Origin of the sequence: Halorubrum sp. SD626R, assembly GCF_001261915.1 — an archaeon.
Taxonomy (GTDB): Archaea; Halobacteriota; Halobacteria; order Halobacteriales; family Haloferacaceae; genus Halorubrum.
In genome coordinates this window covers 1-101,339 of the sequence record NZ_CVRT01000047.1, presented here as the reverse complement: position 1 = coordinate 101,339, position 101,339 = coordinate 1, and the positions used below count along the sequence as shown (strand labels likewise).

Annotated in this window: 86 protein-coding genes and 2 pseudogenes; 47 read left to right on the top strand and 41 right to left on the bottom strand. The window is 70.2% G+C overall.

Annotated features, from left to right (window positions below; translation table 11 throughout):
• The coding region (locus tag SD626R_RS04255) for an FAD-binding and (Fe-S)-binding domain-containing protein (protein ID WP_092563939.1) at window positions 1–2,132 on the bottom strand (2,132 nt) is incomplete at its 3' end.
• A gap of 190 nt (window positions 2,133–2,322) precedes the next feature.
• Here SD626R_RS04255 and SD626R_RS04250 point away from each other — a divergent pair.
• Entirely contained in the window at window positions 2,323–2,691 is a 369-nt protein-coding gene (locus SD626R_RS04250; RefSeq protein ID WP_092563936.1) for a VOC family protein, read from the top strand.
• On the opposite strand, the gene SD626R_RS04245 is transcribed toward SD626R_RS04250, so the two are convergent.
• From SD626R_RS04245 to SD626R_RS04215, 7 genes are all read right to left on the bottom strand, one after another.
• Entirely contained in the window at window positions 2,686–3,033 is a 348-nt protein-coding gene (locus SD626R_RS04245; protein WP_092563933.1) for a DUF7268 family protein, read from the bottom strand. The two genes, SD626R_RS04250 and SD626R_RS04245, sit on opposite strands and share 6 nt — an antisense overlap.
• A complete protein-coding gene (locus SD626R_RS04240) occupies window positions 3,026–3,943 on the bottom strand; it encodes an ABC transporter permease (RefSeq protein ID WP_092563930.1) in 918 nt (305 codons plus the stop codon). Before SD626R_RS04240 ends, SD626R_RS04245 begins: the two co-directional genes overlap by 8 nt.
• Window positions 3,940–4,953 (bottom strand): ABC transporter permease, encoded by a 1,014-nt coding sequence (locus SD626R_RS04235; protein WP_092563927.1) that lies wholly within the window; start codon window positions 4,951–4,953, stop codon window positions 3,940–3,942. The genes SD626R_RS04240 and SD626R_RS04235 overlap by 4 nt, the downstream gene beginning before the upstream one ends.
• A gap of 50 nt (window positions 4,954–5,003) precedes the next feature.
• On the bottom strand, window positions 5,004–6,716 hold the full coding sequence (locus SD626R_RS04230) for an ABC transporter substrate-binding protein (protein WP_092563924.1): 1,713 nt from the start codon (window positions 6,714–6,716) through the stop codon (window positions 5,004–5,006).
• 95 nt (window positions 6,717–6,811) lie between these two features.
• Window positions 6,812–9,544: a dipeptide ABC transporter ATP-binding protein gene (locus SD626R_RS04225; RefSeq protein ID WP_092563921.1), complete on the bottom strand. Its 2,733-nt coding sequence runs from the start codon at window positions 9,542–9,544 to the stop codon at window positions 6,812–6,814.
• 51 nt (window positions 9,545–9,595) lie between these two features.
• Window positions 9,596–11,050: a hybrid sensor histidine kinase/response regulator gene (locus SD626R_RS04220; protein ID WP_092563918.1), complete on the bottom strand. Its 1,455-nt coding sequence runs from the start codon at window positions 11,048–11,050 to the stop codon at window positions 9,596–9,598.
• A 233-nt stretch (window positions 11,051–11,283) separates the two neighbouring features.
• Window positions 11,284–12,789, bottom strand: a complete 1,506-nt coding sequence (locus SD626R_RS04215; RefSeq protein ID WP_092563915.1) for an amidase — start codon at window positions 12,787–12,789, stop codon at window positions 11,284–11,286.
• A 141-nt stretch (window positions 12,790–12,930) separates the two neighbouring features.
• On the opposite strand from SD626R_RS04215, the gene SD626R_RS04210 reads away from it, so the two are divergent.
• Window positions 12,931–13,416, top strand: a complete 486-nt coding sequence (locus tag SD626R_RS04210) for a DUF7529 family protein (protein ID WP_092563912.1) — start codon at window positions 12,931–12,933, stop codon at window positions 13,414–13,416.
• 123 nt (window positions 13,417–13,539) lie between these two features.
• Here the strand turns inward: SD626R_RS04210 and SD626R_RS04205 are convergent, their stop codons facing one another.
• On the bottom strand, window positions 13,540–14,451 hold the full coding sequence (locus SD626R_RS04205) for an HpcH/HpaI aldolase/citrate lyase family protein (protein WP_092563909.1): 912 nt from the start codon (window positions 14,449–14,451) through the stop codon (window positions 13,540–13,542).
• Window positions 14,452–14,874: 423 nt separating this feature from the next.
• Between SD626R_RS04205 and SD626R_RS04200 the strand changes: the two genes are divergently transcribed.
• A complete protein-coding gene (locus SD626R_RS04200; protein WP_092563906.1) occupies window positions 14,875–15,633 on the top strand; it encodes an HFX_2341 family transcriptional regulator domain-containing protein in 759 nt (252 codons plus the stop codon).
• A gap of 126 nt (window positions 15,634–15,759) precedes the next feature.
• Here SD626R_RS04200 and SD626R_RS16700 read toward each other — a convergent pair whose 3' ends face one another.
• From SD626R_RS16700 to SD626R_RS04190, 3 genes are all read right to left on the bottom strand, one after another.
• Window positions 15,760–15,927, bottom strand: coding sequence for a hypothetical protein (locus tag SD626R_RS16700; protein WP_176697264.1), 168 nt, complete (start codon window positions 15,925–15,927; stop codon window positions 15,760–15,762).
• Between the two features lie 76 nt (window positions 15,928–16,003).
• On the bottom strand, window positions 16,004–17,044 hold the full coding sequence (locus SD626R_RS04195) for a zinc-dependent alcohol dehydrogenase family protein (RefSeq protein WP_092563903.1): 1,041 nt from the start codon (window positions 17,042–17,044) through the stop codon (window positions 16,004–16,006).
• A gap of 131 nt (window positions 17,045–17,175) precedes the next feature.
• The gene (locus SD626R_RS04190) at window positions 17,176–18,180 is read right to left on the bottom strand and encodes an alcohol dehydrogenase (RefSeq protein WP_092563963.1); all 1,005 of its coding nucleotides are present in this window, start codon (window positions 18,178–18,180) and stop codon (window positions 17,176–17,178) included.
• Window positions 18,181–18,431: 251 nt separating this feature from the next.
• Between SD626R_RS04190 and SD626R_RS04185 the strand changes: the two genes are divergently transcribed.
• Window positions 18,432–20,762 (top strand): type II/IV secretion system ATPase subunit, encoded by a 2,331-nt coding sequence (locus tag SD626R_RS04185; protein ID WP_092563900.1) that lies wholly within the window; start codon window positions 18,432–18,434, stop codon window positions 20,760–20,762.
• Window positions 20,759–22,723 carry a type II secretion system F family protein gene (locus SD626R_RS04180; protein WP_092563897.1) on the top strand — a complete coding sequence of 655 codons (1,965 nt, stop codon included), beginning with the start codon at window positions 20,759–20,761 and terminating at the stop codon, window positions 22,721–22,723. Before SD626R_RS04185 ends, SD626R_RS04180 begins: the two co-directional genes overlap by 4 nt.
• Window positions 22,724–22,791: 68 nt before the next feature.
• Here the strand turns inward: SD626R_RS04180 and SD626R_RS04175 are convergent, their stop codons facing one another.
• The gene (locus SD626R_RS04175; protein ID WP_092563894.1) at window positions 22,792–23,238 is read right to left on the bottom strand and encodes a pyridoxamine 5'-phosphate oxidase family protein; all 447 of its coding nucleotides are present in this window, start codon (window positions 23,236–23,238) and stop codon (window positions 22,792–22,794) included.
• Window positions 23,239–23,529: 291 nt separating this feature from the next.
• On the opposite strand from SD626R_RS04175, the gene SD626R_RS04170 reads away from it, so the two are divergent.
• From SD626R_RS04170 to ppk1, 4 genes are all read left to right on the top strand, one after another.
• Window positions 23,530–24,252 (top strand): DUF726 domain-containing protein, encoded by a 723-nt coding sequence (locus SD626R_RS04170; RefSeq protein WP_092563891.1) that lies wholly within the window; start codon window positions 23,530–23,532, stop codon window positions 24,250–24,252.
• 157 nt (window positions 24,253–24,409) lie between these two features.
• On the top strand, window positions 24,410–24,832 hold the full coding sequence (locus tag SD626R_RS04165) for an arsenate-mycothiol transferase ArsC (protein WP_255310057.1): 423 nt from the start codon (window positions 24,410–24,412) through the stop codon (window positions 24,830–24,832).
• 177 nt (window positions 24,833–25,009) lie between these two features.
• Window positions 25,010–25,405: a hypothetical protein gene (locus SD626R_RS04160; RefSeq protein ID WP_137782604.1), complete on the top strand. Its 396-nt coding sequence runs from the start codon at window positions 25,010–25,012 to the stop codon at window positions 25,403–25,405.
• A gap of 132 nt (window positions 25,406–25,537) precedes the next feature.
• The gene (gene ppk1, locus SD626R_RS04155; RefSeq protein WP_092563960.1) at window positions 25,538–27,943 is read left to right on the top strand and encodes a polyphosphate kinase 1; all 2,406 of its coding nucleotides are present in this window, start codon (window positions 25,538–25,540) and stop codon (window positions 27,941–27,943) included.
• Between the two features lie 65 nt (window positions 27,944–28,008).
• Here ppk1 and SD626R_RS04150 read toward each other — a convergent pair whose 3' ends face one another.
• The 7 genes from SD626R_RS04150 to SD626R_RS04120 form a co-directional block, all read right to left on the bottom strand.
• Entirely contained in the window at window positions 28,009–28,692 is a 684-nt protein-coding gene (locus tag SD626R_RS04150) for a metallophosphoesterase family protein (RefSeq protein ID WP_092563882.1), read from the bottom strand.
• 157 nt (window positions 28,693–28,849) lie between these two features.
• Window positions 28,850–29,875 (bottom strand): AbrB/MazE/SpoVT family DNA-binding domain-containing protein, encoded by a 1,026-nt coding sequence (locus tag SD626R_RS04145; protein ID WP_092563879.1) that lies wholly within the window; start codon window positions 29,873–29,875, stop codon window positions 28,850–28,852.
• A gap of 2 nt (window positions 29,876–29,877) precedes the next feature.
• Window positions 29,878–30,549: a phosphate signaling complex protein PhoU gene (gene phoU, locus SD626R_RS04140; protein ID WP_092563876.1), complete on the bottom strand. Its 672-nt coding sequence runs from the start codon at window positions 30,547–30,549 to the stop codon at window positions 29,878–29,880.
• A 4-nt stretch (window positions 30,550–30,553) separates the two neighbouring features.
• Window positions 30,554–31,489 (bottom strand): phosphate ABC transporter ATP-binding protein PstB, encoded by a 936-nt coding sequence (pstB, locus tag SD626R_RS04135; RefSeq protein WP_092563873.1) that lies wholly within the window; start codon window positions 31,487–31,489, stop codon window positions 30,554–30,556.
• A 6-nt stretch (window positions 31,490–31,495) separates the two neighbouring features.
• Entirely contained in the window at window positions 31,496–33,124 is a 1,629-nt protein-coding gene (pstA, locus tag SD626R_RS04130; RefSeq protein WP_092563870.1) for a phosphate ABC transporter permease PstA, read from the bottom strand.
• Complete coding sequence (pstC, locus tag SD626R_RS04125) at window positions 33,124–34,257, bottom strand: phosphate ABC transporter permease subunit PstC (RefSeq protein WP_092563867.1); 1,134 nt, start codon at window positions 34,255–34,257, stop codon at window positions 33,124–33,126. The genes pstA and pstC overlap by 1 nt, the downstream gene beginning before the upstream one ends.
• Before the next feature lie 162 nt (window positions 34,258–34,419).
• The gene (locus SD626R_RS04120) at window positions 34,420–35,670 is read right to left on the bottom strand and encodes a PstS family phosphate ABC transporter substrate-binding protein (RefSeq protein WP_092563864.1); all 1,251 of its coding nucleotides are present in this window, start codon (window positions 35,668–35,670) and stop codon (window positions 34,420–34,422) included.
• 196 nt (window positions 35,671–35,866) lie between these two features.
• On the opposite strand from SD626R_RS04120, the gene SD626R_RS04115 reads away from it, so the two are divergent.
• From SD626R_RS04115 to SD626R_RS17130, 15 genes and pseudogenes are all read left to right on the top strand, one after another.
• Complete coding sequence (locus tag SD626R_RS04115; RefSeq protein WP_092563861.1) at window positions 35,867–36,805, top strand: halo transducer protein; 939 nt, start codon at window positions 35,867–35,869, stop codon at window positions 36,803–36,805.
• Window positions 36,806–36,949: 144 nt separating this feature from the next.
• Entirely contained in the window at window positions 36,950–37,801 is an 852-nt protein-coding gene (locus SD626R_RS04110; protein ID WP_092563858.1) for a hypothetical protein, read from the top strand.
• A gap of 170 nt (window positions 37,802–37,971) precedes the next feature.
• Complete coding sequence (locus tag SD626R_RS04105; protein WP_092563855.1) at window positions 37,972–39,039, top strand: sensor histidine kinase; 1,068 nt, start codon at window positions 37,972–37,974, stop codon at window positions 39,037–39,039.
• A gap of 117 nt (window positions 39,040–39,156) precedes the next feature.
• Window positions 39,157–39,294 (top strand): hypothetical protein, encoded by a 138-nt coding sequence (locus tag SD626R_RS16695; protein WP_158298349.1) that lies wholly within the window; start codon window positions 39,157–39,159, stop codon window positions 39,292–39,294.
• A 181-nt stretch (window positions 39,295–39,475) separates the two neighbouring features.
• Complete coding sequence (locus SD626R_RS04100) at window positions 39,476–39,784, top strand: amphi-Trp domain-containing protein (protein ID WP_092563852.1); 309 nt, start codon at window positions 39,476–39,478, stop codon at window positions 39,782–39,784.
• A 142-nt stretch (window positions 39,785–39,926) separates the two neighbouring features.
• On the top strand, window positions 39,927–41,018 hold the full coding sequence (locus tag SD626R_RS04095; RefSeq protein WP_092563849.1) for a nicotinate-nucleotide--dimethylbenzimidazole phosphoribosyltransferase: 1,092 nt from the start codon (window positions 39,927–39,929) through the stop codon (window positions 41,016–41,018).
• A complete protein-coding gene (locus SD626R_RS04090) occupies window positions 41,015–42,334 on the top strand; it encodes a cobyrinic acid a,c-diamide synthase (protein ID WP_092563846.1) in 1,320 nt (439 codons plus the stop codon). The genes SD626R_RS04095 and SD626R_RS04090 overlap by 4 nt, the downstream gene beginning before the upstream one ends.
• A gap of 5 nt (window positions 42,335–42,339) precedes the next feature.
• Entirely contained in the window at window positions 42,340–43,344 is a 1,005-nt protein-coding gene (locus SD626R_RS04085) for a CobD/CbiB family cobalamin biosynthesis protein (RefSeq protein ID WP_092563843.1), read from the top strand.
• Window positions 43,335–44,129: an adenosylcobinamide-GDP ribazoletransferase gene (gene cobS, locus SD626R_RS04080; protein ID WP_176697263.1), complete on the top strand. Its 795-nt coding sequence runs from the start codon at window positions 43,335–43,337 to the stop codon at window positions 44,127–44,129. The genes SD626R_RS04085 and cobS overlap by 10 nt, the downstream gene beginning before the upstream one ends.
• On the top strand, window positions 44,129–44,752 hold the full coding sequence (locus tag SD626R_RS04075) for an NTP transferase domain-containing protein (protein WP_092563957.1): 624 nt from the start codon (window positions 44,129–44,131) through the stop codon (window positions 44,750–44,752). The genes cobS and SD626R_RS04075 overlap by 1 nt, the downstream gene beginning before the upstream one ends.
• A gap of 10 nt (window positions 44,753–44,762) precedes the next feature.
• A complete protein-coding gene (locus tag SD626R_RS04070) occupies window positions 44,763–45,830 on the top strand; it encodes an aminotransferase class I/II-fold pyridoxal phosphate-dependent enzyme (RefSeq protein WP_092563840.1) in 1,068 nt (355 codons plus the stop codon).
• A complete protein-coding gene (locus tag SD626R_RS04065) occupies window positions 45,823–46,575 on the top strand; it encodes an adenosylcobinamide amidohydrolase (RefSeq protein ID WP_092563837.1) in 753 nt (250 codons plus the stop codon). Before SD626R_RS04070 ends, SD626R_RS04065 begins: the two co-directional genes overlap by 8 nt.
• The gene (locus SD626R_RS04060) at window positions 46,572–47,315 is read left to right on the top strand and encodes a cob(I)yrinic acid a,c-diamide adenosyltransferase (RefSeq protein WP_092563834.1); all 744 of its coding nucleotides are present in this window, start codon (window positions 46,572–46,574) and stop codon (window positions 47,313–47,315) included. Before SD626R_RS04065 ends, SD626R_RS04060 begins: the two co-directional genes overlap by 4 nt.
• A gap of 43 nt (window positions 47,316–47,358) precedes the next feature.
• Window positions 47,359–48,911, top strand: a pseudogene (locus SD626R_RS04055) (cobyric acid synthase).
• A gap of 71 nt (window positions 48,912–48,982) precedes the next feature.
• A complete protein-coding gene (locus SD626R_RS17130; protein ID WP_092563831.1) occupies window positions 48,983–49,165 on the top strand; it encodes a DUF7987 family protein in 183 nt (60 codons plus the stop codon).
• Between the two features lie 25 nt (window positions 49,166–49,190).
• Here the strand turns inward: SD626R_RS17130 and SD626R_RS04045 are convergent, their stop codons facing one another.
• Complete coding sequence (locus tag SD626R_RS04045; RefSeq protein ID WP_092563828.1) at window positions 49,191–49,886, bottom strand: helix-turn-helix domain-containing protein; 696 nt, start codon at window positions 49,884–49,886, stop codon at window positions 49,191–49,193.
• Window positions 49,887–50,070: 184 nt separating this feature from the next.
• Here SD626R_RS04045 and SD626R_RS04040 point away from each other — a divergent pair, with 184 nt between their 5' ends.
• The 3 genes from SD626R_RS04040 to SD626R_RS04030 all read left to right on the top strand — a co-directional run bounded on the left by SD626R_RS04040 (window position 50,071) and on the right by SD626R_RS04030 (window position 55,004).
• Entirely contained in the window at window positions 50,071–51,009 is a 939-nt protein-coding gene (locus tag SD626R_RS04040) for a hypothetical protein (protein WP_092563951.1), read from the top strand.
• Window positions 51,010–51,093: 84 nt separating this feature from the next.
• A complete protein-coding gene (gene fdhF, locus SD626R_RS04035) occupies window positions 51,094–53,208 on the top strand; it encodes a formate dehydrogenase subunit alpha (protein WP_092563825.1) in 2,115 nt (704 codons plus the stop codon).
• Between the two features lie 80 nt (window positions 53,209–53,288).
• A complete protein-coding gene (locus tag SD626R_RS04030) occupies window positions 53,289–55,004 on the top strand; it encodes a globin-coupled sensor protein (protein WP_241996698.1) in 1,716 nt (571 codons plus the stop codon).
• 56 nt (window positions 55,005–55,060) lie between these two features.
• Here SD626R_RS04030 and SD626R_RS16690 read toward each other — a convergent pair whose 3' ends face one another.
• Window positions 55,061–55,231: a hypothetical protein gene (locus tag SD626R_RS16690; RefSeq protein ID WP_176697262.1), complete on the bottom strand. Its 171-nt coding sequence runs from the start codon at window positions 55,229–55,231 to the stop codon at window positions 55,061–55,063.
• A gap of 99 nt (window positions 55,232–55,330) precedes the next feature.
• On the opposite strand from SD626R_RS16690, the gene npdG reads away from it, so the two are divergent.
• The 6 genes from npdG (at window position 55,331) to SD626R_RS04000 (ending at window position 61,811) form a co-directional block, all read left to right on the top strand.
• Window positions 55,331–55,999 carry an NADPH-dependent F420 reductase gene (gene npdG, locus SD626R_RS04025; protein ID WP_092563823.1) on the top strand — a complete coding sequence of 223 codons (669 nt, stop codon included), beginning with the start codon at window positions 55,331–55,333 and terminating at the stop codon, window positions 55,997–55,999.
• Between the two features lie 57 nt (window positions 56,000–56,056).
• Complete coding sequence (locus SD626R_RS04020; RefSeq protein ID WP_092563820.1) at window positions 56,057–56,899, top strand: polyprenyl synthetase family protein; 843 nt, start codon at window positions 56,057–56,059, stop codon at window positions 56,897–56,899.
• Window positions 56,900–57,080: 181 nt separating this feature from the next.
• The gene (locus SD626R_RS04015; protein WP_092563817.1) at window positions 57,081–58,253 is read left to right on the top strand and encodes a tubulin/FtsZ family protein; all 1,173 of its coding nucleotides are present in this window, start codon (window positions 57,081–57,083) and stop codon (window positions 58,251–58,253) included.
• Window positions 58,254–58,393: 140 nt separating this feature from the next.
• Window positions 58,394–59,887, top strand: a complete 1,494-nt coding sequence (locus SD626R_RS04010) for a tubulin/FtsZ family protein (RefSeq protein ID WP_092563814.1) — start codon at window positions 58,394–58,396, stop codon at window positions 59,885–59,887.
• Between the two features lie 53 nt (window positions 59,888–59,940).
• Window positions 59,941–61,203 carry a hypothetical protein gene (locus SD626R_RS04005; RefSeq protein WP_092563811.1) on the top strand — a complete coding sequence of 421 codons (1,263 nt, stop codon included), beginning with the start codon at window positions 59,941–59,943 and terminating at the stop codon, window positions 61,201–61,203.
• On the top strand, window positions 61,200–61,811 hold the full coding sequence (locus SD626R_RS04000) for a hypothetical protein (RefSeq protein ID WP_092563809.1): 612 nt from the start codon (window positions 61,200–61,202) through the stop codon (window positions 61,809–61,811). The genes SD626R_RS04005 and SD626R_RS04000 overlap by 4 nt, the downstream gene beginning before the upstream one ends.
• 46 nt (window positions 61,812–61,857) lie before the next feature.
• Here SD626R_RS04000 and SD626R_RS03995 read toward each other — a convergent pair whose 3' ends face one another.
• Window positions 61,858–64,332: an efflux RND transporter permease subunit gene (locus SD626R_RS03995; RefSeq protein WP_092563806.1), complete on the bottom strand. Its 2,475-nt coding sequence runs from the start codon at window positions 64,330–64,332 to the stop codon at window positions 61,858–61,860.
• Window positions 64,333–64,335: 3 nt separating this feature from the next.
• Entirely contained in the window at window positions 64,336–65,985 is a 1,650-nt protein-coding gene (locus SD626R_RS03990; protein ID WP_241996696.1) for a COG1361 S-layer family protein, read from the bottom strand.
• A 223-nt stretch (window positions 65,986–66,208) separates the two neighbouring features.
• Here SD626R_RS03990 and SD626R_RS03985 point away from each other — a divergent pair, with 223 nt between their 5' ends.
• Both SD626R_RS03985 and csg read left to right on the top strand, forming a co-directional pair.
• Window positions 66,209–66,901 (top strand): TetR/AcrR family transcriptional regulator, encoded by a 693-nt coding sequence (locus tag SD626R_RS03985; RefSeq protein WP_092563803.1) that lies wholly within the window; start codon window positions 66,209–66,211, stop codon window positions 66,899–66,901.
• Between the two features lie 357 nt (window positions 66,902–67,258).
• Window positions 67,259–70,078 (top strand): HVO_2072 family ArtA-dependent S-layer glycoprotein, encoded by a 2,820-nt coding sequence (gene csg, locus SD626R_RS03980; protein WP_176697265.1) that lies wholly within the window; start codon window positions 67,259–67,261, stop codon window positions 70,076–70,078.
• A 194-nt stretch (window positions 70,079–70,272) separates the two neighbouring features.
• Here the strand turns inward: csg and SD626R_RS17125 are convergent, their stop codons facing one another.
• Window positions 70,273–70,572 (bottom strand): PIN domain-containing protein, encoded by a 300-nt coding sequence (locus SD626R_RS17125; protein ID WP_241996694.1) that lies wholly within the window; start codon window positions 70,570–70,572, stop codon window positions 70,273–70,275.
• 178 nt (window positions 70,573–70,750) lie between these two features.
• Entirely contained in the window at window positions 70,751–70,999 is a 249-nt protein-coding gene (locus SD626R_RS03970; protein WP_092563797.1) for a UPF0175 family protein, read from the bottom strand.
• A gap of 275 nt (window positions 71,000–71,274) precedes the next feature.
• On the opposite strand from SD626R_RS03970, the gene SD626R_RS03965 reads away from it, so the two are divergent.
• The gene (locus tag SD626R_RS03965; protein ID WP_241996692.1) at window positions 71,275–72,903 is read left to right on the top strand and encodes a DUF7827 domain-containing protein; all 1,629 of its coding nucleotides are present in this window, start codon (window positions 71,275–71,277) and stop codon (window positions 72,901–72,903) included.
• 148 nt (window positions 72,904–73,051) lie between these two features.
• On the opposite strand, the gene SD626R_RS03960 is transcribed toward SD626R_RS03965, so the two are convergent.
• The 6 genes from SD626R_RS03960 to SD626R_RS03935 form a co-directional block, all read right to left on the bottom strand.
• Window positions 73,052–74,641, bottom strand: a complete 1,590-nt coding sequence (locus SD626R_RS03960; RefSeq protein WP_137782602.1) for a hypothetical protein — start codon at window positions 74,639–74,641, stop codon at window positions 73,052–73,054.
• A 192-nt stretch (window positions 74,642–74,833) separates the two neighbouring features.
• Window positions 74,834–76,162: an ABC transporter ATP-binding protein gene (locus tag SD626R_RS03955; RefSeq protein WP_092563792.1), complete on the bottom strand. Its 1,329-nt coding sequence runs from the start codon at window positions 76,160–76,162 to the stop codon at window positions 74,834–74,836.
• On the bottom strand, window positions 76,159–77,370 hold the full coding sequence (locus tag SD626R_RS03950) for an ABC transporter ATP-binding protein (protein ID WP_092563789.1): 1,212 nt from the start codon (window positions 77,368–77,370) through the stop codon (window positions 76,159–76,161). Before SD626R_RS03950 ends, SD626R_RS03955 begins: the two co-directional genes overlap by 4 nt.
• Window positions 77,367–78,386: an ABC transporter permease gene (locus tag SD626R_RS03945; protein WP_092563786.1), complete on the bottom strand. Its 1,020-nt coding sequence runs from the start codon at window positions 78,384–78,386 to the stop codon at window positions 77,367–77,369. The genes SD626R_RS03950 and SD626R_RS03945 overlap by 4 nt, the downstream gene beginning before the upstream one ends.
• On the bottom strand, window positions 78,386–79,378 hold the full coding sequence (locus SD626R_RS03940) for an ABC transporter permease (RefSeq protein WP_092563783.1): 993 nt from the start codon (window positions 79,376–79,378) through the stop codon (window positions 78,386–78,388). Before SD626R_RS03940 ends, SD626R_RS03945 begins: the two co-directional genes overlap by 1 nt.
• A 29-nt stretch (window positions 79,379–79,407) precedes the next feature.
• Complete coding sequence (locus SD626R_RS03935; RefSeq protein WP_394324696.1) at window positions 79,408–80,985, bottom strand: ABC transporter substrate-binding protein; 1,578 nt, start codon at window positions 80,983–80,985, stop codon at window positions 79,408–79,410.
• 191 nt (window positions 80,986–81,176) lie between these two features.
• On the opposite strand from SD626R_RS03935, the gene SD626R_RS03930 reads away from it, so the two are divergent.
• From SD626R_RS03930 to SD626R_RS03910, 5 genes are all read left to right on the top strand, one after another.
• Window positions 81,177–81,635, top strand: coding sequence for a DUF7529 family protein (locus SD626R_RS03930; RefSeq protein WP_092563777.1), 459 nt, complete (start codon window positions 81,177–81,179; stop codon window positions 81,633–81,635).
• Between the two features lie 85 nt (window positions 81,636–81,720).
• Window positions 81,721–82,434, top strand: coding sequence for a phosphoribosyltransferase family protein (locus SD626R_RS03925; RefSeq protein WP_092563774.1), 714 nt, complete (start codon window positions 81,721–81,723; stop codon window positions 82,432–82,434).
• A 124-nt stretch (window positions 82,435–82,558) separates the two neighbouring features.
• The gene (locus tag SD626R_RS03920; RefSeq protein WP_092563771.1) at window positions 82,559–83,938 is read left to right on the top strand and encodes an NCS2 family permease; all 1,380 of its coding nucleotides are present in this window, start codon (window positions 82,559–82,561) and stop codon (window positions 83,936–83,938) included.
• Window positions 83,939–84,032: 94 nt separating this feature from the next.
• A complete protein-coding gene (locus SD626R_RS03915) occupies window positions 84,033–84,287 on the top strand; it encodes a glutathione S-transferase N-terminal domain-containing protein (RefSeq protein WP_092563768.1) in 255 nt (84 codons plus the stop codon).
• Between the two features lie 83 nt (window positions 84,288–84,370).
• Window positions 84,371–84,784, top strand: a complete 414-nt coding sequence (locus SD626R_RS03910) for a DUF192 domain-containing protein (RefSeq protein ID WP_176697261.1) — start codon at window positions 84,371–84,373, stop codon at window positions 84,782–84,784.
• Window positions 84,785–84,814: 30 nt separating this feature from the next.
• On the opposite strand, the gene SD626R_RS03905 is transcribed toward SD626R_RS03910, so the two are convergent.
• Window positions 84,815–86,308 (bottom strand): ATP-binding protein, encoded by a 1,494-nt coding sequence (locus SD626R_RS03905; RefSeq protein WP_092563762.1) that lies wholly within the window; start codon window positions 86,306–86,308, stop codon window positions 84,815–84,817.
• A 60-nt stretch (window positions 86,309–86,368) separates the two neighbouring features.
• The gene (locus SD626R_RS03900) at window positions 86,369–88,963 is read right to left on the bottom strand and encodes a DNA topoisomerase I (protein ID WP_092563759.1); all 2,595 of its coding nucleotides are present in this window, start codon (window positions 88,961–88,963) and stop codon (window positions 86,369–86,371) included.
• Between the two features lie 177 nt (window positions 88,964–89,140).
• Here SD626R_RS03900 and SD626R_RS03895 point away from each other — a divergent pair, with 177 nt between their 5' ends.
• Entirely contained in the window at window positions 89,141–90,631 is a 1,491-nt protein-coding gene (locus SD626R_RS03895) for an aldehyde dehydrogenase family protein (protein ID WP_092563756.1), read from the top strand.
• A gap of 74 nt (window positions 90,632–90,705) precedes the next feature.
• Here SD626R_RS03895 and SD626R_RS03890 read toward each other — a convergent pair whose 3' ends face one another.
• Complete coding sequence (locus tag SD626R_RS03890) at window positions 90,706–91,941, bottom strand: DR2241 family protein (RefSeq protein ID WP_092563753.1); 1,236 nt, start codon at window positions 91,939–91,941, stop codon at window positions 90,706–90,708.
• A 2-nt stretch (window positions 91,942–91,943) separates the two neighbouring features.
• Window positions 91,944–92,813, bottom strand: a complete 870-nt coding sequence (locus SD626R_RS03885; protein WP_092563750.1) for a CbiX/SirB N-terminal domain-containing protein — start codon at window positions 92,811–92,813, stop codon at window positions 91,944–91,946.
• Between the two features lie 128 nt (window positions 92,814–92,941).
• On the opposite strand from SD626R_RS03885, the gene SD626R_RS03880 reads away from it, so the two are divergent.
• From SD626R_RS03880 to pheA, 4 genes are all read left to right on the top strand, one after another.
• Complete coding sequence (locus SD626R_RS03880; RefSeq protein ID WP_092563747.1) at window positions 92,942–93,493, top strand: DUF7523 family protein; 552 nt, start codon at window positions 92,942–92,944, stop codon at window positions 93,491–93,493.
• A 1-nt stretch (window position 93,494) separates the two neighbouring features.
• Complete coding sequence (locus SD626R_RS03875) at window positions 93,495–93,854, top strand: hypothetical protein (RefSeq protein ID WP_241996690.1); 360 nt, start codon at window positions 93,495–93,497, stop codon at window positions 93,852–93,854.
• Window positions 93,855–93,950: 96 nt separating this feature from the next.
• Window positions 93,951–94,469, top strand: coding sequence for a copper resistance protein CopD (locus tag SD626R_RS03870; RefSeq protein WP_092563741.1), 519 nt, complete (start codon window positions 93,951–93,953; stop codon window positions 94,467–94,469).
• 96 nt (window positions 94,470–94,565) lie between these two features.
• Complete coding sequence (gene pheA, locus SD626R_RS03865) at window positions 94,566–95,372, top strand: prephenate dehydratase (protein ID WP_092563738.1); 807 nt, start codon at window positions 94,566–94,568, stop codon at window positions 95,370–95,372.
• Window positions 95,373–95,731: 359 nt separating this feature from the next.
• On the opposite strand, the gene cysS is transcribed toward pheA, so the two are convergent.
• Both cysS and SD626R_RS03855 read right to left on the bottom strand, forming a co-directional pair.
• Window positions 95,732–97,213: a cysteine--tRNA ligase gene (cysS, locus tag SD626R_RS03860; RefSeq protein ID WP_092563735.1), complete on the bottom strand. Its 1,482-nt coding sequence runs from the start codon at window positions 97,211–97,213 to the stop codon at window positions 95,732–95,734.
• Between the two features lie 464 nt (window positions 97,214–97,677).
• Complete coding sequence (locus SD626R_RS03855) at window positions 97,678–99,063, bottom strand: cryptochrome/photolyase family protein (protein ID WP_092563732.1); 1,386 nt, start codon at window positions 99,061–99,063, stop codon at window positions 97,678–97,680.
• 123 nt (window positions 99,064–99,186) lie between these two features.
• Here SD626R_RS03855 and SD626R_RS03850 point away from each other — a divergent pair, with 123 nt between their 5' ends.
• Window positions 99,187–99,546 (top strand): hypothetical protein, encoded by a 360-nt coding sequence (locus tag SD626R_RS03850; RefSeq protein ID WP_092563729.1) that lies wholly within the window; start codon window positions 99,187–99,189, stop codon window positions 99,544–99,546.
• Between the two features lie 31 nt (window positions 99,547–99,577).
• Here the strand turns inward: SD626R_RS03850 and SD626R_RS03845 are convergent, their stop codons facing one another.
• The 3 genes and pseudogenes from SD626R_RS03845 to SD626R_RS03835 form a co-directional block, all read right to left on the bottom strand.
• On the bottom strand, window positions 99,578–99,982 hold the full coding sequence (locus tag SD626R_RS03845) for a DUF6276 family protein (protein WP_092563726.1): 405 nt from the start codon (window positions 99,980–99,982) through the stop codon (window positions 99,578–99,580).
• A 69-nt stretch (window positions 99,983–100,051) separates the two neighbouring features.
• Complete coding sequence (locus SD626R_RS03840; protein ID WP_092563723.1) at window positions 100,052–100,753, bottom strand: V-type ATP synthase subunit D; 702 nt, start codon at window positions 100,751–100,753, stop codon at window positions 100,052–100,054.
• Between the two features lie 137 nt (window positions 100,754–100,890).
• Window positions 100,891–101,339: pseudogene (locus SD626R_RS03835) on the bottom strand (V-type ATP synthase subunit B); the annotation flags it as partial.

The window sequence follows — 101,339 nt, the reverse complement described above, 5'->3', positions numbered from 1 at the left end:
CGGTCGATGTCGCGGAAGATCCGCTCGCGGAGCCCCGATCCCTCCTCCTCGTGGTGCTCGTGTTTCACCTCGGCCTTGAGCTTCGCGAGGTCGACGCCGGTCGGGCAGTCGCTCTTACAGCCCTTACAGCCGACGCAGAGCCCGAGCACCTCCTCCTGGAACCGATCGGAGTGGATCTCCTCGTCGTCGAGCTCCCCGCTGATGGCCGCCCGGAGCATGTTCGCGCGGCCGCGGGTCGCCTGGATCTCCTCCTCGGAGGCGCGGTAGGTGGGACACATCACGCCGGAGTCGGTCTCGCGACAGGTGCCGCAGCCGTTACACAGCTCGACGAGGTGCGAGAAGCCGCCCTCGTCGTCGAAGTCCAGCTCCGTCTGCGGTTCGATCGACTCGTAGGCGGGACCGTACCGGAGGTTCTCCCGCATGTCCGTGTCGGCGGCGCTGTCGGGGTAGCCGCGCTCGGCGGCGGTGTCGCCGTCGACGTAGACGACCTTCCCGGGGTTCATCCGCCAGTCGGGGTCGAACGTCGACTTGAGCTCCTGGAACGCGCTCCAGAGATCCTCGCCGTACATCTTCGGGTTGAACTCGGTGCGCGCGAGCCCGTCCCCGTGCTCGCCCGAGAAGGCGCCGTGGTGCTCCATCACGAGGTCTGTGACGTCCTCGGAGATGGAGTGCATCTTCTCGACGCCCTCCTCCTCCTTCAGCGAGAGGATCGGACGGATGTGGAGGGTCCCGCTACCGGCGTGCGCGAAGTAGGCGGCCGAGGTGTCGTGGTCGGTGAGGACGTCCTCGAACTGTCCGACGTACTCCGCGAGCTCCTCGGGCGGCACCGTCGCGTCCTCGATGAACGGGTACGGCTTCGGGTCGCCCTGCATGCTCATCAGAAGGGGGATCGCCGCCTTTCGGAGCTTCCAGAGGTCCGCCTGGTCCTCGGGCGTGTACGCCTCCAGCACGTCGAAGGCGTCGCCCTCGTCGACGAAGTGGGCGTTCGTGTCGGCGATGGCGTCCTCGAAGTCGTCGACGAGTTCGGAGTCCCACTCCAGCATGAGCGCCGCCGTGGCGCGGTCCGGGATCGGCTCGGCGTACTGCGCGAACTCCTGAGAGCCCGCGGCGAGCGAGAACACCTCGTCGTCCATCAGCTCGACCGCGCTCACCGGGAACTCCAGCGCCTCGGGCACCGCCTTCATCGCGTCGACCAGCGAGTCGAACGTGTACAGCGCGAGCGCCGTCTCCTCGGGGCGGGTGACGAGCGACACCTCGGCCTCGACGATCGTCCCGAGCGTCCCCTCGGCGCCGACGAACAGCTTCGAGAGGTTGATCACTTCCTCGCCCTCGTCGTTCTCGTAGATGACCTTGTGGAGGTTGTACCCGGAGACGGAGCGCTTGAGGTTCGGGTACTTCTCGTCGATTTCGGCCTCGTTCTCCGCGACGAGCTCGCGGGTGGTCTCGTACAGCGCGGCCTCCCGGTCGTCCTTGCCGACGATCTCCTCGTACTCCGGAGAGTCGAGGACGACCTCGCGGGTCTCGATCAGCGACCCGTCCGCGAGCACGACCGTCAGCTCCTCCGTGTACGCGTCGGTGATCCCGTACCGCACCGAGTGCGCGCCCGTGGAGTTGTTGCCGATACCGCCCACGACGGTCGCGCGCGCCGAGGACGCCGGGTCGGGCGCGAACTTGAGGCCGTCCTCGGCCAGCCGGTCGTCGAGGTGGTCCTGGACGACGCCGGGCTGGACCACCGCCCGGCGGTCGTCGGGCCGGACGTCGAGTATCTCGTCCATGTACTTCGAGAAGTCGAGCACGACACAGCCCGGGCCGACCGTCTGACCGCCCAGCGAGGAGCCGGCGCCCCGCGGGATGACGGGGACCTCGTGGTCGGCCGCGACCCGCATCGTCGCCTGCACGTCCTCGACCGAGCGCGGCGTCACGACCCCGGCGGGGCGCGCCTGATAGATGCTGCCGTCGGTGGCGTACAGCACCTGCGCGTACTCGTCGAACTGGACCTCGCCCGCGACGCGCTCGCGGAGGTCCTCCGCGAGCGCCCGGTAGGCGGGCACGTCCGGTCGGTCATGGCCGAGCGCGGCCGACGACGTGTCTAGGTCCGGCGTGTCGGCTCCCCACGTGGGCTCAGTTGCCATACCGCAACACCGGGTCGAAGGGAGAATAAATCCTTTGTTAAAAATGAGTATGATCGCGAGGCGCCGGCGGCGGCCGGGAGCCGCGTCGTTCCGCTTTTTCACGCTTGTACGCTTCTCGAATCATCCCAGAGTCGACTCCGTCCCGCCGCGTCTCGCCGGGATTTATTGCCCCGTCGAGCGAGGCCGACGCATGGAGATACTCCACACGTGTCTCAACGTGGCCGACGCCGACCGCACCGCCGACTGGTACGTCGAGCAGCTCGGGTTCGAGCGCTCCTGGGAGTTCACGACCCCCGACGGCGACACGCGGAACGTGTACGTCTCCGACGACGCCGGCGTCGAGTTCCAGCTGTCGGACACCGACGGCGAGGAGCCGAGCGACGACGGCGACCGCTACGACCACGTCGCCGTCGGCGTCGGCGACGTCGACGAGACGTTCGAGGCGATCGACCACCACGGCGTCGTGAAGGAGCCGGGCGACCAGCCCGAGGCCGGCGCGCGCACCGCGTTCGTGAAGGACCCCGACGGGCACGCGGTCGAGCTGATCGAGCCGCTATAGCCCGACGAGCAGTATCGACGCCGCGACCGCGGTCCCCGTCCAGCCCGCGCCGACCCAGGTCAACACGGCGAACGCCTGTCGCGCCCCCTCGCGGCTCCACTCGGACTCGCCGCCGAGGTGGCTCTGGACCGCCGACATGGAGCCGCCGAAGCCGACCGTCCCGCCCCACGTCGCGACGCCGAAACCGAACAGCAGCGCGCCGAGCGCGAACGAGGTGTCGGTCGCCTCGCGCGCGCCGGCGACCGGCAAGAGGAGGCCCGCGACGACGAGCCCGAGGAGGGCGCCGACGCCGACCCACCGGGCGACCGTCCGTCCGAACGGCCGGACGTCGCGGTCAGTCAACGGTCTCTCGCATCCGCGGGTCGAGCGCGTCGCGCATCCCGTCGCCGAGGAGGTTGAACCCGAGCACCGTCAGCGCGAGCAGCAGGCCGGGGAAGAACGACCACCACCACGCCCCGGAGAACAGCCCGAACTCGACGCCGTTCGAGAGCATCATCCCCCACGTCGGCTCTCCGGGGCTGGCGCCGAAGCCGAGGAACGACAGCGCCGCGATGTCGATGATCGCCAGCCCGTAGTTGAGCGTCGACTGGACCGTGATCGGCGCGAGGCAGTTCGGGAGGACGTGACGGATGAGCAGCCGCGGGTCGGTCGCGCCGAGCGCCTTCGTGGCGTCGGTGTACTCGTCTTCGAGCACCTTCAGCGCGGCCCCGCGGACGACGCGGGCGAACCGGGGCGTGTAGACGAGCGTCAGGGCGCCGACGGCCCGCCACAGGCCCAGCTCCTCCGGGAAGATGGTGACGAGCGCGAGCGCTAAGAGCAGCGACGGGAACGACAGCAGGACGTCCATCGTCCGCATGATGACGTTGTCGGTGAGGTCGCCGTAGTACGCCGCGACGATTCCCAGACTCACCCCGAGGAACGTCGACGCGACGACGGTGACCGTGCCGTAGAGGACGGCGTACCAGGCCCCGTACAGCACGCGGGGGAAGATGTCGCGGGCCTGCCCGTCGGTGCCGAAGAGGTACTCCGCGCTGGGAGCGGACTCCGAGGGGTTCGTCCCGAACTGGGTCGCCATGAGGTCGTTGAGGTCGTAGGTGAAACGCGCGTAGACCGCGATCAGGACGACGCCGACGATGATGACGATCCCGGTGATCGCGAGTCGGTTCGAGAGGAGCTGCGAGAGGAACGGGCTCGCGCGCAGCCGCTCGACGATGCCTCGGTCGACGGTGCCGGTCTGTGTCTCCGTGCTCATTGTTCGATGCGGGGATCGAGGACCGAGTAGGTCAGGTCGACGCCCAGGTTAACCAGCGTATACAACACGGCGAAGACGAGGACGGTGCCCTGGACGACGGGGTAGTCGCTGCGGTTGATCGCGTCGACGAGCAGCGTGCCGATGCCGTTGATCTCGAAGACGGTCTCCGTGAGCACCGCGCCGCCCAGCAGCGATCCGAACTGGATGCCGATCACGGTGATGACGGGGATGAAGGCGTTGCGGAGGCCGTGTTTCATCACGGTGATCTTCGAGCCCTGTCCCTTCGCCCGAGCGGTCCGCATGTAGTCTTGGCGGATCACCTCGACCATCGACGAGCGCATCATGCGCGAGAGCAGCGCCATCTGATAGATTCCGAGCACCACCACCGGCAGGAGGAGGTGAACGACCGCGGACTGGAACGCCGCGACGTTCCCCGCCAACAGCGTGTCGACGAGGATGAGGCCCGTGACCGGTTCGACGAAGTACTCGGAGCCGATGCGACCGCTGGTCGGGAGGAGCCCGAGGAACTGCGCGAAAAGCAGGATGAGCAGCGGGCCGCTCCAGTAGATCGGAACGCTGATCCCGCTCAGCGCGCCGATACGGGTGAGGTGGTCGGTCCACGTGTCCTGTTTGACCGCGCTTAAGATTCCCAGCGGGAGCCCGAACAGGAGCCCGGCGAACTGGCCGAGCAGCGCGAGTTCGATCGTGATCGGGAGCCGGTCCGCGAGGATCTGGCTCACCGGCACGCCCCGATTCACCTGGTAGGACTGGCCGAAGTCGAACGTCGCGACTTCGCCGAGGAAGCGGACGTACTGCTGCCAGAGGGGGTCGTCGAGTCCCAGGTCCGAGCGGACCTGGTTGACGAACTCCTGGCTCGCTCGCTCCCCGGCGATGACCACGGCGGGGTCGCCCGGAGAGAGGTGGAGAATAGCGAAGACCACCGTCGCGACCCCGAACAGCACGGGGAACAGCATGAGTAGCCGTTTGAATACGAAACGTTTGGAGACCATTCAAGCAAACGGGCGCGTGGGACGGTCAAAAAATCTGCGTTCGGCGTCGACTACTCCAGTTCGACCGCTTCGAGGTACGGGCCGCCGATCGCGGCGACCGTGTAGCCGCTCACGGCGTTGGAGACGCCGCGGACCTCGTCGGCGTAGTCGATGAACACCCACGGCGCCTCGTCGTGGGCGATCTGGGCGGCCTCCTGGTACAGTTCGGCCCGGTCCTCCTGGTTCGTGGTCCGCTGGGCCTCCTCAACGACGGTCATGTACTCGCTGTTGGCCCACGCGGCGTTGTTCGAGGTGTTGAACCCCTCGGTACCCCAGTCGACCCAGTCCTGGCCCTCCGGCACGTCGGTCTGCGGGTGGAGCAGGACGTAACAGAAGTTGTCCGGGTCGGCGTTATCGGTGTACCAGCCGGCGAGCGTCGCGTCGTGGTTCCCCTGGCTGGTGTACGTGAGGTAGTCGGAGAACTGCCGGTCGTCGATCGACACCTCGATGCCGACCTCGGAGAGGTTCGACCGGATCGTCTCGGCGGTCGGCAGCGGCGCCGGGTTGTACCCGCGGGGGTTCTGGAACGTGGTCAGCGAGAACGAGAACCCGTCGCCGTAGCCGGCCTCTTCGAGCAGGCTCTGCGCCTGTTCGGGGTCGTACTCGTAGGGGCTGATGTCGTCGTTGTGGCCGAACAGCGCGGGCGGGATCGGCTGGTCGGCCTGCGTGGCGATCCCCGAGTAGATGTTCTCGACGATCGCCTGCGTGTCGATGGCGTAGCTGATCGCGCGGCGGACCCGGCGGTCGCGGAACGCCTCGACGCGCGAGAGGTTGAACGCCATGTAGCCGATGTTGATCCCCGTCGCCGTCCGGCTCTCGGCGGTGTCCGACCCCTCGATGATCTGCATGCTGTCGGGGTCGAGCCCGTCGATGATGTCGAGCTCCTCCTCGACGAGGGCCTGGGCGCGCGTGGAGTTCTGCCCGCGGGTGAGGAACAGCACCTCGTCGACGTTCGGGCTCTCACCCCAGTAGTCGTCGAAGGCGGTGAGCCGGATGCGGTTGTTGGCGTCGTCGAGGGTCTCGAGCTGGAACGGCCCGGTGCCGACCATCTCCTCGCCGAGGTTCGTATCGCCCTCGATCGCGTCCTGGGAGATGACGACGGCCGCGAACATCGCGAGGTTGCGGAGGAACGGCGCGTACGTCTGGGTCAGCGTGATCGAGAGCTCGTAGTCGCCCGGCGCCTCAACGGTGTCGATCCAGTTGCCGAGCGTGAACGGCCCGTACACCGAGGAGTCCTCGAAGTGGTACTCGTAGTCGTCGTCGACGAACCGCCGGTAGGTGGCGATGAAGTCGTCGGCGGTGAACTCCGAGCCGTCGTGGAAGGTCACGCCCTCGCGCAGCGTGAGCGTCACCGAGTCGCCGTCGAGCGACCAGTCGGTCGCGAGCGACTCCGTGAGCGACGCCTCGCCCGGCTGGAACGCGATCAGGCCCTCGTACGCCTGGTTGGTGACCTTCGCGACCTCGCCGCTGGTCGTGTTCTGCGGGTCGAGGGTGCTGGAGTGGGCGCCGCGGCCGTAGCGGAGGGAGGTCGTGCCGTCGCCGCCGTCGCCGCCGTCGCCACCGTCACCGCCATCGCCGCCGTCGCCACCGTCGCCGCCGTCGCCGCCGTCACCGCCGCTTCCGCCGCAGCCGGCGAGGGAGGTGACGGACGCCGTGGCGACCGTCGCGCCGCCCGCTCGTTGCAGGAATCCGCGTCGTGACGTTTCCGTTGTGTCTGGGGACATCGTCGGCGATACACTGGCGACACGGATAATTCTGGTGGTTCGACAGGACGAAACCGCGGGACAAACACCGCTTGAGTGGTCGACTGTTTACTTATTTACCTATCCGGGTGGTCGTCGTAGAGGTGACACGCGGCGGGATGACCGCTCTCGTCGAGCGCGGGGTTCTCCCGCTCGCAGACGCTCTCGAACGTCTCGCGGAGCGTCTCCTCGGCCGCCTCCCACCGGTCGTTCTTGAGGTGTTCGAAGGAGTCGGCGACGACCGCCCGCGCCTCTCCCGAGAGCGGCCCGTCGAAGAAGTACTCGAAGAGGGTCGGGTGCTCGCCGCCGTCGGCGACCGCGGTCGGCGCCGACCCCTCCTCGATGCGGACCTCCGACTCGATGGCGTCGAGGTCGATGTCCCCCGACTCCAGGCGCTGTCGGTAGAACATCACCTCCCGGTACCGCTCTTGGTCGATCTCCAAGTCGTCCGGGGGGATGACCGACGGACAGCGGGTACGGAACCGACAGCCGGAGGGCGGGTCGATCGGCGACGGGACGTCTCCCTTGAGGATCGTTCGGTCGCCCGTGTCGGCGAGGGGGTCCGGTTCCGGGATCGCGGACAGGAGCGCCCTGGTGTAGGGGTGTTTCGGCGTCTCGAACAGCTCGTCCGTCTCGGCGACCTCAACGATCTCGCCGAGGTACATCACGGCGACCCGGTCGGAGATGTGCCGGACGACGCTCAGGTCGTGGGCGATGAACAGGAAGGTGAGGCCGAACTCCTCCTGGAGGTCCTCCAGGAGGTTGATGATCTGCGCCTGCACGCTCACGTCGAGCGCGGACACCGGCTCGTCGGCGACGATGAAGTCTGGGTCGACCGCGAGCGCCCGTGCGATGCCGACCCGCTGGCGCTGGCCGCCGGAGAGCTCGTGCGGGTAGCGGCCGAACTGGCCGCGCTCTAACCCGACCGCGTCCATCAGCTCGAAGACGCGCTCGCGGCGGCGCCCATCGGCGAGGTCGTGGATCTTCAGCGGCTCCATGATCGTCTGGCCGGCCGTCATCCGCGGGTCGAGGCTCGACATCGGGTCCTGAAAGACCATCTGCATGTCCTTGCGCCGCTTGCGGAGGTCCGACTTCGAGAGCGACCCGAGGTCCTCGCCGGCGAACACGACGGTGCCGTCGGTCGGCGGGTCCAGGTGAAGGATCGCCCGCCCGGCCGTGGACTTCCCGCAGCCGGACTCGCCGACGAGCCCCAGCGTCTCCCGCTCGCGCACGTCGAGGTCGATCCCGTCGACGGCCCTCACGCTCGGGTCGCCGCCGCCGAACACCCGGTCGAGGGGGCCGTCCTCCTGCTCGTAGTACTTCCGCATGCCGCGGACCTCGACGATCGGGTCGCCGACCGCGGACTCGGCGCCGACCGCGACGCCGTCGGTCCCGTACGCGGCCTTGTCGAACTCGTCGTGGACGCACTTCGACCGGTGGTCGACGTCGTCCCCGCCGTGCTGGAGGTACGGGATCTCCCCCTCGCGACACCGCGGCTCGGCCCACGGGCAGCGCGGCGCGAAGTGGCAGCCGTCGGGCATGTCGATCAGGTCGGGGACGTTCCCCTCGATCGGGGTCAGCCGCTCCTTCTCCTCGGTGGGGATCGACTCCAGTAAGGTGTACGTGTAGGGGTGACTGGGGTTGGCGAATATCTCCTCGACGGGCCCCTCCTCGACGATCTCGCCGGCGTACATCACGGCCACGCGATCGCAGGTCTCGGCCACGACGCCGAGGTCGTGAGTGATCATCAGGACGGACATTCCGAACTCCGCCTGCAGGTCGTCGATCAGGTCGAGGATCTGCGCCTGGATCGTCACGTCGAGCGCGGTCGTCGGCTCGTCGGCGATGAGGAGGTTCGGCCGGCAGGCGAGCGCGATGGCGACGAGCACGCGCTGGCGCATCCCTCCCGAGAACTCGTGCGGGTAGTCGTCTACGCGCTGTTTCGCCTCCGGGATACCGACCGCCTGTAGCATCCTGACGACCTCGTCCATCACCTCTTCGTCGCCGTCGCGGCCGCCGGCCTTCGGGAGGATCTCGCGGATCCCGTTGAGCCACGAGTCGCGCTTCTGGCCGCCGTACCGGTGGAGCCGCAGCGACTCGGCGATCTGCTCGCCGACGGTGACCGCCGGGTTGAGCGAGGTCATCGGGTCCTGGAAGATCATGCCCATCTCGCCGCCGCGGACCCGGCGGACGGCCGCCTCGGGGGCGGCCGTCACGTCGACGATGCCCTCTTCGATGTCGACGTCGCTCGGCCTCGCGCCGTCGCGGATCCGCTCGCGCGCCGCGGCGTCGAGGAACACGAAGCCGTCGACGGCGTCGGCGAGCGCCGCCTCCAGATCCTCGCCGACCGTCTCCGGGTCGGCGTCGGCTTCGAGGCGGTCGGCGGCGGTCGCGAGGTCGCCGGCGAGGTCGTCGGGGTCCGCCTCGTCGGCGAGGTCGTCGGCCATGCCGCGGAGTTCGGTCGGCGTCTCGGGGACGCGTCGGCCGGCGCGGAGGTCGCTGCTCACGGCCGCGACCGCGTCGATCAGTCCGGACGGGTACGGGACGTACGCGTCGTCGAACTCGTCGAGGAGGGCGGCGGCGAGCGCCGAGTCGGCGAGGGCGATCCGGCCGCCGACGACCTCGCCGGGGTCGTCGACGAGGTCCATCGCCGAGAGGGCGGTGACGCTCTTACCGGAACCGGACTCGCCGACGAGACCGACGGTCTCGCCGTGCTCTATCGAGAGGTCGATACCGTCGACCGCCTTGACGGCGCCCCGTTCGGTCCTGAACTGTGTCCGGAGCGCCGAGAGGGAGAGGAGGTCGGTCACTACCGGCGGTAGCGCGCCTCACGAGAAAATATCTTCGGAGACGGTCGACGGTCACCCCCGAGACGGGACGGCCGGATCGCTCGTCGCCTGAGCCGTCGGATCGGTATCGAAGTCGACCCGCGTCCCGCCGGTCGCGCTCTCGCCGATCGAGACCGCCCAGCCGTGGGCGTCCGCGATGCGTTTGACGATGGCCAGCCCGAACCCGGTTCCGTCGGCGGCGGTGGTGAACCCGGGCTCGAAGAGGTCCTCGCACTCCGCCGCGTCGATTCCGGGCCCGTCGTCGGCGACGTAGAACCCGTCGTCGGACCGGCCGACCCGTACCGTTACGGGGGACGCGCAGTGATCGTCGACGTTTCGGAGGACGTTCTCGAGGAGGCGCCGGACGCGGGGGCGATCGGCGTCGACGTGAAGGTCGCCGTCCGGCAGTTCCAGCGCGTCCCGGGGACAGCCGAAGGGCTCCCACGCCTCGGCGGCGACCGCGCCGACGTCGACCGGTTCCGTCTCCGACACCGTCCGGCCCTCCTTCGCGAGCGTGAGCAGCTCGTCGATCATCCGTTCCATCCGGTCGTGCTCCCGGTCGAGGGTGTCGAGGTACGCGTCGTCGCCCGTCGTGCGGGCCATCTCGGCCGCCGTTTGAGCGTTCTGCAGCGGGGCCCGGAGGTCGTGCGAGACGATCGACGTGAACTCGTCGAGCCGCTCGTTCTGCCGGAGGAGCTCCTCGCGCTGCCGCTGTTCGCGGGTCGCGTCCCTGAGGATCCCCACGGACCCGCGGAACTCCTCGTCGAACGGGAGCGCCGCCATGTGGTCGTAACAGGGCACCGTGTCGCCGTCCCTCGTCTGGATGTCCACGCGGAACTGCTGGGTCGCCGGCCCCTCGCTCGAAACGATCGACGCGAGGATGTCGTTGGCCCGGCGGACGCCCTCGTCGGTCTTGATCTTCTCCGGCGGGCTGCCGATGATCTCGTCGCGGTCGTATCCGACCAGGTCGAGGAACGCCTCGTTGACGTACTCGAACTCGGCGTCCGCGTTGACGACGTAGATCGGGTAGTCGAGCGCGCGGAGCACCGTCGAGTAGCGCTCCGACTCGATCTTGGCGCGGTACTCGTGTGCGGCGTGTTTGACCCGGTTCGCGAGGCGCCGGTGCTGGTCCGGTCCCCCCTTCTGGAGGTACCCGGTCACCCCGGCGTTGATGGCCCGCGCGGCGATCTCCTCGCTCCCCTTCCCCGTGTAGAGGACGAAGGGGAGATCGGGGAACCGCTCGCGGACGTCGGCGAGCAGCTCGAGCCCGTCCGTGCCGGGCATGTCGTAGTCGCTCACGACGCAGTGGAACGACCCGGCGTCGAGCTCCGCGAGCACCGCTTCCGGGTCGGTCACGGTGGTGACGTCGACGTCGACCAGCTCGTTCGTCAGGAACGATTCCGTCAGGTCGAGGAACGCCGGATCGTCGTCGACGTGTAAGAGTTCGATCGGCGCAGCCGTGGCTTCGTCGGGGTCGTCGACCGACATCGTAACTACAGGTCTTAGTGGTTCTATACGGAAAAATATCCGGTCTAAGCCTCGACCGATGCACGCCTATGTGGAGACATTTTGAGGATGCGTTTCACATCTCATATGGTATTCGTCGGGGTCGTCGACTCTCTTCGGTGTCGATGTTCGGAAGCGGCATTCCCCCGACGTTCGGGATCGTACTTCCCCGGCCCTCGCGGCCGGCGCGGCCGGGGCGACCGGAGGCTCCCCCGCTATTCGACGAACCGGTCCGGCGGCCGTCGGTGGTCGGTCGCCCGCTCGAAGGCGTGCGCGAGCTCGAACAGCCGGCGTTCGTCGAACGCGCGACCGAGCAGCTCGACGCCGACCGGCAGTCCCGCCGGGGTGAAGCCGGCCGGAACGACGATAGCGGGGAGCCCCGTGTGCGCGGCGAGCTCGCAGTTCATCTCCTCGAACGGCTGGTTGTCGGGGATCTCGACCGGCGGCACTCGCGACGGGGGATAGAGGATCGCGTCGAGGTCGTCGGCCGCCATTCGGGCGAGGACGGCGTCCCGGATCGCCTCGCGGCGGCGGAGGCTCCGCAGGTAGCCGGTGTTCTCGTCGAGCGCGTCGACGTCGGTGTCGAGGATCGCCGCGTCCTCGAACCTGGCCTGGACCGACGGGTGCAGCTCGCCGGTCGCGACGACGTCGGCCAGCGAGTCGTGCGGGGCGGCGTCGCCCAGCTCGGCGAGGTACGCGTCGAAGTCGCGGGCGAACTCGTATTCGAGCACCCGAGCGCTTTCGAGGCGGGTGTGATCGACGACGTCGACGGGGTCGACGATCGTCGCGCCGGCCGCGTCCAGCTCGCCGATCGCGTCCTCGACGACCGCCGTCACGCGATCGGCGGCGCGCTCCGGCGCGCTCTCGTCGTTTCGCAGACCGAAGAACTCCCGTGCGACGCCGATCCGCGCCCCGGCGAGCCCGGCGGCGTCGAGCCCGGCGGCGTACCCCTCATCCGGGATCCGACCGTCGCCGCGAGCCGTGACCGGATCGGCGGGATCGTAGCCGGCCATCGCGTCGAGCGTCCGCGCCGCGTCCTCGACCGTCCGCGCGATCGGGCCGGCCGTGTCCTGCGTGTCGCTCAGGGGGACGATGCCCGTCCGGCTGACGAGCCCCATCGTGGGCCGAACCCCGACGACGTCGTTGAACGCGGGCGGCGAGCGCACCGACGAACAGGTGTCGGTCCCGGTCCCGACGACGCCGAGGCTCGCCGCGACGGCGGCCGCGGTCCCGCCGCTCGACCCGGACGGTCGCCGGTCGAGGGCGTACGCGTTCCGCGTGGCCCCGCCGAGGGAACTGACCGTGTCGACGCCGAAGGAGAGTTCCTGAAGGTTGGCCTTCGCGAGGACGACGGCGCCGGCCTCGCGGAGCCGCGCGACGACGAACGCGTCCCGCGTCGGCCGCGACTCGGCGAGAGCGGTCGAGCCGGCGGTCGTCGGCATGTCGCGCGTGTCCTGGTTGTCCTTGAGCACGACCGGGATCCCGTGGAGGGGGCCGACGAACCCGTCGCGGTCGAACGCGGCGTCGAGTTCGCGTGCGCGATCCCGCGCGTCCCGGTTCACCGCGAGGATCGCGTTCAGCTCGTCGTCGTGGTCGTCGATCCGCGCGAGGTGCGCGTCGGCGACCGCCTCGGCGGTCGTCTCGCCGGTCTCGTACGCGTCGTGGATCTCCGAAACGGTCGCTTCGACCGGGTCGAAGGGGCGGGCGTTCGGCGGGCTCATGCGAACGTGTGCGGACAATTCGCACGAGGGTACTCAATCTGTCGCTCGACCGGGAGCTATCGGATGGGAGGGAATTCGAGGCGCGGACGCGAGCCGCGCTCCAGTGGAAACATTCAACCGACTACCGGCGCGTCTCCCGGTATGGACGAACCAGCAGGCGGCGACGCACCCGCGAGCGCACAGGTCGGCGACGGGTGGACCGCGGTCATCGAGGACATGGAGGCGACCGCGGCGGAGTACCGGGAGCGCGGGTGGACGACGCTCGAACTGCACCCCGGCGACTCGGTCCTCGTCGACTCGGACCGTCGGACCGGCCTCGACGTCGTCCTCCCCGGTCCGGAGTTCGAGGACCTCGAATCGGCGGTCGACGACCGGGAGTTCCGGGAAGTCGAGGTGTTCCGGGCGGAGGGCGACGGGCTGGTCTACCTGCTCGTCGTCGAGACCGACCCCGAGAGCGAGACGGCCGCGTTCGTCCCCGCGTACTACGACCCGAGCCAGGCGGCGGAGGCGATCGAGTCGATCAGGGAGTCGGGGACCGTGCGCCTCTTCTGTCGCCGACTGAACGACGACACCGTTCGGTTCGTCCACGACGACCCGACGCCGTTCCTCCCGGAGCCCGTCGAGTGAACGCGGTTCGGTGAGCGCGGGGGACGGGGAAGGACGCGTTTCGGAGCGATCGCGCGGCGAAACGACGCGTTCCGGGATCGATAGAAGCGATAAAAAGAGAGCGCTCGGCGTCTGACGCGGCCGTTACAGGATGCCGGCGGCCTCGGCGGTCTCGACGATGTCCTGGGCCATCTTGTTGGTCGCCTCGTCGACCATCTGCCCGTCGACGCTCACGGCGCCCTTGCCTTCCTCCATCGCCTCGGCGTAGGCGTCGACGATGCGCTTGGCCCGCTCGGCGGTCTCCGGGTCCGGCGCGAACACTTCGTTGCCGATCTCGATCTGCGACGGGTGGATCGCCCACTTGCCGTCGCAGCCGATCATGTTGGCGTTCTCGGCGGACTCGCGGAATCCGTCGGCGTCCTCGATGTCAGCGTACGGGCCGTCGAGACACGGCAGGCCGGCGGACTTCGCCGCGGAGTTACACTCGGAGAGGGCGTGGTGCCAGTAGTGGCCCGGGTACTCCGGGAACTGACCGATGTCGAGTCCGGGCGTTCCCATCGCGGCGGAGTAGTCGCCGGGGCCGAAGATGATGGAGGAGAGCCGGTCGGAGGCGTGCGCGATCTCGTGGACGTTGTGGATACCCTCGCCGTCCTCGATCTGGGGTTCGAGGCCGATGCCGCCGACCTCCAGGTCGTTGTTCTCCTCGACCTGTGCGAGGAGGTTCTCGACGGTGTGGACGTCGCTGGCGGATTTGACCTTCGGGACGATGATGTCGTCGATGAACTCGCCCGCCTCGCCGACGACCGTGATCAGGTCGTCGTACCACCACTTGGTGTCGATCCCGTTCATCCGGAAGCTGAGGACCTTGTCGCTCCAGTCCTCCTCGCGGGCGGCCTTGATAAGCGGCTCGCGCGCGTCCGGCTTGGCGTTCGGCGCCACGGAGTCCTCTAAGTCGAGGAACACCTCGTCGGCGTCGCTGTCGGCCGCCGAGTGCATCATTTTCTCGTCGCTCGCGGGCGTTGCAAGCTGCGTCCGGCGAAGAGTGACGTCCGTCATATAGCGGCTCTATCACGCTTGTCCATGAAAATAAAGCTACCTCACGCGGGGGTATTTTCTCTGAGTCGGACGCGAGTGAATATCGGTGCGGTCTGGTGGACTCCGCGCGGTTGTAACCGGAGATCGGATACGGGTCGCTGAGGTCGGATGTGGGTCGAGTGACCGCAAAAAGAGGACTGCGTTCGCCGACGAGGTCTCGGGCGACGAAACCGGCAGTCACCGAGACGGGGGGAGGGCCGAACGGGACCACCGACGGGACGGTGACCCGTGTCATTCGGGTAGAGGGGAAAACACGCGTCTGCGGGAACCCTTGCCGGCGACCAGAAACAACGCCCCCGGTCGGATAGGTATTACGCTGACACGAACAAAACAAACGACAGTGTGATCACAATCGTCAATATGGTCCCGGTAACCAGCTGATACATGAGCGATCTCGACGTCCCCAAACGTGTTCATATCGTTCCGCTGGGATACGAGTTGGACCGGATCGTCCGTCCGGTCGTCGACGGGAACGCCGACGAGGTGATCCTCCTCGAACCCGACGCCGATCGAGAGGACGTCGACCGACCGTCGTACCACGAGACGGCCCGTCAGCGCGTCCGAGACGAGGGGATCCGGACCGAGACCATCGAGTGCGACATCTTCAACCTCTTCAGTTCGCTCGGGACGATCGCCGAGATCTCGAACCGCCTCAGCGACCACAACGTCTACGTGAACCTCGCGTCGGGGTCGAAGGTGACCGCGATCGGCGGGATGATCGCCTGCATGGTCACCGGCGCGATCCCGTACTACGTCCGCGCGGAGGAGTACGCGGGCGGCGAGGAACGACCGGTGGCCTCGGGCGCGAAGCCACCGGAGACGCTCCCGAAGTACCCGATCGAGGAGCCGAATGCCGAACGCGTCGCCGTCCTCGCGTACGTCGAGCGGAACCAGCCCGTCACCAAGAGAGACCTCATCGACTACGGCCGTCGGGAAGGCCTCCCCTTCGTCGAGCGGTACGACACCGAGGGAGTTCAGAACCCGAAACGCGGGTACTACCGGCGGCTCAACACGCACGTCGTCGAGCCGCTTGAGAGCCGCGGGTTCGTCGAGCTCGAGGAACACTCCAAATATCAGTACCTTTCCGTCACCGAGAGCGGGTCGAACCACCTGCGCGCGTTCCGCTACCTGCTCGGTGACTGAGTCGAGTCGCGATCGATGGCTCACCGCCGCGATCTGTCACGGATCCGGCACCGCGGGCTGCCCGCGGCTCCGCGAGCGACGCGCGAAAAATCGTCGGGGTTCGAGGCGGAGTCGTCTCCGGCCGCGTCAGTCGTCGGCCGGGGCGCGCGGCTCGGCCGGCGGTTCCGCGTCGTCGGCCGAATCGTCGACGGCCTCGACGTCGGGGGTCTCGTCGAGCCGTTCGTCCGCCTCCTCGGGCCGGTGACGCTCTCGGATCTCCTCGATCGAGCGCGCCTCGATGTGGTGATGGCACATGACAACTGTTCGCAAGGGTCGGTCGCTGATAAGTATTGTGCCGAAAACGACGTCGAGAGCGACCGAGACCGCGGTGCTACGGTTTCACCAGCACCTTGATCGCCTCGCGCTCGTCCATCATCCGGTACCCCTCCGCGACCTCGTCGAGCCCGACCGTCTCGGTGAAGACCGGCGCGGGGTCGAGCGTCCCCTGCAGCACGTCGGCCATCAACTCCTCGGCGTACGCGCGGACGGGAGCGACGCCGCCCGCGAGCGTGACGTTGTCGCCGAACATCCCGAACACGTCGAGGCCCTCCTCCTCGACGCCGTAGGGGACGCCGACGTACCCGATCCGGCCGCCGGGGCGGACGGCGTCGATGGCGGTGTTCATCGCGCTCGCGGCGCCGACGCACTCCATCACGTGGTTCGGGCCGCCGTAGGTGAGTTCCCGAATTCGCTCGACCGCGGCCTCGCCGCGCTCGGAGACGGTCTCCGTGGCGCCGAACTCCTCGGCGAGCTCCAGCCTGTCCTCGTGGTGGCCGACCGCGATAATTCGCTCGGCGCCGAGCCGGCGGGCCGCGAGGACGCCGCAGAGCCCGACCGCGCCGTCGCCGATGACGACCACGGTCGATCCCGCCTCGACGCCGGCGCTCACGGCCGCGTGGTGACCGGTGCCCATCACGTCGGTCAGTGGTAAGAGCGATCGGAGGGTGTCCTCGTCGTCGGCGTGGCGGTCGGGCACCCGGACGAGGGTCCCGTCCGCGTGGGTCGACCGGACGTACTCGCCCTGTCCGCCGCCGTTGTCGCCGCCCCACGAGTCGCCGTTCGTACAGGAGGTGTGGAGCCCCTTCCGGCAGAACTCGCACTCGCCGCAGGAGACGGAGAACGGGGCGAGCACGCGGTCGCCGGGGGCGACGGAGGTCACGTCGTCGCCCACTTCCTCGACGATCCCCATCGGCTCGTGGCCGACCGCCGAGCCCGCGTCGCGGTCGCTGTCGCCGCGGTAGAACCAGAGGTCCGAGCCGCAGACCGCGGTGTGGGTCACGCGGACGATCGCGTCCGTCGGGGCCTCGATCTCGGGCCGCGGTCGCTCTTCGACGTCGATCTCGCCGGGACCGTTGAACACGGCAGCGCGCATGGAGTCGGCTTCCGGCGGGCGGGGGAAAAGTGAGAGGGTGGCGGAACCCGGTCGGGCCGGAAATCGGACGATCGATCGGCCGACGGCCGGAGCCCTGGGGGTGGCTCGGTCGGCCAGCGCCGGCGCGCCGCCTACGGCTCCAAGACGACCCGGAACCGCGCCTCGTTGTCGGCCATGCGGTCGTACGCGTCGGCGACGTCGTCGAGCGCGTACGTCTCGACCGCCGGCGTGATGTCGCGGAGGGCGCTGAACTCCAGGGTGTCCTGCGAGTCGCGGGCGTGGCCCGACCCCCACCCCTCGACGGCGCCGCGCGTCCCGACGAGCTGCTGGGCGTCGACCGACACCGGCTCGCCCGGGATCCCGGCGATGATCACGGAGCCGTCGACGCCGAGGCCGCCCACGACGGACTCGATGGCGTCGCTCGCGGGCGCGGTCGTGAGGACGACGCTCGCGCCGCCCAGTTCGGAGAGCCGGGCGGCCGGGTCCGCCTCGGCGGCGTTCACGAAGTGATCGGCGCCGAGCTCCCTCGCGAGCGGCTCCTTGTCGGGGCTGCGCGAGATCGCGACCGTCTCGTAGCCGGCCGCGTGGGCGTACTGGACCGCGAGGTGGCCGAGGCCGCCGACGCCGACGACGGCGACGAGGTCGCCGGCGCGGGCGTCCGAGTTGCGCAGGGCGTTGTAGGTCGTGATCCCGGCGCACAGCAGCGGTGCAGCGTCGACCGCGTCGAGGTCGTCGGGGATCGCCGCCAGCGCCTCGGCCGGGACCGTCGCGTACTCGGCGTAGCCGCCGTCGAAGCTCAGCCCGGTGATCTCGGCGTTCTCGCACTGGAGGAACTGCCCGCGGCGACAGGGTTCACAGGTGAAGCAGTGCCCCCCGTGCCAGCCCGCGCCGACGCGCTCGCCGGGCTCCCACGCGTCCACGTCGTCGCCCACCGCGTCGACCATTCCAGCGATCTCGTGGCCGGGGACGCGCGGGTAGCTCACGCCGGGGAACGTCCCCTCCACGACGAACTCGTCGCTGCGGCAGATCCCGCACGCCTCGACGGCGACCCGGACCTCGCCGGGGTCGGGCTCGGGGACCTCGCGTTCCACGAGTTCGAACTCGGCGCCGGGCTCCGGGACGACCGCGGCTCGCATGGTGTCAGTCATCGAGTAACCGTCCGGCGGAGAGAGGAAAGAGCCTGACGGCGGCGGCGATGTGGTCGGTCGTCGCCGACGAGGCGGTCGATCGGTGACGGCGGCGGCCCCGCGTCGTTTCGCCGGGATTAAACATAGAGACAGTGACAGAAAAGAACCCTTAACACGGTCAGGCGGCCACCCGCCGATCGAACGATGACGCGGCCCAGCGACCCGCTGATCCCTCGACTGCGCGGGCGGGAGGCCCGCCCGTGAGCGACGGCCCGACGCTCCGAATCGTCGACGAGACGGACGAGGACCGGGACGGCGCGGTGCCCGCGCCGGTCCCGCCGGACGACCCCGAGGCGTGGTACGCCCCCGACGTGCGGGCGCAGTACGAGGCCGCGCCGGGCGTGGTCGCCACGGTCCGCGAGCGCGACGGCGGCCGGTTCGGCTACGACGTGCGGGAGCCGCCGCTGTCGCCCGGCGACGAGGCGGCCTTAGAGCGCGTCCGCGACCACTTCTCCGCGGTCCGGCACCGCCGCCCGCTCACCCGCGTCGGGGTCGTCGAGCGGGCCGAGGCGGGGTTCGAGCCGAAGTACGACCGCGCGCTCGACCGGCTGCTCGACGCGAGCGCCGCCGCGCGCCGCCGGATCGGCTACCACGCGCTGCGGGACCTCCGGCTCCTCGGCGACGTGACGCCGCTCGCGCTGGACGACCGGATCGAGGTGGCCGACGTCGGCGACGAGCGCGAGCTGGTCGTCCACACGGAGACGTTCGCGCCCCTGGAGACGGGGATCGACGCCGACGCCGACTACGTCGAGCGGGTCGCCGCCGAGCGGCTCGCGCGGTACGCGGTCGGCTTCGCGGGGCTCTCGGTGGACGTGGTCGTCTACCGCGAGCGCCTGCTCGGGTCGGACGCGTTCGAGACGAAGTACGCGGCGTTGGAGCCGGACCTCCTCCCGGGCGACGCGGCGCTGATCGAGGAGTGCAAAGAGCGGATCTGGGAGACGACCGTCAACGGCGCCGTCGACGACCGAGAGGCGTTCGTCGCCGAGCACGCCCGGCGGTTCCTCTCGCGGCGGCTCACCGCGCGCAACACCCGGGCGTGGCTCGACGCGGCCGCCCACCGCGCCCGGTCCGCGCTGGCCGAGCGCGGGCTCGCCGTGCCGCCGGTGGACTCCCGGTACGCCCGCGACCGGCTCGACGACTTGGCGTACTACGTGCTCCGCGACTTCGTCGGCGAGGGGATCTTGACGGTGCCGATCCGGGACCCGAACTTAGAGGACGTGGAGGCCAACCGCGTCGGCGAGCGCGTGAAGGTCGTCCCGCGGGCGTCGGTCCTGCGGGGGACCGAAGGGACCGGCGCTCGCGTGCCCACCAACCTCGCGTTCGAGGACGAGACGACGTTCGTCAACGTCGTCACGGGGCTCGCGGCCCGCGACGGCACCGAGCTCAACGCCGCCACGCCGTCGGCGAAGGTGAACCTCGACGTCGACGGCGTCGACGAGACGGTGCGCTGTGCGGTGGCGTTACCCGTCATCTCCGCCGACGGGCCCCACGTCTCGATCCGGAAGCAGAGCGCGGACGCGATGACGCCGGTCGACCTGATCGAGCGCGGGACGCTCTCGGCCGACCTCGTCACGCTGCTGTGGCTGCTGTACGAGCACCGCGGGGTCGTCCTCTTCGCGGGGCCGACCGGCGTGGGGAAGACGACCCTATTGAACGCTCACACCCCCTTCATCCCGTTCGACGACCGGCCGGTGTCGATCGACGAGGGCTCCCGAGAGGTGCGGCTCCCGCACGAGACCGGGGTGTCGCTCACGACCCGCGAGCACGAGGAGGCGTACAAGGCCGTGAGCATGTCGGAGCTGATGACGGAGGCGAACTACCTGAACCCCGACGTCGAGGTGATCGCCGAGATCAACACGCCGGCGAGCTTCGAGACGTTCGCGGAGACCCTGAACACGGGCCACGGTGTGATCGGGTCGACGCACGCCGAGGACGTCGAGGCGCTCGCCAACCGCGTGGTCGAGCGCGGGCTCCCGCCGTACCTCCTCCGCGAGATCGACCTCGTCGTCTTCCCGCGGCAGGTCGACGGGGAGCGGTACGTCTCGCGGGCGGTCGAGCCGCTCTCCGCCGAGGAGTACGATGCCCTCGACCCGGAGGCGAAGCGGAGCCCCGCCGGGAACTCCGAGCGCGGCGGCGCCGGCGTCGTCGACAAGGGCGGCGAGGCGGTGTACCACAACACCGTCGCGTGGCGCGACGCCGACGGCGAGTTCCGGTTCCCGGGCGCCCCCGAGAGCGACGCGGCGGCCGCCCCCGACGAGGGGCCGCGCCTCCGCGTGTTCGGCCGGATCGCCGACCACACGGACCGCGACGTCGACGCCGTGCGGTCGGAGTTCGCCGCCAAGCGCCGGTACGTCGAGTACCTCGTCCGCGAGGGGGTCGACGACGCCGACGCGCTGTTCGAGTTCCTCGCCGACCTCCGGACCGACGAGGCCGCGACCGTCGAGCGCGCGGCGCGGACGATGGAGCGCGAGGACGGACGGACCGGCGAGCGTGACGAGAGCGACGGGCGCGACGACCGGAGGCGACCGTGAGCCGGGAGCCGACGACCGACGGTGACGACGGGAGCGCGCGTATCGGGCGGGCGGTCGACGCCGCCGAGGCCGACGGGTTCCTGCGCGACGGTCGGTCGGTCGTGGTCGACCGGGCCCTCTACGCGCTGTTCGCGCGGCACGCGAGCGACCGGCGCCACGACGCCGACCGGAAGCGGTACCGCGGGACCGCGCTGAACACGGGGTTCGAGACGTACCTGTCGCGGGTGTACGGGTGCTCGTGGCTCGTCGCGCTCGCCGTCGCGGGACCGACCCTCCTCGTCGCGCTCGGGGCGGCACCGGGGTTGCTCGCGGTCGCCGAGGGGGCGGTCGGGGGCGCCGCGCCGATCGGGTCGGCGTCGCCCGAGGCGGTCGCCGTCGCGCTCGCCGCGTCGACCGGACTCCTCGCGAAGCGGGCGACGGTGCGGCTCGGCGGGCTCCGCCTCCGGTGGATCACGGCGACACGCCGGACGGATATCGAGCGGACGCTTCCGGCGGCGGTCCGGTACCTCGAACTGCTCGCGTCCGGGAGCGACGGGCCCCGCGAGATGGTCGCGAAGACCGCCGCGAGCGACGCATACGGCGGGACGGCCACCTCGCTGCGGAAGGCGCTCAACGCGGCGCGGCTGGCCGGAAGCCTCGACGAGGGGCTGCGGCGGGTCGCCCGCGACACCCCCTCGCGGGAGCTGCTCGCGCCCTTCCTCCTGAAGTTCCGCAAGCACGCGGCGACGGGCGACGCGGCGCTCGCGGAGTACCTCCGGACCGAGAGCCGGATGCTCGCGCACCGACAGGACCGGGCCCGAAAGCGCGCGCGACGGTTCCTGGAGCTGCTCACAGAGCTGTTCGTCGCCGTGCTGGTGTTGCCGGCGCTGCTCGTCATCGCGGCGACCGCGCTCACCGTGGTGGTGCCCGAGCTCCTGCCGCCGGTCGACACGCCGGTCGGCGTGGTGCCGACGCGGGCGGTCGTCCTCTACGGGGCCGTCTGCTTCCTCGTCGCCATCGGACTCGCCGGCGCGGTCGCCGTCGGGACGCTCCGCCCGCCGAACCAGCGCGCGAGCTACGACCTGCCGGGATCGGCGCGCGCGATCGTCGCCTCCGCCGGACGCAACCCGGCGAGCGCCGCGGTCGCCTGCGCGCCCCCGGCCGCCCTGCTCGCGGTCGGGCTCGCGCTCGCGGAGTACACGCTCGTCAACGTGGCCCTGCTCTCGTACGCGGCGTTCGCGATTCCCGTAGGGAGCGTCGCGGTCAGGCGCACCCGGATCGACGACGCGAAGGACCGCGAGCTGGCCGACTTCGTCCACGCCGTCTCCGGCCACGTCGCGCACGGGCGCCCCCTCCCGGACGCGGTCGCGGCCGTCGCGCGAGACGTCGACCTCGGCGTCCTCGACGACGACGTGGCCGACCTCGCGTTCGCGCTGCGGTCGACGACGGCGACGGGGGGATCGGGGGCGGGAGACGACGGTGAATCCGCCGACGTGCGCGCGGCCGCCATCGACCGGTTCGTCGAGCGCGTGGGGACCCCGCTCGCGGCGGGGACGCTCGGACTGGTCACCGGCGCGCTGAACGCCGGCAGCGACGCCGACGCCGTCTTCGAGACGCTCCGGATCGAGGTGGGGCAGCTGTACAGCGAGCAGCGCGCGCTCCGCTCGTCGATGCACCCGTACGTCGCGGTCGGCTGGGCGGCGGCCGCGCTGGTCGCCGGCGTCGTCGCCGTCGTCAACACGCAGGTGATCGACGCCGCACGGCTCGCCGACCTCGCCGCCGCAACCGACCTCGTGACCGAGCCGGAGACGGTCCACCCGGAGCTCGAACGGTTCCGGCTGTACGTGGTCACGCAGGCGACGATGCTCGCGTCGGGCTGGTTCGCCGGCACCGCCTCGCGCGGGCGCTACGAGGCGCTGCTCCACTCCGGGCTGCTCGTGGCGATCTGTTACGTCGTGTTCACTACGGGCGGGCTGGTGTAGCCGCGAGGGCCGCCGGTACGGCTGCCACCCGTCGACGGCGCGACCGTCTCCGGCCGCCGTCGCGACCGTCACCGACCGACGGCGCGACCGGCCCGGTCGCGGGCTTCGAGCGCCCAGACGTTCGGCTCCTCCCCGAACTCGTACTCGGTGAGGTGGGTCGCCTGATACGCGTTGTCCGCCATCGCCTCGCGCGCGGCGTCCCACTCCCCCGGCGCGATGCGGTCGATGGGGCCGGCGACGATCGCGCTCCGCCACGACCCGTCGGGGTCGAGGTCGAACGCCGCGAAGCTCGCGACCTCTGACTGCGCCGCGTACGTCTCCTTCCGGAGCTCGTCGGTCCCGCCGAGGAAGGCGAAGTAGAGCGTGTCCTCCCCGTCGTAGCCGAACGACAGCGGCACGCCGTAGGGGACTCCGTCGGCGCTCATCGAGAGCACGCCGACGCCGATCTCCGTCAGGGCCTCGTCCACGGCGGCGTCGTCCATGTCGGTGCCGAGCAGTGCTTGGTACCGTGTCATACAGTAGCCGGACGCACGCCGGACGGAAGTAGCCGGACGCGGTTTCTCGCCCGCTCGAAACGCGGATCGGGCTCCGTCCGGTCGCCGCCGCGTCAGGTATTTGATCGCGCGAGGCGAATCCCCGTTATCTCACCGGAACCCTCCGCGGACGACGGCCCCGGCGGGCTCGTCACCCGCCGGCGTTTCCTCCTCGGCGTCGCCGGCGGCGTCGGCCTCCTCGGCGGCGGCCTCTACGTCGCGCGGTCGCTGGACGGCGACTTCGGCGGGTACGACGCGCCGGCGACGCAGCCGATGGTGTCGACCCGGAGACGCCTCGACACGGCCGACCCGACGGAGCGGTCGGGGTCGTGGGAGTTCGACAGGGCCGGGGCGGTCGTCCTGTTCGTTCACGGCCTCGGCGCGGACGCCGAGTCGGCCCGCGATCAGGCGTACACCGCCCGGCTCGGGCTCGCGGCGGCGACGGGCGCCGCCGCGGAGAGCGACGCGCTCCCCGTGATCGGCTACTCGTGGGCGTCGGACGCGGACTGGGGACCGGCGAAGCGGGCCGCGGACGCCAACGCCGCGCCGCTCGCCGACTGGCTGGCGGCGTGGGCGGACGAGGACGGACGGCCGGTCCACCTGTTCGCCCACTCGCTCGGCGCTCGCGTGACGGGGGCGGCGCTCCGCGAGCTCGCCGACCGCGGGCACACGGGCACCCTCGCCTCGGTGTCGCTGTTCGGCGGGGCGGTCCCGGACGAGAGCGTCGCGGCCGAGGGACGGTACGGGCCGGCCGTCGCGGCGACCGACGCCCCCGTGTTCAACTTCCACAGCCGGAACGACCGCGTCCTCGGCTGGGCGTACCGCGCCGCGGACCGGACCCGCGCGGTCGGTCACGGGGGGCTCCCGGCGTCGGCGACCGCGCCGGACGGCTACGCGGACGTCGACGTCACGGACGCGGTGGCGGACCACTACTCGTACGTCGAACCCGGAGAGGGGTGCCTGCCGCTGGCGGTCGAGCGGATCGGGATCGGGTGAGTCGACCCTCGCGGTCGTCGCGGGGACGAGCGCGTCGCCCGGTGGCTGTGCCTCGGTAGCGCTCCATAGCGCTCGGTATCGGTCCCGAGTAACGACTATACCGGCCCCGCCCGCACGTCGGTTCGTGAGCAACCACAGCGGTCGACCGGACCACCGGATCGCGTTCGTCTGCGTCCAGAACGCGGGACGGAGCCAGATGGCGGCGGCGTTCGCGGAGCGCGAGCGCGAGCGCCGCGACGCGGGCGATCGGATCGGGATCGTCACCGGCGGGACGCGGCCCGCCGACCGCGTTCACGGCGTCGTCGTCGAGGCGATGAGCGAACTGGAGATCGACCTCGGCGACCGGACGCCGCGGGAGGTGACGCCCGAGGAGCTGGGGGCGGTCGACCTCGTCGTCACGATGGGCTGTTCGGCGTCGGACGTCTGTCCGGCGACGTGGAACGGCGAGAGCCGCGACTGGGGGCTCGACGACCCGCACGAGCGCCCGATCGAGGAGGTGCGCGAGATCCGCGACGAGATCGAAGGGCGCGTCGTCGCGCTGTTCGACGAGCTGCTGTCGGAACCGGCGGACGCGGAGTGAGGCGAGAGCATACTGGATCAGAGCACCATCCGTCGACGGGACGACGCGTTCGCCGGCCCGCCCGACGGGCGTGCGTTTCGAGACGAGAGAGATCGGTATTTGTCGATCGGAGCCCTATATATCGGAACGTACCGGTATAAATCGGGATTCTTGTACCCGCACTCTGTGGACGTAGATATGCCACGTGCCGTGCTCCTCGCCTGCCCGGTATGCGACGCCGTGCTGGCGATCAGAGGCAAGCGGGCCGATGTTTCGAAGCGATCCCTGCGCGCGACCGCGAGGGATCACTTGGTCGAACACGATCTCACCGAGCCGAAGGCCGCGATTCGAAAGCACGCGACGGCCGCGAACGCCGTCGAAGTGATCGTCTCTCCGGAGGAGTATCGACGGCTTCCCGTCGACGAGTGGACGGACCGCGACGCGGCGGGGCTCCCGGACGACGCGATGGCGCTCCGGGGCGACGGCGCGGTCGGCGGCCGGGAGTTCGGGAACGACGGGATCGGGTCGCTGCCCGACCGGACGACCGACACCGCCTCGCCCCGCTCCCCCTCTCGGGAGGGGCCCTCGCAGTGAGGGTCGCGGAGCGGCCGTTAGGCGTGCGCCCGGTGACAGCTATCCGGCGTGAATCGGGACGGCGAGGCGGTTTCCGCCTCGCGGACTCCGGGACCGACTCGAAGGGGCGCGTATCGCTCGGAGGGCGTCGCGGTGAGTGAACGCGACCTGACCGACCCCGACTACTACCTCAATCGGGAGCTCTCAGAGCTCGCGTTCCAGGAGCGCGTCCTCCGCGAGGGGATGGACGAGCGGAACCCGCCGCTCGAACGGCTCAGGTTCCTCGCGTTCTTCACGAAGAACACGGACGAGTTCTTCATGAAGCGCGTCGGCGGTCTCAAACAGCAGATCGACGCCGGGGTGACCGAGACGACGCCGGACGGTCGGACGCCGGAACAGCAGTGGACCGAGGTGCTCGAGAAGGCGCGGCCGCTCTTCCGAGAACAGTCGGAGTACTGGCGGACCGTCCTGCGACCGACGCTCGCGGACGAGGGGATCGAGATCCGCACCCCGGAGGAACTGCCGGCGGAGGCGCGGGGAGAGCTGCGCACGCACTTCGAGGAGTCCATCCTGCCCACCCTGACGCCGCTGGCGTTCGACCCGGCGCACCCGTTTCCGTTCATCTCGAACCTCTCGCTCTCGCTCGCGGTGCTCTCGTCGAACGACGCCGACGAGCCGACGTTCACTCGGATCAAGATCCCGCCGAACCAGCCCCGGCTCGTAACCGTTCCCGACGAGAACGGGCGGTACGTCCTCATCGAGGACCTCATCGAGTCCAACCTCGACCTCCTGCTCCCCGACCTCGAGATCAGCGACGTGTCCAAGTTCAAGGTCACCCGAAACGCCGAGGTGCGGCGCGACGAGGAGGTGGCCGAGGACCTCATCGACATGGTCGAGGAGGTCCTCGAACAGCGTCGCTTCGCGACGGTCGTCCGCCTGGAGGTCGACGACGACATGCCCGAGGAGTCGCTCTCGATCCTGAAGACGCAGCTCGAGGTGGACGACAGCGAGGTGTTCCATCGGAGCGGTCCGATCGACTTCGAGGACTTCTTCGAGCTCGTCGACCTCGACCGTCCCGACCTCAAACCCCCTGAATGGACCCCGAAACCGCATCCTCGACTGGGATCGGTGACGAGCGGCGGCCAAGACGGGACGAATGACATATTCGAAGAGATTCGGGCGGGCGATATCCTCGCGCATCACCCGTATCACTCCTTCGAGGGAACGGTCCAGCGGTTCCTCCACGCGGCGGCGAACGACCCCGACGTGCTCGCGGTGAAGGCGGCGATCTACCGGACCGCGAGCGACTCGAAGGTGATTCAGAGCCTCATCGACGCGGCCGACAACGGGAAGCAGGTGGCGGTGATGGTCGAGCTCAAGGCCCGGTTCGACGAGAAGAACAACCTCGAATGGGTCCGGCAGCTCGAGGAGGAGGGGATCCACGTCGCCTACGGGACCGTGGGGCTGAAGACGCACACCAAGACGGCGCTCGTCGTTCGACAGGAGGACGACGGCGTCGAGCTCTACTCGCACGTCGGCACCGGCAACTACCACTCGGGAACGGCGAAGGGGTACTCGGACCTGGGGCTGTTGACCGCCGACCGGGATATCGGGTTCGACCTCACGAAGGTGTTCAACTTCTTCACCGGACCGACGCTCGACGACCGCTTCCGGAAGCTCCTGATCGCGCCAGTCACGATGCGGGAGCGGTTCACGGAGATGGTCAGGCGAGAGGCCGAGCACGCCCGGGCCGGTCGGCGGGCGCGGATCGTCGTGAAGGTGAACGGGCTCGAAGACCCCTCGATGGTCGAGGAGCTGTACCGCGCCTCGATGGCGGGGGTCGAGATCGACCTGATCGTCCGGGACATCTGCCGGCTCCGACCCGGCGTCGAGGGGGTGAGCGACAACGTCACCGTGCATTCGATCGTCGGCCGTTTCCTCGAACACGCCCGGATATTCTACTTCGAGAACGGGGGCGAACCCCGGTGGTATATCGGATCTGCCGACTGGATGACTCGCAACCTGGACTACCGCGTCGAGGCGGTCGCCCCCGTCGAGGCGACGGAGCTCCGAGAGCAGCTCCGGTTCGTCCTAGAGGCCTCTCTGAGCGACAACCGCCGACGGTGGGTGATGCGGAGCGACGGGAGTTACGAACGGGCCTCGACCGATGACGGGCCGGTACGAGACATCCAGGAGACGCTGATGGCGGCCACGGAGGCGGCCCTCGATCGCGGATACGGACCCGGGATGGCGGTCGATCCGGCTCTCATCGAGGAGGAACTGCTCGTCGAGGACGTCGGAGAGAGCGAGCCGGACGCCGACTCCGCGGAGCCCGACGGGACCGCTCCCGATGACGACGGGGGACGACCGCATTCGGACGGCGGCGACGCGTCCGTCTTCGACGCGTACGCCGAGCACTGGTATCGTCCGGACAGCGACACGTACGGCTGGGCGGTCCGGGCGACCGACGGCGAGCGACGATACTTCAAGACGCGGGACGGGGCGCGCCGTCGGCTACGGGCGGAGTACGACGAATCCGAGGACCGAGACGAGGAGTGAATCGCCGGCGTCGTCGTCGCTTCGTTTCCACGGAGACCGACTCGACCGCAGGCCGGTGAGGCCGCTCAGGCGGGGTCGACGACCTTCGAGCTGGCGCGATCCTGATGTGTCTTCGACGCGACGGTGCGGAACTCGTCGTTCCGGTAGTCGTACGCGGTGAGCTCGCCGCCGTAGACGCAGCCGGTGTCGAGCCCGACGGCGTGTTCGCGGTCCACCGGTCGGTCGTGGACCGTGTGACCGAAGAAGACGCGGTGCGGTCCGTCGTAGTCGTCGTACCAGAACGGCCCGTCGTACCCGTCACCGTGCGGGGAACGCATCGTCAGCAGCTCGTCGGCGGTGTGGTCTTCGAGCGACCGTTCGGGGTCGACGCCGCCGTGCACGACGAGCGCGGTGTCGAACGAGATCGCGATCGGAAGCGACTCGAAGTACTCCCGGTCCCCCTCGCGGAGCCAGTCGGGGTCCTTGTCGCCGCGCAGGATCTTGTCTTCGTTGTTCCCGCGGACGCTGACGAGACGCGGGTCCGCGCGGACGAAGTCGACGACGCCGGGGCTGTCGGGGCCCTTCCGCACGAGGTCGCCGACGAAGATGACGAGGTCGTCGTCGTTTAATTCGAGCCGCGAGAGGAGCCGTTTGAGAACGCCCAAGCTCCCGTGAACGTCTCCGACGACGTAGACGTCTTCGTACCGATCGATGTCGAACCGCGCGTGACGTGCTTCGATGTCGGCGCCGAACTGAGGTTTCGTGCTCATATGGTGGTGTTAAGTGGAGCGTGCGTTCCCGTTTGAAGCGGCGTTCAACTACGTGTAGCCACTCGCCCCGTTAAGCCGTTTCTAATAGCGGACTATACCGCTATGTAGCCCTCGTAGGCGCGGATCGACCGCCGTGCGTCAGGAGGGGTCAGCGCCGTTAGTTCAGCCGTTCCGGCTCCGGATCGCGTATCGGCTCCCCGCAGCGGACCGCGCGACGGAGGCCGACTTCCGCGATTCGGTCGCCGCACTCCGCGGTTCGGCGCAGTCCCCGCGAGACGCGACGGAGCGCCGGCGTGTCTCCCTCGGCGTCGTCCAGTTCCCGATCGAAGGCGTCGAGGCGCCCTCGGATCCGCCGCAGGTCACCGATCGCGGTCCGTGCCACGTCGACGTCCGCGTTGCCGAGGACGACGTCCACGCCGTCGGACACGGTCCCGCGGACCGCCTCGCCGACGTCGCGACACTCCTCCAGTCGCGCCTCCGCGGGGGGCTCGTCGAGCGACGCCGCGGCGTCACCGATCTCCGCCGCGGCGTCGCGGACGCGACGCAACTCGCGCATCGCGGTCCACGACTCGAACAGCTCCGAGCGGTTCTTGCCGAGGGAGTCGACCTCGCCCAGGTCCGCCATGCCGCAGGAGACGGAGCGTTCGACCATCGCCGACAGCCGGTCGACCTGCTCGTCGCGGGAGCCGATCGGCGGCGAGTCGGGGGGCGACGCGAGGGCGGCGACCGCGTCGCGGTGGACCGAGCGCACGGTGAACGCCAGCTGCCGGAGCGACTGGCTCACCGACACCTCCTCCGAGTCCAGCATGATCCGCACCGTCGTCCCGGCCTCCGACTCCGCGGCCACCGACATCCCGATCCGCTCGCGGGCGACCCGCTCGACGACGCGCCGGGCTTCCGGCGTGAGCGGTCCGTCCCGCTCGATCGTTACTTCCCGCGCGCCGGCCGCGTACGCCGCCCGCAGCGCGCGCTCGATCACCACCGGGTCGCTCGACTCGATCCGAGCGGCGGCCGGCGCCTCGTCCCCGGTTCGCTCCCGCGCCTGGACGGCCAACACCCCGTCGATGTAATCGTGCAGGGTCACGACGTCGCCGGCGGAGAGGCCGTGCGACTCGGCCCACGCCTTCGGCAGCGAGACCGTGTACGTTCCGTTTCCGACGGTCTGAACCTTTCGCGTCTCCATGATCAGTAGAGCAGCTCCGGGTCGTTCTCGACCATGTACAGGGTGCGCGCCGCGATGTTCACGGCGTGGTCCGCGACCCGCTCCAAGTCCCGGATCGTCAGCAGCACGCGCGAGACGTCGTCCAACAGCCGCTCGGCGGCCCACGCGTCGTCGTCGTTCTTCGCTATCAGGTCTCGGGTGACGCTCTCGCTGGCGTGTTGACACATCGCGTCGACCTCGTTGTCGGCCTCGGCGATCGCTCGGCACTCGTCGGCGTCTCGCGCCTCGTACGCCGCGAGACTGCGTTCGAGGAGCGCGCGCGCCGCCTCCCCGAGCGCCTCGATCTCTGCGTCCGGCGCGACCGTCCGCGTCGCGGCCCGCGAGTAGTTCGCGAGGTTGACGGCGAGGTCGCCCACCCGTTCGAGGTCGGTGATGACCTTGAACGAGGCGGTGACGAACCGGAGGTCGCCGGCGACCGGCTGTTGGAGCGCGAACAGGTCGACGCAGCGGTCCTCTAACCGCAGGTACGTCTCGTTTATCTCGGCGTCGCCGTCGACGACGTCCCGCGCCAGCGACTCGTCGCGGCGCTCGATCGCTTCGAGGCTGTCGTCGAGCCGCTCGACGACCCGATCGCCCATCGCGAGCACGTCGGACCGGAGCTCGTCGAGCGAGTCCTGATAGCGTTCTCGGGGCATGCGATTACCCGAACTTCCCCGTGATGTAGTCCTCCACGCGCTCGCTGCGCGGGTTCTCGAACACCTGGTCCGTCTCGCCGTACTCGACGAGCTCGCCGCCCGTGAGGAACACCGCGGTCTGGTCGGAGATCCGCGCGGCCTGCTGCATGTTGTGGGTGACGATGACGACCGTGTACTCCTCGGAGAGGTCGTCGATCAGGTCCTCGATCTTCGCCGTGGCGATCGGGTCGAGCGCGGACGCGGGCTCGTCCATCAGGATGATCTCCGGGTCGACTGAGAGGCAGCGGGCGATACAGAGCCGCTGCTGCTGCCCGCCGGAGAGCCCGAGCGCGTTGTCGTCGAGCCGGTCGCTCACCTCGTCCCACAGCGCGGCGTCGCGGAGACAGCGCTCGACGAGCTCGTCGCGCTCCTCGGCGTCGCTCCGGTTCAACAGCCGGGCGAGGAGGCCCGTATCGAGGTCGCCGTGCTTCTTCGGCCCGTACGCGATGTTCTCGCGGATCGACTTCGGGAAGGGGTTCGGCGACTGGAACACCATGCCGACCCGCTTCCGCAGCTCGACGAGGTTGACGCCGTCCTGGTAGATCTCCTCGCCGTCCAGCTTCACCGAGCCGTCGATGCTCGCGGAGCTGATCCGGTCGTTCATCCGGTTGAGACACCGGAGATACGTCGATTTCCCGCAGCCGGAGGGACCGATCAGCGCGGTGACGCTCTTTTCCGGGATCTCCATCGAAACGCCCTTGAGCGCGTGGTCCTCGCCGTAGTGGACGTCGAGGTCCTCGACCGTCATCTTGGCCTCTCCCCGGAAGTCGTACTCTCGCCACTCGTCTCGCGTCTGCTCGACGCTTTCGCCGGCGGTCGTCGTGAGCGGCTGGTCGGTGCCCGTCGTCGCGGTCTCTGTCTGCGGTTCCGTCTCGGTCCGTGGGGTGGTGTTCTCGCTCATTGGTGATCAGGTGTGTCTGAGCCGCCGCCGGAAGTAGTAGCGCGTCGCGATGCCGATCGCGTAGAAGGAGAGGACGACGACGAGCAGCACGAGCGCCGTCGCCCAGCGGAACTCGTCCGCGTTGCCGACGTTGCTGCTCGCGCCGACGCCGGCCGTGATCAGCGCGTACAGCTGGTACGGGAGCGCCGAGGTGGCCTGGAGGAGCTCCGGGTTCGCGACGAACGGCGGCGCCGAGGTGAACTGGAAGCCGCCGATGACGTCGGCCGTCTGCGAGCCCGGGACGAACGTCCCGCCGGCCATCGTCAGCAGGATCGGCGCCGTCTCGCCGGCGATCCGACCGACGCCGAGGATGACGCCGGTGACGACGCCCGGGAGCGCCGCGGGGAGGACGACGCTCCGGATCGTCTGCCACTTCGACACGCCGAGGGCGGCGCTCGCGTCGCGGTACTCGTCGGGAACGGAGAGCATCGCCTCGCGCGAGGTGATGACCACGAGCGGCAGCAGCATGAAGCCGAGCGTGATCATGCCCGAGAGCAGCGACTTCCCGTTGCCGAACCGCGGGATGAGGAAGGCGAACCCGAACAGCCCGAAGACGATGCTCGGGGTGCTCCACAGCCCGTTGGTGGCGACCTCGACGACCTGCGTGAACCGGCCGCGCTCGGCGTACTCGGTGAGGAACAGCGCCGCGCCGACGCCGAGCGGGACCGCCAGCACGACCGCGCCCACGACGAGCCAGACCGTGCCGACGATCGCCGGCAGCACGCCCTGGAAGTCGTTGAACAGGGCGACGCCGTTCATGAGGAACGGGACCGAGACCGGGAGCGCGACCGACACCCCGAAGACCGACGTCGTCGGTCCGGTCCCGAACCCGAACTCGGTGCCGTTCAGCAGGCCGGGGATCCCCTGAACGACCACGAAGGCGACGAGGATGAACAGGAAGGCGACGATGGAGAGCGCGTTCACGTAGACGAGCACGTACGCGCCCATGTGTCGCCCGCGGGCGCCGAAGCCGCCGTACGCCTTCGCCGACGCCCAGCCTCCGTACAGCGCGCTGAACAGCGTCGAAACGGGGATGAGGAACTCCGCGGTGATCGCGGCCTGCTGCGCCCAGCCGAGCTCCCAGACCCACGTCGGGCCGATGGCGCCAGTCAGGAAGACGAGCCCAGTCACCCCGAGGAGGGCGCCGAGCGGGACCGTCGATCCGAGGTCCTCGCGCGGGAGGACGGTGGCCGCGAACGCGACGGCGCCGGTAGCGACCCCGGCGACGACGCCGACTCCCGCGCCGAGGCCGAGCGTCTGGCTCGCGACGCTGGCCCCGATGACGACCCACGGGACGGCGGCGCCGAAGCCCGCGATGAGCCCGGCGCTCGGGTCCGGATTCGTCTCGACGTAGCCGAACCGCGACCCGACCCCGAAGGCGATCACCGTGCCGCCGAGCGCGGTCAGGAGGCCGCCGAGCAGCGTCACGGTCTGGACCCCGAGCAGCGAGCCGGTGAGGCTGACGCGCCCGAACAGCGCCGCGACGGCGAGCGCGAACAGCACCGCCGAGAGCCCGACGGCCACCGCGGCGACGGCGTCCGTCTCGGTCGTCTCCGACTCGACCAGCCGCGTGTCGGTCCGGCCCGCTCCCGCCATCAGATCTCACCCCCCAGCCGCTTGTGCATCCGCCACTCGATGTACTGCGCGCCCACCGAGATGACGAGGACGGTGACGAACAGGATCACGCCGGCGACGAACAGCGCGTCCATCTGGAGCCCGTCGGCCTCGCCGTAGTTCCGCGCGATGATCGAGGTCAGCGTCTCCTGGCCGTAGAAGACGTTCACGAGCGGCTCCGTGAGCCGGGGGACGCCGCGGAGCATCACCGTGGCGGCCATCGTCTCGCCGATCGCGCGGCCCACGCCGAGCAGGACCGCGGCGGAGACCCCGGAGAACGCCGCCGGCAACGTGATCGAGGTCATCGTCTGCCAGTCGGTCGTCCCCATCGCCAGCGACCCGCTCTTCATCGACTCCGGGACGCTGCTTAACGCGTCCTCGGCGACGGAGACGACGGTCGGGAGCGCCATCAGCCCGACGACGATCCCGACGAAGAGGTACGACCCCTGGCCGGTCGTCTGGAACTGGTCGGAGGCCCACGGCCCCAGCACGGTGAACCCGATGAACCCGTAGACGATGGAGGGGATGCCGGCGAGGATCTCGACGCCGGGTTTGACGACCTCGCGGACGGTCGCGGGGGCGATCTCCGAGAGGAAGAGGGCCGCCGAGACGCCGAGCGGCGCGGCGACGGCGGACGCGATGAGCGTCACCATCACCGTGCCGTGGATCATCGGCACCATCGAGTACCGGATCGGCGGCGAGACCGCGTCCCAGTTCGGCTGGATGAACATCCGGAGCCCGGGGACCGTGATCCCGTACACCGTCGCGCTCTCGTACCGGATCACCGGGATCGACTCCCGGAAGATGAAGACGACGATCAGCCCGAGAATGAGGATCGTCGACACGGTCATCATCAGCGCGATGAGGTACGCCGTTTCCTCCTGATAGCGGACCCAGCCGACCGCCGACGAGGCGAGGAAGGCGGCGAAGGGGACGATGGTCCAGTCCGAGACGGCGAGGAACCCGACGAGCGCGCCGAGGAGCGACAGCGCCATCACCGCGAGGATCGCCAGCGCGGCCGGCTCGGTCTCGTCGGCGAACCGCTTGGTCCGTCGGACCTGCTCGCCGACCGCGCTCCGTATCCGTCCGTCTCGGGGGTCTGTTACCTGTGCCATTGATTCGGTATGAGTGGTGATCGGTGTTTTGCGTGGATCATGAGGCGGTCGTGTGGGTCGAAAGCGGATTCCGAACGTCCCGGGCGCGAGCGTCCTCGTGGTGAGCTCCGAGGGCCGTGGCGCCCTGTCGCAGCGTCTGGCGGGGACCGGGACCGCGCTGATCTACGGCGCCAGCAGGTCCTCGGTGGCGACCGACGAGACCTGCTCTTTCATCGATTCGAGGTCGCTCGTCGGGAGCGGGATGTAGTTGTTCCCCTCGACGAAGATGCTCTGGCCGTACTCGTTGAGGAACATGTTGACGAACGCCGCCTCGCGCTGGTCGTACCCGCCGCCGTCGGGGTTGCTCTCCTCGATGAGCGTGTACATGTGGAGGTCGCGGTTGAGCGGGTACGAGCTGTCGAAGATCGTGTTCTCCGCGTCGCGGCTGGTCTCGTACAGCGTGCCGTCGAAGTCGATGGCGATGGGGGTGACCGTCTCGCTGGTGAACGCGAGCGCCATGTACGCGATCGAACCCTCGTTCTGTGAGACCGCCTGCGCGACCTGCTGGTTCTGGCCGAAGCGGGTGTCGACGCCGGGCATCGCGGCGTCGGCGCCGCCGAGCATGTTCAGTCGGAACGAGGTGTCGGTGCCGGAGCCCTCGGCGCGGCCGATGGCGTAGATCTCCTGGTCGTAGTCGATGCCGTCGATCTCGTTCCAGTTGGTGATCTCGTCCTGGTAGATCTGCCGGATGTCCTCGCCGGTCAGCTGGCTGACGCCGGCGTCCGCGACGTCGGAGCTGACGACGACCGGCTGCCCGTCGCGGCCGACGACGTTGTCGACGACCCTGTCCTGGGCCTCCTCCTCGCTCCAGCCGAGCTCGGCCGTGATGGGGCCGGAGGAGTTGCCGATGTCGACGAGCCCCTCGGTGACGGCCTCGCAGCCGGTCCCCGAGTGGCTCAGGCCGACCGTCGTCGGGAACGGCGGCGAGGAGCGCTGCTCGGTCGGCTCGAAGCCGAACTTCGAGGCGAAGTAGTCGGCGATGAGCATGTCGTCCGCGCCGTCGGCGGAGAGCTCGTCCCAGCCGGGGACCGAGCTCTCGTCGTTCGCGCCCCAGTACTCGCCGTCGCTCGGCGGGGCGTTGGAGTTCCAGTACGAGCTCCCCGTGTTCGAGATCGGGTACACCGTCGAGGAGCCCTCCGCGTTGAGCAGGTCCGTGCTCGGACCGGAGCCGTCGTCGCCGTCGCTGCCGGACCCGCCGTCGCCGCCGTCGCCGCCCGAGCCGCTGCCGTCGCCGTCGCCGCCCGAGCCGCCGTCACCACTCCCGCTCTCGCTCTGCCCGCCGCAGCCCGCCAGGCCGGCGGTGCCGAGCGCTCCCGAGGTGATGAGGACTTTCCGCCGCGATACGCCGCCGTCAGTCCAGTTCCGGTCTGACATCACGTGAGGGGACACCCTACGTTACTAAAACAGCTTATAATTCTGATATATTGGGGGGCGGAGATCCACGTAGCGGTACCCCTTCTATATGCCGCCCTTTCGGCTATATACTACGCAATATCGGTATGTTGGGAACTGTTCGTAAATGATCGGCTCTGACGGAAGGTATACGACCCCCCGTCGGAAACGGCGAGGTATGAGCGAGTCCGCGCCCCCGGAGGTCCCCCTCGACGAGATCGTCGACGACGTCGCCGACCGGACGGGTGAGGACCCGGAGTCGGTCCGGACGTGGCTCGATCCGTTCACCGACGACGGGAGCGTCACGCCCGAGGCGATCGAGGCGACCGTCACCGACGTCTCCCAGATACTCGCCACCGCCGAGACGCGGGTGGACCTCGCGACGCGCACCGTCGAGGAGGCGAACGACGCCGTCGCCGACGTCCCGGACCTGGAGATCGTTCGGGTCCGACAGCGCGCCTTCGAGGAGCGGCTCGCCGACCTCCGGTCGGACGTCGAGGGGGTCGGCGGGGAGCTCTCGGCGGCGGCGAGCGACCTCGACTCGTCGGTCGATATCTACGAAGCCGCGGTCGACCTCCATGAGATAACGACAGACGCGCAGCGGATCGTCCGCGTCGCCCACGACCTCGAGACCGAGATCGAGGCGTTCGAGGCGTGGCTCGGCTCGGCCAACCGGCGGCGCGACGCGCTCGTCGACGACCTCGAGGCCGCCGAGGAGTCCGCCGAGTCCCTCGGAGAGACCGTCGAATCGCTTCGGGCCGCGGACGACCCCGACCCGGAGCGGTGGTTCGACGCGGCCGTGCAGGCGCGCGTCCTCGACGTCGTCGTCGCCGATCTCCGGGCCGAGGCGGCCGGCCTCCGCGAGTGGGCGGAGCGCGATGACGAGTCGTTCCCGGACGACGTCGAGACGCGGATCGAATCGATCCGCGACGAGGCGGTGGCGAGCGCCGAGGCGCTCGCGGACCGTCCGGACTGGGACGATCGGTTCGACGAGCGGCTCGATGGTCTCGACGCCGCGCTCTCGGCCGTCGAGCCGCCGGTCGCCTGGGGCCGCGTCGACGAGGTGATCCAGGAGGCGCGCGAGGGGATCGCGGCCGACGGACCGAGCGGGGACTGAGGACGGGCCGCCCGGATTACCGCCCCGATGACTCCGTTTCCGATCCGACCCCCGACCGGGGGACGGATCGGCGAAGCGTCGGCGGTGGCGGTCGCAGCGCGGGGCGCCAACAGCTTCATTATCCGGTGACCACGAGGAAACGACGTGTCTCGGAGGGTCTCCGCCGCCATTGCGGTCGCGTTTCTCCTCGCTCTCGCGGGGTGCGGGGGCATCGCCTTCGATGACCCCGCCCCGACGACGGACTCTCCGGCGACGGGCACGACGTCGAACTCGACCGCCGTCTCCGACGAGACGCTCGCCGACGCCGAGTTCCCGGAGGGGTTCTCCCGGTCGGAGATCGATATCGCGACGGCTCGCAGGCTGTCGATCGCGTTCCTCCGGACGGAGCCGGTGTCCGGGGTCGCTCTCGAACGGTTCCGTCCCGGCGCGTACGCCGACTACCAGTACGAAGCGAACGGGACGCGGACCCGGTTCCGCCTCGACGTGCACAACGGGTACGCCGACGTCAGTCAGAGCGACGTCTACGTCGAGTCGAACGTCCGACACAGCCGTAGCGGCCGAAACGGGCGGGCCGCTTTCGAGGCGACGAACGGCTCGGTCGACGAGACCCGGTTCCGCGCGGCCGACTCGATGTGGGCGGTGGTCTCCAGGATCCTGACGATCGGCGAGTTTCGAGCGGTCCGGGTCACCGAGACCGCCGGCGAACGCCGCATCCGATACGCGATCACCGACGTCGCCGTCCGGAACGCGACCGACGTTCAAGGGTACCTGACCGTCGACGAGGACGGGGTCGTCCGAGAGGCTCAGCTCCTGTACGGCCAAGGGGACGAGCCCAAGCGGTTCCAGTACAGCGTCACGTCCCGGTCGGCGAGCGGCGTCGCGCCGCCCGCGTGGCTCCCCGCCGCTCGCGCGGATAGTCACCTCGAACCCGGATCAGAGACGAACGCGGGATCGACGGTCGACGCAACGAACGACAGCGAGAGCGGTAGTCGGTAGGTTGGGATCCGCGGGTTGCCGAGACCCCGTCGTTCGGGCGAACGGGACCGATTGGCGTCTTTCTATGTAACTGACGAGCGCACCAGACGACCGGTAGCCGACTCGATAGAGAGGTATATATCTCTCATAGTAAGGGCAAAGGGGCGTACCGCTCGCTTTCATCCCGTCGGATGTCCTCAAAAAAGTCGGTGGCGCTCCCGTCCGAGTACGACACGCTATACCTCGGTATCGGACTGTACGATCCGAGCTCCGGAGATATTCTAGACGCGAACGAACGGCTGGAACGGATGCTCGGATACCCACTCGATACGCTACGTCGGCTCTCGGTGGACACGTACACGGCGAACACGTATCCGCAGTCGGCGTCCGAGTTCCGCGACCGGCTCCGGGCGAGCGCCGACGGCGACCCGCAGCGGTTCATCTGGCGAGCCAAACGGGCCGACGGTGAGCTCGTCTGGCTTCAGCTACACGTTTCTCAGCAGCAATTCTCTGAGCGGGACTGCGTCATCGTCGAGGTCCGAGACATCACCGATCACTACGAATCGCGTCACCGGGCCGAGCTGTTCTGGCGCATCCTCCGACACAACCTCCGGAACGAGGCGGCGATCATCCTGGGCTATGCGGATCAGATCGCGACACACGGCAGGGTCGAGGGGATAGCGGAGAGCATCGCTGCGATCCGGTCCCGGGGTGAAAACCTCGGTAGCATGGCCGAGTCGGTGAAGGAGATCGAACGGGCGATCACGGACGCCCGGGCGGAACACGTCCGGCAGCCCGCGCTGGCTACCGTCAGAGATGTCGCCGCCCGAACGAGGGCCGAGTACCCCGCCGCAGAGATATCCGTCGAGGAACGCGAAGAGATGTGGATCGAAGTGAACGACGCGTTCGGTTACGCGGTCAGACACGCGGTCGAAAACGCGATCGTTCACAGCACCGAACGGGCCCCGACCGTCGAGATAACGGTCGGACCTTCACCGAACACCGGTCGCGTCGAGATCCGAATTAAGGACGCGAATCCGGCGATCCCGACGGAGGAAATCGAGGCGCTGTTCGCTCCGGCCGAGACCACGAACACGTCTCACGGGTCGGGAATCGGTCTGTTCGTGATGAAGTGGTGTATCGAGTCCCTCGGCGGCGAAGTGATGTTCGACACCCGAACGCCGCAGGGGAACGTCGTCCACCTGTATCTCCCGTCGAAGCGGGCGCCCGATACGGTCGATAACGGCGCGCCGACGTGACGATCCGACTCCGTCGAATCCCCTGACGATGGGGATGAATCGCACCGAATACCGTGGACGAGGCCGGAACGGCCCGGTCTCGGAAGTACTTTCGAGCCACCGAACGTGTTCAGGCCGATGTCACGCCAAGGCGTAGCCCCCCCGCTCGTCGTCCTGCTCGTGCTGACGACTGCCGGGTGTGCGGCGTTCGACGCCTCCTCGGCCGGCGTAACCGTCGAAAATTCGGAGTCGTCGGGATACCAGATGACGGTCTAGGCGTTCGAAGGGCCGGTCGGCGCGGGCAACGTCACGTTTCGGGTGACGAACGAGACGGACGGTTACGCTTGAGAGGGCAGAGGGCAATGAGCCCCCGAAGAAGTAGCCGCGGTATCCTCACCGCTCGCCGTGCGGTGACGGTACCACACCATTTATTTAGGTCTGCCTAAAATATAACGCGATGACGCAGTCCGACGCCGACGCTCAAGACGAGACGGAAGACGATATGACCCTGATCAGAGAGGGCCGGGACTTCGAACAGGAGTACCGTCTCTCCGCCGCCGAGGCGGGTCGTTTCTTAGTCGAGATCGGTGAACAGCTTCAGGAGAGCGACGAGCTGACCGTTACCGGTGACGAGTGGAAGCTGCCGTTCAGTTTCGGTGAGCCGGTCGAGCTCGAGGTGGAGTACGAGGGCTACGGCGAACAGGAGCTGGAGATAGAGGTCGAGATCCCCGGCCGGACCGACGAGACGGCGCCGTCCGTCGAGTGAGCCGGGCGGACAGGGGAGGCGACGCCGCCGGTCCTCGACCCGATCGATTAAAGTCGACTTGTCCTAACTAACCGCTAGTGGATATCACCGACGCGGCGGCCGACGGGCGAGGTCGATCGACGCGGCGAGCCGGGGGTGGCACGTGAGCGACGCGACGCTCGCGGTCGTCGCCGGCGCGACCGAGACGGCCGCGATCGACGGGATCAGCGCCGCGGGCGCCGACCCGACGCTCCGGCGGCACACCCCGAGCGCCGACTTGGAGATCGTCGCGGACGGGCGCCCCGCGGGCGGCTCGCCGGTGCCGGTCAGTCCCTCGGGGTGCCCCACGCCGGCGGTCGTCACGCGGGCGGTCCGCGAGCTCGTCGGCGTCGGGTTCGTCGGCGTCGACGCCGGGCTGGCCGTGCCGACGGCGCCGACGGGGGCGACCGTTCGCGAGACCGGCGCCGCGCCCGGCGGCGACGTCCGGGACCCCGAGCCGGTGCCGGACGCGGCTGCGGTCTTCGAGCGGGGACGCGAGCTGGCGGGAGCGATCGCGGGGGACGGCGGCGTCGGGGCGGGCGGCGGCACGGGCGATATCGACACCGACCCCGACGAGCTCCTCGTCGCCGAGACGATCCCCGGCGGGACGACGACCGCGCTCGGCGTCCTGACGGCGCTCGGCGAGCGCCCGGTCGTCTCCTCGTCGCTGGCGGCGAACCCGCTCGCGACCAAGCGCGCGGTCGTCGGGGAGGGGCTGGACGCGAGCGGGCTCGACCCCGGCGACCGCGCCGGCGACCCGATCGACGCTGTCCGGCTGACGGGCGACCCCGTGCTCGCGGCGGCCGCCGGGCTCGTCGTCGGCGCCGTCGAGCGGGGGGTCGACGTGACGCTCGCGGGCGGCACCCAGCTGGCGGCGGTCGCCGCGCTGGCGCGGCACGCGGGCGTCGAGCGGCGGCTGCCGCTGGCGACGACCGCGTTCGTCGCCGACGACCCGACCGCGGACATCGCGGCCCTCGCGGACGACCTCGACCTCGCGCTGGCCGCGACCGACCCCGGGTTCGACGCGAGCGACCGCCCGGCGATGCGGGCGTACGCCCGCGGCGAGGCGAAGGAGGGCGTCGGGATGGGGGGCGCGCTGGCCCTGGCCGACCGCGCGGGCGTCCCCGACCCCGACCTGCGCGAGCGCGTCGCCGCGGTCACCGACCGACTCCTCGCCGAGCGCGACGGCGAACCGGTCACGGGTGATGCGCCGTGAAGGGGGTCGTCCTCGGCGGGGTCAGCTCCGGCGTCGGCAAGACGGTCGCGACGCTCGCGGCGATCCGGGCGCTCGAATCGGCCGGGAAGACCGTCCAGCCGGCGAAGGCCGGCCCCGACTTCATCGACCCGAGCCACCACGAGCGCGTGGCGGGACGCCCCTCGCGGACGCTCGACCTGTGGTTACAGGGCGAAGGCGGGCTCAGGCGAAACTACGCCCGCGGCGAGGGCGACGTCTGCGTCGTCGAGGGCGTGATGGGGTTATACGACGGCGACGGGTCGAGCACGGCCGCGGTCGCCGAGGCGCTCGACCTCCCGGTCGCCCTCGTCGTCGACGCGAGCGCGGGGATGGAGAGCGTCGCCGCGACCGCGCTCGGCTTCCGGGCCTACGCCGAGCGCGCGGGCCGCGACATCGACGTCGCCGGCGTGATCGCCCAGCGCGCGCACGGCGGGCGCCACGAGGACGGGATCCGCGAGGCGCTCCCCGAGGAGCTGACCTATCTCGGGCGTATCCCGCCGAACGACGACCTGGAGGTCCCCGAGCGACACCTCGGGCTCCACATGGGCGACGAGTCGCCGATCCCCGAGGAGGCGCTCGCGGCGGCCGCCGAGGGGCTCCGGACCGAGCGGTTGCTCGACGTCGCGCGGGAACCGGCGGGGGCGGCGAGGGCGGCGGACGCGACGGGGGCGCCGGACCCGACCGACGGCGACCGCCCCCGCGTCGCGGTCGCTCGCGACGACGCCTTCCGGTTCGCGTACCCGGCCACGGTCGAACGACTGCGCGAGCGGGCGACCGTCGAACCGTTCTCGCCGATCGCGGACGATTCCCTCCCGCCCTGCGACGGCGTCTACCTCCCCGGCGGCTACCCCGAGTTACACGCCGAACCCCTCGCGGAGAGCCCGGCGCTCGACGACGTCGCGGACGCGGCCGCGGAGGGGACGCCGGTCCTCGGCGAGTGCGGCGGGCTGATGGCGCTCGCGGAGTCGCTGACGACCGTCGACGGCGAGGCGCACGCGATGGCGGGCGTCCTCCCGGCCGACGTGACGATGCGCGACCGGTACCAGGCGCTCGACCACGTGGAGCTGCGGGCGACGCGGGACGCGCCGACCGCGTCGACCGGCGAGACGCTGCGGGGCCACGAGTTCCACTACTCCGACGCCGACGTCGCGAGCGACGCCCGGTTCGCCTTCGACGTGGAGCGCGGGACCGGGATCGACGGCGAGCGCGACGGGCTGATCGAGCACCGGACGCTCGGAACGTACTGTCACGTCCACGCCGCGAGCGGGGCGTTCGACGCGTTCCTCGACGGGCTCTGACCGCGATGTCGCTCCCCGCGACTCCCGGCCCCGTCGCCGCCCCCCTCGCCGCGCTGGCGATCGCGGTCGCCCTCGACCTCGCGGTGGCGGAGCCGCCGGCGCGGGTCCACCCGGTCGCGCTGTTCGGCTCGGTCGTCGGGCGGGTCGACCGGGAGTGGGCGCGCCCGGGGCTCGTCGGCGGCGCGGCCGCGGTCGGGCTCCCGCTCCTCGCCGCGGCGGTCGCCGCCGGAGCCGTGTGGGCCGCGGCCGGAGTCGGCCCGCGGGTCGGCGTCGATCCGCGGCTCCTCGCCGTCCCCGTCGCGGGCGCGCTCCTCTTCTCAACCGTCAGCCTCCGGATGCTCCGCGACGTCACCGCCGAGGTCGTCGCGCTGACCGAGAGCGACCCGGACGCGGCCCGCGAGTCGGTCCGGGCGCTCGTGGGGCGGGACGCCGCCGACCTCTCGCCGGCGGCCCTCCGGAGCGCGGCCGTCGAGAGCGCGACCGAGAACCTCGCCGACGGGTTCGTCGCCCCGCTGACGGGATTCGCGGCCGGCGCGACGGTCGGGCTCGCGGTCGGGGGTCCCGGGGCCGTCCTCCCGCTCGCCGCGGGAGTCGCCGGCGCCGCGTGGGCGAAGGGCGTGAACACGCTCGACTCGATGCTCGGCTACCGGTCGAAGCCGGTCGGGCGGGCGAGCGCCCGGCTCGACGACGCGGTCATGTACCTCCCGGCCCGCGCGACCGCCGGCTGTCTCGCGGTCGCCGCGGGGTCGGTCGGCGCGCTCGCTCGGGCCCGCTCGTGGGCCGGGGAGCCGGCGTCGCCGAACTCCGGGTGGCCGATGGCGACCGCGGCGGCCGCGCTCGACGTGCGGCTGGCGAAGCCGGGTCACTACGCGCTCAACCCGACCGCGGCGGCACCGAGCGTCGCCGACGCGGAGCGGGCGGTCCGGCTCGTCGGCGTCGCCGGCGGCGTCGCCGTCGCGGGGGCGGCCGGGTGGCTGGCGGCGGTCGCGGGGGTGGTCGCGTGGTCCTGACTGTCGCCGCGCTCCGCGGCGCGCTCGGCTTCCTCACGCGGGTCCCGATCGGTCGCGGCGAGGGGTCGTGGGCGGCGTTCGCGGGGGCGCCGTGGACGTTCCCGGTCGTCGGCTACCTCGTCGGCGCGGTCGTCGCGCTCCCGCTGCTCGCGCCCGTCCCCGCGCCGACGGTCGCGCTGGCGTTTCCGCTCGCCGTCTACGCCGTCACCGGGATCACCCACCTCGACGGGGTCGCCGACCTCGGCGACGCGGCGGTCGTCCACGGCGGTCCCGAGGAGCGCCGAGAGGTCATGAAAGACTCCACGCTCGGCGTCGGCGGGACGGTCGCGCTCGTCGCAGTCGTCCTCGGGCTGGCGACCGCCGCGCTCGGGCTGGCCGGGGGCGCGAGGCCGGCGGGCGCGGCCGGGGCGCGAGCCGCCGGCGGCGTCGCCGTCGCGGTCGGGCTCGTCGTCGCGGCCGAGGTGGGCGCGAAGGCCGCGACCGCGACGCTCGTCTGCGTCGGCGACGCGGCTCACGAGGGGCTCGGCTCCGCGCTGACCGAGGAGGTCGGCCCCGCGTCGGCGCTCCCGGTCCTGGCGCTCGCGGCGCCCGCCGCGCTCCTCGGGTGGCCGCGGCTCCTGCCGGGAGTCGCCGCGTTCCTCGCCGCGCTGGCGACGGCGGGGGTGGTCCGACGGTGGGCCCGGCGACGGATCGGCGGCGTTTCCGGGGACGTCCTCGGCGCGACGAACGAGCTCGCGCGGGTCGCCGCGCTGCACGCGGGGGTGATCGCGTGGACGCGCTTCTGATGTGCGGCGGCCGCGGCACCCGTCTCGGCGGCGAGACCGAGAAGCCGCTGACGCCGGTCGCGGGACGGCCGATGGTCGACCGCGTGTGCGACGCGCTCGCCGGGAGCCGGGTCGAGACGGCGCACGCGGTCGTCTCGCCGCACGCGTCGGCGACGCGCGCGCACCTGATCGACGAGCGCCCGGACCTCCCCGCGATCGACGCCCCGGGCGACGGCTACGTCGCCGACCTGGGGTACGCGATAGAGGAGATCGCGGGAGGGAAGTCGGGGACGGCGCCCCTCCTGACCGTCGCCGCCGACCTCCCGCTCCTGGATCCCGAGGCCGTGAACGGCGCGATCGACGCGGCGCGGGCCGCCGGCGACGACGGGCCGGCGTCGCTCACCGTCTGCGTTCCCGCGTCGCGCAAGCGAGAGCTCGGCGTCAGCGCCGACGCGGCGACCGAGGTCGACGGCCGCGAGGTCGTCCCCGCCGGGATCAACGTCGTCGGTGGGAGCAGCGAGAGCGATAGCGACGACAGCGTCGTCCACCTCACCGAGGACGTCCGGCTCGCCGTCAACGTCAACTACCCGTCGGACGTGCAGGTAGCCGAGCGCCTCCTCGGCGACGGGGAGCCCGACGAATGAACGCACGCACATGAACCTCGACACCGCCCTCGACCTCGACCGCGCGCCTCACGGGAGCAGCGACGACCCCGACCTGCTGGACTTCTCGGCGAACACCAACCCGGAGGTCCCGGAGGGCGTCGAATCGGTCTACCGGGAGGCGTTCGCGGACGCTCGGTCGTACCCCGCGGAGCCGCCGGCGGCGTTCCGCGAGGCCGCGGCCGCGTACGTCGGCTGCGACCCGGAGTCCGTGGTCCCGGCGCCCGGCGGGCTCGCCGCGATCCGGGCGGCGGTCGCGCTCGCGGTCGACCCGGGCGACACCGCCCTCGTCCCGGCGCCGAGCTTCGGCGAGTACGCCCGCGAGGTGCGGCTGCAGGGGGGCGAACCGGCGTTCGTTCCGGCGGCCGAGGTCCTCGACGCCGACCCGAGCGACCACGCGCTCGCCGTCGTCTGTACCCCGAACAACCCGACGGGGACCGCGTACGACCGCGCGGCGTTAGAGCGGTTCGCGGCGCGGTGCCGCGAGGCCGGGACGCGCCTCCTCGTCGACGAGGCGTTCCTCGGGTTCGCCGACCGCCCGTCGGTCGCGGGGACCGAGGGGGTCGTCGTCGCCCGGTCGCTCACGAAGCTGTTCGGCCTCCCCGGGATCCGGACGGGGTTCGCGGTCGCGACGGGCGAGCTCGGCGCGGCGCTGTCGAGCGCCCGGCGCCCGTGGAACCTGAGCGCCCCGGCGCTCGCGACGGGGGCGTACTGCATGGACCAGTCCGAGTTTATTCGAGAGACCGGCGAGCGCGTGCGCTCGGAGCGGGAACGGATGCGCGAGGCGCTCGCGGAGCGCTACGCGGTATCCCCCTCCGACGCGCCGTTCCTCCTGCTCGACGTGAGCGGGGACGGCCGGTCGGTCGAGACCGTCGTCGCCGACGCCCGGGAGCGCGGCGTGGCGGTCCGCGACGCGACCACCTTCCGGGGGCTCGACTCGCACGTCCGCGTCGCGGTGCGCCGGCCCGCGGAGAACGACCGGCTGCTGGCGGCGCTCGGGGTGGGTGACGAGACGGAAAGCGACGCGGCGACGAGCCGCGCGGAGGGCGACGATGTTTGAGGCGACCGTCCGCGACGATGTCCTCCGCCTGCGACGCCCCGGGACGCGCTGGCTCTCGACCGGGTGGAACGGCGGGCGCTCGCGCGGCGCCGCGGCGTACAACGTGACCGTCCCCGAGGGGTTCGAGCGCACCGACCTCGGTGAATACCGGGACGAGCGGCTGGCGCGGGCGGGGTTCGAAAGGAAAAACGACCCGCCGACCCTGTTCACCGGCGTCGCGATGGAACACGCCCGCGGCGCGCGCCGCGGGGCGGTCGTCGCGTACGCGACCGCCGGGCTCTCGAACCCGGCGATGCTCCCGGTGGACTCGGTGCGAGAGGCGGCCGACGGCGCCGACGCGGTCGCCGACGGCCCAGAGCGCGACGGCGAGACGGCGTCCGAGGGACCGCCCCGGCGACCCGGCACGGTCAACCTGATCGTCGGCACGACCCGGCGGCTCGCGGACGGCGCCGCGGCGAACCTCGTCGCGGTCGCGGCCGAGGCGAAGGCGGCGACGCTGCTCGCGACCGCGAGCGCGCCGGGCACCACGAGCGACGCGGTCGTGATCGCCGACGATCCGGACGGCGAGCCGGCGGCGTTCTCGGGCAGCGCCACGCCGGTCGGCGCGGCGGCGCGCGTCTGCGTCCGGGACGCGGTGCGCGCGAGCCTGCGGTCGCGGTACCCGGACGGCGGCCTGCCCGGGCCGGCCGGCGACGCCGAGCACGGCGTCGTCGCCGACGGGCGGGCGGAGGTCTTCGACCCATGACAGACGACACCAACGACACCGACGGCGGCGAATCGAGCGAGACCTATCCGAGCGACGGCGAACCAGCCGACGGCGACCCCTCCGCCCGGACGCCCGGCGGCGGTGCAACCCCCGAGCCGGAGCCGATCGAGCCGGCCGCCCCCGAGGAGTTCGGGCTCGTACAGGCCTGGTGGGGCGACGGGAAGGGGAAGACGACGGCGGCGATGGGGATGGGCTTCCGGGCCGCGGGGCACGGCTACCGCGTCCACATGCTCCAGTTCATGAAGGGGGGCGCCGACAGCGTCGAGGGCGTCAGAGGCGAGTACAACGCCATCGCCGCGATGCCGGGGTTCAGCTACGAGAACGCCGGCCACTACGGCTGGCACGGCCTCCTCGACGGCTCGGCGGACGACGAGCACGAGGCGAAGGCGTCGGCCGCCTTCGACCGCGCCGAGGCGCTCGTCGCGGGCGCGGCCGAGGCGGACCTGACGGAACCGCTCCCGCTCGACGGCGACCCCGACGACGGGGTCCACATGCTGATTCTGGACGAGCTGCTGTACGCGGCCGACCGAGGGCTCGTCGACCCCGAGGACATCGTCGCGCTCGCGGAGTCGAAGCCCGAGGGGCTCGAACTCGTCTTGACCGGGAGCCACGCGGAGCCCGAGTACCTGGAGGGGGTGGCCGACCTGATCTCGAACGTCCGGAAGGTGGCCCACCCCTTCGACGCGGGCCACCGCGCTCGCCGGGGGACGGAGTACTGAGACGTATGAGCCGGCCGCGACGCTCCCCGCGTCGGAGGCACCGATGACCGACCCCGACCCCGACGCCGAGACGCTCCTGATCGCCGGCACGGCGAGCCACGCCGGCAAGAGCACGATCGCGGCCGGGCTCTGTCGGTACCTCGCCCGGAACGGGGTCGCGGTCGCCCCGTTCAAGGCGCAGAACATGAGCAACAACGCGCGGGTCGCGCTCGCGCCGAACGGCGAGTGGGGCGAGATCGGGATCTCTCAGTACGTGCAGGCGCGGGCGGCGGGCGTCCCGGCGACGACCGACATGAACCCCGTGCTGCTCAAGCCGCGCGGGGACGGCGAGAGCCAGCTGATCGTCGACGGCGAGGCGGTCGGGCACTACGCGGCCGGCGAGTACTACGAGGCGCACTGGGACCGGGCGCGGGACGCGGCGGTCGCCGCGCACCGCCGGCTCGCGGCCGATCGCGACGTGATCGTCGCCGAGGGGGCGGGCAGCATCGCCGAGATCAACCTCCACGACCGCGACCTCGCGAACGTCGAGTGCGCGCGCTTCGCCGACGCCCGAATCGTGATCGCCGTCGACATCGAGCGCGGCGGCGCCTTCGCGAGCCTCTACGGGACGCTCGAACTCCTCCCCGACGACATCCGCGAGCGCGTCGCCGGCGCGGTCGTCACGAAGTTCCGCGGCGACCCCTCGCTGCTGGAGCCCGGTATCGACGAGATCGAGGCGCGCACGGGCGTCCCGATCGTCGGCGTGATCCCGCACGACGACCCCGGCCTCCCCGCGGAGGACAGCCTCTCGCTGCCGGACGCGGGCGACGGGGGCCGTCCCGAGACCCCGGGCGGGGCGAGCGTTCTCGGCGCCGACGACGGCGTCCCCGACGCCGTCGCGGTCCGGGTCGCCGTCCCCCGCCTCCCGCGGATCTCGAACTTCACGGACTTGGAGCCGCTGGCGCGCGAGCCGGGGGTGAGGGTCGCGTACGTCCCGCTCGACGCGTCCCGCGGCGAGGGGACCGATCCCCTCGGCGACGCCGACGCGGTCGTCATCCCCGGCTCGAAGAACACCGTCGACGACCTGCTCGCGCTCCGCGACGCCGGCTTCGACGACGCGATCCGCGATTTTTCCGGACCGATCGTCGGCCTCTGCGGCGGCTACCAGATCCTCGGCGAGCGGCTGACGAACGCCGCGGTCGAGGGGACCGGCGGGGTGACCGAGGTCGAGGGGGTCGGCGTGTTACCGGTCGAGACGCGGTTCTCGACCGAGAAGCGCGTGGAGCGCGTGACGCGGACGGTCGAGGGGGGCGGCCCGATCGCCGGCGCGGACGGGACCGCGACCGGCTACGAGATCCACATGGGGCGGTCGTCGCCGACCGAGTCGGTCGCCTCCCCGCTGGGCCCGGAGAGCGCGGCGACCGACCGGGCGCTCGGCACCTACCTCCACGGCCTCTTCGAGAACGAGGGCGTCCGCGAGGTGTTCCTGAACCGCGCGTTCGCGGCGGCGGGGCGGAGTCCGGAGAGGCGGACGACCGCACCCCCTACGACCGGGCCGCCGACCTCGTCGACGACAACGTCGACCTCGCGGCGCTCGGCCTCGGCGATCTCGGCTGACGCGTCCCTGGCTGACGCGGGCGCGGTCTCGCGGCGAAATGTCCTTGTCCCTTCCAGCCGACGGGTCGCGCATGGTCTCCCGCGAGAACGCCGTCATCGGGACGTGTATCGCCCTCACCGTCGCCGCCGCCCTGGCGATCGAGTCGCTGGACCTGACGTACCCGGAGTGGGTCCCGCTCGCGCTGTTCCTCGGGGGCGGGGTCGTCGTGCCGCTCGCGATCAACGAGACGCTGGACCGGCGAGAGGCGGCGTAGGGCGGGAGGACGACGGAGAGCGGACTCAGGCCTCGCCCAGCGTCTCCTCCAGCAGCTTCCGCTGGGCCGCCGCGAGGTGCTCGGCGAACGTCGAGGGGGCGATGTCGAGCGCCTCGGCGACCGCGCTCGCGTTGGCGTCCCGGGGGCGCTCGAAGTATCCCATCCGGTAGGCGGTCCGTAACACCTCGCACTGGCGGTCGGTGAGCCGGCCGCGGTCGACGAGGGTCCGGTCGGGGACCGCGTCGTCGGTCGCCGCGCCGTGGACGAGGTAGCGGACCTCGACGCGGTCCGCGATCCCGTCGAGCGCCGAGACGATGTCGCGGAGGCGTTCGAGGTCGGGGAGGTGCAGCGTCAGGAGGAGCACGCCGTCCTCGGCGCGCGCGTCGGCGATGGGGCAGTCGAGCTCCTCGATGACCCGACAGGCGCACTCCCCGTCGCGCGGGCGGTCGTACCGGTACACCCGCTCGTCGCCGAGGTCGACGACGGACGCGGCCGCCGGCACGTCGTCCGCTCGGTCGACCGCGTCGGGGTCGCGGGCGCGGAACTCCTCGGTGTGGGTGTCGCCCGCGTGCGTCCAGTTGACGCCCGTGATCGGGCCGTCGTGGGCGGTCGACGCCGCGACGACCGGGCAGTTCCCCGCGCCGTGGATCGCGACGCCCGCGCGGACGCCGTCGGGCGTCTCTCCCGCGCGACTCCCCGTCGGTTCGCTACCGGTTGCCATCGGATCGGCGAAGGGGCGACGCACACAAATGCCTGATCCCCGACGAGCGGGTCGCTTCGCGGGGTCCCGAGAACACCCGCAATACTGTGGGTCGGTCGGTATCGGTTCGCGCCCCGGAGACGCGACCGTGCACCGAGCGATCCACGCCGTCGGAGCGGTCGCCCTGGCCGGCGCCGGGGCGGGAATGAGCGTCGCGGCGGCCGCCGGGCTGGCGGCCGGGGGCGAGGCCGGGTTCGGGGCCGGCACGGAACCCCTGGCCGTCGCCGTCGTCTTCGCGGTCGCCGCGACGGGCCTCGGCCACACGGCCGTCAGGGAGGCCCGGTGGGCGCTGCGGGCGGACGGGTTCCGGGTCACGCGCACCGACCTCGGCAACGCGGCCGCCGTCGCCCTCGGGGCGCCACTCACCTTCGCGCTCTCCGTTCGGGTGGGGGTCGGCCCGGTCGTCGCGTCCGCCTTGGTCGGGCTCTGCGCGTACCTCCTGTCGGAGACGTACGGCGCCCCCGCGTACTGCGGCTCGTTCGTCGGGATGGCGACCCCCGCGGCCGACGCCGACCTCGGGGCGGTGGTCGCGGCGGGCGTCGTCGCCGGCGGCGTCTTCGTCGCCGCCAAGCGCGCGTTCAACGGGTTCGGCGGGAAGCTCGGGACGACGGCGTTCGTCGGCTGCCTGACGGTGGCGGCGCTCGGCGGGCTCGCCCCCGGGACGGGGTCGGTCCCGACGCCGACCGTCGCGGCGGGGCTCGTCGCCGCGGCCGCCGTCGCCGCGCTCGTCACCTTCCTCGTGAGCGTCCGGCTCGACCACGGGCCGGTCGTCGGGAGCGCGGTCGTCGGGCTCGTCGCCGGCGTCGTCTGTCCGCCGCTGTTTGCCGCCGGGGACGCGGTCGCGGCGGTCGCCTTCTGCGCGTCGTTCGCCGGGATGGCCACGCCCGAGCGGATCCCGGGCCCCGGCGCGATGCTGCTGGCCGGCGGGGTCTCGGGCGTCGCGTTCGTCGGCGCCGCACCCCAGTTCGTCGGCTTCGGTGGGAAGCTCGGCACAATCGCCTTCGCTGCCTGCCTCGTCACCGCGGGGCTCCTCTCGCTCGGCCGGGTCCTCGCCCCGGTCGGCGGCGACGCCGCGACGGGGTGAGCGCCGGCGCGGTCGGGTGACTATTTAAAACACCACGCTACGCCGGTGCCATCGGGAGGGCCGTGGAGCCCCTCCCCTCGTCCGATGACCGATCCGAGCGAGACGCCAGACCGGAGCTTCGAGTCGAACCCCACCGTCTGCCCGTTCTGCGGCGTCGGCTGTACGATCGAGTACGCCGGCCGCGGGAGCGCGACCGGCGCCGAGGGACCGGTGAACGCCCGCGGGGAGATCTGTCCGAAGGGGGCCGCCGCGTTCGACGTCGTCGACCACGGGGACCGGCTGACGGAGCCGCTCGTCCGTCACAACGGGAACTTCGTCACGGCGCCGTGGGCGGAGGCGCTCGACCGCGTCGTCGACGGGATCGGCGGCGTGATCGACGAGCACGGCCCGGACGCCGTCCAGTTCTTCGCCTCGTCGAACTGCACGAACGAGGAGAACTACGTTCTCCAGAAGCTCGCGCGCGTTCTCGGGACGAACAACGTGGACAACTGCGCGCGGCTCTGTCACGCCTCGACGGTCGCCGCGATGAGTGAGCGGCTCGGCGCCGGCGCGATGACGAACACCTTGGACGACCTGCGAGAGGCGGACTGCATCTTCGTCAACGGCGCGAACCCCGCCGAGCAACACCCCGTCGCGTTCCGGTCGTACCTCCTCCCGGCGGTCCGCGACGGCGCGACGCTCGTCCACGTCGACCCGCGCGCGAACGACACGACCGAGGCGGCCGACGTCCACGTCCCGCTGCGGCCCGGCACCGACATCCAGGTCGCGAACGCGATCGCCGCGGTCCTGATCGAGGAGGACCTCGTCGACGAGGCGTTCCTCGCGGAGCGGGCGACCGGGTTCGACCGCCTGCGCGAGCGCCTCGCCGACGTCGACGTCGCGGCCAGCGCCGAGGCGGCCGGCGTCGACCCGGAGACCCTCCGGGAGGCCGCGCGGGCGTACGGCGAGGCGGACCGCGCCGCGATCGTGACGGGGATGGGAACGAGCCAGCACCGCTGCGGCACCGACAACGTCCACGCCCTGCTGAACCTCACGCTCCTGACCGGCAACGTCGGTCGCCCCGGGACCGGCGTGAACCCCCTGCGCGGGCAGAACAACGTGCAGGGCGCCAGCGACGTGGGCGGGCTCCCGGGCGTGCTCCCCGGCTACGAGCCCGTGACGGACCCGGACGCCCGCGAGCGGGTCGCCGCCGAGTGGGGCGTCGAGCCGCCGGCCGAGCCAGGGCTCACCGAGGTCGAGGCGACGCACCGCTTCGGCGACGACGTGCGCGCGGCGGTCGTCTTCGGCGAGAACCCCGCGGTCACCGAGCCGAACGCGACCGCGGTCAGGTCGGCGTTCGACGAGCTCGACTTCTGCGTCGTCATCGACCTGTTCGAGACGGCGACGGCGGCCCACGCGGACGTGGTCCTCCCGGGGAGCGCGTGGGCCGAGAAGGCCGGCACCGTGACGAACACCGACCGCCGCGTGATGCGGATGCGGCCGAACGCCGACCTCCCGGGGAACGCCCGGCTGGACTTCGAGATCCTGACCGAACTCGGGCGCCGGCTGACCGACCGTCCGGACGCCTTCGGCTACGACGGCCCCGAGGATGCGTTCGACGAGCTGACCCGCGTCGCGCCGATCTACGAGGGGATGAGCTACGCGGGAATCGGCGACGGCTACCAGCGGTGGCCGTTCTCGGCCGACGACGGCGCCGGCACCGAGGTGTTACACGCCGAGGAGTTCCTGACCGGCGAGCGCACCGCGCCGCTCGCGGTCGTCGACCCGGTCCCGCCCGCCGACGAGCTCGACGCCGGCGAGCTGACCCTGACGACCGGGCGCGTCCTCCAGCACTTCAACAGCGGGGCGCTCAGTCGGCGCTCGGACCGCCTCACCGCGATGCGCGGCGAGGACGTCCTCCAGGTCCACCCGAGCGACGCCGACGACCGCGGGATCGAGGACGGCGACCGGGTGACCGTCTCCAACGAGCGCGGGGCCGTCGAGGCGACGGCCGACGTCACGCCGGCGGTCCGCGAGGGCGTCGTCTTCTGTACGTTCCACTACGCCGAGCCGCTCGCGAACGCGCTGACGGGGGACGAGCTGGACCCGGAGGCGAAGATTCCGGAGTTCAAGCACTCGGCGGTCACGGTCGAGCCGGTCGCAGGGACCGACGCGGCCGAGGGCGACGCCGCCGAGAGCGACGCGGCGGGCGCCGACTGAGGCCGCGGCGCCGACCGGGCGGAATCACGCGTGATACACGGAAGTCAGGCGTTATATACCGCTGCGGAAGACGCCTCAGTATGGCTACATCAGGGGAGTACGGTCGGGAGGACTTCGGGCAGGGAGGGCTGAGCGCCGGAGTCGACCCCGCGGAACTGGTCGAGGAGATCGGCCTCGACGCCGAGGAGATCCGATGGCGGAAGGAGTTCGTCGGCTTCGACGAGGAAGACGAACGCCGGCTGAGCCGGTACGAGGACGCGTTCGCGTCGAACGCCGAGCAGGTCGCGGACGACTTCTACGAGAACCTCACCGGTCACGAGCAGACCGTCGATGTCATCGGCCGCTCCGACAAGGGGATAGAACAGCTCAAGCGGACGCAGTCGGCGTACCTCGTGACGCTCGCGGGCGGCGACTACGGGCCGGAGTACTTCGAGGACCGGGCGCGGATCGGGAAGATCCACGACCTGCTTGAGATGCCGATGAAACACTACCTCGGGCAGTACGGCGTGTACTACGACCTCATCCTCCCGATCATCGGCGACCGACTCACGGAGTCGCTCGCGGGTCGGGTCGGAGAAACGGTGAGCGACGCGGCGCCGAGCGAGGCGGACGGCGTCGGCGACGCCGTCGAGGCGGCGATCGAGGAGGAGGTCGACGACGCGATCGAAGACCTCCTGTCGATCCTGCGCATCGTCAACCTCGACATGCAGGTCGTCACGGACACGTATATCCACTCCTACAGCGAGAAGCTCTCTGCGGCCGTCGAGGAGAACGAGCGGCTCATGGCCGAGGTGGAGGCCGAGGTCGAGGCACCGATCGGTGACCTCCGCGAGTCGGCGGGCGACGTCGCGGACAGCGCCGCCGAGGTCGGCGACGCGGCCGAGGACCAGTCGCAGCAGGTCGCCGAGATCTCCTCCGAGGTGGCGAACCTCTCGGCGACGGTCGAGGAGGTGGCGTCGACCGCCGACGAGGTCGAGCGGACGAGCAGCCGGGCGGAGACGCTCGCCGAGGACGGGCGGGACGCGGCCGACGACGCCGCGTCGGCCATGGACGACATCGGCGCCGCCGTCGACGAGGTGGCGGACGACGTTGAGGCGCTCCAAGAGCGGGTCGAGGAGATCGACGAGTTCGTCGATGCGATCAACGGGATCGCCGACCAGACGAACCTGCTCGCGCTGAACGCCTCGATCGAGGCGGCCCGCGCCGGCGAGGCCGGCGCCGGGTTCGGCGTCGTCGCCGACGAGATCAAGTCGCTCGCTGGGGAGTCACAGCAGCGCGCGAGCGACATCGAGTCGATGGTCGACGGCATCCGGACCGACACGGAAGAGACGGTCGAGAGCCTCTCGGAGACGACGGTGCGGGTCGACGAGGGGAGCGAGCGCGTCGGCGACGCGACGGAGAGTCTCACCAACATCGCCGAGGCGGTGACGGAGACGGCGAACGGGATCGACGAGGTCTCGGACGTGACCGACGAGCAGGCCGCCGCCGCCGAGGAGATCGCCGCGACGATCGACGGGGTGGTCGAGCAGTCGAACCGGATCAGCGAGCGGATGCAGGAGCTGGCGGAGGAAAGCGAGTGCCAGTCGGACGCGGTCGAGGAGGTCGAACGGACCGTGCGTCGGTTGGCCGTCGACGGTGCCGACACCGGGTCCCGGGCGGCGTCGCTGACGGACGGCGGTCGGTCGATACCGCCCGGGCTCCCTGAGGGGATGCCCGAGTTCGTGATCGAGCGCCTCTCCGACGCGGAGTTGCGGGCGATCGCGGCCGGGGAGCTAGAGATGGACGACCTGCGGTGAATCGGCATGGATGACGCGCCGGTCGCGCCACGAGGGGCGCGGCCCGAGAACCGGTCTCAGGGCGCGAAGTACGCGTCCGGACCCCGGACGCCGGAGAGTTCCCGCAGCGGGCGGGCGCCGCACCGGCCGCAGGCGGTCGGCTCGTCGGGGTCGTCTGGCAGCGCGAACACCGTGTCGCAGGCGTCGCAGGCGACGTAGCGGAGCGCCAGCGACGGGACATCGGTCATGCGCCCGTTAGGCGGCCGGCGTACATGAACCCCGGGCCGAACGGTGGCGAGGACGGCCGGTCACGCAACCCTCAAGACGCGAGCGACCGCACTAAACGTATGCAGATCGCGATACTCGGCGGTACCGGCGACATCGGTGAGGGGCTCGCCCTCCGACTGGCGGCCGACACGCCCCACCGCGTCTCGATCGGGTCGCGGGAGGCCGAGAAGGCGGAGAACAGGGCCGAGGAGTACACCACCGAGCTGGAGAGCCGCGGCCTCAACGCGACCGTCGGGGGCGCCGAGAACGCGGCGGCGGCCGCCGCGGCCAAGGTCGTCGTCCTCGCGGTCCCGCCCTACCACGTCGGCGACACGGTGGAGGCGATCTCGGACGAACTCGACGACGGCGACGTCCTCGTCTCGCCGGCGACGGGGATGAAACGCGACGAGGAGGGATTCCACTACCACAAGCCGGGCGCGGGCTCGGTGACGGCCATCGTCGCGGACGCGGCGCCCGAGGGGGTCGACGTCGTCGGGGCGTTCCACAACCTCGCGGCGGCCCGGCTCGCGAACCTCGACGCCGACCTCGGGATCGACACGCTCGTGATCGGGGACGACGAGGACGCGAAGCGGACGGTCGCGGACGTCGCCGAGGGGATCGAGGGGCTCCGCACGCTCGACGCCGGTGGGCTCGCCAACGCGCCCGAGATCGAGGGGCTCACGCCCCTCCTGATCAACGTCGCCTCGAACAACGACGGGCTCCACGACCTCGGCATCGAGTTCAAGTAGCCGGCGGCGGTCGGCGTTCCGTTAGGCCTTTGCGCGACCGGTGCCTCCGGACGATAGATGGAGTACCTGGAGCGCCGGGTCGCGCTGGTCGAGGACCGGCTGGAGGCCGTCATCGACGAGGTCGAGCCCGAGGAGCTGTCCGACGAGGTCGGCCACGTCGTCCTCGCCGGCGGCAAGCGCGTCCGCCCGGCGGTGACGATCCTCGCCTGCGAGGCGTTCGACGGCGATCCCGACGACGCCGTCGACTTCGCGGCCGGGATCGAGTTCGTCCACAACGCGTCGCTCGTCATCGACGACATCATCGACCGCTCGGCGGTCCGGCGCGGCACCCCCTCCGCGTGGGCGGAGTTCGGGTACGGCCCCGCGATCGTCGCCAGCGACGGCCTGCTCGGTGAGGCGTTCGGGCTGTTCTCCGCGGAGCCGCGCGCGATGCGGACCGTCGCCGAGGCGATGGTCGAGCTCGGCGAGGGGGAGGCCACCGAGCTCGCCGACCGCCCGACGACGGAGGCGGAGTACATGGAGCTCGCCCGCCGGAAGACGGGCGCGCTGTTCCGGGCCGCCGCCGAGCTCGGCGCGGTCGCCGGCGGCGCCGAGCCGGACGCGATCGACTCGTTCGGCGAGTACGCCGAGCGCGTCGGCGTCGCGTTCCAGATGCGCGACGACGTGCTCGACGCGACCGCCGACGCCGACGACCTCGGGAAGCCGACGGGACAGGACGCCGAGATGGACCGCCCCTCGGTGGTCCAGGTCACGTCGCTGTCGCCGACGGAGATCGACGAGCGCGCCCGGGAGCAGTCGGAGCTGGCGCTCGCCGCGCTCGACGACGCCGACCCGCCGGAGACGGAGGCGATCGAGTACCTCCGCGACCTCGCGGAGTTCGTCGTCGTGCGGGAGCGCTGAGCCGGTCGGACGGAACTCGTCTCCGGGGTTCTCCCGCCGTCCGCGTCTGACACACCTTAATACCCGTCGAGTCCAACAGACCGGACAATCACATGAGAACCCAAACTCGCGCGCGGACCGCCGGCACCCGAACACGATCGCGATCGCACGGGCCCGTCGAGCCGCGGCAGGGGAAGGACCGATGAAGCTCGCGACCATCGGCGTCGGGAACGCCGGCAGCAAGCTCATCGACCGGATGATCGAGTTCGAGGTCGAGACCGGTCGGAACCTCTGCCGACACGCCCTCGTCATCAACACGGCGCGGACGGACCTCGCCAAGCCGAAGAACATCCCCGAGGACCGCCGCGTCCTCATCGGCGACACGCACCACAAGGCCCGCGGTCACGGCGTCGGCGGCGACGCCGAGATCGGCGCGGAGGTCGCCAAGACCGACATCGACGAGATCCGCCGCGTCTTCGACGACGTCGAGATCCACGAGGTCGACGCGGTGCTGGTCGCGGCCGGGCTCGGCGGCGGCACCGGCAGCGGGGCCGCGCCGGTCGTCATCGAGGAGATCCAGAAGATGTACGACGAACCGGTGTACGGGCTCGGCGTGCTGCCCGGCAAGTACGAGGGCGGTCGCCCGGCGCTCAACGCCGCCCGCTCGCTCCAGTCGTTCGTCACCAAGGTCGACAACTTCATCGCGTTCGACAACGACGCCTGGCGCTCGCGCGGACAGACGATAGAGCAGGGGTACGAGGAGATGAACAAGGAGCTCGCGACCCGGATCGTCACCCTGCTCGCGGCCGGCGAGGTCGACGAGAGCGAGGTGGGCGAGAACGCGATGGACTCCAGCGACATCATGCGGACCCTCGAAGTCGGCGGGGTCTCCTCGATCGGGTACGCCTCGACCGAGCTCGCGCCCGCGAAACAGGGCCTGCTGTCGAAGTTCAACGAGTCGGACGAGCCCGAGAGCGAGTCCACCGACGCCGCGAAGATCAAGGGGCTCGTCCGCCGGGCGGTCAACTCCCGGCTCACCGTCCCCTGCGATATATCCAGCGCGGACCGCGCGCTCATCGTCTTCGCCGGGCCGCCGGAGGTCATCTCGCGGAAGGGCGTCGAGTCCGCCCGCGAGTGGCTGGAGAACGCGGCCGACACCGTCGACGTGCTCGCGGGCGACGACCCCCGCCCCGACTCGTCGACGCTCGCGGCGGTGGTGCTGCTCTCGAACGTGACCGAGACGCCCCGGATCGACGAGATCCAGAGCCAGGCGGTCGACGCGCAGAACAAGATCAGAGAGCAGGACGCGGTCCGCGAGGAGGAGATCCAGTCGCTGATCACCGACGACGACGACGACCTGGACCCGATCGTCTGAATGCCCCGAACCAGAGCGGCCGGGCGCCCCGAGGGCGCTCGCGTCACTGACCGCCCGGGGCGCGCACCAATCGCCGAGCGCCCGGATCGGGGTCGCGGCGCCGAGTCGCTCGCGCGTCGCCGGTCGCCGCCGGTGGTCGGATGAAGCTCGCGTTCGTCGGCGTCGGCGACGCCGGCACCCGGATCGTCGACCGGCTGGTCCGCGCCGAGCGGGCCTCCGGGCGGTCGGTCAGCGACGGGAACGTCCTCGTGTTCAACACCGACGACGCCGCCTTCGAGGCCGCGACGGCCGTCCCCGACGAGCGGCGCGTCCTGCTCGGCGACACGCACCCCGCGGTCAGACGGCGTCCCGACCCCGCCGAGGCCGGAGGGGCCGATGGTGCTGAGACCGCCGACGGCGCCGGGGGTGCCGACGAGACGGAGGCGCTCGCATCTGAGATCGACCCGTTCGGGGTCGGCGGCGACCCCGACACCGGTGCGGCGGTCGCCGAGGCGGAGCTGCCCGAGATCCGCCGCGCGCTCGACCGGATCGACGAGACGGAGGTGGCGGGGACGATGCTGGTCACCGGACTGGGCGGCGGGACGGGGACCGGAGTCGGGAGCGTCCTGCTCGAGGAGCTCAATTCGATCTACGAGACCCCCGTGTACGTCCTCGGCGCCCTGCCGGCCGCGACCGAGCCGGACCGCCGGGCGCTGACCGCGGCCCGCGGGATCCGGACGGTCGTGCCGCTCGCGGACGCCGTCTTCCCGGTCGACAACGAGGCCTGGCGTCGGGGCGACCCGGTGGCCGAGCGGTACGACGCGATCAACGACGCGATCGCCGCCCGCGTGCTGGCGCTCTTCGGGGCCGGCGAGCGCGACCCGGAGTCCGTCTCGGAGCTGCGCGTCGATCCGGCAGACGTCACCCGAACGCTCGAAGTGGGGGGCGTCGCCTCGATCGGCCACGCGACCCACGAGCTCACCCCAGATGACGCCGGCGTGGTGACCCGCCTGCTCCGGCTGCTCGGGATCGCCGACGCGCCGGAGAGCGACGGCGCGGAGGCCGACGCCGCGACGGTGAAGCGGCTCGTGCGCCGCGCGCTCGAATCGACGCTGACGCTTCCCTGCTCTGTCGACTCGGCCGATCGGGTGCTTGTGATCCTCTCCGGGCCGCCCGACGCGGTCTCGCGGAAGGGGTTCGAGACGGGGCGGTACCTCCTCGAAGAGGAGACGGAGACCGTCGAGGTGTTGGCCGGCGACGAGCCGGTCCCCGGCGCGACTGAGGTCACCGCGACCGTGGTGCTCTCGAACGTCACCGACGTGCCCCGGATCGACGAGATCCAGCGGCGGGCGGTCGCCGCGCTGGACGCGTCCGACGCGGGCGACGACGGGACCACGGTGCTGGGCGACGCCGCGGACGCCGACACGCGGCCTGGCGCGCCCGATCCGGCCGACGGGCCCGGCGACGACGCGGCGGGCGACTCGCACGCGTCCGAGGATGGGCAGACTGGGAATCCAACTGACGGAGCGGCCGGAGCGGAACCCGACGGGGCGAGCTCGGAGTCGACGACGGAGACGGACGGCTCGGCGAGCGAGGACGGCGACAGATCGGTTCACGGCTTCGATTTCACCGCCGGCGACGACCGAGGGAAGTGACGCTCGGTCGTCGTCGGGGGCAATTTAAGTTCTCCCCCGTCGGAGTGGAGTGCGTGCAACGGACGCGACGCGACCTCCTAGCCGGCGTCGGTGTCGCCGCCGGATTTGCCGGCTGTCTGGGCGTCGACGGGGTCACCTATCCCGACGAGCCGGACTCGGGCGATGGGGACGCCGACGGCGGGGGAGAACCCGACGGGTCCGACGGCGACGGCGACGGGTCCGACGGCAGCGACGGCGGCGATCCCGGACCGAACCCCGCGCTCGCCGCGGCGACGCGGGGCGTCGTCGGCGACGCGCTGTGGTTCGCGACGTCGTACGAGGCCGCGGTCCGCGTCTACCGCGAGGCGACCGCCGACGTGCTCACCGAAGTGGACGCCGTCCGGGAGTCGGTCCGCGAGGCGACAGACCCGACGGTCGAGATGGCCGAGCGGCTCGAAGCCGCCGGGTACGACGCGGCCGAGCGCGCGGCGACCCCGCTCGAACCGCACTTCTACCCCGCGGGACTGCTCCGCTCGCGGACCGACAGACACGTGCCGGTGCTCGATCGGTTCGCCCGGCGGAACGACGCGGACCGGTTCACGGAGGAGCTCGAACGGATGCGCCTGTCGTTCTTTCAGATCCGGACGCCGATCTACGTCGATCGGCGGTTCTCTCGCGACCCGATCCACAACCGCCTGCTCGACCGGCTGGCCCCGGGCGACCCGGACGGGGTCGTCGTCGAACTCGCGGTCCCCGAGCGTCGTCGGTTCGCGACGCTCGCGCACCGGCCGTACTCGGACGGCGACGGGGACGACGAAGGCGACGAGACGTATCCGCCGACGTTCACAGACGACGCGCTGCCCGCGGAACGCCGCGAGTCGCTCCGCGAGCGGCTCGGCCCGGTCGCCCGGTCGGACGGTCGGACCGCGGAGCTGTTTTTCACCTTCGCGGACCGCCCGGAGCCGGCCGACCGTCGGCGAGACGCGTTCCGCGGGCCGCCGAGCGAGCTCGACGGGGCACCGCTCCACGTCCAGCGGTACGCCGACGCCGAGACCGCGAGCGACCGGCTCGACGCCGCGCTGGCGGCGGGCGCTACCGAGAGCCGCGAGCCGATCTCGCCGGCGACGGAGGCGGCCGACGACGCGATCGAGTGGCACCGCTACTACCACCGCGAGGCCGGGAGCGACCGGACGGACCTCGACGAGTTCGCCGGCGTGCAGTACGGCTACCTCCTGCAGGCCGGCGAGTTCGTCCTCGCGACCGGATTCTCCGGCGACGCGTGGGAAGAGCGTCCCCGTTGGCAGGGTCGGCTCCCCGACGCCTGGGTGACGGCATGACCCGACCACCCTCACGGCGTCAGTTCCTCGCGGCCGCCGTCCCCGTCGCGCTCGCGGGGTGTCTCGTCGAAGACGAATCGAGCGCGGCCGACCAGACCGAGGAGGTGGCCGACGGCGACGGATCCGGAGAGACGGCGCCGGCGGCGGACGGTGAGTCGACCACGAGCGGGGGAAGCGACGGTCCCGACGACGCGGAGCCGGCCGCGGACACGACGGGTGGCGACGGAGACACGTCGCCCGGTCCGGCCGGGATCACGGTCGAAGAGACCGATATCGTTCGGATCGTGGAGTCGAACCTCCTGTCGCAGATCGTCGCCGACGTGACTGTTCGCAACGCCGGCGAGCGCGCCTACGGCACCCTCGAACTCCGGGTCGACGCCTACTACGAGCCGCCGGAGGACGACCGGACGTACCACCCGCCGCGGGTCGACGAGCGGACGGCGGTCGGGCGGACCTACGTCGAAGACGACTTCGAGTCGTTCGACTCCGGGACGCGGACCTTCGAGGACGTTGTGATACAGTACGACGCCGAGGACGCGAACGACTCGACCGATCCGGCCGAGTTCGACGTAGAGATCGCGGTCCGGCGCGCGAATTCGATATCGTAGAGACCGGGGCCGCAGGCCGCGTCAATGTCGCTTCAGTAACGCGGGTTCAGCTCCGGAGCGCCGCCATGGCTCGCGCTTCGGCCCCGGACGCTCGGTCCCACAGTATCAGTGCCGGCGGCAGCGCGACGACCGAAATAATGAACGAGTACGCGACGCTCAGCCCCATCAACAACCCGAAGTTACCCAGTACGGGCGTGATCGCGAGTGCCAGCGCTCCCGTGCCGAGCGACGTGGTAAGCATGCTTCCGAGGAGTGCCCCACCGGTGCCGGTCAGCGTCGTGCGGATCGCGTCGAGTGCGTCCCCTCGTCGGTCGTACTCGTCGACGAACCGTGCGGTGATATGTACCGAGTACGCGATCCCGAGCCCGACGCCGATCGACAGCAACGTCGCCGTAAGCGCGTTGAGAGCGAGGCCGAGCAGTCGCATCGTGCCTACGAGCGACGCCACTGAGACCAGAATCGGAAACACGTTCACGATCCCCAACAGGGGTTTCGACTCGAGCACCCCGTACACGATCATCAGGAACACGGCCGTGAGCAGCAGGGACAGCAGCAGTCCCTGAATCGCCGACTCGAAGATGATCCCCGAGATCGCGTCGAAGACGACGATGCTTCCCGTCGCAGTCGCCGCGTACCGGAACTCGGTCGCGAACTCTTGGCTCTGAGCAGTCACCACGGCCTGTTCGGCGTCCGATTGGACGCTGTAAACGACCTGCGTGCTGCGGCGGTCTTCGGTCAGGTACCGTTCCGCCCGATCGCCCGAAGACGAAGCTAACAGAACGCTGTACACCCGATCGAGGTTCCGGTCGGGAATCCCGTCGCCGTCCCGGTCGTTGCGCGCGACAAGCGCGGCGAACTCCGGATCGCGGTCGGCCCGATCCCGAATTACCGTCACGATGCTCTCCGCACGGACCTGGTTGTCGTCACCGAGGGCGAGCGTCTCGGGCGGGTCGTCGTTCGGCCGTACCAACCCTTCCAACGCGTCGTCGCGTTCCATCGGCCCCTCGACATATATCGTGATCGACTCGTCTTGATTCGTGGCGAACCGGTCCTCCAAGATGTCGAGCGTCGACGAGACGGTGTACTCGCCGGGGGCGAACGGTTCGGGGACGTACTGGACGTACGCGGGTTCCTCCTCCGGGGGAAGGAAGTCCTCCTGTGAGAACGAGGTGTCGACGCCGGTGCCGTACGCGGCCATACCGCCGCCGAACAGCAGAATGACGATGACGAGGAGGACCGGTGCGCGATCGCCGGCCGTTGCGAACACCGAGAGCAGCCGGCCGAGCGAGGACTCCTCGGAAGCGATCGGTTCCGAGTTGAACTCGGGAACGCCGAACCGCTCCCGGAGTCGGTCGACTTCGAGCTTCGCCGCGGGGAGGAACAGTCCGAAAATGAGGAACGTGAACACGATCCCGACCGCCGAGATGATGCCGAGGTTCCGAATCGGCGGAAGGTCCGACAGCGCGTTCGCGCCGAATCCGAACACCGCGGTCGCCGTGACGATGACGAACGCGATCATCAGCTGCCGCGTCGCGATCCGCATCGACGGGACCGCCTCGAGGCCGGTGACCGTCTCCTCGCGGTACCGGTTGATGATGTGAATCCCGAAGTCGACGCCGACAGCGAGGAGCAATACTGGCGTCGAAATCTGTTGTTGAGTGAACGGAATCCCCGAGAACCCGAGGAATCCGAACGTCCAGATCAGCGTCATCACCAGCGCCGAGAGCCCGAGCGCGAGATCGATCGGGTCCCGATAAGCGATGATGAGAAAGCCCAGCAGCAACACGGCGACGATCGGCATCACCAGTGCCAGCGAGTCGCCGATGATCTGGCCGGTCTCCGCGTTGATGATCCCGCTTCCGAACGCGCGGATATCGGCCGGCTCGTCCGCCGCCATCGTCTCGACGGTCGTCTGTACCGTCTGGAAGTCACCGTCGGAGAACCCCTGTGGTACGTCGTGAGTGATCACCGTCACCGAGGCGGACGCCGACGCCTCGTTCGGATTGAAGTCGTCGGACACGAGACGACTGAATCCCGGGCGTTCGTTTGCCGCCCGGATCGCCGCTCGGAGCTCGGTGTCGGTCGCCGTTCGGATCGCCCGCTGTTGCTCCGTCGGCGTCGTCGCGCTCGGGTCGAGCTGCTGTGCGACGAGGGTCGCCGGACCGTTCGCGGACGCCATCCGGAGCTCTTCGCGTTCGTCGACGCGTTCGAGCACGCGGAGGTTCGAGAGGAGGTCCGTTCGCGAGAGCACGTTCGTGCCGGTCTGAACGAGTTGCGTGGACTCGTCGTCGGGGGCGAACGGCGCCTCGAACTCCTCTTCAACGGCGTCGAGAGCGTTCTGTGCCGGAACGTCTTGGGTGAAGCTGTCGGTCGCGTCCGACTCGGTCGTGACCATCGTCATCCCGCCGGCGAACACCGCCGTGACGAGGAGGAAGGCGACGATGACCGCCCTTCGACGGACGACGACGATTTCGCTGAGCGCGATCGTCGCGTTTTCGATCCGATCGCCGAGCTGGCTCATCGGTCACTCCCTCCGACGGTAGTACACCGCGGCGCCGGCCACGACGACCAGAAGCACGACCGCGAGGGCCGGTAGCGGTAGCCCGCCGCCCTCCGACTCCGTCACGTCGACGGGGACGCGAACGGTGTCCGACAGCTGGCTGTTACCGTCGGCGTCGTCGTACCGGAAGTCGAACGAGATGGGGTACGTACTGCCGGGCGTCGCCGACCCGGTCGCGGACAGGTCGAACGTCATCGTCACGCTCTCGCCGGGCGCGATCGACTGCGCGTAGCCGGTGTCGGTGTCGCCGGTCGCGACCGGATCGTCGGCGAACAGCCGCGCCTCGACGTCGCTGACCTCCTCGTCGAGGTTGTTCGTCACCTCGACGGAGATGGTGCGCTCGCCGCCCGCCTGGATGGTCCGGTCCGCGACCGCGACGTCGAACCGATCGCGCTCGGGAGCGATGTCGAACAACAGCTCGAGATCTTGGTAACTGCGTCGCTCCATCTCGGCGTTACGGTACTGAACCGCCACGTCGGCGGTGCGCGCGACCGCTTCCGCCTCGCCACTCACCGCGAGCGGCAGTCGGAAGTCGGCGGAGGCGCCGGGTTCGAGCGTCCCGACGGCGACTGATTCCTCGACCGGAATCAGACTCGGCGATTCCTCGGCGTACTGAACGACGACGTTTCGCGCCGTCGCGGGGCCGTCGTTCGTCACCGTCCCGTAGACGTCTCCTTCCTCACCGACGCGGAGGTCCGCGCTCACGTTGCCGATCGAGAACCGTTGTTCGCCCTGGGGGCGGACTCCGAGCGAGATCGTCTCGTCGGTTCGCCTGATCCCGTCGGGGTCTTTGAACGCGACCCGTCCCGTGACCACGTACGACCGGACGGCCGAGTTGGGGGCGACTTCGACGTCGTAGGTGACCGCGGCCGTCTCGCCGGGCGCCAGCTCGGCGATTCGAGCCGTGCTCGACTGGGTACCGCCGAAGGTGAGCACCCCGGCGGCCGAGGTGAGTTGAACGTCCGCCTCGGTAGCCGGCTCCGACCCGGTGTTTTCGAGTTCGACCGTCAAAATCCCTGAGTCGGCGACCTGCGCGTCGGTCTCGACGCCGACGACGCGGAAGCGGGCGTCGTCGCGGACGCGCACGTCAACGTCGCGGGAGACCGTCACGGTCCGGCTCTCACCGGAGGAGATGTAGCCGTACGTGAGGTCGAGGTCGAGGGTGTACGTGCCGGGCTCGACATCCTGCGGCACGTTCAGGCTCACCGGTAGCTCGCCGGGCGCGTTCGTCGTCACGCTGCCGATCGACGTCTCGCCGGACTCGACGGAGAGCGGGCCGCTCGCCTCGACGTCGACGCGGACGTCGCGAGCGGTAGTGACGATTTCGCTGTTCGCGGCGTTCCCGAACCGGAAGTTCCCGTCGTTGGCGATCTGGAGGGTGACCTCGTTCGTCCGTCCCGGTACGAGGTTCGGGTTCGGCGCGAAGACGTCGAGGTCCGGCGATCCGCCGATATTACTCCCCGCTTGCGCGGGCGCGGTGCCGGCGACGCTCGCAGCAGCGCCGGCGGAGTCCGCGTCGGCGCCGGAGAGCGACGCCCCGACGGCGCCGACGCCGACGCCGCTCGCGACGAGCAGGACGCTCACGAGGACGACTGACAGCTGTCGCGTTCGCATGCGTTACCGCGCCTCGACGGTCGCGGCGGTCGAGTCGTTGGCGCTCCGCTGTCGGAGGGACTCCGGAGCGAGACTGGTCGGCGAGAGGAAACGGGCTCGTTGCACGTCTACGACTTAGCTCACGAATCAATAAACGTTTCTTTCGTGGAGTCGCATACACGGGTATGAAACAGAGAAACCGAGACGCGGGGCCCGGTCGAGGGCCGACTCGACAGGGGATGGCGTGACGCGCTTCTCCGACGAGGACCGCGAGCGCATCCGGGGCGAGCTGACCGAGGCGGGACACGAGCTGTTCGCGCTGCACGGCTTCGACCGCACGCGCGTGAGCGACGTGACGGACGCGGCGGGCATCGGTACGAGCACGTTCTACCAGTTCTTCGACTCGAAGGAGGAGCTGTACCTCGCGGTGTTGGTCGCCGAGCGCGAGCGCCTGTTCGACCAGCTCGAAGCGGCGGTCGCCGAGGCCGAGACCCCGCGGGCCGAGGCCGAGACGATCCTGCGGACGACCCTCGGACAGGTGCGGTCGAACCCCCTGATCCGGCGGCTGTTCGTCGACGGGGAGATCCGGCGCGTCGAGGCGCAGCTGGACGGGGCGAGCTACGGCGACGCGGGCGAGGGAGACGACGCCGGGGCCTGCGCCGCGGGCGGCGGCGAGGGCACAATCGGCGGCGGAGACGGCGACGCCGCGACCGGCTTCGGGCGGGTGCTCCCGCAGCCGGAGGAGTGGGTCACCCGCGACGACTTCCGGATCGACGACCCGGAGATCGTTCGCGGGCTCCTGCGGTCGCTACTCTTCGTCACGCAGGCGCGGGAGACGCCGGTCGTCCCGGACGGGACCTACGACGCGGTCGAGGAGACGCTGATTGAGACAGTCGTCGCCGGGCTGTTCGCGGGAGCGGATCCGACCGAGGAGTGACCGTCGCGGACTCCGAGACAGAAGAGGGACGCTCGCGATCCGACCCGACGAGTCCCGTCGCTCGCGGACGCGCCCACCCTGCTTTTCACCTCACCACAAAAATCGAGACGAGCCCCGAATTCGAAAACAGCCGGTATACCGCCTCTCGCGCCGATTGTGAAGTCTTCACACACTCCGGTATACACACAAAGTATTTATAAGAACCGTCACATGGTTTTCATGCCCCTATCCCCGAACGCGGCAGAAGCGAGTAATCCGTGGCACACTTCACCCGTCTCACAATGCGATCGCGATACGAGACGGCAGTGTCGAGGACAAAGCTGCTGGCGCACTCGGACGCAGACAAGACAACAAACAATGACAAACGACAATAACACACGCACGAAGGCCAACGCGGTCTTCTTCAGCGTCATCATGGTGCTTTCCATGGTGGCCGTTGGATTCGCAGCTGCGCCTGCAGCTGCGGTCGGAGATGCTGACATCAGTGGCAGCATCGATTCCAACACCGAAGTTGCACAAGAGGTAGTGACACACGACTATTCCATTACAGTTAATACAACCAATCTTACTGCTTCCGACAACGGAAGCATCGCATTCGGTAGCCTCGGCTCTGGTAGCCCGGATAGCGTAACCGTTGATAGCGGCCCCGCCTCGGTAACTGGCACTGGTCCTATCAATCTGGATTCCGGTGCATCCGGTGAAGTGACTGTGACCGGTACTGTCACCATTGACTGGACCAGTCAGTCGACGGGTACTACCGTCACTCCTACTGCGACAATCACCGACTCCGGTGATTCCACTACTGGAGTGACTGATCTGACCCAGATTAGCATCGTTGATGCACGCCCTGACTCCACGGACGCAACAAAGAACGTGGATGACGGCGCAACAATCTATCAAGGTGAGGAAGTCAACTTCGTTGGCAATCTCTCCGGCCAGTCCGAGCTGATCGGCCTTGCTGGTGACGCCGAGAACCAGCAGCTCTCGGAGAACGTCGATAGCGATCAGACGCTTGGTCGCTACGGAATCGACGGTGACGGCAATAGCAACGGTATTGTTACCGTTGCTCAGCCGAGCATCTTTGATGCTGAAGTCCAGCTGGATAACGGTGAGGATATCTCCGGTTCGAGCGTTTCTACTGGAGATGCTGACAGCCTCTCGGTGTTAGCTGACTTCAATTTCGCGGGTGCTGAGCCGATTGAAGTAACGATTGAGGACCCGTCCGGGACAGATATTACCGACGAAGTGACCACCAACGGTAAGCTCATTACGCAAGACGAGGGGACGATCGAAATCGATCTCCAGAATGAAGACGCTGGTGAATACACGGTCATCCTGGAGGGTGAAGACGATCTTGACACTACGTCCGAAGAGCTGACGTTCACGCTCTCGTCGGATACTGACCTCTCCCTGGAAACCACGGAAGACAGTGTCACCCGCGGTACCAACGCTGAGTACACCCTCAGCGGCGGTACCTCCGGCCAGACGCACGTCGTTGCCGTTGAGGCCAGCGACTTCCGTGACACCTTCGATTCGGCTAGCAACCCCACCGTCTTCCGTAACACCGGTGACACGAACGAGGTTGGGTTCACTAATGGGACCGACACCGATACGAACCCGAACAACCTAGACGGAGACATCACGCACGCGTACGCTATTGTCGAGATGGATGGTTCCCAGGCAGTTGGGACTCTCCGGACCGACGCTCTTGATGCCACTTCGGTTACGATTGACGGTTACGCGACTGGCGTCACTCCGGCTCAGTTAGACGACACCAGTACCAGCTCGGAAACTGACACGGACCTCACTGTTGAGGAGGGCGAGCTTACGGCAGATAGCCCGAGTGGTACGTACACCATCGGCTCCGAAGCTGATGTCAACGGTACTGCAACAGGCATCGACGCGGTCGATGTCTACGTCCGTGACAACAACGAGTGGCAGCTCCTGATCAACGAGATCGATGTCGACTCGGACGATACGTACGAACTGGAGGATGTCGTCCTGTCAGATAGCGGCGACTCCAACATCGAATCTCCGGGTGCATCCATCCTCGGTCAGGCTGGTACGTACCGGTACGGGGTTATCGACAGTGCTGAGTCTGTCAGCGGCGATAGCCAGATCAACACGTCGGCGTTCAGTAGCGCCACCACGACCACGCAGAGCATTCGCACGGTCGAAGGTGAACTGAACGCTGAACTTGAGACGGTCAACGGTCAGATCAACTACGACATCGACGATCAGACGGACATTACTGGTACTGCTGAAGGCCAGAGTTCGGAGGGCATCTCCCTCGTCTTCGTCGACTCGCGTGGTGGCTTCGCCGTTCGGAACGTTGACGTTGATAGTGACGGCACTATCGACGAAGAGGACTTCAATATCCCGCAGACGGTGAGTGGCACTCAGTTAGCTGAAGGCACGGTTACCGCACACTTCATTTCGCCTGGCCGCGACGGGAACATCGGTGACGGTGACATCCCCGGCCAGAGCGGCGACAGTGTGCCCGCCTTCGAGTCCTGGCTCAGTAACAACGTCAGTACCAATCTGAACGCGGAGCAGGTCCGTGAACGGGTCGTTGCTGAGACGACTGAGGACACGGCTAGCGACGACCTGATGGTCACGCAGTCGTTCCGCTACGCTGAGAGTCAGACGACAATCGACTCGGTCTACCCCGAAGAGGCTCAGGCTGACGGCGTCAACCCGGTCGCGACCGGTGAGACGATGGTCGTCGAAGGTACGACCAACCTGCGCCCCGACGACGGGTCGATCACCCTCGAGGTTCTGAACGAGGACGGCGAATCGCTCCAGATCTCGAGCACCGATTCGTGGGAGACTAGTGGCCAGTGGAGCGCCACGGTCGACACGTCTGACCTCGAACCCGGTACGTACACCGTGCTGTCCGACGACGGTACGAACACGGACCGCGCCGAGGTCGAAATCGTCGAAGAGCGCCAGACTGACGACGGCGACGACGGCGAGGACGGTGACGACGGTTCCACCGACGGTGACGACGGTTCCACCGACGGTGACGACGGTGGCTCCGACGGTGACGACGGTGGCTCCGACGGTGACGACGGCGGTGACGGTGGCACGGACGACAGCACGCCCGGCTTCGGCGCGCTCGTCGCTCTGGTCGCCCTCATCGCGGCCGCCCTGCTCGCGACCCGTCGCGACAACTAACGCCGACTAATCACCGAACGGCTCTCCCGTTCGGCCCACGCGGTTCGCGGTTCCATTTTTTCGTGCGTCTCGACGCTTCGAGAGCGACCCGTCTCGCGGTCGCGTCAAACGGTTGGGCTGTCGAAGCGCTCCGAGAAATCGTCCGCTCTCGCTACGATGGGTAGCGAGTCTCCGCTTCGACTCTTACACTGCGGTCAGTCCGTCGCTTCCGAGAGAATTCGCGAGTAGAGGTCGTCGGCGATCCAGAACCCGGCGTCGCGAAGCGCGTCGAGTTCCGCCTCGATATCTACGGTTCCGTCGTCGGCTCCGCGGAGCAGAATCCCGATCACGCCCGTGATTGTCAGATCGTGTCTTCGAGCCACACGCCGGCCGTCCGCTTCGTCGATGAGCACGAGGTCCGCGTCGTTCTCGATCGCGTGGCAGATCGCGGCCGTTTCGCCGCGGTCCAGTTCGCGAAGCACCTCGGTGAACAGCGCCGACTGTTCGACCGCCACGACGGTGAGAAACTCTCGGTCGCGCAACTCGCGAAGCGAATCGGTCCCTTCGGTTCCGTCGACAAGTTCGTCCCAGACCTGGCTCGGAACGGTGACGCTGGAGAACTAGGATTCGAGCAGATCGAGCCGGTCGATGAGCGCGAGATTCAGCAGCGGAGAGGTGTCGGAGACGACGAGTTCACCGTCGGGCATAGTCGAAGTCCTCGGACAGTTCGGCGTCGGTGTAGTGACGCGGAACGGTCCGGTCACCGAGGAGATCGTGGAATTCCCGGGTGGACAGCTCCGCTAACGCCCGCGCCTTCCCGAACGATAGGACGCCGCGGGCGTACAGCGACACCGCCAGCTCCGTTTTCAGGGCCTGTGGGCGCTCCCCCTCGGGGAGCCGCAGCGCCTCGTACACCTCGTCGTCGATCTCGATAGTGGTCATGGCTGACTGGAGAGCGACACGCGTATTGAGCCTTTTGTCGCTGCTGTGACGGCGACGCCATATGTCGTGAGTTCGTACTGCAACGGTTCGGCGGTTCCCTAAAAGATCGACGCCGGGACGTGCGCCGGGCGAATTCAACGGTCACTCGGGTTCGCGTGTCCCCTGCGGTGTTCCGTGGCCTGTTCACAATCAGCCAATAGAGCGTCTGCAGCGACCGTTCTCGAAACCCCGTCACAGAAAGTATTTACCCGCGACAACGGTAGAACAGGATAGTCATGGACACACGTCTCACCCTCGCGGCGGTCCTCCTCGTCGGTGTCGCGGGGATCGCCGCGCCGCTCGCCGCCCCCGCGGCGGCGCAGTCCGAGCCCGCCGTCGGCTTCGGCGACGCTCGGACGACGGTGGCGCAGGGTGACGTCGCGACGATCGACCTCCAGCTGCGCAACGCCGACCGAGCCACCCTCCAGATCAACGCGGCCAGCCTGCCGTACCGGGCGACGCTCCGCATGCACGACGGCGATGGCGACGGGACCGTCCGCGTCCGCGCCAACACCTTCCACGGGGAGGGCGTCGACGACGACGAGCGATTCACCGCGGCCGGCGACGCGGACGAGGCCCGGCTCCTCGCCGAGGCGAACCCGCCGGAGGGGGCCGTCCTCGACACCGGGCGTTACAACCTGATCGTCTCGACCGCCGAGACGAGCGTCGCAGCCGTGCTCGCTGTCGAGGAACCGACCCCGGGTGGCAGCAACGCGACCGTCGTCGCCCCGGACGCCGCGCCCGACGCGGGAGCGAGCGACTCCGAAACGACGACGGACGGCTCTGGTGACGCGAGCGCGGACGGCGTGACGATCGAGGCGAACGCGGCCGAGCCCCTCTCCGCCGCCCGCAGCGACCGGGTTCTGACTGAGTTCGCCGTCGGCGGGATCGGCGGGATCCTCGAATCGCCCGCGCCCGCGAGCAACCTCGTGTTCGTCGACGACAGCGCTCCCGGCGCGCGGACGACCCACGCGCTTGGGACGACTCCCGAAGATGACGTCTCGGTGCGGGCGGTGACGATCGACTACGGCGTCGACGACGGCGCGCCGCCGCGGACCGTCCACCAGTTCTCCCGAGACGACATCGAGGCGATCGGGGTCGACGAGACGGGCGACGGCTACGTGGACCGCTCGGCGGGGATCGCGATCCAGAACATCCGGACGAGCACCGACGGTCACGTGACGCTCACGTTCGACCGGCCGATCCCCGTCGCGAGCAACCAGACGTTCCGGCTGGCCTACGCGATGGAGAACCCCGAGGTCACCGGGCCACAGGCCGTGAGCGTCGCGCTCGACGGCGAGCGGACCACCCATCGCGAGCGCGGGACCGTGCTGTACGGGCCCGCGGGCCAGGGCACGCTCGGGTACGGCGTCGATCTCCGCCTGACGGCGGCGAACGGCGAGGGACCGACCGCGCCGCTCGCGGCGGTCGAGACCGCGTACGACGCGGACGCCGGCGGGCTCGTCGCGATGGTCGACACGGACGCGCTCGCGACCGAGGAGTACGCCGTGGAGCTGACCGTCGGCGAGGCCGCCCCGGAGCCGGTGCCGCGCGTCTCGCTGCGCGAGCCGTTCGCCGTCGTCGAGCCCGACGCCGAGTTCACGGACCGGTCCGTGGGCGACGACTCGCAGCTCTCCGTGACCGCGGACACCAACCTCGCGCCGGAGGGCTCGGTCATCGTCCGCGTGGAGGCCGACGAGTCGGGCGGCGGCATCAGTCAGGTCCTCAACTGCGTGGCCACGGTGGAGTCCGACGGGTCGGTCAGCTGCGAGTTCGATCTCTCGAAGTCAGCGAGCGACTTCGACATCGAGGTCTCGATTAAGCGTGATGGCTCCGTCATCGCCGGGCCGGTCGAGTACAACTAGCCGGATACGGCGTCCTGATTTCGCCGTCCGTCGCTTCGGTTCGGCCGAGATCGCTTCGGCGCTCCTGCGTCAGCACTTTTCGGGACGGACACGGTGATCGTCGCGAGGAGGGGGGCGGTCGTTTCGTGACAGTCGCCGTGGGGACGCGCTACACCCGGTGTCCGAGCAGATACGTCGCTCCCACGACGACGACACCGCCGAGCGCCTCGCGGGTTCGGATCGGAACGAGCGCGGGGCCGCCCTGCTCCGTCGACTCCTCGTCACCGTCCGTCGGCGCGTCGCCGCCGCCGGTCGCCGCGCTCACGACGCCGCTCGACTCGTCGTCCGATCCGGACTCGTCCCCGGCGTTTCCGTCGCCTTCGGTTCCGTTAACGGCGGACGCGTCCGTCGCTCCCTCCTCGTCGGACTCGGCTGAGGTACTGACCGCCGGCGTGATCGACCGGGAGTACTGTCCGTGATCGTACGCGACGATGAGATTGACGACCGTTTCGTCGGGCACGGCCGCGAGCGTGCGGTCGAACTCGACGGTCGTCGTAGTGGGCGCGCCCGCCTCGTAGACCCGAGCGATGTCGAGCCGCTCGCCGGACCGCGTGTCGATCGATTCCAGCGTCACGCGGTTGATCCGCGCCTCCGAGACGTTCCCGGCGACCCGGACCGTCTCGGCGGTCGCGTTGGTCGCGTTCTCCGTGACCGACACGCGCGGGGTCGGGTCGTACTCGACGGTGAACGTCCGCTCCTGAACGTTGCCGGCGGAGTCCTCGGCGACGAGGCGGAACTCGTTGTCGTCGTTGTCGTCGTAGAGGTCGATCGCCGCGTCGAACTCGTACGAGAGCCGCTCCGGGTCCGGCTCGGGGTCGCTACCGGTCAACAGGACCCGCGACGCGTTGTTGCTGGTGCGGTTGATCGCCACCCGGTGGAGCTTCGTCTCGTCGCGGACCGTCCCGCGGACGCGAACCGAGTCGGTGTAGCTCTCGTTCGGCGCGTCGAGGGTGACGACCGGGTCCGTCGCGTCGTCGACGACGAGCCGGAACGAGTCCTCGTTCGTCCGGCCGTTCGAGTCGGTGTACCGGGCGACGATCTCGTTCGTCCCGTTACCGAGCAGCAGGTCCTGCGAGAACGAGTCGCCCGGGTCCGAGATGCGGTGCAGCTCTCGGTCGGTCCGGGTTGTCTGGTTTGAGACGTTATAGACGTGCGTTCGCTCGATCCGGATCCGCTCGACGTCCGACGCCGTGTGGAGCGTACCGGCCAGCGTCACCTGGCCGCCGGAGACGTTGGTCTCGTTGTCCGGACCGCCGAGGACGCTCGTGGAGAACGGGGAGCTGTAGCTGACCCGCGGCGCGGCGGTGTGTTTCGTCAGCGTCGTCTCGAAGGAGGTCACGCCGTCGCCTCTCGCGATCACCTCGACCGCGTTCTCGTTCGGGTCGAGGTCGAGATCGACGCGCCGATCGAACGACCGAGATTCGGGTCGGTAAGAGTGACGGATCTCCCCGTCGACGCGGATCTCGATCAGGTCGATCGTCGCGTTCGAGCTGACGCTGACGTTCACCGTCGGATCCGCCATGACGACGAGCTCGCCGCCGTCGACGAGCGGCTCGCCGTCGACCGTCGCGTCGATCGTCGGCGCCGTCTGCGCCGTCGCGGGTCCCGTTCCGACGCCGACACCGACGAGCGAGAGACAGAGGGCGAGACAGAGGGCGGTACGGAGCGCGCGGTGCGACGGTGTCGTGTCCGGGATCATGTGAAGCGAGTCGCCGGATCGGGTCGGTTGCGTCCGATTCGGCCTGTACACGCGGTCGGTCGCCTCGTCGACGGTTAACTGTAGTGCGCCAGTTATCGAACCCGATATCTGAACGCGCCCCGAGCGCGGGATCGTCGGCGACGGTGTACCCGACGACTCGAAGCGGGCCCGGACCGTCGCCCGCGGAACCGCTCAGTCCTCCGCGCCGTCACCCGCGGCGCGGGCGTTCTCCCCGATCGGATCGCTCTCCCAGTAGGCGTGGTCGTCGTCCGCGCGGAAACACGTCGCCGAGCGCCGCTCGCCGACGTCGTACGCCGGCGGCGCCGACTCGCGACAGGCCGCCCGCGCCTCCGGACACCGCGTGTGGAACCGGCAGCCGGCGGGCGGATTCCGGGGCGAGGGCACGTCGCCGCGAAGTGTCTCGAACCCCTCGTCGCGGTCATCGGTCGTCACCCGCGGGACGCTCGACAGCAGCGCCCGCGTGTACGGGTGCGCCGGGTCCGCGAAGAGCTCGTCGACCGGTCCCGTCTCGACGATCTCGCCGAGGTACATGACGGCGACGCGATCGCAGATGTGGCGCACGACGCTCAGGTTATGCGCGATGAAGAGGTACGTGAGCCCGAACTCATCCTGGAGGTCGTCGAGCAGGTTGAGGATCTGCGCCTGCACCGACACGTCGAGCGCCGAGACGGGCTCGTCGAGGACGATAAACTCCGGGTCGACGGCGAGCGCCCGCGCGATCCCGATCCGCTGGCGCTGCCCGCCGGAGAACTCGTGCGGGTAGCGGTCGATCTGGTCGGCCGAGAGCCCGACGCGTTCGAGCAGGCTCCCGGCGCGAGCCCGGCGGATCTGTCGGTCGGAGGCGTCGACGGAGACCGTCACGACGACGCCGTCCTCGATCGACTCGACGGTCGTTCCGAGCAGGTCGGGCTCCCGGTCGATCTCGGCGACGATCCCCTCCTCGGCCTCGCGGACGGTGACGGCGACCCGCGCGACCCTCTGTTCGGCGTCGACGACGCGATCGACGTCGTCGTCGACGCGAACCGCGACGTCCCCGGCGCTGAGGGAGTCGCCCTCGACGGTCACGTCGGCGACCGCCTCGACGGTCGGATCGCTCCGCGGGAGCCCGTGGATCCGGAGCCCCTCGGTAACGATGTCGCCGGCGGTCATACGCGGGTCGAGACTGGAGAACGGGTCCTGAAAGACGATCTGCGCGCGCTTGCGGAACTCCGTCAGCTCCGCGTCGGTCAGCTCCGACAGGTCTCGTCCGTCGAAGGCGACCCGGCCCTCGGTGGCCTCGCGCAGGCGGAGCACGGTCTCGCCCGTGGTCGACTTGCCGCAGCCGGACTCGCCGACGAGCCCGAGCGTCTCGCCCTCCGCGACCTCGAAGGAGACGCCGTCGACGGCCTTCACGCTCTCCGCCTCCGCGCCGAGCAGCCGGTCGAGCAGCGACCGTTCGTCCGCGTAGTACTTCCGGAGCCCCTCGACGGCGAGGAGGGGAGCGTCGGGAGCGTCGCTCACTCCGCGTCACCCCCGAAGTGGTCCTCGGGGAGCGCCTCGCTCGGGTCGTAGGGGCGGTCCGCGAGGACGCATTTCGCCCCGTGTTCGGCGTCGGCGTCCACGACGCGCTCGGCGGGCTTCTCCAGACACGACTCCATCGCCTTCGGGCAGCGGTCGGCGAAGTAACACCGGTCGTCCATCTCGGCGTCGATCAGGCCGGGGACGTTGCCCTCGATCGGTTGGAGCCGCGGCCGCGGGTCCTCCAGGTCGGGGATCGACCCCAGGAGGCCCTCCGTGTACGGGTGGACGGAGTCGTCGAACACGGCGTCGAGCGTCCCGCGCTCCACGACCTCGCCGGCGTACATCACGCAGACCCGGTCGCACATCTCCGCGATGACGCCGAGGTCGTGGGTAATGAGAACAATGCTCATCCCGCGCTCCGCCTGGACCTCCCGCAGGAGGTTGAGGATCTGCGCCTGGATCGTCACGTCGAGCGCGGTCGTCGGCTCGTCCGCGATCAGCACGTCGGGCTCGCCGGCCAGCGCCTGCGCGATCATGGCGCGCTGGAGCATCCCGCCGGAGAACTCGCCGGGGTACTCGTCGACGCGCTCGGCGGGGTCGGGGATCCCGACCCGTTCGAGCAGTTCGACGGCGCGCTCGGTGCTCTCGTCGCTGGTGTAGCCGCGGCCGGGGACGATCCCGTCGATGAGGTACTGCCCGAGCCCGTACCCCTGCGTCCGCGACCGCGTCGACCGCGGGTTCGCGTTCGCGCGCCGCTGGACCTCGACCGCCTCGGCGATCTGCTCGCCGACCGTGATCGAGGGGTTGAAGCTGCTCATCGGGTCCTGGAAGATGGTGCTGAACGACGGGCCGCGGAGCGACCGCCGGACGCGCGGCGGCACCGTCCGGAGGTCGACGTGGTCGCCGTCGACGCCGACCGCGTCGTCCGCGCGGAACTCGTCGGCGAGGTCGGGGTCTCGGTACCAGATCTCGCCCTCCGTGATCCGCCCCGGCGACTCGACGAGGTCGATGAGCGACAGCGCGGTCACCGACTTCCCGGAGCCGGACTCGCCGACGATGCCGAGGATCTCGTTGTCACGGAGGTCGAACGAGACCGACTCGACGGCGTTGACCTGCCCCTCCTCGGTGAAAAAACGGGTCGAGAGGTCCTCGACCGAGAGCACGTCGTCGCTCCGGAGCGCGGGGGCGGCCCGCGCGCCGCGGCTCATGCCGCACCTCCTTCGCCCTCGATGCCCGGGTCGAGCGAGTCGCGGAGCCAGTCGCCGAGGAGGTTGATCCCGATCACGGAGAACATGATAGCGAGGCCGGGAAGCGACGCGATCCACCACTGTCCCGACGAGATGTAGTCGCGCCCCTGCGCGATGTCGAAGCCCCACGAGAGCGTCGTCCCGGAGAAACCGAGGAACGACAGGGAGCTCTCCAGGAGGATGATCGCCGCCACCTGCACGGTACCGAGGACGATGATCGGAGTGATCGCGTTCGGGAGGACGTGGTTCCAGATGATCGCGGTGTCGTCGGCGCCGAGCGCTCGGGAGGCCTTGACGTACTCCTGCCCGCGTAAGGAGAGCGCCTCCCCGCGGGCGACGCGGGCGAACCACACCCAGTTGACGAGGCCGACGACGAGCACCACGGTGATCGGGAGCACGAAGCTCTCCGGCATCCCGGGCGCGAGCCCGGCGACGACGAAGGGGTCGGGGACGTTGACCGCCGCGCGCCCCCAGAGCCCGATGAGCGCGACGGCCAACACGAGCGAGGGGAACGCGAGGCTCACGTCGGCGATCCGCATCAGGACGTCGTCGACGTTCCCGCGGTGGTACCCCGCGAACAGCCCGACCGGGACGCCGACGAGCCCCGCGAGGAGCGTCCCGAGCACGCCGACGACCAGCGAGGTCCGGGCGCCGTAGACGATCCGCGAGAGCATGTCGCGGCCGAGGCTGTCGGTGCCGAGCGGGTGCGCCGCGTCGGGGGTGACCTCGACGGTCTCCGTCACCGTCTGTATCTCCCCGTCGACCATCTGCGAGGTCGTCCGCTCTGTGGTCTCGCTGAAGCCGAGCGGGGGGAGCTCGCTCTGGTCGAGCTGCTGTTCGGTGGGGTCGTGCGGCGCGATAAAGGGCGCGAACGCGGCGGTAACGAGGATCCCGACCACGAGCACCAGGCCGATCTTCGCGAGCGCGCTGTTCCTGAACTCCGTCTTGAGATTGCGGATGACACGTGCGGAAACCATCAGTCGTTCACCACTTGGGGGTCGAGGTACGCGTAGACGGCGTCGACGAGGACGTTCACGAAGACGAAGCTGGTGCCGATGACGATGAGGCTCCCCTGTAACACCGGCCAGTCGCGGGTGTTGATGCTCTCGATGACGAGGGTGCCGAGCCCCGGCCACGAGAACACCGCCTCGGTGATGACCGCGCCGCCGATCAGCGTGCCGAGCTGGAGCCCGAGCACCGTGATGACCGGGATGAGCGTGTTCCGGAGCGCGTGCTTGTACCGGACCAGCGTCTGCGGGAGCCCCTTCGCCTGCGCGGCCTGGACGTACCCCTTGCTGAGCTCGTCCAACATCCCGGAGCGGGTGAGCCGCGTGATGAGCGCCATGAAGTACGTCCCCAGCGCGATCGCGGGGAGCGTGATGTACGCGAGCCACGCGAGCAGCGTGCCGACGAACGGCTCGGCCCCGATCAGCGACAGCGCCACGTCGCCGACGTCGACCCCGCGGCCGCTGGTGTTGAAGACGTCGAACTCCACCGCGAAGACCAGGATGAGCATGATCCCGAGCCAGAAGTTCGGCGTGCTGATCCCGCCGAGCGAGAGCAGCGTCGCGCCGTAGTCGACCGGCTCGTTGCGCCGGGTCGCGCTGAGCACGCCGAGCGGGATCGAGAGGACGATGGCGACGACGCTCGCGGCGAGCGCGAGCTCCACCGTCGCGGGCAGCCGCGCGAACACGAGCCCGGCGACCTCCTGTCCGCGGATGTACGAAAATCCCATGTCACCGCGGAGCAGGTCGGAGACGTACTGCCCGTACTGGACGTACAGCGGCTGGTCTAAGCCGAGCTCCGCGGCGATCGCCTGTCGGGTCTCCTGGTCCGCGTCGAGCGGTGCGACCGCGTTGATAGCGCTGCCCGGCGTGACGAACCGGAGGGCGAACACGACGGTGACGACCCCCCAGACGACGCCGAGCCCCTGGAGGCTGCGTTTGAGTACGAATCTACCGAATGACATTGATGGCTGTCTGCGGGGGTCGACTCGCGTTACTGCCGGGTGGCCGTGTCGGGATCGATGAACTCGTCGGCCCGCGGCTCCCACGAGATGTCGCTGGAGACGCCGTAGACGCTGAACTGCTGGTGCATGAACACCCACGGAGCGAGGTCGTGGGCCAGCCGGTTCGCCTCCTGGAGGATGTCGACGCGCTCGTCCGGGTCCTGCGTCGCCTCGGCGTCGGCGAGCAGCCCGTCGAGCTCCTCGTTTTCCAGTACCGTGAGCGCGCCCTCGGAGGAGAGCAGGGGCGTCAGCGTCTGACTCCCGTCGAACTCGCCGTTCCCCCACCCGAGGAGGTTGAACCGCGGCCGGTCCTCGATGTTCGGGGCGGTCACGTCCTGCACGAGCGAGGAGAACTCCCGCTGTTCGAGTTCACAGGAGACGTTCGACAGCGAGTCGATCTGGCTCGCCGCGGCCTGCGCGATCTCCACGTCGCCGAGGTAGCGGCCGATCGGCGTCTCCAGCGTGATCTCGACGCCGGCGTGGCCGGACTCCTCGACCAGCCGCTCCGCCTCGTCCGGGTCGTACGGGTACGGCTCAATCTCCGGGTCGTGACCGACGTGTCCTTCGAGGGTCGGCTGGGCGGTGATCGAGCCGAACCCGTTGAGGACGTCCTCGACGATGCTCTCGACGTCGACGGCGTAGTTCATCGCCTGTCGGAACTGCTGGCTGGAGAACGGCTCCACGTCGTAGCGCATCTGCAGGAAGATGATCCGCGCGCTCGCCACGGAGTTGATCCCGGCGACGTCGGAACTCTCGACGCGGGAGACCTCCTGGGGCGGGACGTTGGTCACGATGTCCGACTCCTCGGCGAGCAGGCGGTTCACGCGCGTGCTCGACTCGCTGGAGGCCCCCATCGTGAGCTCGTCGACCGGGTTCGCCTCGCCCCAGTACTCCTCGTTGGGCTCGTAGGCGACCTGGTTCCCCGAGTCGTACTCGGTGACGACGAACGGGCCGGTGCCGTTGGTGTTCTGGTTGATGTAGTTGCCGTCGTTCTCCTCGACCCACGACCGCTGCATGATCGGGCCGTTGGTCGCGAACAGCTGGAACGCGATGGGGTTGTACGAGGCGAAGTCGACGACGACCTCCCCGTCGCCCGGAACGACCTCGTCGATGGTGCCCAGGTCGTTCGACTGCGGGCTGACGATCCCGACGTCGTCGAAGACGATCCGCCGGATGCTGAACGCCACGTCTTCCGCCGTCAGCGGGTCGCCGTTGTGGAAGGTCACGCCCTCGCGGAGGACGAACCGGACGTTGCCGTCCTCGGTGCGCTCCCAGTCGGTGGCGAGCCCCTCGATGATGCCGCCCTCCTTGTCGCGGTCGAGCAGGCCCTCGTACACCTGGCCGACGATGATCTCCGTGTTCGTCTCCGCGTGGTCCTGCGGGTCGAGCCCGGAGTCCATCTGGCCCATGGTGACACCGATCTCGAAGGAGTCGCCGTCGCCGCCGTCCGATCCGTCACCGCCGTCTTCCCCGTCCGATCCGTCCGATCCGTCGCTGCCGTCGGAACCGTCGCTCCCCGAGCAGCCGGCGAGGCCGACCGCTGCCGCGGTGCCGGCGTAGGCGAGCATCGTCCGCCTGTTGACGCGATCGACGCTGTCAGGACTCATAGGGTATCACATACCAGGGAGCGTTATGAACCTAACGACGCGAACGCGCTCCGTGGCCCTCACGGCTCCCGATTTCCGGCGGGACGACCGGACAGCTGTTCTCGAGGCAGCGGCCGGACAGCTATTTCAGAGTCGGGCGGATCCACAGTGACATGGGACGGACCGATCCGGGCGAGCGCTGGGGAGACGTGGTCGCCGACACCGACGCGACGGCGACGGAGTACCGCGACCGGGGGTGGACGGCGGTCGCCGCTCACCCCGGCGACGTGAATACGGTCGCCGACGCGGCGCGGGTCGACGTGTTGCTGCCGGGGCCCGAGTTCGAAGCGGCGAACGAGGTCGTCGGCGACGCCGACATCGACGCGGTCCGGGTGTACGCCGCCGCGGCGGCGGGCGTCGAGTACCGGCTCGTCGTCGCGGAGGACGGGGACGCCGAGGTCGCCGTCTGCGTGCCGACGTACCTCGGCGCCGGCGAATTGGAGGGGCTCCGCGCGGCGGCCGACGCGGCCGGCGCCCTCACGGTCCGGCTCCGCCCGCTCGACGACCGGGATGTCGTCGAGATCGACGTGACCGAACCGACGGTCTTCCTCGACGCGACCGCGGGCGCCTGAGGCCGCCGTCGTCAACCACACGCGTGCGCATCTGACGCGGAGAACACTTCGACGTATTCATACTTGTGCGATCACGATCATCCGTATGAACCGAGCAGAGAAGGCGGCCCTCCAGCTGCAGGCGGTCGCCGTGCTGCGAATGTTGAAGCAGACGCGCACGTACGAGGAGCTCTCCGCGGTGACCGGCCTCCCGTCGGGCGACCTGAACCGGTACGTGAACGGGCACGTGCTCCCCGGCGCCGACCGGGCGAGCGAGGTCGTCGAGGCGGTGGGGCGCGAGGCGCTCGCCGACGAGCTGATCGCTCGCGTCGAGTTCGACGACGAGGGGTACGTCGACAACTCCGGCGTCGTCTTCGACCAGTCGTTCCTCGACCTGGTCGCGCCCGTCGCCGCGGAGACGTTCGCCTTCGAGTCGCCCGACGTCGTCCTCACCGCCGCCACCGACGGGATCACCCTCGGCGCGGCGATGGCCTCCTTCTTCGACGCGCGCCTCGCGTACGCCAAGAAGTCGAAGGAGACCGCCGTCGAGGAGTTCATCGAGTCGCGCCAGCGGCTCGCCTCCGGGATCGAACTCACCTACTACCTGCCCGCCAGCGCTATCGACGCCGGCGACACCGTCCTCGTCGTCGACGACCTGATCCGGTCCGGCGAGACCCAGGAGCTCCTCCTCGACATCGCCCTCCAGGCCGACGCCGACGTCACCGGCGTGTTCACCCTCATCGCCGTCGGCGACGAGGGGATGGAGCGCGCGCGGGAGATCACGGACGCCCCGGTCGGCGCGCTGACGACGTTCGAGTAGGCACGTTCGACCAGTATTTTTCGGTTTACCGGGTGAGAAGTCGCCAAAATATACATGTTAGTGGATACATCTCGGTTTCGTTCAGCAAGGCTTATGTGGAGATACTGACGAGCCATGTCCGTACATGGGCCTTTCAGACGCGCTGGCGGCGCGGTTCGACGTGGAGTCGCACGGGTCGGACGTCCGGACCGAGGTGATCGCCGGGCTCACGACGTTCCTCGCGATGTCGTACATCATCGTGGTCAACCCCACGATCCTCTCGAACGCGATCCAGATAGAGGGGTACAGCCAGGGAGAGGTGATCCAGATGATCGCCATCGCCACGGTGCTCTCCTCCGCGGTGGCGACGCTGGTGATGGCGTTTTACGCCAACCGGCCGTTCGGGCTCGCGCCCGGACTCGGCCTCAACGCCTTCTTCGCGTTCACCGTCGTGTTGGGGCTCGGCATCCGGTGGCAGACGGCGCTGGCCGCCGTCTTCGTCGAGGGCGTGCTGTTCATGTTGCTCACCGCGGTCGGCGCCCGCGAGTACGTCATCCGGCTGTTCCCCGAGCCGGTCAAGCGGTCGGTCGGGGCCGGGATCGGACTCTTCCTGCTGTTCATCGGGTTCCAAGAGCTCCAGCTCGTCGTCAACGACGACGCGACGCTCGTCGCGCTCGGGAACGTCTTCGCGAACCCGTGGGCGATCCTCGGCGTGCTCGGCCTCGTGTTGACGTTCGTGCTGTGGGCGCGGAACGTGACGGGAGCGATCATCGTCGGCGTCCTCACCACCGCGCTCGCGGGGTGGGCGCTCACCCTCGGCGGCGTGTTCGCCCGCGGGACGGTCACGCCCGAGTCGCTCCCCTCCGCGCAGTACGACATCACGCCGCTGGCGGGCGCGTTCGTCGAGGGGCTCTCCGGTATCGACCCGCTCACGTTCGTCCTGGTCGTGTTCACGTTCTTCTTCGTCGACTTCTTCGACACCGCGGGGACGCTCATCGGCGTCTCGCAGTTCGGCGACTTCCTCGACGACGACGGCGACCTCCCCGACATGGACCGGCCGCTGATGGCCGACGCGGTCGGGACCACGTTCGGCGCGGTGCTCGGTACCTCGACCGTGACGACGTACATCGAGTCGTCGACCGGCGTCGAGGAGGGGGGCCGCACCGGGCTGACCGCGCTGGTCGTCGCCCTCCTCTTCCTCGCGTCGCTCGCCGCGATCCCCGTCGTCGCCGCGATCCCGGCGTACGCCTCCTTCATCGCGCTGATCGTCGTCGGCGTGATGATGCTCCAGGGGCTCGTCGAGGTCGACTGGACCGACCCGGCGTGGGCCGTCTCCGCGGGGCTCACCGTCACCGTGATGCCGTTCGCCTACTCCATCGCCGACGGGCTCGCCGCCGGTATCGTCTCGTACCCGCTGATCAAGGTCGCGATCGGCGAGGCCGACGACGTCGCGCTCGGGCAGTACGTCATCGCGGCGCTGCTCGCCGCCTACTACGTCCTCTCGACCGCCGGCTACATCCTGTAGGGCGGGCGCGCGGCGGCGGACCGAACCGCCGCCAGTGCGCGCCGCGCGCACCGTCCACCGTACTTCTTTACGCGTCTACGCCGTAGGAGGGGTGATGGCAAACCTGACGCTCTACGAACTGGAGGGCTGCCCGTACTGCGCGAAGGTGAAGACGAAGCTCGCCGACCTCGACTTGGAGTACGAGTCGGTGATGGTGCCGCGCTCGCACTCCGAGCGCACCGAGGTGGAGGAGGTCAGCGGCCAGACCGGCGCGATCGTCCTCGTCGACGAGGCGAACGGGGTCGAGGGGATGCCCGAGAGCGACGACATCGTCGAGTACCTCGAAGAGACGTACGGAAGCGCGAGCTGAGCCGACAGGGACGTCGCGACCGCCGCCGCCCCGACGGCGCCCCGCCGTCCCGATCGCGAGGCTATTTATCCGACGCCCGCCACGTGCCCAGCGTGCGACTCGTCCACCGCAGCGGGGCGTCCGAGGGCGGCTCGGGGGCCGACGGCGACACTGAGACGACCGACGGCACCGACCGCGATCCGACCGTCCTCGCGAGCGACGTCGACGTCGCCCGGTCGACGCTTCAACAGGCCCGCGGGCTGATGTTCAGGCGCTCCGTTCCCGACGGCTACGCGCTCGTGTTCCCGTTCGAGGAGGTCGACACGCGGTGGCTCCACATGCTGTTCGTCCCGTTCGCGATCGACGCGCTGTGGCTCGTCGACGGCGAGGTGACCGAGCGGACGCGGCTCGCCCCGTTCGTCGGGCTGGGTCGGGGGCGGGCCGACACGGTCGTCGAACTCCCCGCGGGCGCGGCCGACGGGGTCGCCGTCGGCGACGAGGTCCGGGTCGTCGACTGATCGGGGCGGCGGCCGGAGGCGGGTCGGACCCTATTCCCCGTCCGGCGTGCGGAGCTCGATCTCGATCCGCGTGCCGCCGGCCTTACTCTCGCCGATGTCGAAGCCCCCGCCGCCGGCGCTGACGATCCAGTTGACGTACCACAGTCCCAGCCCGCTGGCGTGCTCCAGCGGCGTCTCCTCGCCGGTGAGTACCGCGCGCTCGGCGGGCGGGATCCCCGGGCCGTCGTCGGCGACGACCAGGGAGGTCCACGAGTCGCTGGGGAGCTCGGCGGCCGTGACGCTCACCGAGGGGCGGTCGGCGTCGCCGTGCCGGATCGCGTTGTCGACGAGCTCCGCGATCGCCTCGGCGAGGTAGCCCACGGCCGACACCGTGATCCCCGCCGGGACGTCGACCTCGATGTCCGCGCGCTCGCGGAGCTCCGGCGGGAGCGACGCGAGGGCCTCCTCGACCGCGTCCGCGAGGTCCGTCGGCCGTGGGGCCGGTCGATCGGCGAGCAGCCGCTCGACCCGACGGGAGGTCTCTCCGACGCGCAACAGCCGCTCGGCGGTGTCGACGACGCGCTCCAGCTCGGCGGCGAGCTCCGGGTCGTCGACCTCGGCGATCGCGCGCTCGGTGAACCCCGTGACGACGTTGAGGTCGTTCCGGAAGTTGTGGCGGAGCACCCGCGTCAACACGGCGAGCCGCTCCTCCCGGAGCGACGCCTCGGTGATGTCCTCGCCGACCCCGACCGCGCCGACGACCTCGTCGCCGTCGGTGACCGGACCGAGCGAGAGGCGGTACGGGACGCGCTCGCCGGAGCGGGTGACGAGCGTCGCCTCGCAGTCGGCGCCGCGCCCCTCGCCGTAGACGGACTGAAGCGCGTCGGCGACGGCGTCGCGGGTCTCGTCGTCGAACAGCGACGTCAGCGCGGTGGCCGACAGCGCCTCGCCCTCGTAGCCGACGTCCGCGGCGAGCCGGTCGTTCCACCGCGAGAGGGTGCCGCGCGCGGTACACTCGAACAGCGCGGCCGGAAGCGTCTCGGCGATCGCGTCGGTGGCCCGAAGCTGCGACCGGAGGCGCCGCTCGGCGGAGACCCGGTCGGTGACATCGGTCAGGCCGACGATCAGCCACTCGCGGTCGGCGACCGTCGCGGGGCGGACGGCGAGTTCGAGGCGCCGGAGCGGGGCGTCGGAGACGGTCCACTCGAACCGAACGACGTCGCCGCCGTCGCGCGCGGCGGCGGCCGACTCCCCGACCGGGTCGCCGGCGACGGTCGTCGCCGCCTCGCCGAGGTCGTCGAGCCCCATCAGCGTCAGCGTGCCGCGGTCGCGGTCGAGCAGGTCGGCGGCCGGGGCGTTTGCCGCGCGGATCGCGCGGCTCTCCGGATCACACACGAGCGTCGGGGTGGGGACCGCGCCGACGAACGAGCGGAGGACGGGCGGGGCCGTGTCGCCGACGGACGGGTCCTTCCCGGCCAAGTCGGCCTCGTCGCCGACCGGGAAGCCGCCGTCCGCGTCCCTGTTAGCCTCGCTGTCACGACCCATACATGATCGGTCAGACGAGTGCCGCGCATATGTGTCTATTGGTCGAAAGGTCTCGGCGCGTCAGTCGGCCTTCGCCTGCCAGTTCCGGACGGTGTCGGCGCCGACGCCGTCGACGTCGGCGGCGAGGTCGTCCGGGTCCGCGGACTTGAGGTCGTCGACGCCGTCGACGCCGACGTCTCGCAGCTTCTCGGCCGTCTTCTCGCCGATGCCCTCCACCGTCTGGAGTTCGGAGCCCTCCTGCCGGGCGGTGAACTCCCGGTAGTTGCAGATCGGACAGCCGAGTTCCCACGGCTCGTCGCCCGAGTGGACCCGGAGGTGCGGGAGGTCGTGTTCCTCGCAGGTCTCGTCGGTGACCTCGATCTCGCCGCGCCGCGGGAGCGGCAGCGAGTAGTCGCAGTCCGGGTAGCGCGTGCAGCCGACGAGCCGGGAGCCGGAGCGGAGGCGCTTGATCGCCAGCTCTCCGCCGTGCTCCTCCCCGCAGTCGGGACAGACGCCGATCACCTCGTCCTCCTGTTCGTCCGCCTCGTCGGCCTTGCACTGCGGGCAGCCGTGGACGAACGTCTTCCGGCCGGCGAGCATCTTCACGTGCCGGAGGTCGTGCGCCTCGCAGCTCTCGTCGAGGATGAGCGGCTTGCCCGTCGAGGGGAGCGGGAGGGTGTGCTCGCAGTCGGGGTAGCCGTCGCAGCCGACGAAGTACGACCCCTGCCGGGACTTCCGGACGAGGAGGTCTTCGCCGCACTCGGGACAGGGGCCGAGCGTCTTGTCGGCCTTCAGCGACTTCTGGAGGTGGTCGCCGACCGCCTCGCGCGACTCGGTGAGGTCGTCGAAGACGCGGTCGAGCAGCTCGCGGGAGTCCTCGGTCACCTCGTCGTACCCCTTCTCGCCGGCGGCGATCGCCTGCATGTCCCGCTCCAGCTGCGCGGTCATCTCCTCGCTGACGACGTGCTCCGCGAACTCCTCCGCGGCCTCGACGACGGCCTCCGCGAGCCGCGTCGGGCGCGGCGGGTCGCTCTCGATGTAGTTGCGGTCGTACAGCTTCTCTAAGGTGCGGTGGCGGGTCGCCTTCGTGCCGACGCCGCGCTTCTCCATCTCCTCGATGAGCCGGGACTGGCCGTAGCGGCGCGGCGGCTGGGTCTCCTTCGCGTCCGTCCGCCGGTCGGTGAGATCGAGGGTCTCGCCGACTTCCACGTCCGGGACGATCCGCTCGTCGCTGGAGCGGTACGGGTAGACATCGTGGTAGCCCGCCGCCAGCAGGCGCTTCCCGTTCGCCTTCAGCCGGAGCCCGCCGTCGGCAGCGAGGTCGGCGGGACCGTCGGCGTCCGCCGGGTCCCGGAGGGCCGCGAGCCCGTCCGCGCCCTCGGCGATCGCGGTCGCCTCGCCGTTCGCGAGGGCGACGACGCGGAGCCGCTCCCACGTCGCGGGCTCGGCGCAGGTCGCGAGGAAGCGGCGCACGATCAGCTCGTACACCTCCCACTCGTCCTCGGAGAGGTCGGAGGCCGAGGGGAGCTCACCTGTGGGGTGGATCGGCGGGTGGTCGGTCGTCTCCTCGTCGCCCTCGGTGGGCTCGATCTCGTCCCGGTCGAGGAGGGACTTCGCGTCTGCCCCGAACGTCGAGGCGGCCGAGAGCTCCTCGATCAGCTCGCGGGGCTCCAGGTCGTCGGGGTACACCGTGTTGTCCGTTCGCGGGTAGGTGACGTAGCCGGCGGTGTAGAGGTCCTCCGCGAGCGACATCGCGCGCTGTGCGGAGTAACCGAGCGAGCCGGCGGCGCGGATGAACGCCGTGGTGTTGAACGGTGACGGCGGCTCGTCGGTGCGGGTGCGGCGGCGCACGTCGTCGACGACCGCCTCGTCGGCCGCGTCGAGCGCCTCGGTGAGCACGTCGGCGACGTCGCCGTCCCAGACGCGCTCCGCCTCGTTGCCCGCGTCGTTCAGGTAGAAGTAGCGCGCCTCGAAGGGGTCGCCGCCGGATTTCGTCAGGTCCCCGTACAGCTCCCAGTAGGACTCGGGATCGAACGCCTGGATCTCGCGTTCGCGGTCGACGATGAGCTTGAGCGTCGGCCCCTGCACCCGGCCGACCGAGATGAAGTCGTCGCCGAGCTGGCGGGCCGACAGCGAGAGGAAGCGGGTGAGCGCCGCGCCCCACGTGAGGTCGATCACCTGTCGTGCCTCGCCGGCGGCGGCGAGGTCGAAGTCGAGCTCGTCGGGGTTCGCGAACGCCTCGGTGACCTCGTTCTCCGTGATCGAGGAGAACCGGACGCGGTCGATGGGGGCGTCCTCGTTCACCTCGCGGACCAGCTCGTACGCCTCCTTCCCGATCAGCTCGCCCTCGCGGTCGTAGTCGGTCGCGATGACGACCCGGGAGGCGTTTCGGGCCAGTTTCCGGAGCGCGGCGACGATCCCCTCCTGCGTCGGCGCCTTGGTGACCGGCGCGTCGATGAGCTCGACGGGCTCGACGTCGCGCCAGTCGTTGTACTCGGCCGGGAAGTCGACGCCGACGACGTGGCCCGAGAGGCCGATACAGCGCTTGCCGCCCCACTTGTACACGTTCACGTCGTTCTGCCGCTCCGCCGTCGCGGACTCGCCGCTCAGGATGTCGGCGATGCGGCGCGCCGCGTTGTCCTTCTCCGTGATTATCAGCTCGGGGCCGCGACTCATTGCACCGAGGTAGGCCGCTCTCCCGTCTAAAGCTTTCGCGATGCCTGATCGCAGGCACGCGCGCGGAATCCCCGGGAGTGGAGCCCGCTCTCGGGAACCTGTCGGCCGCCTGTGATCCGGGCGATACCACCCCTATCGGCCGCCTTTTCCCTGATTCTACCATTCGGTAAAATACGGATGTCGAACGATCTATCCATCGACGCCGACTGGAGCGCGCAGTACATCGACGGCGAGTGGGTCGCCGCCGGCGACGACGAGACGATCGCCGTCGAGGACCCCTCGACGCGCGAGGTCGTCGCCGAGGTGCCCGCCGCGACCGAGGGCGACGTCGACGACGCCTACGAGGCCGCGGCCGAGGCGCAGGCGGAGTGGGCCGAGGCGCCGCCGGCGCAGCGCTCGGCGGTCGTTCAGCAGTTCCTGCAGGCCCTGCAGGAACACTCCGAGGAGGTGGTCGACCTGCTGGCCCACGAGGCCGGCGGCTCGGCGATCATGGGCGAGACCTCGATCCAGATCGCCGCCGACCACGTCGGCGAGGCAGCGACGCTGCCCCGTCGGATGAAGGGCGAGCACGCCGAGTCGAACATCCCCGGCAAGGAGAACGTCGTCGAGCGCGGCCCGAAGGGCGTGGTGACGGTCATCTCGCCGTGGAACTTCCCGCTGAACCTGAGCGCACGGGCCGTGCTGCCCGCCATCGCCGCCGGGAACGGCGTCGTCCTCAAGCCCTCCACGAACTCCCCGATCACGGGCGGACTGCTGTTCGCCCGGCTCTTCGAGGAGACCGATCTCCCCGACGGCGTGATCAACGTCGTCACCGGCCGCGGCTCCGAGATCGGCGACCGCGTCGCCAGTCACCCCGAGAGCGACGTGGTCTCCTTTACCGGCTCGACCGAGGTCGGTCAGCACGTCGCGGGGCTCGCGGGCGAGAACCTCGCGGTCCCGGCGATGGAGCTCGGCGGCAACAACGCCCACGTCGTCACGGCCGACGCCGACGTCGACCGCGCCGTCGACGCGGCGACGTTCGGCTCGTTCGTCCACCAAGGACAGGTGTGTATCTCGATCAACCGCCACGTCGTCCACGAGGACGTGTACGACGAGTACGTCGCGAAGCTCACCGACCGCGCCGAGTCGCTCGCGGTCGGCAGCGCCCACGAGCCCGACACCGCCGTCGGCCCCATCATCGACGAGTCCCAGCGAGACGAGATGCTGGAGTACGTCGACCGGACGGTCGAGGCCGGCGCGACACTGGAGACCGGCGGTCACACCGTCCCGACGGAGGGCGTCGACGACTCGCTGATCGTCGCGCCGACCGTGCTGTCGGGCGTCACCAACGACATGGCCGCGGCGTGCAACGAGCACTTCGGTCCCATCGCGCCCGTCATCCCGTTCTCGGACGTGGACGAGGCGGTCGCGATCGCCAACGACACCGAGTACGGGCTCTCCGGCGCCGTCCACGCCGGCGACCTCTCCCTCGCGAAGGAGATCGCCGGCCGCATGGAGACCGGGAACGTCCACATTAACGACCAGCCGATCAACGACGAGGCGCACGTCCCGTTCAGCGGGATCGGCGCGTCGGGCGTCGGCGAGTACAACAGCGACGCGTTCCTGCGGGAGATCACGGAGACGAAGTGGATCTCGATCCAGCACGAGCCGCGCGAGTACCCGATCTGAGGGCGTGCGGCGGCGGCATCAGTAGGCGCGTCGGCTGACGGGCGTCCCAGCCGACGCCGCTCTGGGTCGTCCCGCTACTCCTCGTCTTCCTCGTCCGGCTCGGTCGGCACGCCGGCGAGGTTCTCCTCGTCGTCGAACAGTTTCGCCCGGAGGAACCGCGTCCGGTAGCGGTTCGCGCCCTCTTTCGTGTCGGCCTCGCGGATCTCGTCGATCCGGCCGTCCGCGACCGCGTCGATAATATCTTCGACCTGCTCCTTCTCGCTCGGCGTCAGCTCGAACTCGTAGGTCCGCGGCTGCTCGCTCTCCAGCCGGGTCCACTTGCGGGCGGCCGAGACGACGACCGAGCAGGGCTCGCGGCAGGGGAAGGCGCCGTCGCCGCCGTCGACATCGAGGTCGGTCTCCTCGTCGTACTCCCACTCGCGGCGCTTAAGACACTGGGAGTCGTCGCAACAGGCCTCCGCGACCCAGTTGACGTGCTCGTACCCCTCGCCGCGGTCCCACGTCTTCACGACGCCGTAGATGCCGGACTGCCGTGCCATCGTCTCGCGCCAGTGGCTCACGTCGAGCTCGCCCTCGCGCTCGCGGTGCCAGTTGGCGACCGTCGCGGGGTAGATCGTCTCGACCGCCTCGTAGGCGTCCCGCGGGCCGAGGTCGGGGAAGACCCACCCTCCCGCGAGCGACGGCGCGGTCTTGAGGGGGCGGTAGCGCCCCTTCGCGTCGCGTTTGACGAGGCCGCGGGCGTCGAGGGGGTCGTCGTAGGCGTCGAGCTCGTCGGCGGGGACGCCCGCGTCGTCGGCGTGGCGCACGTCGTACCGGCGCGCGCCGCGGTCGGTCACGGTGGCCGTAATCCGCAGTTCACCCCACGCGCGCTCGATCCCTTCGGCGAGCGCGGCGTAGCGGGTCGCCACGGTCGCGCCGTCGGCGTCCTCAAGCCATCGGAGGAACGCCCGGCGGGGACCGAACTCGCCGACGACGCGCTCGAAGGCGTGCCAGTCCGTCACCTCGGGGGCGCGCTCGTCGAGCGCCGCGTGGAGCTCGCGCTCCGTCAGCCCGGTTTGGGTGTCGCCGTCGGCGGGGTCGAGTCGGTACTCGCCCGCCGGGTCGCCGTCGTCACCGTCGTCGCCGTCGCGGGCGACGCCGAACCCCTCGAACCGGAGCGGGTCGCCGGGGTCGCGGTCGGCGAGCGCGTCGAGAACCGCGTCGAAGGCGTCGCTCGGGAGGTCGATCTCCGGGACCTCGGGCTCGGTTCCCTCGGCGTCGTCGGCCGCGACGCCCTCGTCTGCGGTCGCGTCGGAGACGGAGTCGGCCACGGTCAGTCCCCCGCGGCGACGCGGGTGGTCTCGCGAACGTCGTCGAGCGCGGTCCCGAGGTCGGCGCCGGCGTCGGCCGCGCGCTCTAAGATCACGTCGGCCATCAGGGGCTCGGTGCCGACCGCGCCCGCGTACCAGACCCGGGTGCCGTCGACGTCGGTGGGCACGTCGTACCCCTCGGTGTGGTCCTCGCAGAGCCCCACGTCCTCCGGGATGTCCTCCTGGGTGTGGTAGCCGTCGGCGATGAACAGCGGGACGAGGACCACGTCGTCGCTCTCGAAGAACTCGGGGAGGTCGTCGACCTCGGGGTCCTCGTCCATGTACAGCGCCTCCACCTCGTCGAAGCGGTCGCGCTCGGCGATCCGGTCGGCGTGGTACTCGATCGCCTTCGCGCTGTTCTCGTTGCGCTCGGTGCCGTGGCCGACGACGGCGAGGCCGAACCCGTCGCCCACGTCGGGGTCGCCGGTGACCGACTCGGCGCGCCGGACGATCACGTCGGTCATCGCGCGGTGGGTCCCAACCGGGCCGCAGTAGTGGACCTCCCGGTCGATGTCCTCGGCGACGAGCGTGGCCTGGTCGGCCGAGAGGCCGTCGGAGTCCCACTCGGAGACGTCCCAGCCGTCGAGCCGGAGCTCGCGGGGGATCACCTGCTCGGTGAAGTACCCCTCCGAGACGAACAGCGGGACGACGTAGACCTCGTCGCCCTCGACGGTGCGGAGCACCTCTCGGAAGTGCGGTTCCTCCTTCCAGAAGCCGGTCTTCACCTCGTCGAACGCGCCGGTCGCGCGGATGGTGTCCGCGTGGTCGTACGTCGGCGCGCTCGACTCCGGATTGAGGTGCGAGCCGTGTGCGACGATGACGAGCGACTGCATACCCACGCTGGGGGCGCGCCGCTCTTAGGGACTTCGGCACGTCCGAGGTCGCGGGAAACCGGTCGGCGTCGCCGGCCCGCCCTCCGCCGACCGAAATCGCCATGCCGTCCCGCGCCGCAGGGGCGACCATGTCGCTGGCAGCCGACACCCGTGAAGCGGCCCGGGCCCGTCCGTTCGTCCTCGACGCGCTCCGCGCCGGCGTGTTGAACCACAGCGCCGCCGCCGCGTGGCTCGCCGACGAGGCCGACCTCGGCGGCGACGGCGACGCCGACACCGACGCGATCGCGGCCGCGCTCCGGCGGTTCCGCGAGGACCTCCCCGCGTACGCGACCGCCGAGCGGGGGGCGAGCGTGTCGATGCGGAGCGGGGTCGGCGTGGTCGAAGGGGAGCGAGACGCCGAGGGCGACCGCGGAGCCGGCGGGCTGGACGACGCCGACCCCCTGCTCCGCGTCGGCGGCGCGACGGTCGTCCCCGAGGGGCGCGAGACGGCCGTCCTCGCGACCGGCGATGTCGACGCTCGGGCGCTCGCGGCCGTCCTCCGCCGTCTCGCCGCCGTCGACGTCGACGTCGCGGCCGCCGGGGTCGCCGGGGACGCGCTCGTCGTCGTGGTGGGGCGGCGCGACGGCGCGACCGCGGTCCGGACGGTCGAGGACGCGCTGGCGGCGGTGCCGAACGACTGAGGTGCCCGCAGGCTCATTCTCCGGCGTGAACCACGTCCCGGACGAGGCGCTCGCGGCGCTCGACGCCTTCGGCGAGGGGCACCTCCGCGGCGATCCGCCGCCGGTCCGGGAGCGGCTCCGCTCCGACCTCCGGCTCCGGATCGACCCGACCGGCGACGGCCGGACGGCGCGCTGTCGGTTCGAGACGGAGCACGCGCGGACGTCGCCGACGCTCCGGGACCGCGGGTCATTCCTCGCGACGTACGCCGACGGCGTCGACGACAGGCTCCGCGCCTGGGGGATCGAGCCGCCGGAGGCGTACTTGTACGCCGAGACGATCGACGGCTGGCACCGGTACGTCGGGACGCTTCGGCTCCCGTAGCCGTCGGGGATGTGTTTCGTCCTCGTCGTTCGGCGGAGCGCTACGCTCCGGGAACGCCGGCGTGTCTTTATTTTCCGGGCGCCCGGAGCCGTTCGCGTGTTCCTCACGACCGCCTTCGTCCTCCACGTGGTCTCCGGCGCGCTGTGGACCGGCGCGACGCTGTACGTCGCATACGCGACCCTCCCGCGGGCGGCCGACGGAACGCTCGGCCGGGCGGCGTTCGTCGACGCCGCGCACCGCCTCCTCGTGATCACGCGCTGGACCGGGGTCGTCCTCCCCGTCACCGGCGCGTACATGATCTGGACGCTGTACACGCCGCTCGACCTCCTCACGGCGAGCCCGAGGGGATGGGCCGTCCTCGCGATGCTCTCGCTGTGGGGCGCGATGAACGGCCTCGTGGAGCTCGGCGTCCTCCGGATGCGCCGCGAGGTCGACCCCGATATCGGGTGGGGCGCGTACATGGCCGAGGGGTTCCCGGTCGACGCGCTCGGCGGCGACGGGCCGACCGCGGCGCGGCTCGCCGCCCGCTCGCGCCCGTACCTGCTCGCGAGCGCCGGGCTCGCCGCGCTGCTGCTCGTCGACGCCGCGCTCCTCGCGGGCGGGGTCCCGGCGTGAGCCGCTCTCGCCGTTTCCGTCGCTTCCGTCGCTCCCGTCGCTCGCTCGCCCCGGGACCCCGCACGTTTTTCTAACGCGCTCTGATAGGTAGGGGCGATGAACGCCGTCACCCTCGGTCCCGCCGGCACGTACTCACACCGTGCGGCGCGGGCCGTCGCCGCCGAGGTGTCGTTCCGCGAGTCGGTCACCGCCATCGTCGACGCCGTCGCGGCCGGCGAGTTCGAACGGGGAGTCGTCCCCATCGAGAACAGCATCGAGGGCTCGGTCACGGAGAGCCTCGACGCGCTGGCCGACTACGACGTCGCCGTCACCCGGGAGGTCGTCACCCCGATCCGGCACGCGCTCCTCGCGCAGGAGTCGGAGTTCGAGGTCGTCGCCAGCCACTCGCAGGCGCTCGCGCAGTGCCGCAACTGGCTGGAGGAGCACTACCCGAACGCCGGGCTCGAAGCGGTCGCCTCCACCGCGCGCGGGGTCGAGCGCGCCCGCGAGGACGCCCGTATCGCCGGGATCGGCCACCCGGACAACGCCGGCGACGACCTGGAGATCCTCGCGGAGGACATCCAAGACCGCACCTCCAACGCCACGCGGTTCCTCGTCGTGGCACCGGTGTCCGCGCGCTCGGACGCCGGCGGGAAGACCACCCTCATCGTCTACCCGAACGCGAACTACCCCGGGCTCCTGCTCGAACTGCTGGAGGCGTTCGCCGACCGCAACCTCAACCTCTCGCGGATCGAATCGCGTCCGAGCGGCGAGCGCCTCGGCGACTACCTGTTCCACTTCGACGTCGACGCCGGGCTCTACGAGGACCACATGGCGAAGGCGGTGGATGACATCGAGGCCATCGCCGACAACGGGTGGGTCAAAGTGCTCGGATCGTACGACACGCAGCATGTATTAGAATAAATAAAAGAGGTGGTCGGCGCGCGCCTCCGAGTGGACGCCAAAGGCGGCCACGAGGAGCGCGTACGATGGACGCCGCGAGCGTAGCGAGCGGCGAGGCTGGGGAGGCGTGAGGTGCTGTGCGGTAGCGGTCGGGTGGGACTCGAAGGGGCAGCCGTGCGGACCCCGCAGACGACGTAAGCACCGCAGCGAATGAGCGGAGCGAACGAGGGAGGAGCGCAACGAGTGTGCGGGGTCCGCACAGCTGGGGCTTTAGAGGTGTTCACCGTAGCTTCGGTATCAAGAACGTACAGCCGAGCGGCCGGAGTTTCGAAGCTGTCCCCTATGCGGTACTCACGGGCTCGGAAGTAGACAGGCCCGTCCTACTCGAATCGGTACGTCGCGCCGTCCGGGCCGTCCTCGATCTCGACACCGACCTCCTGAAGCGCGTCCCGCAACTCGTCGGCGCGCTCGTAGTTGCCGGCCTCGCGCTCGGCCGCGCGCACGTCCAGCACGAGTTCGACCAGCTCGCCGGCCAGGTCCACGTCGCCGTCGCTCGTCGACTCGAACTGGAGCCCGAGCACGCCGCCGCCGAGGGTCTCGAACGCCTCGACCGCCTCGCGGAGGCCGCGGTAGTCGTAGGCGGAATCGCTGTTGGCGTCGATATGGCGGTTCACGGCGTCGGTCAGATCGAGGAGCGCCGCGGTCGCCTCCCGGAGATTCAGATCGTCGTTCATCACGGTCGCGAAGTCGTCGCGGGCGCTCTCGACGGCCTCGCGAAGCGCCTCGTCCTCGGCCTTCGCGCGGGCCGCGGTGGAGTCGAGCGCGTCGACCGCGCGGTCGTAGGTGCGCGAGAGGCGCTCCCAGCGCTCCTCGGCCTCGGCGATCGTCTCCTCGGTGAGCGCCTGTTCGGAGCGGTAGGCGGCGCCGGCGTAGAAGGTGCGGACGACGTTGACGCCGAGTTCCGCTAAGGCGTCCGGCACGGTCCAGAAGTTGCCGATCGAGGAGGACATCTTCTCGCCCTCCATTTCGAGGAGCCCGACGTGGAGCCAGTGGCGCGCGAACGTCTCCCCGGTCGCCGCCTCGGACTGCGCGATCTCGTTCTCGTGGTGCGGGAATACCAGGTCGCGCCCGCCCATGTGGATATCGAGGGTGTCGCCGAGGTGCGTCGTCGACATCGCCGAGCACTCGACGTGCCACCCCGGGCGCCCCTCGCTCCAGGGGGAGTCCCACGTCTCGCCCTCGGGCGTCTCGGCGCCGTGGTCGTGCTTCGCGTGCTCGCGCGCGGCAGTCTCGCTCACGCCGCCGGCCTTCCACAGCGCGAAGTCCGACGGATTGCGCTTCTCCGACCGCTCGTCCGGCTCGCCCTGCGCCTCCAGTTCCTCGACGTCCTGGTTCGAGAGCTTGCCGTACTCCTCGAACGCTGTGACGTCGAAGTAGACGGAGCCGTTCGACTCGTAGGCGTACCCCTTCTCCACGAGCGTCTCGACGAGCTCGCGGATCTCCGGGACGTGCTCGGTGACGCGGGGGTACACCTCGGCCCGCTTGAGGTTCAGGCCGCGCATCGCGTCGAAGACGGTCGCCGTGAACGTCTCGGCCACGTCGCGCTCGGCGGCCCACGCGTCCCGCTCGCCGACGCGGGCCGTGATCTTCTCGTTGACGTCGGTGACGTTCTCGACGTGGCGCACGTCGTAGCCGAGGTGGTCGAGCCACCGGTGGAGGACGTCGGCGTGGAACCACAGGCGGGCGTGGCCGAGGTGAGGGTCGTCCGACACCGTCAGGCCGCAGACGTACAGCGTGACGTCGCCGTCGGCCGTGAACTCGACGCGCTCGTCCGCCAGGGTGTCGGTAACGACGAGGCTCATTACCGTGGCGTTGCTACGGTGAGAGTTTTAAACCGTCGGATCGGGAGAGGAGACGGAGACGAGCGCTTAGACGTGCTGGTTGTCTGTATATAAATGAACGCTACTGACAGCGAATCGACTGCGGGCGCCTCCAAAGCCCCAGCCGCTCGGTTATACCTAGTTGACTACGGATCGACGGGAAACACCGCCAAAGCCCCAGCCGCGAGGCGGGCGCACGCTCGCTGCGCTCCTCACTCGGTCGCTCACTTCGTTCGCTCCCTCTCTGCGGTGCTTGGCGTCGCCTGCGCCCGCCTCACGGCTGCCCCTTTGAGTCCCGTCGCACCCCTCCGCACCGCAAGCCTCACACCTCTCCAGCCTCGCCGCTCGCTTCGCTCGCGGCGTCCCTCGCACGCGATCCTTCGCGGCCGCCGGTGGCGGCCGCTCGGAGGCGCGCGCCACCGCAGTTTACCGTGTACGATCGCTTCTCACCGCTTCCCGAGCGCCTCCTCGAAAACGCGCTGGGCGCGCTCGTACCCCTCGTTCCGGTCGACGATCGGATGCGGGTAGTCGGGCGCGAGCTCCTCGCGTTCGCGGCGCGAGAGCGTCGGCCAGTCGACGATTTTCCCGGCGGGCACGTCCCGGAGCTCCGGGACGTACTCCTTCACGAAGTGGGCGCCGTCGTCGTACTTGCTCATCTGGCTCACCGGGTCGAAGATGCGGACGTCGACAGAGTCGGTCCCGGTGGAAGCGGTCCACTGCCACGCGCCGTGGTTCGAGGCGTAGTCGTGGTCGATCAGCTGCTTCGTGAAGTAGCGCGCCCCGCGCCGCCAGTCGATCAGGAGGTGCTTGGTGAGGAAGCTCGCGACGACCTGCCGCGGCCGGTTGTGGATGTACCCCTCGGCGTTCAGCTGTCGCATCCCGGCGTCGACGAGGGGATAGCCGGTCTCGCCGTGCGTCCACGCGTCGAAGTCGGCGTCGTCGTCGCGCCACGCGATCTCGTTCGGGAACGACTTGTAGTTCGACACCGCCAGGTCCGGGTTGTAGTAGAGCAGGTGGTACATCTGCTCGCGCCACGACAGCTCGTAGCGGTACTTGTCGACGTTGCGGCGCTCGCCGCCCGTCACGGCCTCGTAGACGTCGCTCGCGCCGGCCCACACCTCGCGGATCCCGATCGCCCCGGTCGCGAGGTACGGGGACATGCGCGAGACCGCGCGCGTCGGCGCCTCGACCGCGCGCCGGAGGTCGTCGCGGGTGTCGTTGTACGACGCGATCCCGTAGTCGAGGAAGTCGTCGAACCGCTCGCGGGCGCCGTCGTACCCCGCGGCGGGGAGGTCGATGTCGGCGTCCGGTTCGGGGACCGTCTTCCCGTCGCGCACGACCGCGAGCGACTCGGGGTCGGGCTCGGAATACGGTCCTGCCTTGGGGACCGCCTCCCAGTCGTCGTGGAACCGGGAGTGGTTCGCGTAGCGCTCCTCCAGCCGACCGGGGTCGACCAGCACGGCGTCGGTGCGCGCGTCCGTCTCGACGCCGGCGCCCGCGAGCGCGTCCTCGACGGCGCGCTGCCGGTTGCGGCGGGCGGGTCGGTAGTACTCGTTGTAGAAGACGGTCTCGGCGCCGTGCTCGTCGGCGAGGTCGACGAGGACGTCCTCGGGGTCGCCCGCGCGGACGACGAGGTCGCTCCCGAGCTCTCGGTAGCGCGCCTCCAGCCGCTTCACGTGGCGGAGGAGGAACGCCCGCTGGCGCGCTCCCACCGTCTCGAACAGGTCGGCGTCGTAGACGAAGACGGGGACGACGGTCCCCGCCCGCGCGGCGGCCGCGAGTCCGGCGTTGTCCCGGGTCCGCGGGTCGCGTCGGTGCCAGAACAGCTGCATGGGATCGGTACGGGCTCCATCGGATAGTGTCCTTCGGCCGGGACCGGCTCACCGGCGCCGACGCGGTCGCGTTCCACCCGAAACCCACCCGTGCGCTTAAGCCGACGAGCCCGAAGCGGGGGTATGCAACCCCTCGTCGTCGCCATCCTCGTCGGCGTTCCGCTCGCGTGGCTCGTCGGCTTCGCCGCCTACGTCTACGTCGACGCGCCGAGACACGGGATGAACCGGCGGAAGTGGGCGCTCATCGCCTTCGTCGTCCCGCTGTTCGGGCTCTTCGCGTACCTCTTCGAGCGCGACGAGCAGTCGTACGATCCGTCCGAGGACCCCTACGCCGGCGGGAGCGACGCCCGCAAGGCCGGCCTCGCCGTCCACGAGCGGCGGCGGGGCGAGCGGTCGCTCGGCCCGGCCGGGACCGAGGCCGACGAGGAGGACGACGAGGACGAGTGGGACGACCCCCCGGGCGTCGACCTCGACGACTCCTGACCGGCCGAGCGTCGACCCCGGCGGCGACCGCTCACAGCACGTCGAGCAGCGCCGCGCGTCGACGGTCGAGGTCGAACGCGGCGTCCTCGGCGTCGAGCCGCTCCAGGAATGCGAAGACGTCGGCGCCCGACCGCTCCGCGTGCTCGACGAGCGCCTCGATCGAGGCGCGGTTGAGCGCGAACGACTCCAACTGCCCGCAGACGAGCGCGAGCGCCGCGCCCGCTTCGCCGTCCGGGAACGCGGGGTCGACGGCAGAGAGGTCGGCAGACGGGTCCGCTCCGATACGCTCGGCGACGACGGCGTCGTCACCCTCGCCGACGGCGAACGTCCGCAGACAGCGCGTACAGATCGCCGTCGTGTCGGCCGGCGCGTACTCGCGGAGTGCGGGCGGCACGTCGAAGGCGACGAGGGCGGCGTCACAGCGGGGACAGGACATGAGAAGCGAGACGGGTGAGATTGGGGTTCGGTGAGGCGATGCGGGCCGGCGAGAGCGGTCAGTGTGCGGTCAGTCCGCGGGCTCCGGCTCCTCGGTCTCGGCCGCGGCGGCCTCGGCGGCGGCCGCTTCCTCCTCTTCCTTCTCCTCTTCCTCTTTCTTCGCCTTGATCTTCTTCATGCGGAAGATCTCCTCGCGCTCCTGCTCCTCTAACTTCTGCTCGATGTACTCCTGGTTCTCGTAGAGGCCGGGGAGGAGCGTGAACTCCAAGGCGTTCACGCGGCGCTTGGTGGTCTCGATCTCCGTGAGCATCTTCTTCATGGCCGTCTCGACCTCGGCCGCGAGGATGATCTTCTCTAACAGTTCCTCGTAGGCGTCGGCCGCCTCGTCGATGCGGGCGGAGGAGCCGAGCAGCCCGTAGCCGCGCTCGTCGAGGCTCTTCTTCACCTTCGAGGACTCGATCTGGGGGACCACGACGCCCATGATGTTCTTCGACTGGGTCGTGATCTCGGGGTGCTCTTTCAGCGCCGCGGCCGCGCCGCGGACGGCGACGTCGCCCTCCATCGCCCGGGCCATGTCGATCTTGCGCTGGGCCGTCTCGTAGTTCTCGGACACGTCCGAGCGGACGTCTTGGGCCTGATCGAGGATGTCCATGAACTCCATGATGAGGCCGTCACGCTTCTGTTCGAGCGTGTCGTGACCGCGCTCGGAGAGCTCGATGCGGTCCTCGATCGCCATCAGGTTCTTCCGCGTCGGTTTGACGTCCTTGGCCATCGTATTGTGGAATGCTTCCGCTCCGACGCGGATAATTCTTTCCAGTCGTCGTGTCCGCGCGCGCGAGCAACGGCCCGCCGACGCCGGCGCGGTGCGGTGCGGTCGCTGGTCGGGGCGAAAAGTGGAAGAACGCCGCGTCAGTCGGCCGCTTCGACGACCTTACGCTCGGAGTCGTCCTCGCGGTAGTGCTCCTCGATGAACTCCTCGTCGATCCGGTTGAGGGCGTCCTTCGGGAGCATCGAGAGCAGGTCCCAGCCGATCGAGAGCGTCTCCTCGATGTCGCGGTTCGTGTCGAACCCCTGGTCGACGAACTCCGACTCGAACGCGTCGGCGAAGTCGAGGTACTTGTTGTCGAGCTCCGACAGCGCCTCGCGGCCGACGATGTTCACGAGGTCGCGCAGGTCCTCGCCCTCCGCGTACGCCGCGAACATCTGGTCTTTCACGTCGGCGTGGTCCTCGCGGGTGAGCCCCTCGCCGATCCCGTCGTCCATCAGCCGCGACAGGCTGGGGAGGACGTTGATCGGGGGCTGGAGGCCCTGACTGTTCAGGTCGGGGTCGACGTAGATCTGTCCCTCCGTGATGTACC

Bases quoted from the DNA above. Each gene is read 5' to 3' on its own strand.
- SD626R_RS04250 (WP_092563936.1), top strand. From the start codon at position 2,323: ATGGAGATACTCCACACGTGTCTCAACGTGGCCGACGCCGACCGCACC.
- SD626R_RS04240 (WP_092563930.1), bottom strand. From the start codon at position 3,943: ATGAGCACGGAGACACAGACCGGCACCGTCGACCGAGGCATCGTCGAG.
- SD626R_RS04235 (WP_092563927.1), bottom strand. From the start codon at position 4,953: ATGGTCTCCAAACGTTTCGTATTCAAACGGCTACTCATGCTGTTCCCC.
- SD626R_RS04230 (WP_092563924.1), bottom strand. From the start codon at position 6,716: ATGTCCCCAGACACAACGGAAACGTCACGACGCGGATTCCTGCAACGA.
- SD626R_RS04220 (WP_092563918.1), bottom strand. From the start codon at position 11,050: ATGTCGGTCGACGACCCCGACGAAGCCACGGCTGCGCCGATCGAACTC.
- SD626R_RS04215 (WP_092563915.1), bottom strand. From the start codon at position 12,789: ATGAGCCCGCCGAACGCCCGCCCCTTCGACCCGGTCGAAGCGACCGTT.
- SD626R_RS04210 (WP_092563912.1), top strand. From the start codon at position 12,931: ATGGACGAACCAGCAGGCGGCGACGCACCCGCGAGCGCACAGGTCGGC.
- SD626R_RS04205 (WP_092563909.1), bottom strand. From the start codon at position 14,451: ATGACGGACGTCACTCTTCGCCGGACGCAGCTTGCAACGCCCGCGAGC.
- SD626R_RS04200 (WP_092563906.1), top strand. From the start codon at position 14,875: ATGAGCGATCTCGACGTCCCCAAACGTGTTCATATCGTTCCGCTGGGA.
- SD626R_RS16700 (WP_176697264.1), bottom strand. From the start codon at position 15,927: ATGTGCCATCACCACATCGAGGCGCGCTCGATCGAGGAGATCCGAGAG.
- SD626R_RS04195 (WP_092563903.1), bottom strand. From the start codon at position 17,044: ATGCGCGCTGCCGTGTTCAACGGTCCCGGCGAGATCGACGTCGAAGAG.
- SD626R_RS04190 (WP_092563963.1), bottom strand. From the start codon at position 18,180: ATGCGAGCCGCGGTCGTCCCGGAGCCCGGCGCCGAGTTCGAACTCGTG.
- SD626R_RS04175 (WP_092563894.1), bottom strand. From the start codon at position 23,238: ATGACACGGTACCAAGCACTGCTCGGCACCGACATGGACGACGCCGCC.
- SD626R_RS04170 (WP_092563891.1), top strand. From the start codon at position 23,530: ATGGTGTCGACCCGGAGACGCCTCGACACGGCCGACCCGACGGAGCGG.
- SD626R_RS04160 (WP_137782604.1), top strand. From the start codon at position 25,010: ATGCCACGTGCCGTGCTCCTCGCCTGCCCGGTATGCGACGCCGTGCTG.
- SD626R_RS04150 (WP_092563882.1), bottom strand. From the start codon at position 28,692: ATGAGCACGAAACCTCAGTTCGGCGCCGACATCGAAGCACGTCACGCG.
- SD626R_RS04145 (WP_092563879.1), bottom strand. From the start codon at position 29,875: ATGGAGACGCGAAAGGTTCAGACCGTCGGAAACGGAACGTACACGGTC.
- phoU (WP_092563876.1), bottom strand. From the start codon at position 30,549: ATGCCCCGAGAACGCTATCAGGACTCGCTCGACGAGCTCCGGTCCGAC.
- pstB (WP_092563873.1), bottom strand. From the start codon at position 31,489: ATGAGCGAGAACACCACCCCACGGACCGAGACGGAACCGCAGACAGAG.
- pstA (WP_092563870.1), bottom strand. From the start codon at position 33,124: ATGGCGGGAGCGGGCCGGACCGACACGCGGCTGGTCGAGTCGGAGACG.
- pstC (WP_092563867.1), bottom strand. From the start codon at position 34,257: ATGGCACAGGTAACAGACCCCCGAGACGGACGGATACGGAGCGCGGTC.
- SD626R_RS04120 (WP_092563864.1), bottom strand. From the start codon at position 35,670: ATGTCAGACCGGAACTGGACTGACGGCGGCGTATCGCGGCGGAAAGTC.
- SD626R_RS04115 (WP_092563861.1), top strand. From the start codon at position 35,867: ATGAGCGAGTCCGCGCCCCCGGAGGTCCCCCTCGACGAGATCGTCGAC.
- SD626R_RS04105 (WP_092563855.1), top strand. From the start codon at position 37,972: ATGTCCTCAAAAAAGTCGGTGGCGCTCCCGTCCGAGTACGACACGCTA.
- SD626R_RS16695 (WP_158298349.1), top strand. From the start codon at position 39,157: ATGTCACGCCAAGGCGTAGCCCCCCCGCTCGTCGTCCTGCTCGTGCTG.
- SD626R_RS04100 (WP_092563852.1), top strand. From the start codon at position 39,476: ATGACGCAGTCCGACGCCGACGCTCAAGACGAGACGGAAGACGATATG.
- SD626R_RS04085 (WP_092563843.1), top strand. From the start codon at position 42,340: ATGTCGCTCCCCGCGACTCCCGGCCCCGTCGCCGCCCCCCTCGCCGCG.
- SD626R_RS04075 (WP_092563957.1), top strand. From the start codon at position 44,129: ATGTGCGGCGGCCGCGGCACCCGTCTCGGCGGCGAGACCGAGAAGCCG.
- SD626R_RS04070 (WP_092563840.1), top strand. From the start codon at position 44,763: ATGAACCTCGACACCGCCCTCGACCTCGACCGCGCGCCTCACGGGAGC.
- SD626R_RS04065 (WP_092563837.1), top strand. From the start codon at position 45,823: ATGTTTGAGGCGACCGTCCGCGACGATGTCCTCCGCCTGCGACGCCCC.
- SD626R_RS04060 (WP_092563834.1), top strand. From the start codon at position 46,572: ATGACAGACGACACCAACGACACCGACGGCGGCGAATCGAGCGAGACC.
- SD626R_RS17130 (WP_092563831.1), top strand. From the start codon at position 48,983: ATGGTCTCCCGCGAGAACGCCGTCATCGGGACGTGTATCGCCCTCACC.
- SD626R_RS04045 (WP_092563828.1), bottom strand. From the start codon at position 49,886: ATGGCAACCGGTAGCGAACCGACGGGGAGTCGCGCGGGAGAGACGCCC.
- SD626R_RS04040 (WP_092563951.1), top strand. From the start codon at position 50,071: ATGAGCGTCGCGGCGGCCGCCGGGCTGGCGGCCGGGGGCGAGGCCGGG.
- fdhF (WP_092563825.1), top strand. From the start codon at position 51,094: ATGACCGATCCGAGCGAGACGCCAGACCGGAGCTTCGAGTCGAACCCC.
- SD626R_RS04030 (WP_241996698.1), top strand. From the start codon at position 53,289: ATGGCTACATCAGGGGAGTACGGTCGGGAGGACTTCGGGCAGGGAGGG.
- SD626R_RS16690 (WP_176697262.1), bottom strand. From the start codon at position 55,231: ATGACCGATGTCCCGTCGCTGGCGCTCCGCTACGTCGCCTGCGACGCC.
- npdG (WP_092563823.1), top strand. From the start codon at position 55,331: ATGCAGATCGCGATACTCGGCGGTACCGGCGACATCGGTGAGGGGCTC.
- SD626R_RS04020 (WP_092563820.1), top strand. From the start codon at position 56,057: ATGGAGTACCTGGAGCGCCGGGTCGCGCTGGTCGAGGACCGGCTGGAG.
- SD626R_RS04015 (WP_092563817.1), top strand. From the start codon at position 57,081: ATGAAGCTCGCGACCATCGGCGTCGGGAACGCCGGCAGCAAGCTCATC.
- SD626R_RS04010 (WP_092563814.1), top strand. From the start codon at position 58,394: ATGAAGCTCGCGTTCGTCGGCGTCGGCGACGCCGGCACCCGGATCGTC.
- SD626R_RS04000 (WP_092563809.1), top strand. From the start codon at position 61,200: ATGACCCGACCACCCTCACGGCGTCAGTTCCTCGCGGCCGCCGTCCCC.
- SD626R_RS03995 (WP_092563806.1), bottom strand. From the start codon at position 64,332: ATGAGCCAGCTCGGCGATCGGATCGAAAACGCGACGATCGCGCTCAGC.
- SD626R_RS03990 (WP_241996696.1), bottom strand. From the start codon at position 65,985: ATGCGAACGCGACAGCTGTCAGTCGTCCTCGTGAGCGTCCTGCTCGTC.
- csg (WP_176697265.1), top strand. From the start codon at position 67,259: ATGACAAACGACAATAACACACGCACGAAGGCCAACGCGGTCTTCTTC.
- SD626R_RS03970 (WP_092563797.1), bottom strand. From the start codon at position 70,999: ATGACCACTATCGAGATCGACGACGAGGTGTACGAGGCGCTGCGGCTC.
- SD626R_RS03965 (WP_241996692.1), top strand. From the start codon at position 71,275: ATGGACACACGTCTCACCCTCGCGGCGGTCCTCCTCGTCGGTGTCGCG.
- SD626R_RS03960 (WP_137782602.1), bottom strand. From the start codon at position 74,641: ATGATCCCGGACACGACACCGTCGCACCGCGCGCTCCGTACCGCCCTC.
- SD626R_RS03950 (WP_092563789.1), bottom strand. From the start codon at position 77,370: ATGAGCCGCGGCGCGCGGGCCGCCCCCGCGCTCCGGAGCGACGACGTG.
- SD626R_RS03945 (WP_092563786.1), bottom strand. From the start codon at position 78,386: ATGGTTTCCGCACGTGTCATCCGCAATCTCAAGACGGAGTTCAGGAAC.
- SD626R_RS03940 (WP_092563783.1), bottom strand. From the start codon at position 79,378: ATGTCATTCGGTAGATTCGTACTCAAACGCAGCCTCCAGGGGCTCGGC.
- SD626R_RS03935 (WP_394324696.1), bottom strand. From the start codon at position 80,985: ATGCTCGCCTACGCCGGCACCGCGGCAGCGGTCGGCCTCGCCGGCTGC.
- SD626R_RS03930 (WP_092563777.1), top strand. From the start codon at position 81,177: ATGGGACGGACCGATCCGGGCGAGCGCTGGGGAGACGTGGTCGCCGAC.
- SD626R_RS03925 (WP_092563774.1), top strand. From the start codon at position 81,721: ATGAACCGAGCAGAGAAGGCGGCCCTCCAGCTGCAGGCGGTCGCCGTG.
- SD626R_RS03920 (WP_092563771.1), top strand. From the start codon at position 82,559: ATGGGCCTTTCAGACGCGCTGGCGGCGCGGTTCGACGTGGAGTCGCAC.
- SD626R_RS03915 (WP_092563768.1), top strand. From the start codon at position 84,033: ATGGCAAACCTGACGCTCTACGAACTGGAGGGCTGCCCGTACTGCGCG.
- SD626R_RS03905 (WP_092563762.1), bottom strand. From the start codon at position 86,308: ATGGGTCGTGACAGCGAGGCTAACAGGGACGCGGACGGCGGCTTCCCG.
- SD626R_RS03900 (WP_092563759.1), bottom strand. From the start codon at position 88,963: ATGAGTCGCGGCCCCGAGCTGATAATCACGGAGAAGGACAACGCGGCG.
- SD626R_RS03895 (WP_092563756.1), top strand. From the start codon at position 89,141: ATGTCGAACGATCTATCCATCGACGCCGACTGGAGCGCGCAGTACATC.
- SD626R_RS03885 (WP_092563750.1), bottom strand. From the start codon at position 92,813: ATGCAGTCGCTCGTCATCGTCGCACACGGCTCGCACCTCAATCCGGAG.
- SD626R_RS03880 (WP_092563747.1), top strand. From the start codon at position 92,942: ATGTCGCTGGCAGCCGACACCCGTGAAGCGGCCCGGGCCCGTCCGTTC.
- pheA (WP_092563738.1), top strand. From the start codon at position 94,566: ATGAACGCCGTCACCCTCGGTCCCGCCGGCACGTACTCACACCGTGCG.
- cysS (WP_092563735.1), bottom strand. From the start codon at position 97,213: ATGAGCCTCGTCGTTACCGACACCCTGGCGGACGAGCGCGTCGAGTTC.
- SD626R_RS03855 (WP_092563732.1), bottom strand. From the start codon at position 99,063: ATGCAGCTGTTCTGGCACCGACGCGACCCGCGGACCCGGGACAACGCC.
- SD626R_RS03850 (WP_092563729.1), top strand. From the start codon at position 99,187: ATGCAACCCCTCGTCGTCGCCATCCTCGTCGGCGTTCCGCTCGCGTGG.
- SD626R_RS03845 (WP_092563726.1), bottom strand. From the start codon at position 99,982: ATGTCCTGTCCCCGCTGTGACGCCGCCCTCGTCGCCTTCGACGTGCCG.
- SD626R_RS03840 (WP_092563723.1), bottom strand. From the start codon at position 100,753: ATGGCCAAGGACGTCAAACCGACGCGGAAGAACCTGATGGCGATCGAG.